The sequence below is a fragment of the Puia dinghuensis genome (assembly GCF_014642875.1).
GTDB classification, from domain to species: Bacteria; Bacteroidota; Bacteroidia; order Chitinophagales; family Chitinophagaceae; genus Puia; species Puia dinghuensis.
In genome coordinates this window covers 1-115,343 of record NZ_BMJC01000004.1, presented here as the reverse complement: position 1 = coordinate 115,343, position 115,343 = coordinate 1, and the positions used below count along the sequence as shown (strand labels likewise).

Genomic DNA, 115,343 nt, shown 5'->3' with positions numbered 1-115,343 from the left:
TCCAGCGGATGCGCATCGACAGAGATCCCACAAACACGAGCTTCACCGGAATCATGTCCGAGATAGCCGGTGAGGATCTTCATTGTCGTAGACTTACCGGCCCCGTTGGGACCCAGAAACCCCACGATCTCTCCTTTGCTCACCTGGAAAGAAATATTGTCCACAGCCTTCTGCTCACCATAAAGCTTTACCAGAGAGTTGATCTCAATAGACATGTCACAGTTTTACGACGCGAATATAGGCAATTGGCTCGCCGCATCAGCCTTTTTCACCGTCGGGTTTCTTCCCGGGAAGATAAATCGCCCCGATGATCAGGCATACGGCCGTGACACCAACGGGGTGCCAAAGGGCCGCACCACAAAACCGGCGGCAAAAGTCGCCAAAATGAATTAAAATTGTACAATTAAGCCAATTTAACTAACGATTATGACCACTCCCCCTGTTGTTACAGCAAGCAAGGAAGGCATTGCCAATCCTGCACCGCTGGGTCTTTGTGCCTTCGGCACTACTACGGTATTGTTGAATCTCCACAATGCCGGTCTTTTCGAGATGAATACCATGATACTGGCGATGGGTATTTTCTATGGCGGCATTGCCCAGGTGATCGCTGGTATCATCGAAGCCAAAAAGAACAATACGTTCGGGCTCACCGCTTTTACGTCTTATGGTTTGTTCTGGCTGTCGCTCGTTGCCCTCATCGTAATGCCGAAAATGGGATGGATGACCGCTCCGTCGGAAAATGCCATGGTTGCCTATCTGGCGGTCTGGGGAGTTTTCACCTTATTGCTTTTTTTCGGAACTTTGAAGCTCAACCGTGCCCTGCAATTTGTATTCGCCACGTTGACCATCTTGTTCTTTCTGCTGGCATTAGGCGATTACACCGGGAATACCGCCCTCAAACATTTCACCGGGATTGAAGGCATCGTCTGCGGAGCATCGGCAATCTATACGGGCGTTGCGGGGTTGTTGAACGAGATGTACGGAAGAACGGTGCTGCCCATCGGCAGCGTTTAGGAAAGTTATTGAAATCTTAGTTTAAAAATTCCATTTTCAGATGAGTTATCCTTACCAGATCAGATCTCTTGAAGAATATCGTTCAGCATATCAGGCCAGCGTGAAGGACCCGGAAGGTTTCTGGGCAGGAATTGCCGCTAACTTTCAGTGGCGCCGGCCTTGGGATAAAGTATTGGAGTGGAATTTCACCGAGCCGCAGGTCCGCTGGTTCAGCGGGGCGCAGCTGAATATCACCGAAAATTGCCTCGATCGTCATCTGGCCGAAAAAGGGGACCAGCCCGCAATCATCTGGGAGCCGAACGATCCCGAAGAGCATTATCGCATCCTGTCGTATAAAGAACTGCACAGCAAGGTCTGCCAATTCGCCAATGTCTTGAAGAACAACGGATTGAAGAAGGGCGACCGGGTCTGTATCTATATGCCGATGGTACCGGAATTAGCCATCGCCGTCCTCGCCTGCGCGCGCATCGGCGTCATCCATTCCGTTGTGTTTGGCGGCTTCTCGGCGCAGAGCATCGCCGATAGGATCCAGGACGCCCAGTGCAGCCTGGTGATCACCTCTGATGGCGCCAACCGTGGCAATAAGCAGATCCCCCTGAAGTCGGTGATCGACGACGCCCTTGTCCAATGTCCTTCTGTAAAGCGGGTCATTGTTCTCACCCGGACCCGGGTTCCTGTCAGCATGATCAAAGGCCGGGATGTCTGGTGGGAAGATGAGGTCCGCAAGGTCGAGACCCAGGGTAACCCGCCTTGTCCGGTGGAAGTGATGGATGCGGAAGACCTGCTCTTTATTCTTTATACCTCCGGCTCTACGGGTAAACCCAAGGGTGTCGTTCATACCTGCGGCGGCTACATGGTCTTTACCAATTATAGCTTTGTCAATGTATTCCAGTACAAACCGGGAGAGATCTTTTTCTGTACGGCGGACATCGGCTGGATCACCGGGCACAGCTATATCGTCTATGGCCCTCTCAGCGCCGGCGCCACCAGCCTGATGTTCGAAGGCATCCCCACCTATCCGGATGCCGGCCGTTTCTGGGATATTGTAGATAAATACAAGGTCAATATTCTCTATACTGCGCCAACGGCCATCCGCAGCCTGATGGGTTTTGGACTCGATTTCGTAAAGAACAAGGATCTCAGTTCGCTCAGAGTGCTGGGGACTGTCGGCGAGCCTATCAATGAAGAGGCCTGGCATTGGTATCATGATAACATCGGTAAAGGGCACTGTCCTATTGTTGACACCTGGTGGCAGACCGAGACCGGCGGGATCCTCATATCTAACCTGGCCGGGGTCACACCCGAAAAACCGGCGCATGCCACCCTGCCGTTGCCGGGGGTGCAGCCTGTCCTGGTGGATGAGAAAGGAGAAGAGCTGCAGGGCAATAACATCAGCGGCAACCTTTGTATCAAATTCCCCTGGCCTTCCATCATCCGCACCACCTATGGGGACCACGAACGCTGTCGTCAGACCTATTTCGCCACCTATCCCAACCTGTACTTCACCGGTGACGGCGCCCTTCGGGACGCCGATGGCAATTATCGTATTACCGGTCGCGTCGACGACGTGCTCAACGTCAGCGGTCACCGCATCGGCACCGCGGAAGTAGAGAACGCGATCAATATGCACACGGGTGTCGTGGAAAGTGCGGTGGTAGGTTATCCGCATGATATAAAGGGGCAGGGCATCTATGCCTATGTGATTTTCAACGGGACAAAGACCGATGACGAATCTATCCGGAAAGATATCGTCCAGACCGTGGCCCGTATCATCGGGCCCATCGCCAAGCCGGACAAGATCCAGCTGGTGAGCGGACTGCCCAAAACCCGCAGCGGGAAGATCATGCGGCGTATTCTTCGAAAAATAGCGGAAGGGGAATTCCAAAATCTGGGGGATACCACCACCTTGCTCGACCCGGCCGTTGTTGAGGAGATCAAAGGCGGGCGGCTTTAGCGCGCCGCATCACATAGGCTGCCGGCTCTAGCGGGCCACGGGTCCGCTGGCCGAAGGCCCATCATTAGCCGGTTTTGCGCTTTGGACCAAATTGCGCCACAGGGCCAAAGCGCGAAACTCAATGCTGTATAACCACCTTCGCGCCGACGGGTGCGATTCGGTATACTTCCTCCATATCCTCGTTCTTCAACGAGATGCAGCCATTCGTCCACATCTGGTAATCGTCCACCGCCCGATCGTCGTGCGCCCATGTTCCATGGATAGCGATGCCGTCGCCGATCTTTGCCGTTTTGGGAATCAGCCCTTTCGCTTTTCTGTCATTGAATTTGGCGATATCCGATGGAGTCGGGAAGTCGAGGTCCATAATCTTGTCCCATTTCTCATGCGGACGTTTGGAAACGATATGAAAAGTCCCCTCCGGCGTCTTGCGGTCTCCCTGCACCATTTTATCATCGAGTGATTTGCTGCCGAATACCGCCGGATAGGTGGCATACCAGCCATCCTTGTCATACACCTGCAGCTCGTAGTTGGATTTTATTACGACAATGTAGACATCGCCCTCGGGAACAGGGTGAAAGAAACGTCTGCTGGAAGTGCGGTGATTTGCGTCGCGGAAAGAGAAAAGGGCGACCGGCAGTAAGCTGCCAAGGAGCAAATTTCGGAACCTCATAACACGGCAATTTTGAACATTTTCAACGCCGCGCGAAGCCGGATTATTTTGAGTAAAAAAAATTTTAACATTCCCGACGCGAATAAAGCTCCCCGCGGCCTCCCGCCCAAACGGACCGGAGGTCCGTCGGCCGAAGGCCAGACTTACCAATTCCCTATGCGGATACCAAAATTATAGGGAATCTGGTCAAGTCCCCTGCTAAAAATACTGCGGGCAGCATAGCTGCCGTAGAGGTTGATCCAGCCCAGCTCCAATTCGCCCACATAGGAGATCTTCCACGAATTGAGATCGAAATCGTTGAAAGTTTTTTGTTTGCCATGGGCGGCACTGATGAACTTCTGCCGGGAGGAATAGAGATACCCAAAGCTGGCGCCCGCGCTAAAACCGATCGGGTGAAAGCGATGGGGCGTGAAATTGAAATTGAGCATTACGGGCATGGTGACATAATCCGTTGCAAGTTTGTCCTTGCTGTATTGGATGGTATCCATGATCACCTTTGTAGGATTGGTGAGATAACGGATATTATACTCATAGCGATAGTTGTTGAGCTCTACCCCGAGACCGTATTTCAGGTTGACGACGTGGTTGATCAGGTTGATGCGTTGCATGAACAGCCAGATATTGACGTCCACCGACTTGGGCAGAAAGCCATAGCGAAGCTTGAACCAGTCCTTGGTTGCCCCGGGCGCGAATTGCTGGGCGGCGGCGGAGGAATATACTGTCTGGTCGTTAATACTGGCGATGCCGAGATCGACAATGCACCAATTGGTGCTGATATTGGAGGGCCGGTAGCTGTTGTGTTCACGGCGGGTTTTTATCCGGAGAGATGGCTCGTCACCGGTGCCATCCTTTGCGCCATTGCGGATGATCAGCAGATTACCCACCCGGAGGGTGTCGCCCGCGGGCGCCGTTACTTTTCCAACTCCTGTAGTGTCGTTCTGTGCCCGGCAGAAAAGGGAAAGCGATAGTCCTGCCGTAAGTAATAATACCCGGTTCATGTTCTTGTTGTTTAAATTTCGCTAATGTTTGTCCTTCGCACAAGCCGCTTCCGGCGGCTTCTGTCTATTTAAGTGCGACCTGGAAGGCGCTGATCAACACTTCTTTCTGCCCATTGTTATCGCGGTCTGCCGTTTTTCCAAAAGTGCGGGACACGCGTCTGAAGATGCCCCGTAGTTTGTTCTTACCGGCAGGCGCGGCGGCTAACGATTCTTTTGTTTCATCTGCCTGAGCCTCCTGCATCAGGGCCTGCGTGGCAAAGGAGGATTGCTCCTTTGGAATATTCACCTCGACAACTGTAGACTTTACAAGGGTCTTCTGCCCTGCGTCCGGCGTAACCTCCGGGGGTGTCTCACTATTCTGGCTATCCGATATTTTTGTCGTCGCCAGGGCAACCTCCTCCGGCCTTATGGTGACGTCTGTTTCCTTTTGGGCCGGGGATGGAGCATTTTTCCGCCTTCCTGAAGAGTATAACGATGCAGGCGTAGCAGTAGTTACAGTCCGCGATTGATTTTTATCAGGAGTAGTCTTTGCAACAACAGGCAGGTCTTCTTTTTCCGGAGCAGTCCGCACGGAAGGAGAAGCAGGCGCGCTCTTTTTAACCGGCGGGGCCTTCACCAGGGCAGGCCCTTCGTTGTGCCGGGTGTTCAGCAACAAGAGGGCGACAAGGCCAAGCACGGCGGCGGCGATACCTGCCTGCATCCAGGGCATCAGCAATGCCCTGCGGCGCTTTTCGGTGCGGTAAAGGCTTTCTTTATCGGGGAAACTGACCGACAGATCAGCCTCGCTAACGGTCATAGATAATTGCTGTAGCTCCAAGGCCTTCGAGGGATGCCGGTGAACGAAGGCCTCTACTTCTTTGCGTCTTTCTTCACCGAGCTCTCCGTCGACGTAGGACAGCAGGTCTTCCTGGAAAAGAACTTCCTTGCTATGGAAGACCTCTTGCTCATCGGGATCGACCCGGCATTGCAACAAGGCTTCCCATTCTTCCTGCAGCTGGGGGTTGTCGCCGACAAACTTCTCCACGGCAGCCCTTGCAGCGGGCGGCAGCTCGTTGTCGATGTACAGGAGGAAATAGTCGTAGTAGTTTTCTTTCGTGATCATGGAGCCTCAGATTAAGTTTTCCAATTTTACCAGGTAATTCTTCAGCTGTATCCTCGCGCGATGGAGGTAGACCTTTACCTGGCTTTCGTTGAGCCCGGTGATCTGCCCGATCTCGCTATAAGAATAGCCTTCATAGTCTTTCAACAGCACCAGGGAGCGTTGGGTCTCGTTGAGCCGGGACAAGGCTTCTTCCAATGCTTTCTTCAGGTGGTGGGCCGGGGTGGCACTGACCCTCGCCTCTTCCCGGAATTCTTCCTGCAGGTGGATGCGCTTCACCTTACGGAGATGGTCGATCATTTGATGATAGGCGATGGTGAAGAGATAGGATTTGCTCTTTTCTGTCTCTACATTCTGCCGGTTCTTCCAAAGTTTCTCAAACGCGGATTGGACCACGTCCCTCGCGTCTTCTTCCTGTCTGAGATTCTTCAGGATGAAGCGATAGACGTTGTCCGCATATAGTTCCACACATTCGTTGTATTCTTTCTCGGTCATAAGCAGAGACTGACTGGCCTCCCGGCCATCTATAATACGAAGTATGCTTTGGGAAAGTTACAAGGAGGACATGATTTAGGTAAATCCGGTGCGGGATGCAGCGCGGATTGTGCCTATTGTTGGTTGGAAACCAGCAGATTGTGAGTCAAGGTTTCCAGGAGCATGTATTCTGTCTTTGCCTTCCTGGATGGGCATTTGCTGCCATCACAATTGGTATCATCAGCGCTGGAAGAACGGTTCCTAACGTAGGAGAAGAGTACCAGGCTGATAGAAACCCCCAGGAGCAGGACGAACAACCGTATGTACTTATTCCGGATCATATATTAATAAGACGAAGTTATATATTATTTGTTACAGCCGGACAAAAAATTAGGCTGGAGCTCTAACGGATGAACATTCAACTACTTACCTTTGGCCTCTTAAAAAAACAATCGCTATGAACTCCTCCTTTGTGAAACGCATCGCCGCTGAGCTGGAAGAGATAAAAGCCTCCGGCCTGTTTAAAACCGAACGCATCATCACCAGCGCCCAGGGGGCGGAGATAATGGTAAACGGCAGGAAAGTGCTGAATTTTTGCGCCAATAATTACCTCGGACTTTCTTCGCATCCAGCCGTCATCGAAGCCGCTCACAAAGCCATCGATTCCCGCGGTTATGGGATGAGCAGCGTCCGCTTCATCTGTGGAACCGAAGACATCCACCGGCAACTCGAACAGAAGATCGCTGCCTTCCTGGGTACGGAGGATACTATTTTATATGCGGCGGCTTTTGACGCCAATGGCGGGGTCTTCGAACCACTGTTCGGGGAACAGGACGCGATCATCTCCGACGAGCTGAACCATGCATCCATCATCGATGGTGTCCGCCTTTGCAAGGCCAGGCGCTACCGGTACAAACACAATACGATGGCCGACCTGGAAGAGCAGCTGAAAGCAGCACAGGACGCCAGAAGCAGGATCATCGTCACCGACGGTTCGTTTAGTATGGATGGCACCATCGCGCAGCTGGATAAGATCTGTGATCTTGCCGATCGCTATGACGCTATTGTCATGATCGATGATTCGCACTCTTCCGGTTTTATGGGGAAAACCGGTCGCGGGACACATGAACATTGTGGCGTCATGGGCCGGGTCGATATTATAACTGGAACACTGGGTAAGGCCCTGGGTGGCGCCAGCGGCGGGTTCACCAGCGGGAAGAAAGAGATCATCGAAATGTTGCGGCAGCGAAGCCGGCCTTATCTTTTCTCCAACAGCCTGGCCCCTTCCATCACCGGCGCTTCCATCGCCGTGCTGGACATGCTGAGCGAGACCACCGCACTACGCGACAAATTAGAGTATAATACCACCTATTTCCGCACCAAAATGACGGAAGCCGGCTTTGATATCCGGCCGGGCTCGCATCCCATCGTACCGATCATGCTGTATGATGCCGTGGTGGCGCAAAACTTCGCCTCCCGGCTATTGGAGGAGGACATTTATGTCATCGGCTTCTTCTATCCCGTAGTGGCGAAAGGCCAGGCCCGTATCCGCGTACAGCTTAGCGCTGGGCATCAACAGCACCACCTGGACAAGGCTATTGCAGCCTTTAAGAAGGTAGGGAAGGAGCTTGGCGTTTTGAAAAGCTAATGTCCGGGGGCTTCCAGTGGCTGCTCCTGACTATAGGCTGGCGACCATGCTGATCTCCACATTGACATTTTTCGGCAGGCCCTTTACCGCATAGGTCTCCCGGGCGGGGAAGTTGCCGTTAAAGTACTTTCCGTATATGGAGTTGACCTCGGCAAACAGCCCCATGTCGCTGAGCAGGATCGTGGTCTTTACGACATCCTCGAAGGTGCAGCCGGCTTCGGTAAGGATGGCCCGGAGATTGTGCATCACCTGGTGGGTTTCTGCCAGAATATCATTAGCCAATACATTCCCTGTGGCCGGATCGATGGCGATCTGGCCGGAGATGAACAGCAAATCGCCGGCTCTTACCGCCTGGCTATAGGGCCCGATCGGCGCCGGGGCATTGGGGGTGTTGATGATCTTATTTTCCATAGCTCCAAATATCGCCCCCTTCGGCCTTCTGGCAAAAAATAAGGCCTCGGGGTCGATGGCTTATGTCGGGCCTTCGGCCAACAAGCCTTTGGCTTGTTTTTGGTAACTTCGCGGGCAATTTTACGATCTTCCATGACCATTGCAGCCATCACTAAGAAGTACAACGAACAACAGCTTGCCGCCTTCTTCCCCGGTGCAGACATCCAGTGGGTTCTGCTACGCGAAGTGCAAGCCGTGCCGGATGTGGAAGTCTATTTCGACCTGGACTTCACCCCGGGCAACCACCGTTGCGAGGCCTTAAGCCGGCTGCAACCGGTGCTGATCGTCGTAAACGCAGTTGTGCCCACTATAAAGCAACTAGGTTATCCATTTGTCCGTATCAACGGCTGGCCGGGCTTCCTGGAGAGAAGCGTACACGAACTGGTGGCCCCCGATGAAGCGACGGCCCAGCACATCGTTGCCCTCTATACCCGGCTCGGCCACGACTACCGCCTTGTTGCAGATACCCCGGGAATGATCACTGCCCGGATCTTGTCGGCTGTCATCAATGAGGCTTGGTACACCTGGGAAGCGGAGGTAAGTACAAAAGAGGAGATCGATACGGCCATGCGACTCGGCACCAACTATCCGCTGGGACCTTTTGAATGGGGCGAACGCATCGGCCTTGGTCAGATAACCGGTCTGCTTCGGTCATTGAGCCAGACCAATTCTGCCTATATTCCCGCGGCGGCACTCGAACAAGCGGCGGAAGGATTAAAATGTGATTAAAAAGAAAGGTAGTAAAATTTGGATTTTTATGGCCTTGATTCTAAATATTGATACGGCGATGGAGCGGGCTGGTATCTGCCTGGCGGAAGATGGGAAAACCCTCGCCCTGGTGGAGAATGTTGCGCAGAAAGAACATGCCTCCTGGTTACACCCGGCCATCCACCGGATGATGAAGGAAACTGGTTATAGCCTTGGCGACCTGCAGGCCGTCGCCGTAACCGCAGGCCCTGGCTCTTATACCGGTCTGCGTGTTGGAATGGCCGCTGCCAAAGGGTTTTGCTATGCTCTCGACATCCCCTTGATCGCGGAGGATACCCTGCGGACAATGGCATTTGCCGCCAGGGAGCAGTTCCCCGATGCGGAGCTTTTATGCCCCATGATCGACGCAAGACGTATGGAAGTATTCACCGCTATCTATCGCCAGGATCTGACAATAGTATTACCTTCGTCGGCGATGGTCGTCGATGAGAATACCTTTAAACCCTACCTTGAACACCACAATTTGTCGTTTTTTGGCGATGGTAGCGATAAGTGTAAACCTATAATCACGGCTCCCAGAGCGGATTTCATCAGGGTCAACTATCATGCCGGTTATCTGGGTATCTTATCTTTTTTACGATATTTGCACAAAGAATTCACCGGTCTGGCGTACAGTGAGCCCGCTTATACCAAAGAATTCTACACTCATACAAGAAAATGACTATATCATCACTTTAGCAAAATAAGGTCATTTTTTTTAAAGAGTTGATCATAAATTTGCCCGTACCTGTCACGTATCTTCTTGAAATCCTTAAAACGGTATCGCTCATGAGCTTAACGATGAACAATAATAGCTATTGGATGGTAGTAAACGCAGAGGGCTCCGATGGTGCTCCTGTAAAAGTTGATTTTTTGAACCTGAAGAAAGGAGCACTGATCTTACGAGCACTCAATCACAAACTGCGCCAGCAAATCATCCGCCTTCTGGATGAGAATAAAAAACTCACCGTCACCGAGATCTACGTTCACCTCCGCCTGGAACAATCGGTTGCCTCACAACATCTTGCTATCCTTCGCCGCGCGGGTATCGTAAAGACGCAACGCGATGGGAAATTCATCTACTACATCATCAATCACGATCGTCTCAGCGAGATCATGAAATGTGTAGATGAATTGATCGATTAATATACCTTTGCATATATAAATGCAAGGGTATGTTCATTCAGCAACTTTATACGGGGTGTCTCAGCGAAGCAGCTTATTATATTGATAGCGAAGGGGAAGCTGCTATTATCGACCCGCTGCGCGATATCGATGCCTACATCGGGCTCGCCAGGGAGCGAAACGCCACCATAAAATATATTTTCGAGACGCATTTTCATGCTGACTTTGTATCCGGCCATCTCGATCTGGCCAAGGCTACCGGCGCGCCCATCATCTATGGTCCGCGAACGGAAACCAACTTTCCCATTCATCTTGCCAAAGATGGCGAACAGTTTCGTCTAGGCGACGCAACGATAGAAGTTCTCCATACCCCGGGGCATACGGTGGAATCTTCCTGCTACCTGGTACGCAACGCGGATGGTTCTCCCTATGCCATATTCACCGGCGACACCCTTTTCGTCGGCGATGTAGGAAGACCCGATCTCAGCAGCGGCAACCTCGGCCAGGAAGAACTGGCCGCGATGTTGTATGATTCCCTTCGGGCCAGGATCATGCCGCTGCCCGATGATGTGATTGTGTATCCCGCACATGGCCCCGGCAGCAGCTGTGGTAAGAACCTCGGCCCCAATACCCATAGCACACTCAAAGAGGAAAAGGAAAGCAATTATGCATTGAGAGAACAGACAAAGGACGAATTCATCAGGGCCGTCACGGATGGCCTGATGGCGCCGCCACAATATTTTTCCATCAATGCCCGCATCAATAAAGAAGGCTATGAGCCACTGGATGAAGTGTTGGAGACCGGGCTGCATCCACTCGACCTCGAAACTTTTAAAAAGTTGATCAAGGAGGAAGATGCGATCCTGGTGGATACCCGCCGCTCGAACATTTTCGTTGCAGGATTCGTGCCGGGCTCTATCAGTATCGGTCTCGACGGCCGGTTTGCCGAATGGGCCGGCAGCCTGCTGCCTTTTACAAAACCCATCGTTCTCGTGACATCGCCTGGCGAAGAGAAAGAGAGCGTCGTTCGCCTCGCAAGGGTTGGTTTCGATAAAGTAAAAGGCTATCTCGATGGCGGATTTTCCGCCTGGCAGCAAGCCGGCGAACCCATCGACATGATCATCGATGTAGAACCCGACGAACTGGCGATGGACATCCCTTTCGACCCCAATTTGATCGTCCTCGATGTCCGCCGCGAAACTGAATTCGCCGAAGGGCATGTAAAGGATGCGATCAATCTTCCCCTCCAGCACCTGGCCGACCCTGGTAATATGGCGAACCTGGAAGAAAAGCACAACCTCTATGTCCATTGCGGCGGCGGATACCGGAGTATTATTGCCGCCTCCCTACTCAAACGCCAGGGCATCCACAATCTGCGGAATGTATCCGGCGGATGGGCCAGGATCAAAGATCAGAAAGGAATCGAAGTGGTAAAGGAGAAGAGTGTCTTGAACTAGCGGAAGCAAATGCCGCTGCCCGAAGCCGCCTCAGTCTAACGTCACAATCCCATTCTTCACGGCAAACATGGCCAGCCCCACCCTGGTCTTGACATTCAATTTTTCGAATAGAGTATCCCGGTAGCCATCGATGGTCCGCGGGCTGAGGTACATCCGGTCGGCTATCTCTTTGTATGTCCACTCGGTGCACACCAGCCTTATAAACTCCAGCTCCCGCTCGTTCAGCAGCACCAGATCGCGGATCCGCCGCTCGGGCTCACTGCGGTGACTGACGGTATCGATCAGTTTTTCCGTCACCATTTCGGAATAATAAAATCCTTTCTCCACCACCGAGTCGAGCGCCCGCTTGAGTCCGGCTGCATCGATATCTTTCAGGATATATCCCTTTGCGCCATTTTTTAACATGCGAACGATTGCACTGTCCGTGTCGGACATCGTCAATGCCAGAATTCTGATCTCGGGGTAACATCGCCTGAGGTAACAGGCGGTTTCAAATCCATCCATTTCGGGCATCCCAATGTCGAGCAGGATAATGTCGGGGTGGCGGGAAATTCTCAATTGCCTGATGAGGTCTTTACCGTCAGAGGCTTCGAACAATACATCGAACCCACCGAAGCCGCGTATCAGGCTGGCGAGTCCGTTTCGGAGCAGCACATGATCATCGACAAGCACTACTCCCGGGTTAAAAGTTGTCATCCGGTTTGGGGTTTTGGTTTAGGTAGTCGTGCGATTGGGGGAACGGGATGACGACGCCGACTGGAAACGGTCGTCTTGCTACTGATCAGGCTGTTGTAGTAAAAATATTATAATTTCCCGATATGTCATAGATCAGGGAAACTATTTACTCGCTTGGTGCAAAACTTTCTTGCTCTATCCAATATGGACTAAACCCTGGGGTCCATGTAAACTTCCATCGCTTATGACTCCAAAGCCAGCTGTCGGGCTCCTTCCGGATGGATTCTTCGAGCAGCTGCCGGTAACGCCGGGTCAGCTCCCCTTCGGGTAATTCTGCGGGATGTTCGGCAATGGTGATCAGCTCGGCCCGGTAATATCCGCGCCGGGATTTGTAAACCCGGGGGAATACCACCGGGATATCGGCGATCCGGGCGCCCCGCTCCGGGCCCCGGACAAAAGGGGTAGGTCGGCCAAAGAAATTCAGCCAGTAAGAATGCTCCGGTCCGCCCGGGGCCTGGTCAGCCACCAGGGCAAGCATATACTGCGTATTGCGATAGGGGATTATCGATCGCTGCATTTTGGTTGCAGGGAGGAGAACGGTCCCGGTACGGCCCCGAAGGTGCAGGAAGAGCCGTTCGAAAGCCTTGTTCTCTACGGGCATGTACACAACGATAAAAGTATAAGGCGTCAGCAGGGGCATGGCTAGATTGGCGACCTCCCAGTTGAAGATATGCCCCATATGCAACTGTATCTTGCGTCCCTGGTTGTAGAAATCATCGAACACCTCCGGGTTGTCGATGACAAACCTTTTTCGGAGAAACCGCTCGCTGGCCGAGAGCAGCTTGATGGTCTCTATGAAATTGTCGGTAAAATTGCGGTAGAACCGTTTGGCGATGCGCAATCGCCCGGCATCCGTCATCTCCGGGAAGGCTATGCGGAGATTGCCGAGAACTACCCCCCGGCGATAGCGGATCACGGCATACAGCAACAACGCGATTCCGTCAGAAACCCCATAGAGCAACCACATCGGCAGAAGGGAGAGCAGATACAGAAAGCCATAGACAATGTAGTACATAGCAGCTAGTTGACCCAGTTTTTGGCCTCCTGCTCGATATGATGCAGGTCGATCTTTACATGAAATTTATTGCGTAGGTGCCGGGCAAGGGCATCGGCGGCGTATACGCTTCGGTGCTGGCCCCCTGTACACCCAAAGCTAACCTGCAGGCTGTCAAACCCTCTTTTGATATAGTCTTCAACGGAGATGTCTACCATATTATAAACGCTGTTGAGGAATTCGGGCATCCGGGTCTGCTGTTCCAAAAAATCCTTTATCGGTTTGTCACGACCGGTGAGCGTTTTGAATTCCGCTATCCGCCCCGGGTTGAGGATCCCACGGCAGTCGAAGATAAAACCGCCGCCGTTGCCGCTTTCATCTTCAGGCTGGGCTTTCTTAAAAGAGAAGCTGTTGATATGCACCACCAGCGGGGTGTTCTCATCCGCCTGCACCGGTTCGAACCGGCTGATCACCTCGTCCTCTACCATCAGCCCCATCAGCCGCTCGAACTCCGGCAATACGATGCCAACCTGTTTATTGCTCAAAAACCATCTGAAGTTGCGCAAGGCAAGGGGAATGCTGGTCAGGAAATGCGCTTTCCGTTCGAAGAGGCCGCGGAAGCCATAGGCCCCAAGCACCTGCAGCAGCCGGATGAGTACATAGCCGTTATATTGACTGACAAACCGGATGCGATCGATCTTCTTATCCAGGATGCTTTCCACACAATCCATGTAATAGTCCAACAGGCCGTCCTTCCACGCATCGGGCAGCTCTGCCTTTGCCTGCCAGAGGAGGGAAGCGACGTCATATTGCAAGGCGCCCTTCATCCCACCCTGGAAATCGATGAAATACACCCCTTCCTCCTTCAACATGATGTTGCGGCTCTGGAAGTCGCGGAACATGAAATATTTGTGATCGACATGGGTAAGATAGGTGCTCAAGGCTTCGAAGTCATCGATCAGCTTCTCCTTGTCATACGGTATCTGCAGGGTGTCGAGGAAATAATATTTGAAGTAGAGCAGATCGCTGAGGATGGCTTTGTCGCCAAATTCCTGCGAAGTGATGGTCCAGTTAGTATAATCCAACCCCTCGTCGCCGACTATCTGCAGCCGTGCCAGTTGCTCGAGACTCTTTTGGAAAAATGTATATACCCGCTGGTTATGGCCTTGCTTCTCCAGTTCGCCCAACAGGGACAGATGGCCAAGGTCTTCCTGCAGATAGATGGTAAAGGTTTCATTGATGGCAAAGATCTCCGGCACCGGACAGCCCTTTGCACGGAAATGCCGGCTGAATTGGATGAAGGTGCGGTTCTCCTTAACATTATCGTTGTAGGTGGCGATATAAGAACCGTTGGCCGTGTGGATACGGAAATACTGCCGGTTGCTGCCGGATTGTGGTAGCTTCTCCAGCCCCGTCATCGGGGCGCCGTTAAACCCCTCATAAAGGGCCTTGATGTCGTCGGTAATCACTTGCATGGGCGGCAAATATAAGAAAACTGGCCCGTTTAGGACCCTGCCGGCCCGCGCTGTACCGCCCGCCTACGCCGGCCGCGGCTGGATGCCAGGCAACCTTAAGGCGTTGCCCCACCACTGCCGGCCCCTACGCGCTTGTTCTCTTCTTCCGCCCCATTGCTATGCCGGCGGGCGGCCTTCACCTGTTTGTTGCCCAGCCGGTAAGTGAAATACAATTTCAGCAGCCGGCTTTCATATCCCCCTGTCGTCAGGATATATTGCCCGGCGAAATTACTGGTGGCCTTCCAGTGGAGCGTGTTGAAGATGTCGGAGACCGCCACCTTGAACGTCCCGTTGCCCTTGAAAAGGGTCTTTTGAAGACCCCCATCGATGCTCCACATCGACTGGGCACGCAATGTGGCCTGCCAGATATTCGGCGAGACATAATACTGCGTGATCTCACCTGTCCAGCCCTTGCCCATTCGAATAGTATGCTGCGAGAAGATGGTAGTATTAAAAATATTCAGATCGATGACCCTGCCTTGTCCAAGATTTGCCCTATTCAGCTGATAGAAGCTGCTGACATTGAAGAACACGCTATACCATCTGTACTGGAAGGGATAACTGATGTTGAGACTGACGATATCCTGGTTCGCCAGGTTCTCCCGCAGGACAATGGCCTTGGACGCATCGGTGGTGTCCACCAGGGTCGTGGACAGGTCTTTGATATGACTGTAGTTCAGCGTGGTGGTTAGCTTATACTTGTACATAAAAGTGAGTCCCACGCTGTTGGTATATTGAGGACGCAAAAGGGTGTTGCCCTTGGCGAAGGTGTAGTCGTCCAATTTAAACTCGAAAGGATTGAGGTCCTGGTAGGCGGGACGATCGATTCGCCGGCTGTAGCTGAGCGTCCATTGCTTCATCGGGTTCTTGTTGTAGGACACCGAAGCGCTGGGGAAAAGGTCGGTATAATGCCGGGTAAAGGAAGAGTCATAAGGGACAGCGGGGCTGCTATTTGCCTGATACCCTGTTGAGGTCCCCTTTGCATTGGTGTTCTCCACCCGGAGACCGCCCTGGATGATCCAGCCCTTCAGCGTGCGTTTATAATTCGCATAGAGGGCATTGATATTTTCCCGGTAATCGAAGTTATCCCTGCTTAGGGTATCCACTGTAGGCTTTACCAGCAATCTTAATGGCGCCCGCAGGGGGTAACTGTAGACGCCATACTCCTGGAAATCATTTCCCGTGGTGACATAGGAAGTCTTTCCGCCGAAGCCAAGTTTTCCTTTTGCAAGATTCGTCTCATAGTCTGCCTTGAAGGTATAGATATGGATATCGGTTGGCGAGACGATAGTGTAGTCCCGGCTATAGAGCATGGCCTTGCCCGTGGAGTCGAAATAGTTGTTGGGCTGATACTGGTTGCTGCGTAGATGATAAAGACCATAGTCCGCGTCGATGTCGAGCTCCCGCCCGCTGGTGTCCACATACCGGTAGTTGGCGTTGCCGTTGACATTGTCCCGGCTGCCATCCGTACGATTGTTGGCCTGCAGTATCCTGTCCGTCTTGTTTGTCGGCATATAGATGATGGGCGTGGCGCTGTTGCTGCGGATTTGTTCGTCCTGGCTGCTTCCGTTGACTACCAACCCAAGGGTGCTCCTGCTGGAGATGAAATAATCCAGCCCCACTTTGTAGGTGTGCGTGTTGTTCATGGAGACAAGCGTGCTCCTTTGAAGGAAAAACGTGTCGAGCTGCGTCCGGTACATGGTGGCGTACGTCTCGTTCTGCGCATGATTATAAGCATAGTCGCCAAAGATATTGATGTTCCGGTCGCGGTGATTAAACGACAGCGAGCCGTTATACTTGCCGTATGTCCCGATCTTATATCCCGCACTCACGGTCATATTCGTCCCATACGCCTGGTTCTTCTTCAGCCGGATATTGATGATGCCGGCATTGCCTGCCGCCTCATATTTTGCAGAAGGATTGCTGATGATCTCGATTGTCGCTATCGAAGAGGACTGCAGCGTCTTCAGGTAGTCGCCCAGGTTAGCTCCCGACAGATAGGTGGGGCGTCCGTCGACATACACCTGCACCCCATTCTTGCCATTGAGACTCAGGTTATTGTCTTTATCCACCGTTATACCGGGCGACTTACGTAAAAGCTCCAGCGCATCCGAGCCGATTTCATTGATGCTTCCTTCCACATTGAAGATCATCTTGTCAGGCCTGACTTCTATCAGCGGCTTCCTGCCCAGGACCACGGCTTCCCTCAACGCTGTAGTCGCCCGGCTAAGCGCTATTGCGGGCGCTTGTGCGCTGCCATTCGGTATTGTCTCGAAAGATGCCGAGTTTTGGGGAGCATAGCCTGTATGTGAGATGGCGATGAAATAACGACCGGGTTCGACGGGTGCAAATTCATATTCACCGGATGAGTTTGAAATTCCGATCTTTACGATGGAGGAATCTCTTTCTTTTTTTAAAGCGATCGAGGCGCCTGCTAGTGGTTTGCCCTTGTCATCCCGGACAAAGCCTGCCACCTGCTGAGCTTCGAGGCTTTTATAGGAAAGGATGATCAATAGGAATAAAGCAGCATTTCTCATGTTGGCGACGTTGAGGGTTTATCAGCAGGTAAGTCGTAAAACCAGGATACGAAGGAAAGAAAAATTTTGCGATCAAAATGGATTATATCAGGCAATATAAGAGTTTTATCAACAGTCACTATTTCAACGGCGCTATACGAATCACTGTAGGGATCACATTGCCTGCCATCCTGCTCAGTCATTTCCACAATCTTATAGCCGGTCTCTCTTTATCCATCGGTGCGATGTGCGTGGGGAATACGGATAATCCCGGACCCATCCATCATCGCCGTAATGGTATGATAGCGTGCGTGTTAATAATTTTCCTCGTTACCCTGCTCATGGGACTGGCCTCCGGGTCGCAGTGGCTCTCCGGCTTGCTGGTCTTTGTTTTCTGCTTTATGTTTTCCTTCATGGGCGTCTACGGCACCAGGGCAACATCCATCGGGGTAAACGCACTCCTGGTGATGGTGCTGAATATCGACCGGCATCGCTCGGGGCTCGAAAGCCTGATCACGGCCGCCTATGTATTCGCCGGCGGCGTTTGGTATACGGTGCTTAGCCTGCTGTTATACAGCTTTCGACCCTACAAGCTTGTTCAACAGGCCATCGGCGACTGCCTTCAGGCTACAGCAGGATATCTGCGTATCAAAGCGGCTTTTTATTCCCGGGATGTTGATTACGATCAGGATTACCGGCAGCTGGTGGAGAGCCAGGTATCTATCCACGAAAAGCAGCAACTTGTTCGCGAGCTCCTGTTCAAAAGCCGCAGCATCGTAAAAGAGTCGACCCATGTCGGGCGGGTGCTGATGATGATCTTCCTCGATATTATTGATCTTTTCGAAAGGATCATGACTTCGCAGCAGGACTACCGCATGCTGCACGAGTTCTTCGATGAATCCGGACTGATGCAGGAGTGCAGGGGACTGATCCTCGATCTCGCCGCCGAACTGGACGAGATAGGCATCGCCATCATGAGCGGTAAGGCGTCGGTGGAGAACAAAGAGCTTCCTTCCCGGATTCGCGCCGTGCGTGCGCATCTCGATCAGTATAGGGAGACCCACCGCAACACCGGCAATGCAGACGCCTTCATCGGGCTGAGCAATATCCTCGATAGTATCGAAGACCTCGGCCTCCGGATGCATACGTTACATGGATATACTACCTACGACCGGAAGCTAAGCCGCAGCATAAGGTCCGAGGTAGACGTAGAGGAGTTTGTGGTGCACCAGGAAATCGACCGGAAAATGATCCTGGACAATCTCAACTTCGGCTCCGATATCTTCCGCCACTCGCTGAGAGTAAGCATTGCCACGCTTGCGGGCTATATCATTTCCGGCTTCCTGCCTTTTGGTCATGGCTACTGGATCCTGCTGACGATCATCGTGATCATGAAACCAGTGTATAGTCTTACAAAAAGAAGAAACTTCGAAAGACTGATGGGGACCCTGGCCGGTGGCTTTGTGGGATTGCTCATCTTGTATTTTATCAAGGATACGACGGTGCTCTACGTACTGATGATCCTGTTCATGATCGGGACATACGTCTTCATCCGAACCAACTACCTCGTTGCCGTCACCTTGATGACCCCTTATGTGCTGCTGGTCTTCCACTTGTTATATCCTACCGATTTCCGGAGTATCCTCTCCGATCGCGTCATCGACACCATCATCGGCTCCGCCATTTCCTTTATAGCGAGTATCCTCATCGTCCCTTCATGGGAGCATGAAAGGATCACCGATTTTATGACGGGCGCCCTCGAGGCCAATATCACCTATTTCAAGGATGTCACCGGAGCCTTCCTTGGCACACCGGTGAGTGTCCATCAATATAAGCTTTCGCGGAAAAATGCTTTTGTCGCGCTGGCTAACCTTTCCGACGCCCTGTCGCGGATGCTCTCCGAGCCGCGCCGCAAGCAAAAAAGCATTACGGAGATGCACCAGTTTGTCGTCTCCAACCATATGCTTACTTCCCACATTGCCACGCTGGCCTATTATACGCCCTCGCTGGCGACCCGGTACGCAGATGCTGCTTACCGGCCCGTTGTCGACGACATTGTCTATCGTCTCGGGAGGGCGATCGATATCCTTACAGATAAGATAACAGCTGATGCCCCGCCACCGGCTAAGGATGCATTGATAGTTCTCAATGAGAAGGCCCGGGCGGCAAAGGAGTTCAAACCTATTGCCGACCAGTTTAATTTCATCTCGAAGGTGACGACGGATATCGGGAAGGTCACTCCCCCGCTGCATACGGCGCTTGCTGCTCCGCAGGAAGAAGTAGGCATCAATCCGCTGGTCTAGCCGCGGCAGGATTAATTATGCCCACCCAACAACTCCCGCAACTTCAGTACCAGTTCGGACTTCGTGATCGGCACACCCATGATCTTATTGTACCCCTTCGCATCAACCAGGAACTGATCCCGGATGATTTTTATCAGTTGCCCATTATTGATCTCCGGGATCACCACGTGTTTGAAATTCCGGATGATCTCGCCAAGGTTGGCGGGGAAGGGGCGCAGGTAACGAAGATGGGCATGAGACACCTTATATCCTTCGTGTTGCAGTTCGGCTGCAGCGCTTTTGATGGCGCCATAGGTGCTGCCCCAGCCAAGGATGAGCAGGTCGCCCTTTTCAGCACCGCTGTCAAGCTGTTGGAGAGGGATATGGTCGGCGATGCGGGCTACCTTCTCTTCGCGGATCTTTACCATGAGTTGGTGGTTCTCCGGGTCGTAGCTGACGTTGCCGGTGATATTCTGTTTTTCCAGGCCGCCGATGCGGTGTTCGAGCCCCGGCGTCCCCGGAATAGCCCAGGGCCGGACGAGTTTCTCATCCCGTAGATAGGGCAGGAATTTCTCTTCGCCTTCGGCCAGGTCGGTCTTAAACTTCACGGTGATGGGCGGCAGGTCTTCGGTCTTGGGGAATTTCCAGGGCTCGGCGCCATTGGCGATGTATCCGTCGCTAAGGAAGACCACCGGCGTCATATGCTGCACGGCGATGCGCACCGCCTCATAGACCGCGTCGAAACAATCGCTGGGTGTGGAAGCGGCGATCACGGGCATGGGGCATTCCCCGTTGCGGCCGTAGTATGCTTGCAGCAGATCGCTTTGTTCCGTTTTGGTGGGCAGGCCGGTGGAGGGACCGCCGCGCTGGATGTCGCAGATCAACAGCGGGATCTCGATCATGACGGCAAGACCCATGGCTTCGGCCTTTAAGGCCATGCCCGGACCCGATGTCGTCGTCACGCCGAGTGAACCGCCATAGGCGGCGCCAATTGCCGAGGTAATGGCGGCAATCTCGTCTTCCGCCTGGAAGGTTCGGACGCCAAAGGTCTTATACTGGCTCAGCTCGTGCAGGATATCACTGGCCGGGGTGATGGGATAAGAACCCAGGAAGAGCGGGAGACCGCTCTTTTGCGAAGCCGCGATGAGTCCCATGGCAAGGGCCTGATTACCCATGATGCTCCGGTACACACCCGGGGGCATCTTTGCCTTTTCCACCCGGTAGGTGGTGGTGAAGGTTTCGGTGGTGTCGCCAAAATAATAACCGGCCTGCAGCGCCTTGATATTGCTCTCGAGGATTTCCGGTTTCTTGCCGAATTTGGATTTCAGGAATTGGATGGTCGTCTCCATGTTGCGGTTGTACATCCAATACAGGAATCCCAGGACGAACATGTTCTTGGCACGATCTTTCTCTTTGGTTCCCAAGGTGATATCCTTCAGCGCCTCCCGGGTCATCTTGGTCACGTCCATTTTGTGGACGGTATAGTTGTCCAGGGAATGATCCTCCAGGGGATTTACTCCATCGGCATAGTTGGCCAGGCGGAGGTTCTTCTGGTCGAAGCCTTCCGTGTTCGCGATGATCGTACCGCCTTTCTTCAGGTTTTTGAGGTTGGTCTTCAGCGCCGCGGCATTCATCGCCACAAGCACATCGCACTCATCGCCGGGGGTAAAGACCAGGTCGCTGGAAAACCGCAGCTGATAGCCGCTCACACCCGGAAGGGTTCCCTGCGGGGCCCTTATCTCGGCCGGAAAATCGGGAAAGGTGGCCAGGTCGATTCCCAAAAGGGCGGTATTGTTAGTGAATTGACTACCGGTGAGTTGCATACCGTCGCCGGAGTCGCCTGCGAATTTTATGACGACGTCCTGCAGGACTTCTTCTTTTCTTTTCATAACGGAGAAATGCTGATAATAGGAAACAAAGGTAACTAAAGTTAAACAATGTCATTCATATCGCAAGGCCTCTATCGGATCAAGCCGTGACGCCTTCTGTGCGGATACATACATGATATTCATGACGCCGATGCCGCCTACTAACAGGGAAATACTGGCGATGACTGTCTGCCCCAACAGGCAGACTTTAGCCTGCGTCGCGACATCCCGGTCGGTGAACGCCCCCTCCGCCGCTAGCCCGCCCTTTCCATAATTTTTTACTAAATTTGTTGGCAAAACGTGTAGAATGAAACGATCGGGTGCAGCAGATCTCGCCTTACATTATGGCTATGTCCCGCAGTGGCTGGCGGATAGGATGGCCCGGTTAGGGCTGGCCGTGACGGAGGTTTTATTGGCAGAGTATGGCCGCGAGGAATTCCTTTCCCGTCTTGCCGATCCTTTTTGGTTTCAAAGCCTGGGAGCGGTGATGGGGATGGACTGGCATTCATCCGGCATCACCACTTCTGTCATGGGTGCTTTGAAGCGGGCAATAAATCCGCATTCGCGTGACCTGGGCATATACATCTGCGGGGGCAAGGGTAGTGCTTCGCGTGAGGCGCCGGCCGAGATCCTGAAGGTCTGCGAGAGCACCGGCCTCGATGGTGTGGAGTTGGTGCGAAGCAGCAAGCTGAGTGCGAAAGTGGACAATACGGTTGTGCAGGACGGCTTTCAGCTGTATATGCATTGTTTTGTCCTTAGCAAGGAGGGGCAGTGGACGGTGATCCAGCAGGGTATGAGTACGGGTAATTCTACGGCCCGCCGCTATCATTGGCATTCTGCGGGGTTGCGGTCCTTTGTCGAAGAGCCGCACACCGCCATCTGCGGCGTCAACCAGGGGGAGATCTTGAATCTGGCCGATCGCCAGGCCGATCCGGCGAGGAAGGGCGTGTTGTCGCTGACGCAGGAAAAACCCGAGCTGATGATGCAGGATGTGCAACAGCTATTGATGTCCGGGCATCATTCGACAATGCCTGCACATCAGTTGGCAATGCCCGCGCATCATGATGTCCGGGCGGAGGATGTAGACCTGCGGCGGCTGGGTGCTGTCCTGTGGCTGGCGCACGACCGGCAGCCTGCCGGCTTCGAAGACCTGTTGCTGTTGGAAGGAGTGGGGCCGCGTACGCTGCAATCCCTGGCGCTCGTCAGCGAGGTGATCTATGGCACGCCATCGCGTTTTCGTGATCCTGCCCGGTTTGCCTTTGCCCATGGCGGCAAGGATGGTCATCCCTTTCCGGTGCCCATTGCGGTTTATGACGAGACCATCGGCATCCTGCAAACGGCCGTGCAGAAGGCCAGGGTGGGGCAGAGTGACAAATTGGAATCGCTGAAAAAATTACATGAACTTGCCCGGCGCGCCGAAGATCAGTTTACGCCAACCGGCAAGGGACTCGAGGAATATATCGCGCAAGAACGCGCCGACTCCTGGAAATATGGCGGGCGCACCGTCTTTGGCCGGGCGAAGCCACCCGCGCCGCAGAAGCCAACGCAATTGATGCTGTTTTAAGCCTTTCCTACCTTGCCCGTCTTCTTGAGATGGGGATTCCGGGACAGTAATACATTGGCCTTATCCTTGGTATCCTGGGCCGTCAGCCATTGCTTAATGAGTTTCTTCAACGCTTTTGCCTTCTCAGCGTGCTGTTTTGTGGGTTCAGTGTTCATAGTGGGGCTACCTTAACCTTGGTCTGTGAAAATGGTAAGTACGACCTAAAAATACGGGGCATGCACGTTATGCGCTCCCACTGCACGGCCGCGATTTCTGCGCCTAAGGGTTTTCTTTAGAAGTTGCCCATTATGAAAATTTAGGAGCGTTGTAGAACGACTTCCTCATTTTCTCTTCAATCGGTAGTCCTGATAGATGGTCAGCGCGCAGGCGACCAGGACAATATTCTTTAATATGTATTGCCCTGGCAGGGAAAGAACCATAAAATTGTTCCAGGTCTGATCAGGCATCATGAACAGAGGAAGAAAGGTGGTGATCATCTGCCCGAAAAAAACGATCATTGTCCATTTCGTGAACTTTGGCACCAACCATAATATTCCGATGAGGCATTCTGCTAGTCCAAGCACGATCAGGAAGCACTTTATGCGCATAAGATGACCGATCGTCATCCGGTGCAAATTCGTTATTAATGCTTCGGCGGGAGATCGTGAAATTAATTTCAATAACCCGAACCAGAAATAAACAATAAAGAGGGAAGTTCTGTTGACCCATGAGATCAAAAATGCAATACGTTGCCCATAGTTGTTTGCAGTCAGTGTCATAAAATTTGGTTTTGGTTAATATGACATATGGCAAACAAAGTCGACGAAGGAATTACTACATGGATTAAGGGGAGGATTGAATTGGCGGATCTTAAATAAGAGGAAAAGAATTGCCATCTAAATTTACTGCTATTTCCAACCGAACGAAACTAATTTTGGGCAACTTAAATAAATACACGTACCAGAGCGTATACCTTTGCAAGGTCTCTTGCAGGCCACCGCCCCCGTACCGCATTTTCGGTATTACCTCCTTCATCTCTTGACGACATAACGTCTCAATTGCGGGTCACCGTTGATCCGCTTCACCTCCTCTTTTATGATGGTAGCGACTTCCATTCCTATACGCTCGAAGTTATCCCGAAGCACCTTTGCATCCACGGGTCCGATGACAGGAAAAGGCTTCTCTTGCCCACGATCAGCAACTTCTTTTGTAAAGGCGGCATGAAAACCTTTCAATTCGAGTTTTACGTCGGGGTCGTCGGCGATGATGCCCACGAATTCACCGGAAGACAGATGAGCCAGGTCAGCCGGCGTAATAGCATCTTCCGTCTGTGTGGTCTTACCAACCGAAGTATCCGTGCTATTCACCGTAATGGTAGTTTTTAGGTGAACATTGGTATGGAACCTTTTGCCCACCCAGTCGGCTGTTTCTCCCGTCACCTGTCCACAAATGAGATTGCCACTGGTATTCATGATCTGGTAGGCTTCATCCCGGGAGTACTGTAGGGTCAGCTGGCTAAGGTCTTGTACGGCGAGGATGGGAACGATATTGTTCGAACGGCCTGTGGCGATGGTTTGCAGTACGCTGGTCGCTCTTACCGTGGCAAACTCATCCAGTACCTGGGCGGTGGGGTACCGGTCGGGTTGGTTGATCCTTCTGTTAAGCCTGTCGACAATTAAAGAAAGTATCGGCGCCAGCGCGTCCTGTCTTGCCGGGTCTCCTCCAAGGCAGAGGATGGCCGGGGCATTGGGATCATTGATGTCGAGTTTGAGATCGTTGCCGCTGAGAACATAGTAAATGTCCGGTGAGTCCAGCCTTGCCAGGGGTATCCTGGCCGAAGCTATCTGACCGTCCAGCATTTCCATGGTTTTGTTCAGATAAGCCTCTTTAAAGGGACCGATGAGGCCCCGGGTCTCGGGCTCGGCATTGAGGATGGTAAACAGTTCGTCATAGGGGGCTTTGGACAGTTCGATGACGTGCGGAAGGGTGCAGTAGGCTCCATCTTTATATATCTTGAGGAACCAGATGAGGGCGGCGAGGAAATTGATCGGTGATTCCACGAAGAACTCGCCCTGTTTGTGCAACCAGGCACGGTTCATGCTAAGCAGGATGGTCCTGCTAATACCCAGGGCATCGTTCTTATGGATCAATGTGGCCGGGTCGATGATGTTGCAGCGGTGAGTCCGGGCCAGATCGGTAAAATTGATGCAATAAAGGCGGGCGTTTGGCGGATACCGGTCCCCATGGCGTAAGAAACTATTATAAGTGTGCCTGGTCAGCGCCGGGTATTTGTAGTCATACACTAGCAGGGCCATGCCTTTCGAGGCCAGCTGTTCTATCATCGGTTCGATGAGGAACCAGGACTTACCCGAGCCCGGCGAACCCATGATGAGGACTCCGCGCCGGGGGTTGACGATATTGACATAGCTTTTTCGCTTGCGGCCATTATATCCATAGGTTGCCCGGAAATTGAGCGAATACGGGGTGGTGATCAGCTGTTCTTCCTGTTTGAAGCCGGCGCTGTCCGGGTGGAAATTTTTCCAGTGAAAAGCATAGCTCATGGCCGCCCCGAGTCTGCTCACCGTGCCGACGATGAGCAGGTAGCCGATCGAGGTAACAGCGATATAATGTTTGGCAAGCGAGGGGTCCCCATTGATGGGGGTCAACCAATAGGTGCTGAAAAAGAGCAACAGTCCGATGGCAAGAAGGATCATTGGCCATTTAACGCCAACCTTCCGTTCGGCAGGGCGGCCGGGAAGGAAGGAGGGAACCGCCACTAGTACAAAAACAAAAATTTTGGTTATCCACTCGTCGCTGGTGAGCTTCTGAAACACCTCCTGGAATCTGTCCAATACTGCGGTGAATGGTCCCGCGTCGCTGCGGAATGCCCAATAGCAAAGTGCATAATAATGCAGTAATAAGATGGAGACGCTTGTTGTTATTAAATACCCGGATATTTTGTTTGCGTTCAGGGTGTTTGCATTGTTGTTCATAAGTGAAGGTTTATTTGATGTTCTTGTGATTGTTGTTCTTCAAGCTGTTGTTCGGGAGCCAGTCGCTTTCGGAGCGCGGCAAGGTCATAGCCTGCCCCGAGGCTTTCGCCTCCAAACGCATATTTACCAACATGATCGACGAAGAAAACCCGTTCTTCCCCGTCGGCTCTCTTCGCTGTTACGACGTCGATCCCCTCCCGCTCCAGGTTTTCTTTGAATCTCGCCCAATCCGGCGTCTCCCCTGCAACGGCCCATTCGATTGCCGTATGAAGACGTTCACGCGGAGCTTCGCGGTTGCGCAAGTTCTCGGCGAATTTTTTTTCCAACTTTTTGATCGTGGGTTTGAGTAAGAAGGCGCTGGCTTTGATAGGTTTGCCTATCCGGTTGCCGTTCTCATCGAGAGCATGATAGAGAAGGCCGCCGAGCTTGCGCAACCGCGAATCCTCCAGGCCGGGATTGGCTGTTACGTTATATTGTTTCAGGATAGCGTTGAATTCGTCGAGGGAGGTATAATTATAGTGGTCAACCACCGTATTGAGGACATCGCTGATGGCGTGTGTCAAACCCTGCTCACCATAGGTTATCTTTTGCGCGTGGTCTACCGCGAATCTAAGCTGGTCTTCCGCCGTCGCTTTTAGATTTTTTTCAAGAGAGAATTCCCTTTCCAATTCTCTGCACAGCCGGTGGGATGCATGATAGTCCTTAGGCTCAAGCTTTTTCAAGCGTCCGTCGGCCCGCACCGTGGTAGCCACGATATGGACATGAGTGTGGCCGGCGTCCAGGTGCCGGTAGACAACATAAGGTTGATCCTCAAACCCCATACCCGTCATATAACGATTGGCCACCTCGACCAATCTTTTATTGTCAAGCTTTTCCTCCTTGCCGAAATTCAATGAGAAATGTACGCCGTAGTCATGCAACCGTTCGTTGAAGGACGATCGTTGGCGAAATCGGTCGAGGATTTCCTCCTCGGTCAGCTGGTCATGATCTTTTAAGAAGTTCTCCGCTCCGATCCTTTCAGCCTTGCCTTCGTCTATTTTTTGCTCGTTGTAATGAAGGGAAAAATAAATTCCATTATTGGGTTTTATTTGTGGTTGCATGGGGTCACAATTTTGATAAGATTTTCTTCAATAATGGTCATTTTCCGCTTCAGCTCTTCCTTTTCTATCGTTGTGAATGTCTCCTTGCCCAAAAGGATCTTGAGGTCTTTTCTTAATTTAACAGCCGTTTCGATAAAGTCATCCAGCGAACGATTGCGGTAGATGACGGCGACAGGTTGGCCTAAAACCAGTTTTCTGAGATAGGAAGCTTTCGACTTGTAAATCGTAGCCTTATAATTCTCCATGAGTTTTTCGTACTCACTCTGATCCAGGTAAACAGATAATATCCTTTTAAATCGCTTATAGCCCATAACACCCCTCTTTGGTCAATCGTTACAATGACCAAATTACGGCAGGCATCAGTCGAAAAAAATACGATTTCGTAAGTGTTAGCGAATATTTGTTAGTGTTAGCTCAACGGCTACCGGGACGTGGGTTGTTTTTGAAGTACTTGCTCTTGACGTTGCTGTAATAAGTGGGTGTGAGGTTGAGAAAGCTGGCCAGGTACTGATCTTGTACCCGGGATTCCAGTTCGGGGTAGTGTTTCATGAGGAAGCAAAAGCGGTTATACGACTCATCCTGACGCATCTCTTCCCGTTCGTCGCTTTGCAGGTAGTACTTTTCCAGCAGGTCGGCGCGATGCCGGTGGAAGGAAGACCATTTTTTTAGTGCGGACTGGTATTGCTGGAAAGAGATACTGAGAATAGTGGTGGGCTCAAGGCATTGGACCGTTTCTGTAGCGGGTTGTTGCCTGAAAAAGCTTCTCACGGAGGCATAGACATCTCCCTCTTTCATGAACCAGGAGGTAAATTCGTGACCCTTGTAGTTGGTCCGGAAGCCCCTGATGAGACCTTTTTCGATGAATCCCAGGGATCGGGCCACTGTACCTTCTTTGACAAGGGGTTCTCCTATTTCATGATGGGTAGGGTGTAGCGAGGCCTCCAGATAATCGCGGAGGCCTTCTTCCAGGGGTGACAGGGAGTCGAGGAGATGAAATACGGGTTCCATAAGGTAACGGTTTGGCGGGGAAGATAGGTCCATCCGCTGCAGCGTTTGCGCATGGTACGCAATCAATATATGGCCCAATCCGGCTCTGCCAATGCCTATCAGAGCAATGTCGTGCAGCAGCGATGGAACCAAACCGTCGGCGACGAACTGATCAACAAGGATATGGAACAGCTTTGAAAATCGTCAATTCCTTTACCCTCACGGATATTCACGACCAAACAGCCTTCATCGAATCCGAAGGAATTATCACCAGCGACAGTGCCACTCAATTTATGACCTATAATGTCACGACCGGCCTGAAGGGGGAGCAGAAAGGAGAATACCAGGTCGATTCGAAGACCGGGATGCTGCTCAGCGCTACAGTAAATGTGACCGTTGAGGGCACCCTTCAAGTCATAGGTAGGGACATTCCGCTGACGATGAGGAGCCAGGTGAAAATGGAGCGGCATCAGTAAGTCGTCCCTTCTCACATATTATATGCCGCATAATACGCAGCTCCCTGCAACGCCATCTTATCATTCAACACCACATGCACCGGGATCTTGTCCGACAGATCGTGCATCCGGCCATTGTTGTCGAAATTTTTTGTCCAGTGTTCTGTCTGCAAAAGCGGAAGGATCTTGGGCGGGATGCCGCCGGCGAGGAAGAGGCCACCGGTAGCCATCAGCTTCAACACGAGACAGGAAGCTTCGGTAGCGAGATAGCGGACAAACAGGTCCATGGTCTCTGCACAGATGAGATCGTCGTGTCTGAGGGCCGCTTCGCTGATGACGGCGGCAGGGTCTTCGTCCTTCAGCCGTTCGGATAACCATTCGGGTAGGGGATCGCGATGTTTCGACACCAGGCAATGAAAGATGTTCTTGATGCCCATCCCGGAGACGAGCCGCTCCCAGCTGACATGACCGAATTGCTGTTGCAGCGCATAGAAGAGCTCCACATCTTTTGGAGTGCGGGGCGCAAAGTCGGCATGCCCGCCTTCGGTTGCAAATGGATGATACCGCTCCCCATCCCAGAACAGCCCGGCCTCACCCAGGCCCGTACCGGGAGCGATGATGGCGATATTGCCTTTCGCCTCCGGGTCACCCGTGGCAAGGGTGGCCAGTTCGTCGCTGCCAAGACCGGCCATGCCATATGCTGTCGCTTCCAGGTCGTTTATAAAATGAACGGGGATGCCTAACTCCCGGCTTATAGCAGCGCTGTCAAGATCCCAGGACAGGTTGGTGAGCTTGCTCCTGCCGTTCACGACGGGACCCGCCACCGCGGCGCAAACCCGCTCTGGCAGCTTTCCCTTGTGGAAATCATGGATAATCTCGGTGAGAGTCGGGTAATCCCTGGAGACATATCTTTTCTGTTCGACGATGCTGACCCCTTCCCAGGAGGCCACGCAGCGGGCGATATTGGTCTTGGTGCCCCCGATGTCGGCAGCGAGAAGCGTTACCGGTTCTTGATCTTTCTTTAGTCCTTTTTTAAAAGCGATGGGTACCTTTAATGACATGCAAGTAGGTTTGAGCGTTGTGCCCAAAGTTACATGTTACGCCGGTATTGTCCGCCAACTTCATATAAAGCGTTGGTTATTTCCCCAAGAGTGCAATACTTCACCGTCTCCATCAATTCCCCGAAGAGGTTGCCATTGGTAACGGCCACTTCCTTCAGCCGGCGAAGCATCTCCGGCTTCCGGGCCGTATTGCGTTGCCGAAAGGCTTGCAGATTACCTATCTGCTGGTCCTTCTCTTCGGCCGTGCTGCGGATCACCTCTCCGGGCAACACCGTTGGGGAACCTTTTCTGTCCAGGAAGGTGTTGACACCCACGATAGGCAGCTCGCCGCTGTGCTTGAGACTTTCATAATGCAGGCTTTCCTCCTGTATCTTATTGCGCTGGTACATCCGCTCCATAGCGCCTAGCACACCCCCGCGTTCGTTGATGCGGTCGAACTCACTGAGCACTGCTTCTTCAACCAGGTCGGTCAGCTCTTCCACGGCAAAGCTGCCCTGGAGGTAGTTTTCGGTTCGTGCACTGCCCAATTCCCGGTTGATGATCAGCTGAATGGCCATCGCACGGCGGACACTCTCTTCCGTCGGCGTGGTGATCGCTTCATCATAGGCGTTGGTATGAAGAGAGTTGCAGTTATCATAGATGGCATACAGCGCCTGCAGCGTGGTACGGATATCGTTGAAGTCTATCTCCTGGGCATGGAGGCTGCGGCCGCTGGTCTGTATATGATATTTCAACTTTTGCGACCGGCCATTGCCTTTATACACATGCTTGATGGCCTTGGCCCAGATGCGGCGGGCTACGCGGCCGATGACGCTATATTCCGGGTCCATGCCGTTGCTGAAGAAAAAGGAAAGATTGGGCGCGAAGTCGTCGATTGCCATGCCGCGACTCAGATAGTACTCCACATACGTAAACCCGTTGGAGAGGGTAAAGGCCAATTGGGTGATGGGGTTGGCGCCGGCTTCGGCGATGTGATAGCCGCTGATGGATACGCTGTAGAAGTTGCGCACCTGGTGACTGATGAACCAGGCCTGTACATCCCCCATCAGCCGCAGGGCGAACTCCGTGCTGAAGATGCAGGTGTTCTGGGCCTGATCTTCTTTGAGGATATCGGCCTGTACGGTACCCCTCACCTGCGAAAGTGCGGACGCCCGCAGCTGTTGATAGACCTCCGCCGGCACCACTTCGTCGCCGCTGAGCCCGAGTAAGCCAAGCCCCAGCCCGTCATTGCCTTCGGGCAGCCCCTCGGGGCTTAACGGGTTGCGATACACAGGGCGGTTGCCATCGGGGTATTTTCGGGTAAAGACCTCCGCCACTGCTTCGATGTCGCCGATGCCCGATGCGCCCGCCGCACCACGCCCATTCGCCGCCAGCCATTTCTCGCATTGCTGGTCGATAGCGGCATTCATAAAGAAGGCGAGCAGAATCGGCGCAGGACCGTTAATAGTCATACTCACCGAAGTCTTCGGATCGCAAAGATCGAATCCGCTATAGAGTTTTTTGGCGTCGTCGACGGTGGCGATGCTCACGCCGGCATTGCCGATCTTCCCATAGATGTCGGGACGATAGTCGGGGTCTTCGCCATATAACGTCACCGAGTCGAAGGCCGTACTCAGCCGTTTGGCGGGCTGACCGGCAGAAACATAATGAAAGCGTTTGTTGGTGCGTTCGGGGCCGCCCTCGCCGGCAAACATCCGCGTCGGGTCCTCTTCGGCGCGTTTGAGGGGGAAGACCCCGGCAGTGTAGGGATATTTACCCGGGAAATTTTCCTGGAGCCGCCAGCGCAGGATATCTCCCCAGTCCCGCAGCCGTGGAACGGCGATACGTGGGATAGCAGTACCGGAGAGGGATTCGGTGAACAGTGGCTGGCTGATCACCTTACCCCTGACGTCATAGTCGAAGCTGTCCTGCCGGTAACGCGCCGTCAGTGCCGGCCATTCTTCGATCAGCTTTTTGCAGAGGGGAAAGAGCTGCTGCTCGTATTTGGTCTTTTGGGCCAATAGCTCGTCGCGCCCCGGAAAGGCCGCCGGCAGCTCGTCAAGAACGCCGCTGAGCCTATAAAGCCGGGAGGCGATATCCGCCTGCTCTTCCGTCCGCCGGTTATATTCCCGGATGGCGCCGGTTATCTCGGCCATATAGCGTACCCGCGACGCCGGCAGTATCTGCGACCGGGTGGTCGTATCCTGGGTGTGGGGGTGCATCGTCAGTTCGCCATAACGAACCCCCGTCTTTGTCTCGATGGCGAACATCAGCTTTTCGAACAGCTCATTCACTCCAGCATCATTGAATTGCGCGGCTATCGTGCCGACGACAGGCAGCTCGCCATCTTTGGCCGTCCAGAGTTGGTGATTGCGTTTGTATTGCTTGCGAATATCATGGAGGGCATCCAATGCCCCTGCCTTGTCGAATTTGTTCAACACCACCAGGTCGGCATAATCCAGCATATTTATTTTTTCCAGCTGGGATGCAGCGCCATATTCCGGGGTCATCACATATAAGCTTATATCGGAATGGTCGAGGATGGATGCGTCGCTTTGTCCCACACCCGCCGACTCGAGGATAATGAGATCATAGGCGGCCGACTTACAGATGTCGATAGCCTCCTGTACATGGGCGCTGAGGGCCTTGTCGCTGTCCCGTGTAGCCAGGCTACGCATGTAGGCGCGGGGGCTGGAGATGGCGTTCATCCGGATACGGTCACCCAGCAGGGCGCCGCCGGTCTTTTTCTTGGAAGGGTCTACGGAAACGACGGCGATGGTCTTGTCGGGAAAGCTGTTCAGATAGCGACGCACCAGCTCATCGGTAACGGAGGACTTACCGGCCCCACCGGTACCGGTGACCCCAACCACGGGGATGCTTGCGACGTGGCCCCCCTGTGCCCCGGCTACCGCTGCCCCCCCTGCGCCCACGGCCTTCACGCCCGCCGCCCCGCCGATCTCCGTCGGCCCAACCCCATTCTCCGCATTCGTTATCGACCTTGCGATCTTCCGGATATCCTTCCATTCTCCCAGTTTCATTTGCCCGGGGAAATTTCGCGGATCACCATTCAACGGGAAGTCGCATTGCCTGATAACATCTTCGATCATCCCTTCCAATCCCATCCGGCGGCCATCGTCGGGTGAATAAATGCGGGTGATGCCATATTGGTGCAACTCCTCTATTTCCTGTGGCAGTATCGTTCCGCCACCACCGCCAAAAAGCCGGATGTGCCCGCATCCATTCTCGTCGAGCAGGTCCTTCATATACTTGAAGAACTCCAGATGCCCCCCCTGGTAGGATGTGATGGCGATGCCCTGGACATCCTCCTCGATGGCGCACTCCACGATCTCGGCCACCGAACGGTTGTGCCCCAGGTGAATAATCTCCGCACCCTTTGCTTGCAGGATGCGACGCATAATATTGATAGCCGCATCATGTCCATCGAACAATGCAGCGGCCGTAACAAGCCGGACCTTATTAACCGGGGTATAACTCATGACCTAAATGTTTGGAAGACAGGCAAATTTAGGCAAAAAAACTAATGATCGTTAGTTTTGTTGGGGAGACGCCCAATCTTTATTGAGAGACAGGAAGATAGCGCGGTCGCCGGGCTTATGCCCTGAATGCAGTGTACAGATAGGGATTGAACCTTTCAATGGGATGTGGGATAAAATAGCCCTTGATGCATTCATAGTTGAGTACACATATCTGAATATGATTTCGATCTGTTATGGCCGTTCCAGGGTAGATCGGATCACCCTCTCCAAACGCGCATCGAACGGTATCGAAGCGGAGGTCGGGATTTCCCCTTCCAACTGTCCGCATATAACTCAATACGGTGCAATCCAGGCGCCTGTTACTGTCTTTGTTAACAGGGAGAGGCTTACCAACTTCTTTGTAAGACTGTTCCATCTCCAGGTACATTTTCTTCAAAAGCGCAAGGGATTCGGACTCCAGCAAATTAAGACACCTTCTTAATTCTATGATGGCGCCAAGAACAAAAGGGGTTTCAATCTTTTTCTTGTTGAACTGAATACCCCTGGCATTTTCTTCGCCATACTCTAATGATCTTACCGGATTCTGTTCCCAGAAGTAAATGCCTTCCCCCAGCCAATCCCATGGATTTATACTGGGTTTGAGTTTTTCGGTACCTGTCAGGACCTCTAGTGCGAGCTTCTTATCGCAGCTATGATACCCCAGGACTTCATATGGTTGAGTAAGGGCCAATGCTCTCGTCTGATTTATTCTTCTTTTTTGTCTTCTTTCTCTTGTACATCATCTGTCTCATCCAGGAGGCCCGCTTCTTTCAAGAATTCGAGCGTTGCCTCCTTTGATCCCCTGATCCTCTTGTTGACTTCTTCCAAAGCGCGGTCGAATGCTGGAAGTACTTCGTCCCAATTAGTCAAAGTGTATATTGGCATATTTTAGTTTTTTAGTTGTTATTAAATAAAAGGTTGAACGCACACGATTTTGTATAGCGTGTGCCGTCTGATTGGAGGGATAGTAGTGTGGAGGGAAAAGTCATATAAAGTTCCGCGTTTGTTTCGAATCCAACAAGTGATCGGGTTGCATTGTGAAAAAAAATCCCGCAGTATCCAAAAAATCAGTAATTTGTCTCGCTTTGAAGCGCTTTGCTGCCATACTGCTCATGGGAATCCTGTTCTTCAACTGGTACGGTTACCAGTTGCTGACCCAATACTGGCAACAACAGGCCGACAGCCGCCTGGAAGCCCGCCTCGACAGGAATGAATACAATGAATCCCAACTCTTTAGCGTAAAGATCCCCATCACTTCCCTCTCTTATTATGATGATGGTTCTTCCAACAGCTTTCAACGGGTGGATGGCCAGATAGACATCGGCGGTGTTCGCTACCAGTATGTCAAACGTCGGATAATCAAGGATTCGCTCGAACTGCTTTGCATCCCCAACGAGACGGCTATAAAACTGCAACGAGTGAAGAATGATTTCTTCCGGCAGGTGAACGATCTCGGGCAGCAAAGCCAGGGGAAGAAGGCGCCAACCCCCGTCAAGAATACTTCGAATGATTATCAGCCGACGGCAATGTATGTTGCCGTTCCCGATGCGTTGGCCGCACTCGAGCCCGTGCGCGGGGTTTATACCTTTCCCTATCTTCCCTCCTATTGCTCACCCACCGATGAGATGCCGCCGGATCAGGCTCCTGCCTTATCCTGAGAAGTCTGTTCTTCCAGCATCAAATCCATACAATGAAGGTTTTTTCCGGTGACGGGCTGCAGCAGCCCGCACAACCCATACATTCCACGCTGCGCATCGCTTCGGCAATGTGCTTCATCGGCCACGGCGCTTTCGGCATCATCACCAAACCCATCTGGTGTAATTACTTCGCCGTCTTTGGCATCGGCCATGACCTCGCCTACCGGCTCATGCCACTGGTGGGGATCATCGATATCCTGATGGGCCTTTCCCTGCTCTTCTATCCCATCCGGGCCATAGCAGCCTGGCTGGTAGGCTGGGGATTGCTGACTGCTGCCCTGCGGCCGCTGTCCGGTGAGCCTTTTGCAGAGATCATCGAAAGGGCCGGCAATTATTGTGCACCCCTGGCCCTGCTCCTGCTTTCGGAAAAGGGTGGTTTAGGCTCCAGGCTAAGCCCGGATCCCCGCATCGACGCCCGCAGGTTCCGCCTCGTCACCTTTTGCCTTCGCCTGGCTGTTTTTTTCCTGCTATCGGGACATGGCTGGCTCAATCTCATCGAAAAGAAAGGTCTGCTCCAGCAATATGCCGGCCTGGGTTTCCCCGATCCGGCTCATACCGCTCATCTCGTGGGGATGTTCGAGCTGCTGGCGGCCCTGGCAGTCCTGGTGCGCCCGGTGCGCCCGTTAGTGCTAGTCTTCTTTGTATGGAAGATGGGAATAGAACTTTTCTATCCACAACACGAAGTCTTCGAATGGATCGAACGCGGCGGCAGCTATGGCTGTCTGCTGGCCTTATGGATGGCCCTGGGACAAACCCCGGCGCTCACCGGATCACAAACAAAAGAAAAAATCACTCTTACCATTTAACGCTTATGAGAAAGTTATTTATCGCCATATTCTTACTCGCTTCCGCTCAACACGTTTTTTCCCAGGGATGCGTCGCCATCCGCAGCACCGGGGGATTCTGCACCGCCGGCGGCCAGGGTCATATGGATACCGCCAGCAAATGGCAGTTCACCGACAACAACCGCTATTATAAATCCTTCCGTCACTATGTCGGCACGGCCGAACAGAAACAGCGCCAGACGCTGGGCAATGCAGTCATCAACTGCGCATATACCAACGATTTAGCCATCTACCGCATCCTGAATCCCCGCTGGTCGCTCATGCTCGACCTCCCTATCTCGGCCAACTCCAGATCCCAGACCTACCTGGAGAAAGGTATCTACAACCGGTTTACCACGGGCGCCTTTGGTATAGGCGATGTCCGGGTTGCCGTCTATGGCTGGGTACTCGATCCCGTAAAAATGCCCAAGGGCAATATCCAGGTCGGCCTGGGGCTCAAGCTGCCCACCGGCAACGACAATGTCCAGGATTGGTTCAAGACCAGCGACAGTACAAAAAATTTCGGCCCAGTGGACCAGTCTATCCAATTGGGTGACGGCGGCACCGGCATCACCCTGGAGATAAATGCCTTCTACAACTTCTCCCAGCATGTCGGCGTCTACGGCAACTTCTTCTACCTCGCAAATCCCGCCGACCAGAATGGCGTTTCCAACGCCCATGGCGGAACCCCTTCCGCCTCATCCATCGCCAACACCAGCAGTGTGATGAGCGTGCCCGACCAATACCTGATAAGAGCCGGGGTCAACCTGCAATTCAACCGGCTCACCGCCTCCGCCGGTTTCCGCGATGACTGCCTGCCCGTACACGATCTCATCGGCAGCAGCCACGGCTTTAGAAGACCCGGGTATATCCTTTCCGCCGAACCCGGCCTCACCTACATGCTCTCGTCCAAGGTGTCGGTCTATTCTTTTGTTCCCATCGCGATGGTGCGTAACCGCACCCAAAGCGTCCCGGACAAGATCACGACGGCGCTCACCGGCGTCTATACCCATGGCGATGCGGCCTTTGCCGATTATGTTATCAACATCGGAGCGAACATTCGTTTCTAAAATCTTACGGCTATACAAATTCTTATGATGAATTGCAAAAATGCTGCACTTTTCGCCATCCCGCTGCTCGTTCTTTTGAGCCCGGCGATTGCAAAAGCGCAAACGGATGAGGATGCCATCACGATGGCGAAAAAAAATCTCTGCATCGGCGCAACTTATATGAACAGTAGCTGGGACCACTACTGGGAAGGAACCTTCAAGCGCAATAACCAAAACCTGGGGACCGTATCCACCCAACAGGTGATGCTGATGGGAACATACGGCATCACCAAAAAACTGAATATTGTCGTCGGGGCGCCCTATATCTGGACCCATTCCACGGCCGGCACACTCCATGGGCAGCATGGCATCCAGGATCTATCTGCCTGGGTCAAATGGGAGGCGCTGCAACAGAAAGTCGGCAAGGGTGTTGTGAAAGTATTCCTACTTGGCGGCGGCTCCATCCCCCTGACCAACTACATCGCAGACTACCTGCCCCTGTCCATCGGATTGCAAAGCAAGACTGCCTCCGGCAGACTATTGATCGATTATCAATTGGGCAATTTCTTCGCCACCGCATCAGGGACGTATACAGGGCGCAGTGATATCACCATCGATCGGAATTCCTACTATACTGCATCCCTGCATCTTACGAATAAGGTCTTTATGCCCGATATGGCCTCCTGGAATGTCAGGACAGGCTATCGCAGCAAATACCTCATCGTCGAAGGCGTCTTTTCCGATATGATCACTTTGGGCGGATTCGATATCCGGAAGAATGACATGCCCTTCCCCAGCAACAAGATGAACTCCACGATGGCCGGCGCCGACTTCAAATACGAATTGAAGAAACCGAAAGGCCTCTCGATCGTCGGCGGCGCCATGTACACCTTGTCCGGACGCAACATAGGACAGTCCACTTCCTGGGATCTCGGCGTCTTTTATATCATTGACTTCGCTCATAAAAATTCCCAAGCCAAATCCAAGTGATCATGCAACTGTTTATAACCGATATAAAACGGACTATCACCCTAATAGCGCCACTAGCGGCACTTCTGGGTCTCTCCGCCTGTAACAAAAGCGTCTCTGACAGGACAGCCGATCTGCCGCCCCTCGCGCCCGCCAGCGAAGACCTCAATGCCGGCAGCTGGAAACCCATCCTCATGCCTCGGCCCGATACTTTCGCCGTGACGGCTCCCGTGGCAACCAGCAACACCCTTTACATAGCCGATCTCAACGAAATAAAAGGTTACCAGGCCCATCTCACCAGCGATCAGCAGGGCCAGATAGCGTACTGGAGCGCCGGTGGCGTCCTGCGCTGGAATGAGATCATGCTCGGTCTCATGGCGAAGTACAACCTCCCGCCCTACCAGAATGCCGACGGATCCTATCCCATCCCCAGCAGTACCAACCCCTTCGCTTATCCCTATTTCCCCTTCGCCAATCCCCCTTATGCCGCTCGCGCCCTTGCCTATGTCAGCGCCGCACAATACGATGCGCTGGTCGCCTGCTGGCATTATAAAACCTTGTATAACCGGCCAGCTCCCTATCTCGTGGATTCCACCATCAAGGCGCTCGCCGGAAAGAACAACCTGCCTTCCTATCCTTCCGAAGGGGCTGTACTGGCCGGCGTCAGCGCGGAAATGATGAAGTTGCTCTTTCCCGATGAGCTGGCGAATATTCAACAGAAACTCCAGGAGCAAGAGACGGCTCTTATCGCTTCAGGGGCCGCAGCGCGCAGCGATGTCACCGCCGGGGAAGCCCTGGGCCGACAGATAGCCGGGCTTTTCATCGCACGCGGCCGCGCCGACAATGCCGGTAAGGCAGTCGGGACGCCCGCCGGCTGGGCAAGCCTGGTCACTACCGCCCAGTCAAAGAACCAGGTTCCCTGGCTAAGCCTCGAAACGCCTGCAAGACCGCCCATGTTGCCTTTATTCGGGAAGGTGAAAGGCTTTTTGTGCGATTCGGCCACCATCGTCGCCCTTCGCCCGGGTCCGCCGCCTTCGACGGGCAGCGACTCCATGAAAGCGCAGACTCAGGCCGCCTATAGCATGATAAAGAATGCAACCCGCGACCAGATGCGCATCGTACAGTTCTGGGCAGATGGCGTCGGAACCTATACCCCGCCGGGACACTGGAATGCCATCGCGGACGGAGATTTCGTGAACCAGAACTATAGCGAAGTACGATGGGCCCGCAACCTGGCCCTGCTGAATATGGCGGAAATGGACGCCGCCATCAGTTGCTGGGATATCAAATACTATTATTTCAACCCGCGGCCTACTCAAATGGACCCGACGATCAAGACCCTGACGGGGATACCCAACTTCCCTTCCTACGTCTCGGGGCACTCGATGTTCAGCGCCGCAGCCGCCACCATTCTCGGCCATATCCTTCCGTCCCGTGCAACGGCCTATATGGCCATGGCCCAGGAAGCAGCCAACTCCCGCATCTATGCCGGCATCCACTATAGCATCGATTGCACGGCAGGGTTTTCGGTAGGCCAGAATATAGGCGGGTATGCGATCAAACGCGCCCAAAGTGATGGGGCCGAATAAAGATTTTTGGTTCAAAGCAAAAGCAATCAAACGCCGCGATTCTTCGCGGTGTTTTTTTTTGCCCCCACGCGCACGACTATTTCTCCACCGGATTCATTATTTTTAACATACCATAATAGCATATATGAAAAGATCGGCCGGCGTCTTACTCCTTGTAATAACCTCCCTCCTTTCTCTCGGTCAACCCATCGTCACCACCCCACCCGACAAGATCTACGGGAAATTATTCGTCGATGTCCAGATGAACCGGGTATTCCCCGACGGCAAAACCTTTGTGGACTGCATCCCGAAACGAAAACCTGCCGACATCGTCGCCGACTATGAAGCGCAAAAAGAAGCGGCGGGTTTCGACCTGAAGAAATTCGTCCTCGACAATTTCGATCTGCCGGCAAACCCCACCGAAACGTACAAGACCAACAACACCGAAGATGTGGTCACCCATATCCGCAATCTTTGGCAGGTGTTGAAACGAACGCCTGATAAAGTCGTGGAAGGCAGCTCCCTGCTCCCGCTGCCGTATCCTTATATCGTTCCCGGCGGCCGCTTCCGGGAAGTATATTATTGGGACTCCTATTTCACCATGCTCGGACTGAAAGAGAGCGGCGAGATAGAGATGATCGACAACATGGTAAAGAACTTCGCCTATCTCATCGGGAATTACGGTCATATCCCCAATGGCAACAGAACCTACTATCTCGGCCGGTCGCAGCCACCCTTCTTCTCCGTCATGGTCGAACTGCTGGCCGAAGCCAAGGGAGACAGCGTCTACCAGGAATTCCTGCCGGCGATGGAAAAAGAATACGCCTTCTGGATGGATGGCGCCGACAAACTAAAACCCGGTCAGGCCTATCGCCGGGTCGTCAGGCTGAGAGACGGGGATATCCTCAACCGTTACTGGGACGACGCCACCGTTCCCCGGCAGGAAAGCTGGCGGGAGGATGTGCTGACGGCACAGCATTCGGGGCGTGATAAGGTAGAAATGTACGAAGACCTCCGGGCCGCCGCGGAAAGCGGCATGGACTTCAGCAGCCGCTGGTTTGCCGATAATAAGAACTTAGTCACTATTCGTACCATCGATCTTATCCCACCCGATCTCAATGCCCTGCTCTATCATTTGGAATGGGCCATTTCCAAGGCAAAGCTGATGAACAAGGACAGTTCGGCCGCCGACTTCCGTCGTAAGGCGATCCGGCGTGGCGAACTTCTCGATAAATATTGCTGGAACAAGACCGAGACCTTTTACACGGATTACAACTTCCGCACCGGCAAACAAAGCAATCTTATCACTCCCGCCGGTCTTTATCCCTTCTGCTTTATAAATGAACATCCCGACTATATGAGCTTCCTGGGCAGAAAAGTGGCGATCGTGCTCCGCAACAAGCTTCTGCGGCCCGGCGGCATCGTGACGACGACCTTCGACACGGGTGAACAATGGGATTCTCCCAATGGCTGGGCGCCGCTGGAATGGATGACCATCTGGGGACTCGACCGCTGCGGTCAAAAGGAGCTGGCCGCTGATATTGCCGCCCGCTGGGTAAAGCTGGTGGAGAAAGTGTATAAGTCGACAGGAAAGCTGATGGAAAAATATAATGTTGCAGACATCAATAAAGAGGCCGGCGGCGGTGAATATCCCGGTCAGGACGGCTTCGGATGGACCAACGGGGTGTTGCTAAAACTCATCGATCAATACAATCTTCCAAAGGAATAAATATGATACGCAAGATCTTCTTTTCATGCCTCTTTTTGATCGGGTTTTTTGTTGCCCGCTCACAGCAGACCCCGGAGAAGTTTGTACAGGTGACGAATTACCTGTTATATCTCCCGGATGGATATTCACAGGACACTACCGTCAAGTGGCCCCTGATCCTTTTCCTCCATGGCTCCGGAGAGAGCGGTCATGATCTGGAAAAGGTGAAGGTTCATGGTCCGCCCATGCTGGTAGCGCAAGGGAAGAAGCTCCCTTTTATCATTGTTTCGCCACAGACACCTGATCCCGCCACCGGATGGGAACCCAATACGCTGTACTGGCTGCTGCAGGATGTCAAAGAAAAATATCGCGTTGACCCCGACAGGGTCTATCTCACCGGATTAAGCATGGGTGGTTTCGGTTCCTGGACGCTGGCCATCAAACATCCGGAAGAATTTGCAGCGGTGGTGCCGATTTGCGCCGGCGGCGATACTGCCGACATCTGGAAACTGCGAAATATGCCGGTCTGGGGTTTCCATGGCGCCAAGGATAACGTAGTACCCCTGGCGAGGGGTCAGGCAATGGTCGACGCCTTGAGAAAGTATAACCCATCGACACGCTTTACTATTTATCCGGATGCCGATCACAATTCCTGGACAGTCACATACGCAAATGACAGCCTGTACCAGTGGCTGTTAGCGCAAAAGAAATTCAGGTATACCAGGGGCACTGCCGACCCGGTGATCCTGAAAGCGTGCGTGGGTCGGTATGCCGACGAGCACAGGGATAGTGTGCAGCTCTTCCTGGCCGGGGACACCCTAAAGGCCACTACTCACAACGAGACCGTCGAGCTGAAGCCGGCAGCTGCCAACCTGTTTTATATCGTTGACACTAAGCCAGAGAGCCTCCAGTTCATACTGAATAAACATGGAAAGGTAGAAGCATTCCTGTTTTATGGTAATACGAGGCTGATCTTTAAAAAATACCAATAAGCAGCTGGCCGGCAGTATCTTTACAAAAAATTGTCTGCATGTTCAGATCCCTCTTGGCCATTATACTGATCCCGGTGTTTTTCACTGCCTGCTCGACAAACAATGTCACTGTCGATGAGAGCTTAAAGAACTATTTCGACAGCGCCGGAATAAAAGGCTGTTTTGGGCTGTATGATAACGGGCAGGGGCATTTCACCATCTATAACCTGCCCCGCTTCCGCGACAGCGCCTATGCGCCCGGCGCCACCTTCGATATCCTCCAGTCACTCATCGCTTTTCAAACAGGGACGTTGAAAGACGACAAAGCCTTACTCATCATCACCGACACTTCCATAGCCGATCTCGCTCATCCCGGACAGAAGACGGTACTGCGACGGGGCGTCACCGTGACAGAAGCCTTCCGGACAATATCTCTTACCAATGATGCCGTATTCAACCGGATTGCGGATAGTCTCGGGAAAGACAGCGTAAAGAAATGGGTCGATTCCCTTCAATATGGAAATAAGGATCTCAACGGACCAGATTCCACCTGGGAAGACTATCGGTTAAAGATCACTTCGGATGAACAGCTGGGGCTGGTGAAGAAATTGTATTTCGACCAGCTGCCTTTCTTCAAACGGTCGCACGAGCTCGTCAGGGCGATGATGTCCACCGAAGGAAATTCCAATTATAACCTGTCTTATAAGATCGGCCGCGTCTCTTATGCGGACGGCCATGTCCTTGGCTGGGTGCTTGGCTGGATAGAGGAAAATAAACATCCTTATTTCTTCGTTTTGAACTTCGAATCTTCCAATGGACCAATGGATGTGTCAGCCGTTGGTCTTCAAGTTGTTAAAAATATCTTACGATCCATGGGATTCTTCAACGGGAAGAAGTAATTAAGGATAAAAAGGGTATCTTGCAAACCGGTGTATCGTTTCCAACATAGCGATTATCTTATTGGACTGGGGGCTCTGCCCTTATTACTGGCCGCCCTGTTTTTCCTGTTGCAATGGAAGAAGAAAACAGCCACCCGGATGGGTGACCCTGCGCTGATCAGGCAATTGATCCGGAATTTTTCACCGTTTCGTTTCCTGGTGAAGGTATTGCTGGTTTTCCTTGCTTTTTTGATCATCATTCTCGGTGCGGCCAACCCGCAGATGCCCGGCGCCATGCAGAATATCCAGCGGAAAGGGGTGGATGTGATGTTTGTGCTGGATGTCAGCAAGAGCATGCTGGCCACGGATATAAAGCCCAGCCGCCTGGACAAGGCTAAGCAACTGCTGCTGTTGTTGAGCGAAAAGCTCGAGAACGATCGGCTCGGGCTCATCCTTTTTGCCGGCCGCGCCTACCTGCAGATGCCCCTGACCACCGACCACGGTGCCGCGCGGATGTATATCCAGGACGCCAGCCCGGATGCAGTCCCCACCCAGGGTACGGTGATCGCCGACGCCCTCCACATGGCCAACACTGCCTTCAACAGTAAGGAGCGGAAATACAAGTCGATCGTACTCGTCTCCGACGGCGAAGACCATGACCCCGATGCGCTGAAAGTAGCAAAGGAGCTGGCGCAAAACGGCGTCATGATCAACACCATCGGCATCGGCTCGCCCGATGGTTCCACCATCATCGACCCGGCCACGGGCGAAACGAAAAAGGATGAACAGGGCAACACCGTTATCTCCAAGCTCAACGAAGCCGAGCTGCAACAACTGTCCGATGCCACCAACGGGGAATATATCCGCCTTGACAATGTCGATGACGCCCTGATCACGATGACTGAGCGCATCGACAGCGCCGAAAAGAAATCGATGAGCGACGCGGAATTCATCGACTATATAAGCTATTTCCAATGGTTTCTTGGCGCCGCCTTCGTCCTGCTGGTGATGGAATTCTTTTTGTCTGAGCGGCGCCGGGAAAAGAGACCTGCAAATGGGAGCAAACCCGCCGCCGGAACACCTGCCCTGGCCGCCCGCGCCTTGCTGGTGCTGGTCGTTATAGCGGCCGCTCTGCCTGCCACCGCACAGTCGGGAAATGGCGATGCCAAAGTCCGCAACGGCAACCGGTATTATAAAAAGCACCAGATCGATGAGTCGGTGCAGCAGTATCAATCCGCTGTTCAGCAGGCGCCCGACAACCCCACTGCTAATTATAATTTAGGCAACGCTCAGTTTAGAAAAAATAATTTCGACGAAGCGGGAAGATCATACGACTCCGCCATCCATTATAGCCAGGATAAGACGATGCAGGAAAAAGGGTATTACAACAAAGGGGTGGCGATGATCAAACAAAAGAAGCTGCAGGAAAGCATCGAGGCCTGGAAAAAAGCGCTCAAGCTGGATGCTTCGGATGTCGAAGCGCGGGACAACCTGGAGAAGGCGCTGATGGAATTGAAGAAGCAGCAACAACAACAGCAACAACAGCAAAAGGATCAGAAGAAAGAACAGAACAACAAAAAAGAAGATAAAAAAGACCAGGATCAACAGCAACAACAACAGCAAGAGCAGCCAAAACCCCAGCGCAGCCGCCTCAACAAACAACAAGTCGAGCAGTTGTTGAAAGCGCTCGAACAGAAAGAGAACGATCTGCAGAACAAAATGAAACAGAGCAAGGTGAAAACACCTAACCAACCCGACAAGGACTGGTAGGCCTGCCCTGGTCCATCGCTTTAGCCCCCCACTTTGGCGCCGGCCGGATTCTTTGTAACTTTACCTCCTTATGCAACTCTATTGTCAATCGCTCACCCGGTGGTCGAGGCTGCCAACGCTTGAAGTAAAGATCGGCGATCTGCTTCTTGGCAATTTTCATCCGATCAGGGTGCAGACCATGACCACCACCGACACCATGGATACGCTTGCCACCGTGGAACAATCGATCAGGTGTATCGAAGCGGGTGCGGAACTGGTGAGGATCACGGCCCCCAGCAAGAAAGAAGCGGAAAACCTGCTGAATATCAAGAATGAATTGCGTCGCAGGGGCTATACCACCCCCCTGGTGGCCGACATCCATTTCACCCCCAATGCCGCCGAGATCGCGGCCCGCATCGTGGAAAAAGTGCGGATCAACCCCGGCAACTATATCGACAAAAAGAAATTCGAGCTCATCGAATATACGGATGCCGAATACGATGAAGAGATAGATCGCATCCGCCAGCGGTTTACTCCCCTGGTAAAGATCTGTAAGGAATATGGCACCGCGATGCGCATCGGTACCAATCATGGCTCGCTCAGCGATCGCATCATGAGCCGTTATGGCGACACCCCGATGGGTATGGTTGAAAGCGCCATGGAATTCCTGCGCGTAGCCCGCCACGAATCCTATCACAACATCATTCTCAGCATGAAATCCAGCAACCCGCTGGTGATGGTACAAGCCTATCGCCTGCTGATCAACAAGATGCAGGAAGAATTCGGGGTCTGCTACCCCCTCCACCTGGGGGTCACCGAGGCTGGGGACGGCGAAGATGGCCGCATCAAATCGGCCATCGGCATTGGCACCCTGCTCGAAGATGGTATCGGCGACACCATCCGGGTATCACTGACGGAAGACCCGGAATTCGAGATCCCCGTCTGCAACGATCTGGTAAAACGTTATCAGCATCGCTCCCAGCCTGTGGCAGCGATTCCCCCGGTAGAAAAAATCCCGTATTCGCCCTTCGAATACCGGCGCAGGTGGTCCCGCATCCTGCCGCGCATCGGCAGCAGCCACGTACCCGTCGTAGTGGCGGACTTCACAAATGCCGCAGCCATCACACGCGAAGACCTCACCGCCATCGGGTATACCTATGATGCTGTCAGCGACAAATGGAAGATCAGCGACGCCGCTGCCGACTTCCTCTACACCGGGGATAAGACCATCGACTTCGACCTGCCCGGCACGCTGCAGGTGATCTGTGATTACGGCGTCTGGCTCGAACAAGACGATCAATCGCACTATTATCCTCTTTTCGAGGGGGCGGCTTACGACCCGGCAGGTGACCGCTCTGGCATCCTCAACTTCGTAGCAGTGGATGCCGCGACGGAAGAAGCTATAGCGCTTGCAGAGTCGCTGCGCGATGATGCAACGGTGGTGCTCTGTTGCCGGTCTTCGCACCCCGAAGAGCTGCTTTCCATCCGGCGCTTTATCATGGAGTTGATGATCCGCGATGTCCGCTGTCCCGTCATCCTCACGGTGGAGAGCCACCATACCTCCATCGACGAGCAGCTGATACAATTCTCCGCCGAAGCGGGCGCTCTCCTGCTCGAGGGCATGGGCGACGGGATATGGCTGATCAACGATGCGGAAAAGATCGTCAATCTGCGCATCAGCGGCCGCACCTATCTCCCCGTCAGAAATAACCATCAATTCCTGAATAACACCTCCTTCTCCATTCTGCAAGCTACCCGGACACGCATCTCAAAGACCGAGTATATCTCTTGTCCCTCATGCGGCCGGACCCTCTTCGATCTGCAGGAGACGACGGCCAGGATCAGGTCGATGACGCATCATCTCAAAGGTGTCAAGATTGCGATTATGGGCTGCATCGTCAACGGTCCCGGGGAAATGGCCGACGCAGATTTCGGATATGTTGGCAGCGGACCGGGCAAGATAACCCTATACAAAGGAAAGGAGATTGTAAAACGCGGCGTAGATAGCGCTATCGCGGTCGAGGAGCTCATCGGGCTGCTGAAAGAACATGGCGCCTGGGTGGAACCCGTCGAACCCGTGATCTCATAAAATCATTTGTCCGATGAACCGCATCGACAGACTTCATGCCATACTCACGCACCTGCAGAGCAAGCGGAAAGTGACGGCGCAGGAAATGGCCGATCGCTTCAATATCAGCCTGCGGACAGTCTACCGCGACGTCAAAGCCCTCGATGAGTCCGGTGTGCCCGTCATCGGCGAGGCCGGGTCCGGCTACACCATTATGGAAGGATACCGGCTGCCTCCTGTCATGTTCACGCAGGAAGAGGCCAGCGCCCTGCTATTGGGGGCTAAACTGGCCGAACAATTCACGGACGGGTCTATACAGCAACACTTCCAGGGGGCCCTGTTCAAGATAAAGGCAGTGCTCCGCTCGTCAGATAAGGAATATGTCGACAGCCTTACGGAGCACATCGAGATCCTGGCCCGCTACCGCCCTGACAGTGATTCCCCCCAGCAATACCTTTCCCTCCTGCAACAGTCCATTGTTAATAAAAAGCTGGTCAATATCCACTACCGGTCAAATCAAAAAGAGGAGGTCACACGCCGGCGGGTGGAACCCATCGGGCTGCTGTATTATGGCTCCGCCTGGCATCTCATCGGCTGGTGCCATCTTCGCAATGACTATCGCGATTTCCGGCTTAGCCGCATGCTGGGTGTCGTCATGGAGGATGGCGCTTTTGACTCCACCGCCCACCCCTCTATAAAGGAATATATCGAACAGATAATGGTGGAATCCGATCTCCAGGAGGCGGTGGTAAGTTTTGACAAGCGAATAGTAAAATACCTGGCGGAACAAAAATATCTCAACGGCTTTGTCTCGGAAGAAGAGTGCGAGGCCGGTGTCCGGATGAAATTCCTGGTTTCCAACCTACGCTACTTCGCCCGGTGGCTGCTCACTTACACCGACGAGGTAAGGGTCGATTCACCCGAGGCCTTAAAGACCCTCACGCAGGAGATGTCCGAAAAATGTTCTGCACATCACCGGTCCTACTGACATACTGTTGTCACTTTAGGGGTGTTCCTTTGAGGAAACAGCGTTTCGTATGCTTATTCGCACGCATCCCTTTATGAATGTCCTTTATACCGCCCGGCAGGCCCGACTTGGCGATCTCCAGTCCTACGCCGGCACCGTTGTCCGTGATCTTTACCGGTATGTGGCCGATCTCGACCTCCTGGTCTGTGGCCCGCAATACTGGTTCTATTATGGTGTCGATGGCCGTCCCGATACGAAGTTCACTCTCGAGGTGGCTCTGCCAGTAGAAGGAAAAATTCCCACGGCCCTGCTTCCCTATTTTAAACAGATACCTGCCTTTCGTTGTCTTTCTTCCAGATATGAAGGGCCCTGGGAGGGCATCGCTCAGGAATATGAAAAGATGATGCAGCATATCAAAGAGAATCAACTGAGAATGAATGGGATTTATGCAGAATCTTTTTTGCATATAGATACCGATCACCCCGATAACCAGATCACCGAGATCCTTATCGGGCTTTGCTAAAAATCTTTAATATGAAAAATTACGCCTGTGCCGCCTTTATCTTCGACGGCTTTGCCGACCACGAACTTTCCCTCGTGATGACCGCCCTCAACCGCACCGGCCAGTTCACCCTGGAGACCTTTTCTACCAGGGGCAGGACGGTGACCTCGGGCAGCGGCCTCCGGGTGATGCCCCATACCAGCCTTTCCTATGTAACGCCGGAAGACTTCGATCTCCTGATCCTGCCAGGGGGCGATCAATGGGAAAAAGGCGATAACCTGGAGATCTTTCCCCTGATAGAAGCTACCGCCGGCCACCGCCTCGTGCTGGCTGTAGGCTCGGCTACCCTGTCCCTGGCCGATCTCGGCCTGCTGGATCATATTCCCCATACCGGTAGTCATCCCGGCTATTTCAGCCGTTATTGCCCGGAATATGCAGGTGCCCCTTTCTTCTCCCGGCAGCCTTGTGTAATCGCCGACGGTATCATCACCATCGATAGCGCCGCGCTTGTCGACCCGGCCTGCACAATGTTAGCCCTTTTCGATACATTGCAGAAAATTACCGCAGACAACCATGAACTTTTCGATCCGGCATGCTAAAGAAAATGACCTTGACCTGATAAACCTTATCGACAACGACAGCGGAACGACCATCTCTATTTTGCCTGGCTATGGCGCTATCCTCCATGCTTTTCATATCCGGCTGAAAGATGGTTCCCTTTACAATGTCATCGATAATTACCACGATGGCAGCGAATTGAAAAGGGAACTGTCCCGCAGCTTTAAAGGACCCAAACTCTCTCCCTTCCCCTGCCGGATCCCGGATGGGGTGTATCATTTTGATGGTCAGGAATACCGTTTCGCACACCTTTTCGGTGATGGCACGGCTATTCACGGGCTTTTGTTCGATAAGCCGTTTACGGTGATCGAAGAAAACGCCGGCGATAGTGGCGCTACGGTATCCATGCAATATTCTTACGTTAAGGACGATCCGGGCTATCCTTTTCTCTACACCTGTATAGTGAGCTATCGCTTGCATCCCGGAAATACCCTGGAAGTGGTGACGACGGTGACAAACGACGATCAGGAAACTATCCCCATCGCGGATGGCTGGCATCCCTACTGGCGGCTTGGCGGGAAGGCCGATGACTGGCAACTTCAATTCCATGCTGCCGCTATCGTAGATTTTGACCAACGGCTGGTGCCCACCGGCAGCCTCACGCCGTATCAGGTATTTGAAACAGCGCGCCTCCTCGGCGACACCTTCCTGGACAATTGCTTTGCGCTAAGACCCGGGCTGGTCAGCGCTGCATGCGAACTGTATAATCCTGCCAACGGGCTGCAGGTCTCTTTCTTTCCCGATGCCACTTTCCCCTATCTGCAGATTTACACCCCCAATACCCGCGACAGCATTGCAGTAGAAAACCTCAGCGGCGCCCCCGACTGCTTTAATAATAATATGGGGCTTTTGCTTTTGCAGCCGGGGCATTCACAAATATTTACCGTAAGGTATAAGGTTAGCGTAGACTAATAAATTAACTTGCTCACAAACATTGAAATCAATGAAGATCCTTAAGATTATCCTCCCTATAGCCCTCGCCTTTTGTTTCACCGGTTGTCTCGATGTCGATGAGCAGATAGACGTAAAGAAAGATGGCAGCGGCCAGATGACCGAAGACATGGACATGAGCCAGATGATCGATATTCTGCAAACCTATATGGGAAAAGACGAAATGTCGAAGAAGGGGCTCCAGAACATGGACACCACCATCTATCTGAAAGATATCGTGGACACGATCTCCAGTTTCAGCGCCGAGAAAAAAGCGCTTCTCCGGCCCGCCAGCGTTCATATAAAACTGGATATGGATGGCAAGGTCTTCAAGACCCGCATGGTTTTTCCTTTCACCAGCCAGGAGAACCTGCAAAAATTGTATGCTGTTATGAGCGACGGCTCCTCCCTTGGCAATGCAAAGCTGTTTGGCAATCTCGGAGGCGATGAAGGCGGAAATGGCGGCAACGGCCAAAGCCCCGATCTCAGCCAGTTCACCAACATCTACGATTTTAAATGCAAGGACGGGCTGATGTCCAAACGCGTCAATAAGGAAAAGTGGAAGGCTCTCGCCGATAATCCCCAGGTAGCGCAGATGAAACAGGCCTCGCAGATGGGAATGGATATCAATTATACCACCACGATCCTGTTGCCCAGGCCGGTGAAAAAGATCGACAACCCCAATGCGAAATTGTCGGATGATAAAAAAGCAGTCACGATGAAATACAATTTCAGCGACGCACTCGATCATCCCGAGCAGTTTGAATATACCATCGAATATTAGTATATTTCGGCATGACCAGACCCTACTCCTACTGTACCATCCTGCTCGCCCTTTCCTTGTTCGCCTGCCATCAAGGCCAGCCCAGCGCTTCCGGCAACGCGGCCGGCATTCCCGATCGCCTTGCATCGGCCGTCACCGGCACTTATACGGGCCATTATAGCAAGGGCCTCATCACCCTGGTGATCAATTACATTGGCGGTAACATCGCCTCCGGTTACGATATCCACAAGGGCCTCCGCCGCAATCTCAACGGGCAGGTAGAACAAAATGGCGCCCGGCTCTCCTTCGTACTGAAAGAGCCTGGTGGCAATCCCTACGACGGGACATTCTTCCTTTCCTTCGACACGGCTACCAACAAGCTCAGCGGGAAATGGGTGCCTGCCGACAGCACCAAGGCCCATTCGGGTCCGCTTCAGGTCGCCCGATTGAGCGACTCTGCCGGGTCCGGGTCCGGGCCCGGGGACCAATACGGCGGGGCATGGGGCGGCGATCTGGGCACGCTTAACTTTCTCTCGAAGGGAGTTTGCACGCTGGATTACTACCCCAGCAAAGGGGACAATTCCCAGGTTATCACCGTAAGAGGCAGCTATGAGGCAAACGGGGATACTGTTCGGATCGAATGGCAGCGTAACGACCGGACACCCACGCTCAATATGAAGCTGATCTACAAGCATGGCGTGGAATCCACGGATTCGACTGCCAGTGCGCTCCCCAGGCTGATAGGAAAGAACGTGAAGTTTGAATTAATCCCTGACGCGGGATGAGAAGGCGACTATTCCTCCGGGTATCGCTACTGCTGGCCCTGGCCTTCTTCTCTTTTCTCATGATCCGCCTTACGCTCCCGTATGCGGCTATGCGCCCGAATATCAACTTTCTGCGTACCAAGGAACGCATCTATCATATCGGATATTGGCGCATTAGCTTCTACACGCATGTATTCACCAGCTGCCTGGTGCTGATAGCAGGATTCACGCAATTCGCTCCCCGGCTGCTCGTTCGCAAGCCTCAAATCCATCGTGTTATGGGCTGGGCCTATCTACTCACGGTAACGATGGTCAGCGGTCCCGCCGCCTTTGTCATGGCCCTGTATGCCAATGGCGGCCTCCCTGCCAGGGCGAGCTTTACGTTGTTGTCTGTTCTTTGGATAACCTTCACCGCTTGTGCCGGCTATTATGCCATCCGCAAGCGGTTTACCCTGCATGGGGCCTTTATGTTCAGAAGCTATGCGCTGACCCTCTCGGCCATCACGCTTCGTGGATATACCTATCTTATCGACCTGACCACTCTTCCCTTCACCCCCCGCGATATCTATATCACGACGGCGTGGCTCAGCTGGGTGCCGAACCTCATTCTGGCCGAGATCCTCATCCGCAATGGCTGGGTGGAGAAGGTATATCGGATGCCGCAGCCAACACTTCAGCGGCCTAGCGTAGAGCCATAGGAGCATTTAGCTGCTCGAGCTTCCCATTAGCCGCAATGTGGAAGTCTTTTGGCGTCTGTGGGTCCTCGCGGATGATGGGATTGTTATCATATCCCGCTGAATCCGGGTTGTTCTTAAACACATGCGTATATTCCTGCACCCGGAATTGCAGGCTGGGCTGGATGCTGAATACCATAAAGGGATACGCCGCACCGGCCTGGCCGGCAACCGGCATCCGGTCGACGATCTTCCCCTGATGGTCATAGGTAGCGAGTGTATAGAGCGGTATCGACGCGGTATCAGCGCCGCCATCACTTTCATATTGCTCACAATAAAGCAAGGCTACATAAGCAGGGGATTTTTGGATCGTGGCCACATAATAATAGACCTCCCCGCCTTCTCGGGAGAAGTGCGCACTCCGCATGTCGGGGATGAACTTTTCATATTGAAAATCGATATAGTTGACATTTTCATTATATGGATGGTTGCTTATCCAGCTGCGGTCGATCGTCAAGGGTAGCTGAACTTCAGGAAACTGTCCTGTATAGGCATCCCAAAGGGATTTCCCGGGGTCCTTCACCGCGCCGCCGCTGAGGGCATTGACAAACACCGCCTGGAATTCACCAAGCCGCATCTCGTTCGGGAACAGGCTCTGCTGGAGAAACTGGTTGGGATGCGCATACCCCATCTGGATAGCGAGCTCCATATAGTGGATGGCATGCGCGTCGTTTGAAGTATGATCATCCTGATAAGCAGGTCTGTGCGCATAGGCGTAGGCATACCGGAACATCACATTGGCAAGAGGAGTGTACCCCAGTTTCTCCGCGATGGACAATGCCTGGATGCCCTCGTTATACTGACGTGTCGCAAGCAGCGCACCGGCGAGATCGAAATAGGCCTTGGCGGTAGGCTTCAACAGGATGGCAGATTTATATAGCCGGATGCCTCCTGTGCTGTCTTTCTTGTACAACGCGGCCGCTTCCTCCAGTTTCTGGCGGGCTGCTTTTTCATCACCGCCGGCAGCCGCCATTCGGACGGTGTCGATCGTATATATGGTAGTTTCTGTAAGAGAGATGGCGGGGAGACTGTTATGACAGGAAGCGAACAGGATGGTCCCGGCGAGCGATAAGGAATACAACAGTTTCATGGTCAAGGGTTGTGTCGCCCAAGATAGCAAATTTTTCCTGGTATCAAAATGGTAAAGCTACGTTAACTTTGCACTCTTATGATAGAAACAGATTTCCTGGTTATAGGCTCCGGCATCGCAGGGCTGAGCTATGCCCTTAAAGTGGCGCAGCACTATCCGGAGAAGAAGGTGCTCATCATCACCAAGACCCGCATCGATGAGACCAACACCAAATACGCCCAGGGCGGCATCGCCGGTGTCACCGACTTCGAACATGACAGCTACGAAAAACATATCCAGGACACCCTCGTCGCGGGTGACGGGCTTTGCAACCCCCGTACGGTGGAGATCGTTGTAACAGAAGGTCCGGCCCGTATCCGGGAGATCATCGACTGGGGCACCCGGTTCGACAAGGATTCCGAAGGCGACTTCAAACTGGGAAAGGAAGGCGGTCACTCGGAATTCCGCATCCTTCATCACAAGGATGTCACCGGTAAAGAAATAGAGCGGGCGCTGCTCGAAACAGTCGGTAAGCAAAAGAATATCCAGATCATCAAGCACTGGTTTGTCCTCGATCTGATAACCCAGCACCATCTTGGCTACCTCGTCACCAAGTCTACCCCGGACATTGAATGTTATGGCGTCTATGCCCTCGATCAGCAGACAAATAAGATCGTAAAGATCCTTTCCCGTATCACCCTTCTTGCCACCGGCGGCAACGGTCAGGCTTACCGGACGACCACCAATCCCAAGATCGCTACCGGCGACGGCGTGGCGATGGTCTACCGGGCCAAAGGCCGGATAGAGAATATGGAATTCATTCAATTCCACCCTACCGCACTTTATGAACCGGGCGTCAGCCCTTCTTTCCTCATCACCGAAGCCGTACGCGGTGACGGCGGCATCCTGCGCAACAGTAAGGAAGAAGCCTTTATGGAGCGGTATGATCAACGAAAAGACCTTGCTCCCCGTGACATCGTGGCCCGCGCCATCGATAGCGAGATGAAGCGTGAGGGTACCGAACATGTCTGGCTCGACTGCCACCATATGGATAACGCGAAATTCATCGAACATTTCCCCAACATTTATGCAAAGTGTAAGTCTATCGGTGTCGATGTCGCCACCCAGATGATCCCCGTGGCGCCGGCGGCACACTATAGCTGTGGCGGCATCAAGGTCGACGAATGGGGCCGGACGTCTATCAACAACTTATACGCCTGCGGAGAATGTTCTTCCACAGGACTGCACGGCGCCAACCGGCTTGCCAGCAATTCCCTGCTGGAAGCGCTTGTCTTTTCCCACCGTTGTTTCCTGGATGGCATTGCGCGGGTGGACAGCGTCGCCTTCAAGGAGAATGTCCCGGATTGGAATGCCGAAGGGACAACGGAGCCGGCAGAGATGATCCTCATCACCCAAAGCGGAAAAGAGCTGCAATCGGTGATGAGCGACTACGTGGGCATCGTCCGCACTCATGTCCGTCTGCAACGCGCGATGAAACGACTCGATCTGCTGCATGAAGAAATAGAGTCCCTGTATGAGACCACGGCGGTGTCACCCCAGTTATGTGAGGTGAGGAATCTCATCACAGTCGGCTATCTCATCGTAAAAGAAGCGGCCTTCAGAAAAGAAAGCCGGGGTCTGCACTATAACACGGATTACCCGAAAAAGAGTGTGATATTGCAAAATATCGTATTATAAGTAAGCCCGAATGCCCAGCACTCCCTCTTCCACACCGGCCATAAGCCGCGCCATGATCCTGGCCGCGGGCCTGGGCACCCGCTTTAAGCCCTGGACCGACCTGCATCCGAAGGCCCTGGCACCCGTCAACGGCAAGTCTCTGCTGCAACGCAACATCGAATACCTGCAACGCTTTGGCATCCGTGATGTCGTGGTCAATGTTCATCATTTTGCCGGCCAGATCATCGAAGCGTTGACGGTCAATAAGGGTTGGGGGAGCCATTTTATCATCAGCGATGAGTCGGCGGAAGTGCTGGAAACCGGCGGCGGACTGAAAAAGGCCCAATCCTGGCTGGAGGGGGAACCCTTTGTGCTGATCAACGTAGATATCCTCACGGACATGGACCTCTCCGCGATGATCGCAGATCATTTCCGCCATCGTCCCCTGGCTACCCTGGCTGTCACCGGCCGCAAGACCTCCCGCTATTTTTTATTCGATGCCCGGGATGAATTACGCGGCTGGCGGAATGTGCAGACGGGACAAGAGCGGCTGGCGCGACAGGGTGAGAAAGCGGGCCTGCTCGTTCAAAAAGCCTTTAGCGGCATCCATGTCATCGACCCCGCCATCTTCCCGCTCATCGGCCGGGAAGGTAAGTTCTCTATGGTGGATGCCTACCTCGACCTTGCCGCCACGCAAACTATCCGTGGGTTCGATCACAGTCACTCACGGCTCATCGATGTCGGCAGACCCGCTTCGGCGGAAGAGGCCGCAAAGCTTTTCCCTTAGGCCCCACTTCCACGCTCTACCCCCGGCTGCGGTGCTCATTATATAAACATTAATTCTTCCGGCAAGGCCGCCTGCACCTTTGGAAGAGTATAATTTTATCCATTATGAGAAAGCTCGCATTTGCCCTTTTCGCCATTTGTCTCGGCGCCGCCACCCACGCTCAAAAAGTACTGTTGCCCAACGGCTGGACACTCTCTCCCGCCGGGCACTCATCACTCCAATTGGGCGACCTCCCGCTCGACATAGCCGTATCTTCCTCCGGCAAATACGTGGCGGTGACCAACAACGGTCAAAGCACCCAGACCCTGCAGCTCATCGATGTAGCAGGGGAGAAACAGATCGACAGCGTCATCATCCCCAAATCCTGGCTGGGACTTGCCTTCAGCGCAGAAGATAAATGGCTGTATGCTTCGGGCGGCAATGATAATATGATCCTCCGTTATGCGGTGAACACGCGGCCCTCTGCCGGTCATCCTGGCCTGGCATTGACTGACAGCATCGTCCTGGGAAAGAAATGGCCCGAAAAGATATCTCCCGCAGGGCTGGCGATAGACGATAGCAGGGGACTGCTTTACGTAGTGACAAAAGAAAACAACTCCCTGTACATCGCCGATCTTAACACGCGGGCCGTCGTCCAGCGTTTTGATCTCGGCGGCGAAGGCTACACATGTCATCTCTCCCGCAATAAGAAAGAGTTGTATATCACCTGCTGGGGATGTGACAAGCTGCTCGTCTTCGACACGGAGAAACGCAGTTTTACCAGCGAGATCCCCGTCGGGGACAATCCCAACGACATCTGCCTGACAAAGGACGGCCGCTGGCTGTTCGTTGCTAATGCCAATGATAACAGCGTATCAGTGATCGATGTCCGCAACAGGAAAGTGGTGGAAACGCTAAATGCGGCGCTCTACCCGGATGCCCCTCCCGGGTCTACTACCAATGCGCTGGCGCTGTCGGGCGATGATAAAACATTGTATGTGGCGAATGCGGATAACAACTGCCTGGCGGTTTTCGATGTCCACCAACCGGGGTCGGCAAGCTCGAAGGGTTTCATTCCTGTGGGCTGGTATCCTACCGCCGTAAAGGTTATCGGTAAGACCATCTGGGTTGCCAATGGCAAGGGATTGACTTCCCTCGCCAATCCTTACGGCCCGAACCCTTACGCCCGCCGGGAGGAAGTGAATTACCGGCAGGGTGATCTCAAGCGGGAACATCCCGTTCAATACATCGGGGGATTATTCAAAGGCGTCATGAGCATTATCCCCGAGCCGGATGCAAAAACGCTTGGCGACTACTCGGCCCTCGTCTACCAGAATACACCCTATACCAAAAATGGCGAACTGCAGGCGAAGGGTGAGGCCGGTAACCCCGTACCTATGAAGGTCGGTGACACCTCACCGGTGAAATATGTTTTTTATGTGATAAAGGAGAACAGAACCTATGACCAGGTGTTGGGCGACATAAAAGAAGGGAATGGAGACACCAGCCTGGTGCTGTTTGGAGAGCATGTTACCCCGAATCAGCATGCTATCGCGCGGGAGTTTGTCCTGCTGGACAACTTCTATGTCGATGCGGAGGTCAGTATGGATGGCCATAGCTGGAGCATGGGCGGATATGCTAACGATTACCTGGAAAAAACCTGGGTCACCAGTTATGGCGGCCGTGGCGGCACCTATGACGGCGAGGGCAACCGCGCCATCGCGAATAATAAAGGCGGGTACATCTGGGACCATTGCCAGCGGGCCGGGGTCTCCTACAGAACATATGGGGAATTTGCCGACGATGCCCTGAAGCCGAATATTCCTGTACTCATCGGTCATACCTGCCTGTATTACAGGGGCTGGGATCTGGGTTTCTATGACACCGCCCGCGTCACTCAATGGGAACGGGATTTCGACTCCCTGGTAGCTGCGGGTGCGCTGCCACATATGAATACTGTTCGATTCGGAAATGACCACACTGAAGGGTTGAGGAAAGGAAGGCTTACTCCCTTTGCGCATGTGGCGGACAACGATCTGGCGGTAGGGGAATTCCTCGAACACCTGAGTCAAAGCCCGGTGTGGAAGGAGAGCGTAGTGTTCATCCTGGAAGACGATGCGCAGAATGGCCCCGACCATGTGGATGCACATCGGAGCACAGCCTATATTGCGGGCGGAATGATAAAAAGGCATTTTGTAGATCATACACCCTATTCAACCACCTCCATGCTCCGGACGATGGAGCTGATCCTGGGCGTACCACCCATGTCTCAATATGATGCGGCGGCTACGCCGATGTGGAGGTGCTTTGCAACGACACCCGATCTCACTCCGTTTCGGTCATTACCGGCCAATATCGATCTCCGCGAGACGAATACGGCTTCGAATGAATGGTCCAGGAGATCTTCTGCTATCGACCTTACGCGGGAAGACCGGGTCCCCGATCGGCTCTTCAACGAGATTCTGTGGAAAGGCATAAAGGGCGATCAGTCGCCCTTGCCTGCGCCCAACCGGGCGGCTTTTGTGAGAGCCTCCAGGGAGACGGAATAAATTATTTTGACAGCAAGGCAAAAGGAAGTCAACTATCTTTAACTATGAAATTTTGTAGTTAAATTTGGTTCAAGCCCACTGCTAATACTTTGATCAAAGACTTTACACCTCTTGAAAGAACAGACTTGTTTCAGAAGAAACCATGTGTTTATATTTACCGATTACCTGTTCTTATCTAACCGATAAGACCTCTCTATGCTAAAAGGTCGTGACCGTCTCAAATGTAATATGAGGCACCCTTTCTTTCATTTCGTGTTTTTACCACCAGGGAGGAGGTTGATCTTTTGAGTTTGGAAGTTTTGTATATACAAACCATAATTTTTGGGTATCAGGCATTAAAGGATTGTCATAAAAGGCTGAAAATGAAAAGCGTCGAACAGATACCTCTGCCTGGGTTATTGAATTTCTTGATTTGTATATACAAAACTTGAAATTTGCGTTTTGCAACCCCTATTAAAGAGAGAGGCCGTCTCGATTAACTTGGAGACGGCCTCGGCTTTTTGTTCTTTATGGGATTGGAGATGTTTTAATTAACGCCTATGCCAGTGATTCTCGCTTTCGTATCGTTCATGGTCGAATTGCCGGCCACGGAAATAGCCGCGATGTTCTCTTTCGAAGCGATGATGCCAGTGCTCGTAATACGGACGGTCGTGGTCGTGGCCATGCCATGCCCGATAGGTATAATAGGTGGCGCCGGGATAATCCCTTTCATAGATGCCCACACGTACATGCGTCTGGGCACTGGCCGGTCTTACAGCCAGCAAACTTGCGATGATGAGACCAAGTGCAAACAACTTCGTTTTCATAAACTGGAATTTTTAATTAGAAGATTGTTTTAAATAGGGATGCAATAACGATGCCTGCAAATAACGAAAAAGCCGCCTGCATTGAAGCAAAGCGGCCTTTTAACATTTAACGTTTTATTTAGTCCCTGTCCTCTCTGTCCTTGTACCAGCCTCTGTGCCAACCGTGGTCGTGGTGCCAATCACGGTCGTGATCTTCGTGCCATTCGTGTTCGCGCCATTCATGACCCCGCCAACCGTGATCACGTCCACACCTGTCGTAGTCGAAGCGACCGCCGTAGTAATACCCACCGTAGTCTCTTTCGAAGTAAGGCCGGTAGTGTTCGAAGTAAACCCGGTCACGATAGTGGCCGCACCAGGCAGGGTAGGTATAGTAAGCATAGCCGGGGAAGTCTGATTCACAAACTTGAGGCGCTGCATAATATCCACCATCATATACAGGAGCGGGCTGTTCATAAACTACAGGGGCCGGCGCTACATACACTCTCGGGCCGGGGATACGGAAACCGACATGCGCACTTACAAACACCTGGGAATAACCTTTGGTTGCTATGAGGCTGGCGGCTATAACGGCAGAAAGAATGAATAACTTTTTCATAACTGTAGATTTTTAAGTGAGCGGATGTTTCATTTCTGTTTACATCCTTGTATATAGGATAGCCAAAAGGCTGCCGGATTTAATCCCCTGCTGTTAAAAATAATATAAAGGAAGTATCCTAAGTGGCTGCATGTTAATCAGTTGTTATCATCCGCTCTCCTGTCCGCGTCGGCTGCCTCATTCTGATGCCCTCCGGCCGATGCCCGCCCGCAACGGCCACCCCATTCCTGTTTGAATTTTTCTCTTTCTTCCGGTGTCATGTTCATCCACTTCTCTCTCATCTTATTCCGCATGCGCATTCTCGGGCCACCGCCGCGAAAACCGCTGAACAATATCTTGGTAAGGACAAGCAGTCCAAGCGCCTGCCAGAAGGTGATCACCGGAAGGTGAAAGAGCTCCGGCATAAGAGCATTCCACAGCAACATTACAATGCTGCCAAAGAGGAAAATGCCGAGAATGGCCAGGACAATAAAGCCGGCTACTTTGCGTGCCCAAAAAGAACGTCTCATATCTTGTTTCATTTAATGTTCAATAATTTCGTGATAAAGGGTTAGCAGTCGCTCCCGCAGGTGGAGGACGGCATATCGCTTCCTGGAGATGAGCGTGTTCACCTTTTCCCCCGTCAGTTCGGCTATCTCTTTAAAGGACAGGTCTCCCAGTTCGTTCCAGACAAAGACGGCCCGCTGTTCTTCGGGCAGCTCATCCAGCGCCTCCTGCAATGTCTTCCAGAAAAGCGCCCGCAGATTGACTGTCTCGGGGTTCTGGCTGTTGTCCAGCAGGATGCCGGCAAGGTCTGATGCGCTCCCGTCACTGTCGGTATCCAGCAAAAAATCGAGGGATTCGGGTTTCTTCTTCCGATAACGGTCGATGATCTTATTCCGGGCTACGGCAAAGAGCCAGCCGCTCATCTGCTCTATCGGTTCGGTGTCCACCGTTGTCGTCAGCTGATACCAGACATCCTGCAAAATATCTTTCGCATCGGCTTCATTGCCGACACGTTGCCGGATAAAGCTCAGCAGTCGCTTGCCAAAGCGGCTGACAACCGAAGCGATATTTTTACCTGCGGCGGAAGGCATAACCGGTGATATCGGAACAGAGTCGCTCATCTATATATAGGTAGACGGGCGACCCGAACGAATATTTTATTTTCTACAAAATTATTTGACTCCTTTCAATTCCTCCCACCTCGTGCTATGCCGGCGGCTCCGGAGCTCCTGGCGCATCTTCCAATCCTTGTTCATCCCCGAAGCGCCGAATTTTACGCTGTCGTCCCGCATGGCGAAATTGATGTTGTCGATGGTATGCATGAGGAAGCGGTGCTGGTTCTCCGCGGGTGGCACGAAGAGGTTGCCCTGGATGGAACCATCGGGGACGAGGCCGCTGAGCATAACGCCCGCTTTTTTATAGGACTTGCCTTCTTCGAACAGCTGATCTACCAGGCCGGTAGCGGCTTTTATAAGCTCATGGGTTAGGCAGCTGGGATGGGGGAGGGTGGTATAGCTGCTGATGGTGGGGCCATGCCGGAAATAGGTGGAATGAGATTGTTCTTTTGCAACGATGAATACGCTCACGACGCCGGCCGCGCTCTGTTGCCGGCGTAGTTTTTCGGCACTCCGGGAAATATAGGTAGCAACGGCTTCTTTTATTTCTGTGACGGAGGTGACGGGACGGCCGAACATCCGGGTCGTGGCGATCATCTTTTTATCGACGAGCTCTTCTTCCATGAAAATGGCGGGAAGGCCTTTCAATTCCCTGATGAGACGCACGCCTACTACCCCGCCCAGGTGGGAATGCGCCCATTCCTCGGGCATATTACTCAGCTCCCAGGCGCTGGTGATCCCCTGGTTGATCAGTTTGACGGCATAGGCCCCGCCGATGCCCCAAAGATCGTCCACCCGGGTCTGTTGCAGCGCCAGCCGTTGTTCTTCGGCCGTGGCAATAACGGTGACACAACTGCTGGCGATCTTGTCTTTTTTTGCAAGCCGGTTGGCAAGTTTGGCCAGGGTCTTGGTCGGCGCCACCCCGATGCTCACCGGGATGCCCGTCCATTGCTCCACCGTGGTCTTGATATGCCGGGCGTGATCGACCAGCTGATCTTCGGGTACGTCGCTGAGGTCCATAAAAGCTTCATCGACGGAATAGACCTCGACCTTGCTTCTGTCGCCAGCCAGTGTCCGCAGCGTCTCCATCACCCGGTAGCTCAGGTCGCCATAGAGATGGTAGTTGGAAGAGAATACGGCGATGCCGTGTTTTTCGATGATATGCCGGGCCTCGAAATAAGGCACCGCCATCCCGACGCCCAACGCCCGCGCCTCATCACTGCGAGAGACGATACAGCCGTCATTATTGCTGAGCACGACGACAGGCTTGTTCCGGAGATCGGGCCTGAACAGCCGCTCGCAGCTGCAGTAAAAACTATTGCAATCGACTATCGCCGTCATAATGCATGGATGACATAAGTGACTACCCCCCAGATGGAGAATTCGGCGCCGGAGATATCGACATCGATGGGGGATAGCTTTGGCGTTTCCGGCACGAGGCGGAGCTTGTTCAGATTCTTCTCCAGCCGGCGGATCAGCATCTCGCCATTGAGCGTGGCGATCACCACCTTCCCGCTCACCGCCTTCACACTACGGTCTACGATGACCACATCGCCATTGAAGATGCCGGCCCCCGTCATGGCATCACCACTCACCCGCATAAAAAAAGTGGCGGGCTTGTTGCGGATAAGCTGCTCATTGAGGTCGATACCCCTTTCCATATAATCATCCGCCGCCGCGCCAAAGCCGGTTGCATTGGCTGTCGGGACATCCCATTGAGTGAAACGCTTCGTCCCCTTATAGTTCATACCGGTGAATTGCTCGAGTTCCATAAAATGCCCCTCCCAGGGAGAAAAATAAAAATTGGAAAAACTAATTTATTTAGTAAATTTATGCTAAATTATTGATCGACTAAAATCTTTTTTATGGAAACCGGGTTAGCAAGAACATCTTTTTCAGCAGTCGCCCCACCGGGGCTTGGGATACCCTCCCGCCGCGCTGAATACCTGCTGGTTATCTATCCTTATGGCGACCTGCAGGACAAGTTGCTGGAAGCGCAGCAGCAGTTTTCGACCGAATATGGGCTACAGGTGACGGTGCGCAACCGGCCGCATATCACCGTGGCGGCTTTTCAGGCGGGCGAACCGATGGAGGATACGCTCATCCGCTGGATACAGCGCATCTGCAAGCACTTTAACAGCTTTGACCTTACGCTCAACAATTTCAGCGGCTTTCCCCCACATACGATCTATTTACGCGTACAGGACCCGCAGCCTTTTCGCGATCTGATGCGGCAGCTGAGGGCGATAGATGATTACATCCGCAGCAGCGGCTGTCCGCCGGTAAACCTCATCAGCCGGCCCTATCTGAGCATCGCCGGGGGATTGACCGAACAGGTTTATAATAAGGCGATGCCCGACTATTCCCGAAAAACCTTCCACGATACCTTTCATGTAGACCAGCTGGTGTTGCTGAAGCGCGAGCATGCTTTCGACGCCTGTAAGACAGTGAACATCTTCCGGCTTCAACCCGATAAAATCAATTAGTATGCAACAAGCTATCCAACCTATCGCCGCCGTTCTCAAAGAGGACTATAGAAAAAATCTCGCCATCAACGAATACCAGCTCATCCTCAATCCGCACGAAGAGTTGCGCAACAGGGTCCAGCAGCTGAGGGCGGCCTTCCAGGAGGCCTACCAGGCGCCTGCTACGCTTGCGGGCAAGCCCCATGTGACGCTGGTTCGTTTTACTCAATTGTCAATGATGGAAGACCGCATCGTACAACGTCTGCGCACCATCGCCATGGGTTATTGTCCTTTCAAAGTCGAGCTGAAGGACTTTGGTAGCCTGCCCACCCATAGCATCTTTATCAATGTCACCAGTAAACTGCCTATCCGTGGGCTGGTCACCGAGATCAGGGATGTACAAAGGCTGATGAAGCTGGACAAGGACCATAAACCCCATTTTCTCGACGAGCCCAACCTGCTCATTGCCCGCAAGCTGCTGCCCTGGCAATTTGAGAAGGGATGGCAGGAATATGCCAACAAGAGTTTCACGGGCAAATTCATCGCGGACGGCATGCTGCTGCTCCGCCGGCGGCAAGGAGACAAAGCCTGGCAGATCGTCGAGCGCTTCGCCTTCCAGAACCTGCCCGTGTCCACCCGCCAGGGCGAACTGTTTGCCTAGGCGGCCACGGGCCGCCCGGCCGAAGGCCCATCATTAGCGAATGCCGCCACTCAAAATAGAAGCGTATGAACATCGAAGAAGAAAGCATCGACCCCTCACCCTATCTCAAAGGGCGTGGCGCCCAATTCAACCCGAAGAACCGCTTTCTGAAGAACGAAAGGGTGAAAGAACACATCGAAGGCATCGACGAATGGGTCGAACCGAATGTCGCAACCCTCTATCTCGAAGACAATGCTAAGAGCATCGTCAACAAGGTGGATAGCCCCGACGTGGGTATGTGGTACAGCATGAACCCCTACCAGGGCTGTGAACATGGCTGCACTTATTGCTATGCCCGCAATGCCCACGAATATTGGGGTTATAGCGCCGGTCTCGACTTCGAAAGCAAGATCATCGTAAAAAAGAATGCGCCCCAGCTGCTGCGCAAATTCCTGATGAACCCCCAATGGGAATGTCTCCCTATTTCCCTCAGCGGCAATACCGATTGTTATCAGCCCGCCGAGCGGAAGTTCAGGATCACCCGCCAACTCCTCGAGGTCTGCCGGGAGTTCAATCAACCCGTCGGCATGATCACCAAGAATGCGGGCATCCTGCGCGATAAGGATATCCTCAGCGAAATGGCTAAGAAGAACCTGGTGTCTGTGCTCATCTCCATCACCTCTTTTGACGAAAACCTGCGGCAGCTGATGGAACCCCGTACAACGACGGCCCGCCAGCGCCTCCGCACCATCCGCGAACTCAGCGAAGCAGGCGTACGCGCAGGGGTCATGCTGGGTCCCATGATCCCCGGGCTCAACGAACACGAGATGCAGCGCATCATGAAGGCCGCTGCCGACAATGGCGCCACCTTCTCCGCCTACACGTTTATCCGGCTCAACGGCGCCATCAAGCTCATCTTTCACGACTGGCTCTACAAGACCTTCCCCGACAGGGCCGACAAGGTCTGGCATTTCATCGAAGCCAGCCACGACGGCAAGGTCAATGACAGCCGCTGGGGTGTACGTATGCGCGGGGAAGGCAACTATGCCGAACTCGTCGCACAGCAGTACGCCCGCTATACCCAAAAATACGGGCTCAATGCCGAACGCTGGGAACTCGACTGCTCCCAGTTCCGCCGTCCCGGCGGACAGATATCATTGTTTTGAGTAGTTTAATTCTCTATTTTTATGTTATTAACCTTGTCTTATGAATCAATTTGGTGGAAACTGGACAGAAGAGAAGATGGATATTGTAGTTAAGTATGCGTCAGCCTACTTAACCATTATGTACAAACAAAATTGGGTTAAGACAATTTATTTTGATGGATTTGCAGGTTCAGGTTTTATTGAATCCGAAGGAATAGACCATTTGAAAAAAGGAACGGCGCTTAGGATTTTAGATATATCGGAGCCAAAGCCTTTTGATATATACTATTTCGTGGAATTGAATGAGGAGCATGCAACCGCTCTGAAAGCCAATCTCAGCACTCATCCGTTAAGACAAAATATTCATATCCGTCAGGAGGATTGCAACACCAAACTTGTTGCGTTGGCGGAATTTTTGAAAGAGAATAAGAATTACCGGGCTCTTGTCTTTATCGATCCTTATGGGATGTCGGTGAATTGGGGGTCCATAGAAAGCTTAAAAGGCCTCGGCGTCGATTTATGGATATTGGTTCCAACAGGAATTGGCGTCAACAGAATGCTTATCAACGACGGCAGAATTTCAGATTCCTGGATGCAGAAACTCGAGAGCTTTCTCGGTTATTCGAAGGAAGAGATTATGAAGCATTTCTATAAGTCGACTATTCGTCAGACTCTTTTTGGGGAAGAAATAAATATTCAAAAGGAGAAGGATGCAGTCATTTTGGCGGGTGAGTTGTACACCCGGAAATTAAAACAGGTGTTTTCCGATGTATCGAAATCTTTTGTAATGCGCAATTCTCAGAATTCGATTATGTATCACTTTATGATGGCTGCAAATAACAAAACGGCTATTAAAATCGCAAATGAAGTTATTGAACCCAAATACAAACTTTAATGGCACAATCCAGTATCGAATGGACCGAAATGACATGGAATCCTACCACAGGATGTACCAAAATCTCTGCCGGCTGCAAATACTGTTATGCAGAGGTTATGGCAAAACGCCTGCAAGCAATGGGAGTTGACAAATACAGGAATGGTTTTGAAATCGCAATTCATGAGGATGTGCTAAAAGTACCTTTCTCCTGGAAAGGATCAAAGCTAGTGTTTGTGAATTCAATGAGCGATTTATTTCATCCTGAAATTCCTTTGGATTTCATAAAGAAAGTATTTGAGGTAATGAACGACAACCCGCAACATACTTTCCAGGTCTTGACCAAGAGGGCGGACCGATTACACCAACTGCACCGAGAATTGGAATGGACAAAAAATATATGGATGGGCGTTTCCGTAGAAGACAGCAGAGTAGTACATCGGATCGACTTTTTGAGAGAAACGGGTGCAAAAATCAAATTCCTTTCCTGCGAACCGTTAATTGGACCCTTGATGAATATGAACTTAGAAAATATTGATTGGGTTATTGTCGGGGGCGAAAGCGGAAGAAAGACAAGGCCGGTAAAGGAATGGTGGGTTTGGGATATTCGTCAACAATGTCAAGAAATCGGGGTAGCTTTCTTCTTTAAACAGTGGGGTGGAACCAATAAGAAAAAGTCCGGTCGTAACCTCGGCGGAAGAGTGTACAATGAAATGCCAATGATCGGAGTAGATGTCGGTGTAAACTAAAGATTAATGTTTTATAAATAATTGATATTCATTTTATTGTAAATGCTCCTTTCTTCTGGATGTCGGTGATGATGTCGATGAACCCTATCGCACGGCTCGTGCAAGTTTTGCGTTTATATTGCGCTTTAATTGGATTAAAGCTTATTTTATGCAATACCGCCGCATGCCCATCGAAGTCGAATCCCCCGAGCAAATGGGATACGACAAGATCCGCAACAACCTCTCCGAGAGTTCGTATACGGATACCCTCTTCCGGGAAGTGGACACCGGCTCGGGCCTTGGCGACCTCGTCTTGGCCTATGGCTCGCACCAGGGCCATGAAGGCCTGCGGCAACTCGTCGTAAAAAACAACGGCCTCGATGCCGGCGACGTCCTCACCACCATCGGCGCCGCGGGCGCCCTCTTCATCATCGCTACGACCCTCCTGGAAAAAGGCGATGAGCTGGTCGTCGTCCGCCCCAACTATGCAACCAACATCGAAACACCCCGGGCCATCGGCGCAACAGTAAAGTATATCGATTTGAGATTCGAAGAACGCTTCGCCCTCGACATCGACCGCATTAAAAGCGCCATCACACCCAACACCCGCTACATCTCCCTGACACACCCCCACAACCCCACCGGCGCCTGCCTCGAAGCAACACAACTCAACGCGCTTGCGCAGCTGGCAGAAGAAAAGGCCCTTCACATACTGGTCGACGAAACCTACCGCGATATGGTCTTTGGCCCACAACTCCCCCTGGCGGCAGAATATTCCCCAAAAATGATCAGCATCTCCTCCCTCTCCAAGACCTACGGACTACCAGGCCTGCGAACAGGCTGGATCATCTGCCGCGACCGGCGCCTGCTCGAAACCTTCCTGGCGGCTAAGGAACAGATGCATATCTGCGGCCCCGTCATCGATGAAGAATTGGCCTACCGCTACCTGCTGCAAAAAGACAGGCATTTTCCCCGCATCAGCGCCGATATAAAAGCAAAGTTCGAAGTCGTCAAAGACTGGATGCAGCAACAAGGAGATTGGGAATGGATAGAACCCCGGGGTGGCTGTGTATGCTTTCCAAGGTTAAAAGACCCGCAGAGAACAGACCTCGATAACTTTTATCGTATCCTGCTGGAGAAATATGGGACATATGTAGGCGCGGGTCATTGGTTCGAAATGCCCCGGCATTACATCCGGCTGGGCTTTGGCTGGCCCACAAAGGATCAATTGCAGGAAGGATTGTCGGCGTTGTCAAAGGCGGTGGAGGAGGCATCGCTATCCCGGTAGCCGATTAAATGCCGCCAGCCGCTCTTTTTCTTTTGCGATCACAGATTTGGCCTCCAGCAGCTCTTTTTTCAGACTAACAAAAGCATTGGCCAATTCAGGGCAGCTCTTTGTTTGACAGGAATTCTCGAATTGAAGGCACTGTGCCTGGAGGGTAGTAAGGCCAACGAAGCCGAACAGGGGCTTTATTTTGTGGACTGCACTTTTCAGGGCGCCGGCATCTCCCTCATGGTAAGTGGTGATTATTCGCTCTACAAAAACATCATACTCCCGCAGGACATCTTCGAAAGTCTCTTCGATCATTACATAATCACCTGCATATAACTCGATTACGTACGAACCGTTGATCTCATCGCTAAATATAAAACTCATATCGGATAAAGGCTTCTGCATATAACTATGTCGTATAAATAACGATACCTATAATAAATTATTGCCCTCAGACGTTACCTCTAAAGCATTAGAGCGAAACACTTATTCGACATCCTGTGAGTAACCCCATCGTATCCATCTTTACTTCCTTCTATGAGGACATAGTCTATTCCGGACTCCGGGATGAGTATTCTCCTGCGAAGCGGAAAAAGACGATCCGATTCAACCAGTTTATCCTCCTTATACTCATAGCGCATTTCGTCTGCGTCATTTCCTACTTCTGTTTCGGGCTTTATATCAGCGCGTTGATCAACCTCAGCGCAGCCTATATCTTCATCGTAGCCTATCATCTCAACCTGCGGCGGCAATACCCGCTGGCCCGCGTCCTGTCGGTGCTGAACCTCAATTTCTATCTGGCGATCATGAACTATATGGAAGGACTAAAGGCCGGGGAATACCTCTTCTTCTTTCCTTACTTCCTGATCATGACCTTTATCATCAGCTTTACCAGGAATTCCCGGGAGCTGGCCTTCGCCTACCTCATCACCATCGCCTGTCTGCTGTTCTGCTATTATGAATGCCCGCAGGAGAACCACTACCAGGTTCACATCACTGGCCTGTTCGGCAGGCTTTATGACAGCAATCTGATCCTGTCCTTGCTGCTGACCATCTTTTTCTCTTTCGCCATCGTGCGGATCAACCGCAACAACGAGGAAGCCATCCTCAAGGAGAAACAGTTTGTCGACACCATTTACAACACCTCCCTGGACGGTGTATTCATCCTCGACGCCGAAGCGCTGGCCATCACCGATTGTAACAACCGGGCGCTCGAGCTGCTCGAAATAGAAGACAAGCGGCAGGTGGTGGGCGCACCCATGGACAGCCTTTTCACAAAGGAGCACATTCAACTCTTTCGCAGCATCGAGAAGAAGCCCGCCGGTGACAACACCAACAGCTGGCAGGGAGAGCTGGCCCTCACCTCCAAGAAGGATAATACCGTATTCGCCTTTGTCAACGTCGTTTCCTTCTTTGACAACGACCGGCATTTCTGGAAGATCAGCATCCTGGACATCTCCGAGATAAAGATGACCCAGTTCGAACTGATGAAGGCCAAACAAAAAGCCGAGACGGCATCGAAGGCCAAGTCGAGGTTCCTGTCCAACATGAGCCACGAGCTGCGGACGCCTCTCAACGGCATCATCGGCGCTTCCAACCTGCTGATGCAGGAACAATACCTGCCCGAACAGATCTCCCACCTGGAGATACTTAAATACTCTTCCGAGCATATGATGGTCCTCATCAACGAGATACTGGACTTCAACAAGATAGAATCAGGGCGCTTCGAATTGGAGAACGTACCCGTCAACATGCGGGTCTTCCTTCGGAAGCTGGAAGCCCAGTTCTCCGTACAGGCCCACACCAAGGGACTGCTGTTCCTCGTAGATGTTGATGACGACCTGGAAGCAGAGTTCCTCACCGACGAGACCCGGCTCAACCAGGTGCTCAGCAATCTCCTTTCTAACGCCATCAAATTCACGCACACCGGCGGGATCACCCTGGCCGCCAAAAAGATCTCTTCCACCAGCAAGAAATCGGTGATCCAGTTTATGGTGCAGGATACCGGCATCGGCATCCCGGCGCACAAACAGCAGGAAGTGTTCGACAGCTTTACACAGGCCGACACGGATACGACGCGGAAATATGGCGGCACCGGCCTTGGTCTCGCCATCAGTAAGAAGCTCGTAAGCCTGTTCGCCGGCGAACTGCAGCTCAAGAGTGAAGAAGGAAAGGGTAGTATATTTTATTTTACCCTCGAACTCGAGATCAACGAGAATGCCAAGATGTATATCAATGATGAGAAGGTAAAACAACTGCCGGTCTTCAACCACCTGCGGGTTCTCATCGCCGAGGATAATATCGTCAACATGCGCGTGGCGCGAAAATTCCTCACCAAATGGGGCATCGAGGTCCATGAAGCGATGAATGGGGTGGAAGCTGTGGAAAAGTGCCGCCGCGGCAATTTCGACCTGGTGCTCATCGATCTCGAAATGCCGGAGATGGATGGCATCACCGCATTGGCCGAGATCAGGAAAGTTCACCCCTCCGTACCCGCCATCGCCTTCACCGCAGCCGTCTATGAAGACATGCGGGTCGATCTCATTCAGAAAGGATTTATGGAGGTTGTCCCCAAACCCTTCCGCCCCGAAGACTTGCACAACAAGATCCAGAAGCTGATCCACCACCGCGCTTAAGCACCCCCGCCACACTCCCCCGGCCGCGCCGCCGTCGTCAAAAAAAAATTCAAGAAATTTTGCCGAAAAGAGAAAAAGAATTTTATTTTTGTAAGGATAAAACAAACCCACGCACTTTTATGCTACGACAGTATACACATACACAAATTATCTCCTGGTACGACCAGAATAAGGCGTGTATACCCGCGGGGCAAGAAGTGCTGTAACAGTAACAAAAAAAGACTCAGCATATAAAAGCCCCGCCTTCGAGCGGGGCTTTTTCATATGAACACGGAGAACCACCGACATATTATAACCTCAACCATGTCCAATCGACCGAATGGCATTCGATAGGTGCTGCAAAACAGTGCCCAGTAAGCCCCGGTCGATAAACGAACCGGGGTTTTTTTATAAAAAGGAAATAGCCATGAAATTCAACTTTAGTCTCAGAGGAAGACAATCCGCCGACGCCCGCTACACCTACGTAAGAACCGGGGACGACAACCGGGACAACTTCTATCGGGGCCTGCTGGCCGCATCGCTGGCCAATGACCCCGCCGACCCCCTGTCCGAAGAAGGGATGGCTATCCGTAAAACGATCAGCTCGAGCGACCACGATCGCATCGCTCGGCTCGCCATCCACCTTGGTGAAGAAAAAGATTTCCGTGCAACGGCCTTCTGGCTCACCGCTGAGCTGGCCGCCGTTGGCGGCAACGAGGAAAAGACCGGTCTTCTCGTCGGGCGTATCGTTCGCCAGCCGCTCGATATCCCGCTGTGGCTGCAATATTATCAACGCGCCGCCAAGGCAGGAGAAAAACCGGGTCGTGCTGTACGGAAGCATTTTGCCAACCTCTTCCATCGCCTGGATGAATATTCCTTCGCCCGCTATAGCCGTGAGACCCAGATAGCGCTGAGAGAGGCCCTGCAAGTCGTACGGCCAAAGGCGTCGGATAAAGCCAGGAAAAGCCTGTTCATGAAGATCCTGCGCGATCAGATCCCCTTCCGCAGTAATTGGGAGCAGGAATGGCATGCCCTGCATCATCAGCATTATGATAGCCCCGAACAGCGGCAGGTAGCGCTGCGCGATAAATGGAAAGAAGGTATTTCCTCTTTCCGCATCGGTTATACGGCCCTGCTGAACAACCTGCGGCCTATGCTTTGCGCAGGCGTCAGCGGCAAAGTACTGAAACTGGCCGCCGAATACCTCGGCAACCCCACAGCTGTAAGCCGCAGCGGAACTTCGCCGCTTCGACTGCTCGAAGTTTATCGTGGTCTGCGTAACATCGATCAGGGTGGCGCCGGCATGCTGGCCGAGGCCCTGGAGCAGGCCGTGCTCCACAGCAGCTGGGTCCGGAGTGACTTTGGCAGGGAAGGCAGCTCGGTCATCGCCATGGATGTAAGCAACAGCATGAAACGTCCGGTGGAAGGCTACGCCGGTGCGCAGCGGTTCGATATCGCTCCCCTGCTGGCCATGCTTTGGAAAAACCGGGGAGATAGGGTGATCACCGGTGTCATCGGCAACACCTGGCGACCGCTGGAGTTGCGGCCGCAATCTATCCTGATGGCCGTCGATGCCTTCCGCGCCCACGAAGGCGAAGCCGGGTATGCTATCAACGCCTGGCTGGTGCTGCAAGACCTCCTGCGGAAGAATCAAGCTGTAGACAGGGTCCTTGTCTTCACCGATTGTCGCCTATGGGACAACCGTGGCTTCAATCAACCCGCAGGCGCTGATCTCAGCCACTGGTGGCGTCAATATCGGAGCCAGGTGGCGCCCCGCGCGCGGCTGTATCTCTTCGATCTGGCCGGCTATGGCGCTAAGACCCTCGAATGCCTGGAAGAGGATGTGTTCCTCATCGCCGGCTGGAAGGAAGGAGTAACAGAAACGCTGCACGCGATGGAAAAGGAGTTTTTGGAGTAAGGCAGATTTTCGCTACCTTAACGTCTTCCAATAAACCTTCTATATGGAACCACCATCGTGGTCTGCCCGATTCAGCCGTCTGCGACAACTTTTCTGGTTTTTCTTCCTGCTTACCATCGGCTATATGATCTGGGTCAGAAGCTATCTCGCTCCTCTAAACTCCGATGAGATCGTTCAATTCGAGATCGCCAAAACGGCCGGTAAGGCCCAGGCCATTATCGATAATTGGAAGCAGACAGGTAAATACGAACAAGGCGTAAAAAGCACCTATTTCGCTTATATTTTTATGGTTTTATACACCCTGGCCATCGCGCTGGGGTGTCTTTTTATCTCCGCCTGTACCGGCAACGAGATCATGATCAAGGGCGGCAAGGGCTTTGCATGGCTCATTATACTAGCTACCGCCTGCGACGTGATAGAGAATATCTCTCTTGCCCACACCATCCGCGGGCCTGTTTCTCAATGGAATGTCACTGTTGCCTACAATCTGGCCAGAGTGAAATTTTCCATCGTCATCGTGTGCATCCTTTTCATGTTGGTCTGTGCGCTATACTGGGTCATCAGCAGGCTCGCCGGTGAAAAGTCCTAAAATTGCCATCGCTTTTCCAAAATCACTTATATTTGCAACCGACAGTTCTAAGCTACTCTTTTATAGGATTTTGTGTATTATGTGTACAATAAAATGGAGGGATTGCTGTTCTTGGGTGGTTTCGGAATAAATTGGCGAAAAATTTGTTTAAGTCCTGTGAAGAATCAAAAAGGTAAATTCTATAAACTTATATATGGCAAGGGTATAAGGAGTAGTACAACATGCTCGCTTGTACCCTTTTCCGTTTAAATTAGGTTTAGATGTGGCTGTAAGGAACTGTTTTCTCAAATAACTTTAAATCAATCAGTTATAGGAAATTCCTGGGACTGAGGAGGCGAAGCTATGCCTGGTGACAAAAAGAGTTGGTATGCAGTCTACACAAAGCCCCGGTGGGAGAAGAAAGTGTTTGGCCTGCTTCAGAACAACGGGATCGAAGCCTATTGCCCACTCAACAAGGTGCGAAAGAAATGGAGCGACAGGATCAAATGGGTAGAAGAACCGCTGTTCAAGTCTTACGTTTTCGTTCGGGTAGTAGAGACCGATCTCTCCCTGGTTCGATGCATCAATGGGGTCGTGAATTTTGTATATTGGCTGGGTAAACCGGCAAGGGTGCGGGAGAGCGAGATCCAAACCATCCGGAAATTTCTCGATAGCTATGATGATGTCACCGCCGTGCCGCTCGATCTGCAGACGGACAGTAAGGTAACGATCCGGCGGGGACCACTGATGGACAAGCAAGGCACCGTCATCAAGGTGTTCAGAAAAAAGGTCCAGGTCGTCATCGAAAGCATCGGTTTCGCCCTGGTGGCCGTGGTAGACCGTTCGAATGTGGCTATGAACAACCGATAGTACTCCTGAAGAAAATCTTATTTATAACTATGCCCATCCTCCGGCGTCCGAACCGTCTCTGGATTCTCGTACTTCTCCTGCCTGCGCTGGCCTGTCTATTCGGATCCTGTGCGAACACCCGCCGCATCACCCTGATGCAGGGTCAATTCGATACAGCCCGGTTGAGCCAGATCAACGTCCCGGAGCCGCTGATTCAGAATGGCGATCAGTTAAACATCATCGTTTATAGCGATAACCCCGCCGCTACAGCGCTTTATAATCAGTCGGTGACAGGTGCGCCAGGTGGCGGCGCGGCGGCGGGCGCTGGTTCCCCGGCCGGGACAAGCGGTTCGTCCACCCCTTCCACTGGCGGCTATCTGGTTGATGACTCCGGATACATTCAGTTTCAGGGTCTTGGACCGCTGCATATCTCAGGAATGACGCAATCGCAGTTGAAAGATACCCTGGGCGCAAAATTGAGTGTATACCTGAAGAACGTTTATTTTACCGTTCGTTTCCTCAACTACCGGTTTACCGTGCTCGGTGAAATAAACAAACCCGGTGTCTTTAATATCCCGGGTGCGCGCATCAGCCTTCTGGAGGCACTGGGCCTGGCCGGCGACCTCACCTTCTATGGACGCAGGGACAATGTATTGTTCATCCGCGTCAATAACGGGAAACGGGAGTTTGCGCGGCTCGATCTGACCAAACCCGAGATCATGGCTTCACCTTATTTTTACCTCCAGCCGAATGACGTCATCATCGTAGAGGCATCCAAAGGCAGAGTTGCAGCCAGCGACCAGGTTACCTACCGGAATATCACCATCGCCTCTGCTATCGTATCGACGTTAGCAATCATCTACAGCATCTTCCATAAGTAATTACCTTCCCACAGCAGATATCTATGTCTGAGATCACCAACGAGGTACCCATCCAGCCGGCGACAAACGCCAACAACGAGAAACCGGCTTCCATTAACCTGAAGGAATTTATCTTTAAATACCTTCGGTATCTTCCATGGGTCGTTCTCTCCGGACTCATCGGCCTGGTAGCGGCCTATCTGAAGATCCGGTATACGGTACCCGTCTACCATGTTCAGTCTTCCATGCTCATCAAGAATGAAGGCGGAGGAGGGATGAGGGATCCCCGTTTCGATGAGTTGTTCATGAGCCCGGGGAATTCCAACCTCAACAATGAGATCCAGATACTTCGCTCACGGCCCGTACTGGAAAGAGTGGCGCGCAACCTTGGATTGCAGCGCGTCTACTACGTGAAAGGCAGCATCCGGTCTACCTTACAATACGCGGACAACCCCGTTGAGCTGCAGATCTACAAATTAGTCGACTCGGTCACCGGCTTCGGTTTCAAGGCAACGATCATCAACGACAACCAGTTCCTGCTGGACGAAGGAAAGACGCCCATTGTCTTCGGCCAGCCCTTCAAGGTGGGCGAGAACCTCTGCGCATTGGTACGAATACCCGGCGGCGTGATCCGGCCGATTCCCCGCATCTTCCTTTGCAACTGGCAGCCCTTGCTGAGTGCGGCGGAAGGGTTGCAGGACGGGTTGAAAGTGGTGCAGGCCAGCGAACAGACGACGATCCTCAACCTCAGTTTCGATGGAGTGGATACGAAGCTGGGTGTGGATGTGCTGAACAACCTGATGTCGGTGTATGATAGTCTGATCGTTGAAGACAAGACTCGTATCGCCAGCATAACCCTTCGGTTCATCGACGACCGGCTCCTTAACCTGAAAGATGAGCTGGGCGGCGTTCAGGGCAACATGAAGAATTTCATGATCAATAACCAGGCCTATGATGTCAGCACACAATCCAAGACCTACCTGGACAATCTCAACGGGACCGCCAAGGAAAAGGCTACCCAGGAGGTCAAGATGAATGTGCTCAACTGGCTGCTGGAATACATCCAGGACAGCAAGAACAGATACAATATCGTTCCCGTCGACCTCGGCATCGCGGAACCCGCCCTCCTGCAGCTGATCAATAATTACAACCAGATGCAGCTGACCCGGGACGCCGACCTGAAGACTACCACCCCGGATAACCCCCTGATCATAAGCATGGATTCCACCCTCGAAAAGGTGCGCTATGGTATCAGCCAGGCGTTGACGAATGTCCGCCAGTCCTATGTCATCGAGGGCGAGAACCTGCGCAAACAGGAAGAGAAATTGCAGGGTAATATCCAATCCATACCCGGAAAATCTATGCAGCTCCTGGACATCTCCCGGCAGCAAAAAATATTGGAAGAACTCTATTCCTTCCTGCTGCAGAAGAAGCTGGAAACGGCTATTTCTTCCGCTTCCACTATTTCGAATTCAAAGGTCATCGAGCCTGCACTGGAATCATCCATTGCCATCGAACCCAACCGGAAGAAGGTCTATACCATGTACTTACTGGTGGGATTGCTGGTCCCCATCGGGGTCGTAGCCCTCATGGAGATCCTGCGGGATAAGGTTCGCAACAGGGCAGACGTGGAAAAATACACCCATGCCCCCATTTTGGGCGAGATCGGCCATTCAAACCAGAGTGAGACGCTGGTGGCAACCATGAACAACCGGCATTTCATCTCCGAACAGTTTCGCATCGTCCGCACGAATCTGCAGTACGTGTTGAACAAAGTGGAAAAGCCGGTGATCATGGTTACTTCCTCCTTCAGCGGCGAAGGAAAATCATTCGTCAGTACCAATGTGGCCGCCGTAATGGCGCTGACGGGCAAACGCACTGTGATCATGGAGTTCGATATCCGCAAACCCAAGATCGTTTCCGGTCTGGACCTGAAACGCAAAATGGGCATCACCAACTATATCATCGGCAAGGCCTCCTTCCAGGAGCTGCTTGTCAAGGTCGACGGGGTCGACAACCTCTTTGTGATCCCCTGCGGACCCATCCCGCCCAACCCGGCGGAGATCCTGCTCGACCCGATGCTGGAAAAGCTGATGAATGAAGTTCGCCGGAATTTCGATGTCGTCGTCATGGATACGGCGCCCGTAGGCCTGGTAAGCGACGCCATGAACCTGAGCCGGTATGCGGACTGCACCCTGTATATCATCCGCCAGGGCCATACTTTCCGCAAACAGCTTTCGATGGTGGAAGACCTTTATGTAAACCGGAAACTTCCACGCCTGTCCCTGATGCTCAACGATGTGCAGGCAGAAGGCAATTATTATGGCGGTTATGGTTACGGCTACTATGGAAGCTATTCCTATGGTGCCGACTCGGGTTATTTCGACGCGGACAAGAACGGAAGGGGCCGCTTCTTATCCCGGTTATTCAAACCTTCAAGAAAAAAATGATCCACCAACCTGTAAGCTATTTCGCACATGCCACGGCTGTCATCGACGAAGGGTGCAGCATCGGGGCCGGGACCAGGATCTGGCATTTTTCCCATGTCATGCCGGACTGCACCATCGGCGAAAAATGTAATATCGGTCAAAATGTAGTGATCTCACCCCAGGTGATCCTCGGCAATAATGTCAAGGTGCAGAACAATGTTTCCATTTACACCGGCGTTATTTGCGCCGACGATGTTTTCCTGGGTCCTTCCATGGTTTTCACCAATGTTATCAACCCGCGCAGCGCTGTGGTGCGCAAAGACCAATACCGGCAGACCCACGTTAAAAAAGGCGCAAGCATCGGAGCCAATGCCACCATTGTCTGTGGCAACGACATCGGCGAATATGCAATGATCGGCGCAGGTGCAGTGGTGACAAAATCAGTCCCGGCATACGCTTTGATAGTAGGGAATCCTGGCCGGCAGATAGGGTGGGTGAGTGAATATGGCCACCGGTTGACATTCGATGAAAAAGGGATGGCGGAATGCCCGGAGACAAAACAGCAGTATCAATTAAAGGATAATAAGGTTACCCGACTAGTATGAGCAAAAATGGCAGGATAAAATTCGCCGTCATCGGCTGCGGCCATATTGGTAAGCGTCATGCGGCCATGATCTCCAACAACAAAGAATGTGAGCTGGTGGCATTGTCCGATGTGTTGAGCCGGGATCAACTGGAGATCAATCACGATGTCCCTTTTTTCAATTCGATCGACGAATTGCTGGACAGTAAAGTGCCGGTGGACGTGCTTAGCATCGCGACGCCCAATGGGCTGCATGAAGAGCAGGCCCTGAAAGGCCTCCGCGCAGGGTGCCATGTGGTGATCGAGAAGCCGATGGCCCTCCACAAAGCCGGATGCGAACGCATTATTTATGAGGCCCTGCACCAATCCCGGAATGTGTTTTGCGTCATGCAGAACCGCTATTCCCCGCCTTCGTTGTGGCTTAAGGACATCCTGCGCAGGAAGCTGCTGGGCCGCGTCTTCATGGTGGAGATCAACTGCTACTGGAATCGCGATCACCGTTATTATCAGAAGGGCGGCTGGCATGGAACAAATGAGCTCGACGGCGGGACCCTGTTTACCCAGTTCTCGCATTTCATCGACATCATGTTCTGGTTATTCGGGGATATAGAGAACCTCAACGGCAAATTCCGCAGCTTCAATCATGAGGGACAGACCGAATTCGAAGACTCCGGCTTCGTAACCTTTGACTTTGTCAATGGCGGCATGGGTTGCATCAACTATTCCACATCAGTATGGAATGAGAACCTGGAGAGCAGCATCACCATCATCGGCGAGAACGGCACCGTGAAGGTCGGCGGGCAGTACATGAACGTGGTGGAGCTGTGCAACATAAAGGATTATGAGATGCCCCAATTGCCACCCGTCAATCCTGCTAACGACTATGGGACCTACAAAGGCTCGGCAGCCAATCATCACTATATCTTCGAAAATGTCGTCGACGTACTGAAAGGCAGGGCGCCGATCACGACGAATGCACTGGAAGGGCTTAAAGTGGTGGAGATCATTGAAAAGATCTACCGTCTTAAAATGAATTAGCTTATGTCTGCCGAGAAAGCGATTAGCATGGCCCAGATAAATGGTTCACTTTCCGAAAAGCCCGAAAAGAAAGACGAGGAGTGGACGGAGATCATTTCTCCCCGTACTCATCTGTTCGATCTTCCCCTCCGGCAGCTTTGGAACTACCGCGACCTGATGTGGCTTTTTGTACGCCGGGATTTCGTCGCTCAATACAAACAGACCGTTTTAGGTCCTCTCTGGCATCTGATCCAGCCGATCTTCACCACGATCGTATTCCTGCTGGTATTCGGCAAGATCGCCAACATCCCCACCGACGGCATCGAGCCCAGAATGCTTTTCTACATGAGTGGCATCACGGTGTGGAACTATTTCTCCGGCTGCCTCACCAGCACTTCCACGGTCTTCCTCACCAATGCCGCTATCTTCGGAAAAGTTTATTTCCCCCGCCTGGTATTGCCGCTTTCCATCATCATTTCCAATATAGTACGTTTCGGCATCCAGTTTCTCCTGCTGCTGGCCCTGATGATCTGGTTTAATTTCCAGGGCTATCCGATGAAGATCAGCTTTCACTGGCTATATATCCCCCTTATCATCGCGCTTATGGCCGGCATCGGCCTGGGGCTTGGGATCATCATTTCAGCGCTGACCACCCGCTACCGGGACCTGGCCGTTCTGCTGACCTTCGTCATTCAGCTGGCTATGTATGCCACACCCGTGGCTTACCCGCTATCCTATCTGCGGGGAAAGCCCTATAGATGGCTCATCGAGATCAATCCGCTGACATCGCTGGTGGAATGCTTTCGCTATGCCTTGTTCGGAAAGGGAACATTCGACATGCAATCCCTTGGTTACAGCGTCATTTTCATGGTCGTTGTGTTATTTATAGGTGTCCTCCTGTTCAACAAGGTGGAGAAGACCTTTATGGATACAGTTTAATAAAACCGCATTCTTCCAATGAGCGAAGTAGTCATACGGGTAGAAGATGTTTCCAAACAATACCGGCTGGGTGATATCGGTACGGGTTCGATTTCCCACGATATCAACCGCTGGTGGCACCGCATCCTCGGAAAAGAGGACCCTTATCTGAAGATCGGTGAGGAGAACGATCGGACAAAGAAAGGGGACAGCCAATACGTCTGGGCTCTGCGGGACATAAACTTTGAAGTAAAACAAGGCGAGGTATTGGGCATCATTGGCAAGAATGGAGCGGGAAAATCGACATTGCTGAAGATATTAAGTCGCACTACCACGCCTACCGTCGGCAACATAAAGCTAAAGGGAAGGATCGCAAGTCTTCTTGAAGTAGGCACGGGGTTCCATCCGGAGCTGAGCGGACGCGACAATATATTCCTGAATGGCGCGATCCTGGGAATGAAGAAGATTGAAATAAAGCGTAAGTTCGATGAGATAGTCGAATTCGCAGGCGTCGAGAGGTACATCGATACTCCTGTCAAGCGTTATAGTAGCGGTATGTATATAAGGCTCGCATTTGGAGTAGCCGCGCATTTGGAACCCGAGATATTGATCGTTGATGAGGTGCTGGCTGTCGGCGATGCTGAATTTCAAAAGAAATGCCTCGGGAAAATGAAGGACGTAAGCGATAAAGACGGCCGGACAGTTTTATTTGTCAGCCATAATATGATCGCCGTAAAGAGCCTTTGTAGCAAAGCCATGTATATGAGGAATGGGTCGGTCATCGAGATGGGCGAAACGACTCAGGTGATCAATAATTATCTTTCAAATCAGCAGGACAAAAGCTTGCTAAAATTTTTTAATGATCCCGGAGAAGCTCCGGGTAATGAGAAGGCAAGGTTAAGAAAAATTGAAGTATGTCCTCAATTGAATGATCCCGCCGACCCCATCACCGTGAAGACACCACTTACCATCGAGATCGAATTTTGGAATTTTGAAGATGGAAAACTGATCAACCTGACAATGTTTTTTAATACTTTTTCAGGAGAATCCATCTTTGCTAATGGGACCCCGGCTGTTAATCTGTCGGCCGGATTGCATAAGGCATCCTGCTATATACCGGCGGATTTATTAAACGATGAGGTTTATAGCATCACACTCATGATCGTGGGCGATACGTCCTACTCCATTTGCACTTTTGACAACATTTTATCGTTTGAGGTCGGTGAAGAGAGGATAGCAAGCGGTTGGCACGGTAAGTGGCCTGGCTTTGTAAGACCGAAGCTTGATTTCAAGATCCTTTCATAATCAATAAAATATGAACTTTTACGCAGAATTGATGGTTGAGCTATTGAATTCTACTGCCAACAATTTTTCTCCCGAGGAAAATTACGATCATATTCGTTTTGGGAAAATGCAAGAAGGGGCGCAGGCTACTTTGAAGAGAAGCATCAGGAGAAAAATAGGGAAGGTCTTTGAATCAAGGGGATATTCAGTTGTTTCAAAATATGATATGTCCAATGGATACGTTGCGTATAGGTTAAGAGCGATGGAGCCGTATCTGGCCGGTCTTGAGAAGCTATACAATTTTCTTACAGATGAGGGATCAAAAGTATTATTGTTGCAACTAATCGCATTCAGGATACTTGGATTTACAAAGGTCAAGTTACCTCTAAATACACCTGATTTCTGGAATGGTATAAAGGAAATGGAAGATCTCGCTGATAATAAGCGATATGTAGAGACCAAGTTTATTAAATGGCATTTGCCTTTTATCGATCTGCATAAAAAGGGAATACCTGTTCAATTGCATCTTCTGCCTATCGGGGTCTATACTGATTTTTTTCTCAAACAATACGAATTCAAACGCGGCGCCACAACGATCAAAGCAGAAAAGGGAGACTATGTCATCGATGCGGGCGGATGTTGGGGGGATACGGCACTATATTTCGCCAACGAAGTAGGAGAGGAAGGCAAGGTTTTTACTTTTGAGTTCATTCCCAGTAATCTAAATATACTCAATACCAACCTTGCGTTAAATCCGGATTTACAAGAAAGGATCAATTTGATAGACAGGCCTGTGTGGGAAGTTACCAACGAGACCATGTACTATACCGATAATGGTCCGGGAAGTGCCGTTTTTATGGAAGAAAAACAACCGTTTGACGGAAAAGCCTCGTCTTTGTCCATTGACGACCTGGTAACGGAATATTCCATTCCTAAAATTGATCTTATAAAAATGGATATAGAGGGAGCAGAACCCTATGCCTTGAAAGGCGCTCTGAACACGATCAAAAAATTCAAACCCAAGCTGGCCATTGCTATTTACCATAGCATGGAGGATTTCGTAAATATACCTAAGTTTATACATGAGCTTGGATTAGGATATGAATTACACCTGGCACATTGTTCCATTCACCAGGAAGAATCTATATTATTTGCAGAAATACCTGCCAGATGATAAACGTAACAAAAACTTTCCTGCCTCCCTTTGAGAAATATACTGCCCTGCTCAAACGGGCATGGGATAAAGGATGGATCACCAACAACGGAGAGCTTGTGCAGGGTTTGGAGGCAGCGTTGCGCTCTTACCTGGGAGTGAACCATCTGTGGTTTTGCAGCAACGGCACCGTTGTCCTGCAAATGGCGCTGAAAGCTCTTAACATCAGTGGCGAGGTCATTACCACACCATTCTCCTACGTCGCTACTACGACAGCCTTGCTTTGGGAGAATTGCACCCCTGTTTTTGCCGATATCGATCAGCGGACTTTTTGCATAGATCCTGCAAAGATCGAATCCGCGATCACTCCGGCAACGACAGCGATCCTTGCCACGCATGTATATGGATATCCGTGCGACATCGAAGCGATCGAAAAGATAGCCCGGAAACACAATTTGAAGGTCATATACGACGGGGCACATGCCTTCGGCACCATGATCGACGGTCGGTCGGTATTGAGTTACGGGGACATCAGCACCTGTAGCTTCCATGCTACCAAACTCTTCCATACGGTGGAAGGCGGTTGCATCATCGCCAATGATGATCAGCTATCCCGGCAACTGTTCCTGTATCGCAGTTTCGGTCATCTGGCCGATGATCATTTCTCCATGGGAATAAATGGCAAGAACTCCGAGATCCACGCTGCAATGGGCTTATGTAATCTGGAATATCTGCCCGATATCCTTGCAAGCAGAAAGGAGCAATGGCTTTACTACTACGAGATGCTTGAAGACACCGGTCTTCAATTACTCGATCTGCCCAACGACCCGCGTCTTACTTATAATTATGCCTATTTTCCGGCTGTGTTCCCCTCGACGGAAGAGATGATGACAACACTCGAGGTATTGAAGAAGAAGGAAATATTTCCAAGAAGGTATTTCTATCCGGCGCTGAATACCTTACCCTATATAGAGCAACAGCATTGCCCGGTGGCTGAATCCATCGCAAATCGCGTTGTATGCCTCCCGCTCTATTTTGATCTGAGCCGTCAGGAGCAGAAATTGATCGCCGAAACTATATTACAAGCTCAAAAACAGAACATTTAATGAGATTGGCGATCATGCAGCCGTATATATTCCCTTATATCGGCTACTACCAACTTATAAATGCTGTAGAAAGATTTGTTATATATGATGATGTTAACTTCATCAACCGGGGCTGGATCAACCGGAACAATATTTTAGTTAACAACAAGGCCTGCCTCTTTACGATCCCCCTTAAGGATGCCAGCCAAAACCGCCTGATACGCGACATCGAGCTTTCTGCCGGCGCCGGCAACGCCAAACTCCTCAAAACGATAGAACAAGCCTATAAGAAAGCGCCGGAGTTCAGGCAGGTCTATCCCCTGATAAGCGATATCCTGCAAAGTAATGCAGGCACCATCGGTGAGCTTGCCTGGCTAAGCCTTCGTTCGGTAGCGGAATATCTTGGAATGGCAACGGAATTCATCAGAACTTCTTCTGACTACAACAATAGCCATTTAAAGGCACAGGAAAGGATATTGGACATTTGCACCAAAGAAAAGGCCCACCACTATATCAATCCCATCGGCGGTATGGAGATCTATTCCCGGGAATTGTTCCAGGATTCGGGGATAAAACTGAATTTCATCCGAACACTGCCATTGGCATATCCGCAATTCAACAATGAATTCATTTCCAATCTTTCTATCATCGATGTGCTTATGTTCAACCCGAAGGATAAAATAAACGCTCTCTTAAATTCCTATGAGCTGATATGAAAAAAAGATACCTGGAGACCATTGTGAAGCACTATGAGGATTGCCTCGAAAAACATGGCGATTCTCATTTGGGAGTAGATTGGCCAAAATTGGAGGACGTTAACAAGCGGTACAAGGTGATGTTGGAGATCGTAAAATACTACGAGGACAACGCACCCTCATCGACCTTGCTCGACTTTGGATCCGGGGCAGCTCACCTTTTGCAATATATCAAAGATCAGGGGCTTGGGAATATTGCCTATTCCGGACTGGACGTTTCCGAACGCTTCGTAGCATTAAGCAGGGAAAAGTTCCCTGCCGTTCCCTTTTATTGTGTGGATATCCTGGAGGACAGTGGCTCGCTTCCCGGGTTCGATTATATCGTAATGAACGGAGTGTTCACAGAAAAACGCGAATTAAGCTTCGATGAAATGTGGGATTATTTCTGTAAAATGCTCAGCAAGGTGTTCTCATTGGCTAATAAGGGCGTTGCCTTTAACGTTATGTCGAAAGCGGTGGATTGGGAACGCGACGATCTGTTCCATGTTCCGACAGATCTCCTTATTCAGTTTCTTACAAAGAACCTGACCCGGAATTTTATTATCCGCAACGATTATGGCCTCTACGAATACACGACCTATATATACAAGAACAAACAATCCAACACATGACAAAGAAGGTAGTTATCTTCGGTATCCAGGACTACGCCGAATTAGCCCATTATTATTTGGAGCATGACTCCCCTTATGAAGTAGTTGGTTTTTGTGTTAATAAAGAATATCTGCCGGAAGACCGGTCGTTCAGGGGCCTGCCCGTTGTAGCTTTCGAGGATGTGGAAGATCAATATCCGGCGGGCGATTTCTCCTTTTTTGCACCTATGTCCCCTAAAAAGATGAATCAATTACGGGAAAAGGTATATCATGACATCAAGGATAAAGGATATCAGCTGATCAGCTATATCAGCAGCAAGGCTACCCGTTTCGACAATAAGATCGGCGACAATTGTTTTATACTCGAAGACAATACGCTTCAACCCTTCACCGATATCGGCAATAATGTGGTTTTATGGAGTGGTAATCACATCGGCCACCATGGCCAGATCAGAGATCATGTGACATTTACTTCGCATGTGGTCATGTCCGGGCATTGTGTCATCGGCGAGAATTCATTCCTTGGAGTGAATGCAACCTTGCGGGATGGGATTACACTTGCGAAGGGTACATTGGTGGCAATGGCGGCCCTTATTTCCAAGAATACCGAAGAATGGGGGATCTACATTGGCAATCCCGGCAAAAAAATGGAAGGTAAACTGAGCCCTTCGCTCTTATAAGATGGCTCTCAGCTGGCAAAAGAAAGGACTCATCTATGCTCCCGACGGAAGCCTGGAATGGAGCAGGACCCACGCACAGGTACCGGTTGCAGATGTCATTGATGAGCATCATCTGAGGATCTACTACTCGACCCGGGGGACGGATAACAGAAGCAATACCAGCTATATAGAGGTAGACGCCGGCGATCCGCGGGAAATAACTTTTATCAATCCGGCACCGATCCTGCCACTGGGCAGGCTTGGTACATTTGACGAGGATGGGATCATGCCCTCTTCCATTGTCACGGTTGGAGATCGTAAATATCTGTATTATATCGGGTGGTCCCAACGGAAGAACGTGCCCTACCAGAACAGTATTGGGTTAGCCATCAGTGAAGATGGGGGGCGAACGTTCAGGAAATACTCCGAAGGCCCGGTGATCGGAGTTTCTCATATCGATCCCTTTTTTACCGGCACCATCTTTGTCCTGAAGGAGGCCGGTCTTTTCAGAGCGTATTACCTCAGCTGTGTAGAATGGAGACTCGTCAACGACCGGCCGGAATCCCTCTACGTCCTGAAATATGCGACCTCCCAGGATGGCATCGATTGGCTTCGTAATAACCAGATTGCCATTCCGCTGAAAGATGATCAGGAAGGCGGGTTGGTTAGTGCTGCAGTGATCAAGGCGGAAGGCCGGTATAGAATGTGGTTTGGCTACAGGAATTATTTTGATTTCAGGAGCAACCCTGAGAACGCGTATAATATCGGCTATGCAGAATCCCCGGATGGGATCAGCTGGCTCCGCAAAGATGATAAGAGCGGTATCGAGCGCAGTGAGGAAGGTTGGGATAGTCAAATGATCTCTTATCCATATGTGATCGAGGTAAAAGGGAAGAACTTCCTCTTTTATAACGGCAATGGATTTGGAAGAACAGGTTTCGGCTACGCTATCTTAAACTCAAATTCATGAATATGAATGAAAAAGAGCTGAACCAGTATAAAGAACAGGGATATCTTCTGTTCAAGAAGTTCTTTGATCCACAGGAGATCGATAAGATCCGCAACGAGGCAAAGGATATCTTCCTCAATCAATTGGTGGAAAAGCAGATCATTAAAAGCAAGAACATCAGCGAAGATGAATTCGAGAAAGCTATCATAACCCTTTTCAATGATCATTTTGAAGCCTTCGCCAATTGCGGCAAACAGGCCCAGCATCTGATAAGCCTGCATAGGATTTCCCTGCATGAGAAGCTCATCGGCAAACTGCGTGATCTCGGCTTGCATTTTCCGGTGATCTCCACCAGGCCCGTAATGTATTTTAACAAGGCCAGGCTGGCGAAGACCGAAGAATTCTATAGAGTGCCGCCACACCAGGACTGGAGAAGCATGCAGGGTTCTCTCAACTCGATGGTGGTCTGGATCCCCCTCCACAACGTAACGGAAGAATTAGGCGCGTTGAAGATCGTGCCCGGAAGCCATACCTTGGGTCTGTTCGAGTCCCGGGAAAATGCCTGGTACAGACAGATCGATGAGATACAACCGGAAAAGTTCATTTCCGTCGAAGTGGAGACCGGCGACGCTTTGTTCTTCTCCGCTTTTCTTGTACATTCCTCCGGGAATAATGTTCTTGATAGGATAAGATGGTCCTGCCATTTCCGATACAACGATCTGGAGGAAGCAACCTTTATTCAACGAGGCTATGCACATCCTTATATTTACAAGCCCATCCAGGAATTGATCACGCCTGGCTTTCCTCGTCCAGACCAAATCAAAAATATTTTCCAATGAAAGTTATTGACAACAATGTGAGGGGGGTCCCGATGCGATTCGCCGGCTACACCCGTTCTCTGGAATTGTGTTCCCGGATGAATTATGAAACGGAAAACCTTGACTTTATCGATGAAATGACCCCCGGTGAGGTTATGTTCGATCTCGGTGCCTGTGAAGGCCGGTTCTCTATCTATGCCAGCAAAAAGGGGATCAAATGTTACTCCTTCGAACCCGAGACGAATAACTTCGAGGCATTGCTTCAGAACCTCGCGCTCAATGACATTAAAGATGAGCTTAAACCCTTCAAACTGGCGATCGGAAAGGAGAATGGGTCGGCAAAATTAAAAATAGGTCAGCCCTGGGCCGGAGGACACCAAAAGGTCGTCGAGCAACAGGAAACCAGGGAAGACCTGAGATTCGACTTCAAAGAAGAACAGGTCATAGATGTGGTCAGTCTCGATCGCTTCCTTGAAGATCACCAGATCGCCTGCCCGGACTACCTGAAAGTTGATATCGATGGTTCTGAAATGGCATTCCTCCAGGGCGCTCAGGCTACATTAAAGAACACCGGCCTCAAGAGCATAATATTCGAACTGGAGATAAATGACAAGAACTTTCAGTACATCATGGATAACCTGGCAGAGAATGGTTTCAGGGAGAAAGCCCGGTTTCAGGTGCCAAATGAACCATTCCTTTTCAATATAATCTTCACTCGTGACCGATAACGGACAGGCTCCCCTGGTGGCGGTGTGGATGCTCACCTATAATCAGGAAAGATACATTGCCCAGGCGATCGAAGGGGTGTTACAGCAAAAGGTAAATTTCAAAATAGAACTATTCATCGGGGAAGATTGTTCCACGGACAATACCAGGGCGATATGTTCCGATTATGCAAAGCGATATCCTGGTGTTGTCAACCTTCTGTCGACTACTGAGAATAACATCTTTGCCAATTCGCGTAATACGTTCAAGGCCTGTTTTGATTCAGGAGCCAGGTATGTAGCACTGTGTGAGGGAGACGACTATTGGACCGACCATAACAAGCTGCAGCGGCAGGTCGATTTCCTGGAAGCCCATCCTGATTACTCCATCTGCATTCACGGGGTCTATCAGGCCGAGGAAGGAAAACAGTTGGAGATACATCAGGTCAGTAAGGTTTCGCAGACTTTTACGATCGAAGATCTGGCAAGAGATGGGAATTTCATCCATGCTGTTTCAACCGTTTTCAGAAATACGCTGGACGAATTGCCTGATTGGTTTCACGCAACGCCGATCGGGGATTTCCCCTTGCATATGTACAACGCTGCTCACGGCAACATCTACTATGTGCCCGAACCGATGGCAGTCTATAGGCGATTCACCGGCCTTCATGGTCCAAAGTCGCTTGCAAAAAGATACATCCCCTTGTTCAAGACCCTCGATGCCATGGTCGGCCGGTTCAACAATGAAAAGATAGACCATCTCCTGCGGCAACAACAGGTAAAATGTATCCTTTATTGGCGTGACAATGCCCCGGAAATTTTAAGCGAACAGGCCCCGCTGGTAAAAGAGGTTCTGGACAAGGTAACGATCAAAACCCCCGAACAGCTCACAAAATTCACGACCGGCTTTCTGTTCACCTCGCTTTGCAGGAAACTGGTTGCCTCACTGATGCATAACCCGGTCGTTAACAAACTAAGATCATTCAGAGACCGGACCAAAAGACCCCAAAGCGCTACACAATGAAGATTGTCCATATTGCAACGTTGGAAGATGGAGGTGCGGGAAGAGCGGCGATGCGTTTACACGAAGCCTTACTGGCAGAAAAAGTGGATTCGACATTTTTATGCGCCATCCCGAAAGAACAGTCTACCCTGGCAAGAGTTGCCGAAAAACGACCGGTTCCCTTTTTCAAAAGAATGGCATTGCGGGCCGGCTTGCATTCGGTCGATAAGGTGGCCAGCGAGAAACTGGCCATCGCAAGATGCAGGGGCGACTACGAATACTACAGTATGCCTTTTTCCAACTATTCATTGCAGGAGAACGAGATCGTGCTCGGTGCCGACATCATCCATCTCCACTGGGTGGCCAATTTTGTGGACTTTCCCAGCTTCTTTGAGGTGCCGAAGCCCATCGTCTGGACCTTTCATGATATAAACCCCCTTCTGGGCGGATTCCATTTTAGCCTCGACCTGCAGAAAAATAACGCGAATGCCGAACTGATGGCTATCGAAGAGAAGTTTCGAAAGGTGAAATCGGAGGCGGTAGCATCGGCAAACCTGACCATTTGCACCCCATCCAGCAGGTTGTTTGAGGCTTCATCGGCAAACCCGGCGATGAACCGGTTTGCTCACCACCGTATACAGAATGGCCTGGATACACGAACCTTCAGGCCTTATTCCCACGAACTCTCCCGGCAGGTATTCAAACTGCCGGCGCAAAAAAAGATCTTTCTGTTCGTCTGCGGGAATATCCAAAATAAATACAAAGGCTTTCATCTGCTGGAGGAAGCGGTTACGCTCCTACCCCCGGATAAGGACTTTCTCGTGGTAGCAGCAGGGTATAATGCCCCCGTCTCTAAAGACCCCCGGGTGGTATTTCTCGATCCGATACATGACGAACTGTTATTACCCCTCTTGTACTCCGCAGCCGATCTTTGTGTAATACCGAGCCTGGAAGATAACCTGCCGAATGTCATGCTGGAATCCTTGTGCTGCGGCACACCGGTGTTGGGCTTTCCCATCGGCGGGCTCAAGGACGTCATCGTCGACGGAGTCAACGGTTACCTGTGCCCGGCGATCTCGGCTGAAGCACTGGCACAGACAATGGCCCGCGCCCTCGACACCCCATTCGACCGCGCCGCCATCAGCAGGGAGAACATCGAAAAATTTGATCGGGCCGTGCAGGCAAAGCGCTATGCCCAGCTGTATAATTCATTGTCCTAAACCAAACTATGCTATTCAATAGCTTCCCGTTCTTAATATTATTACTGATAACGTTTGGGGTATACTATCTGCCCCGGATCTCGCGCTACCAGGTGGGGATCCTCATCATCTCCAGCCTTGTCTTTTATGCATATGATTCGCCCATCCTGGTATTACTCCTGCTCTTTTCTGCAGCCATAAACATCGTCACGAGCTATTATATCGTTTCCGGGAAGACATCCTGGAAAAAAACGACGGCCGTTATTGGCGTCGCCCTCAATCTGCTCGTACTCTGCTTCTTCAAATACAGCCCTCTTTTCGCCCACAGCTTTTTCAATTCCAACGATCCCATCGGTCACTTCCTGGTCACCATCCCATTACCGATCGGCATCTCTTTCTTCACCTTCGAAGGCATCAGCCTTCTCGTAGACGTCTTCACCGAGAAATATTTTGACAACCGGAAGGTTATCGACCCTTCCTTCGTCCGCCATTCCAGGAATACCCTTTTCTTTATCTCCTTTTTTCCTCACCTCATTGCAGGCCCCATCCTCAAGGCACATGATTTCCTGCCGCAGATAGGAAAAAAGAATCTGCGCGACATTGACTGGGAAAATAGCTTTAAACACCTGCTCGTCGGCTATTTCCTAAAGATGGTCGTGGCCGACAACCTGAAGGATTTCACCTACTGGATAGAGTATCCCTATTTCCAGTCCATGTCGACCACTACGCTGCTGGCCCTGCTCTTTGGCTATTCCTGCCAGATCTTCGCCGACTTCGCCGGGTATTCGGCCATCGCGATCGGCCTGGCAGGTCTCTTCGGCTACCGGTTTCAGGAGAACTTCAATTTCCCCTATATCTCCACCTCGTTCAGGGAGTTTTGGAAAAGATGGCATATCTCGCTTTCCTCCTTCCTGATGGAATACCTGTACTTCCCGCTGGGCGGTAACCGCAAGGGGAAGATCAGGACCTATATCAATCTGATGATAACGATGATCCTGGGAGGGCTCTGGCATGGGGCAGCCATCAGCTATGCCGTATGGGGCGGCTTCCATGGCGCCGCCCTGGCGACCGAACGCTTTATCTCGGACAAGGTGAAGATAAAGCCGGGGAGATTCCTCCTGGTGCTTAAAGGCCTGATGGTCTTTTGCTTCGTCACCCTGGCATGGCTGTTGTTCAAACTTCCGGATTTCAGCCACGTGCTGCAATACCTGAAATGCATACGGAAGAACTTCTTTATCCTTGACAGATATGATATCATCGCCTATATCCTGCTCTATTCCCTGCCGGTGATACTTTATCATGTCGCCTATCTATTGAGAACAAGATCGTTTTTCCTCAGGATGGCCAAATGGGAATACGCCATTTACGCAGTGATGCTTTTCCTCATCGTCACCAACAGCGGTTCCACCGGGTCCTTCATCTATTTTCAATTCTGACATCCCCGTAGAATGATAAAGCGCACCTTCTTATGTTTCCTGGTACTGATGGTGGCCTACCTGGCCCTGATGACCGTGATCAAACCGGCCAAACCGGTGGCCCAGCATCAATGGCAGGACAACCAGATCAAAGCAGAGAACTATATTTACGCCACCGGAACCTCGAACCGCAATGTCATCGTAGGTTCCTCTTTGTCGGCCCGGCTGCTCATGGATAGCCTGCCCGGGTTCACCAGTCTGGCTTTTAGCGGTCAGAGTATCTTTGACGGACTCACCATCCTCAGCCATAAAGCAGATCTGCCGGCGAATGTATTTATAGAGATCAACGTCATTCTCAAGGATGGCAACAAGACGTTTACGGAGAATCTCTTCAACCCCATACTGTACAGCACCAGGGAATTCTTCCCGCCGCTGCGCGATGGCTATCAGCCACTGGCTATCACCGGCTCCTATCTTACGGTTGGCGTTCGCGCCGCGCTTTCAGGCATCAAATCCAGGCTGGTCCACGAAAAGCCGGCGCCTGTTGCGGCTGACCCGAAGCCCGCGGCTGACCCGAAGCCCGCGGATAACCCGGTTGCCTCCAACCCCCCACCCGTAAAAAATAATAGCGAGCTGTTTGGCAAAATGGTGAGCATGCAGATCGATAGGTATTCCCGCACCCCTGATGGAGATTTACTGGAGTCGAGACTTCGCAAATTGTCGACCCTTGTAGACATGCTCCGCCAGCGGGGAGTAAAGGTGTGTTTCTTCGAAATGCCAGTAGACGAACACCTTTGTCAATTGCCGCTGTCGAATGCCATCCGGCAGGGATTCTACCAGGTATTCCCCCCGGATAAATATAATTACCTGCCACAGCCCGGTTGTTCCGGGTACCAGACATCGGACGGCCTCCATTTAATAGACCAGGATGCCCTCCGTTATACCCTGTATTTCAGAGGGTGGGTAAACGCTAACCTGGCCCTTCAAAGACCACTATGAGACGAATTGCCCTCCTGTTCGACCGTACCTACATCGACGCCCAGCATTGCTTTATCGAGTTAGCCAGCCAGCTGGCCGCCAACGGGTATGCCGTCGACCTGTATATGGTGAACAACCCGTACAATAACCAGCCCTTTTTCGAAAATAAGGAGATCAGGATACTGCCCTTTCCTGTCTCCGGGTTTCAGAAGGCCGAATACTGGTCCAAATTGCTCTACTCAGCCGATCGCCGGTACGACGCCATCATCGCGACTCCCATCACCGGCATCTGGCTGGCTTACCGCACCTCCCGCCTCCGCAAGATCCCTTATTATTATCTTGCCGACGAGCTGGTGGAACATATGCTCGCCAACAGCCCGGCGAAAGACCGGAAGAAGCTGGAGACCCGGAATTATAAGGCGAACCGCTACGCGGCGGCTACTATCGCCCTCGGGGAAGAACGTTACCTGGTGCAGCAGCAGCTGCATAAGATAGATTATGCGCACGACTATATCGTGATCCCCAACGCCCCCGCCGGCGACGCCGTCCGGCTGAAAAGCCACTATTACCGGGATATCTTTAACATCGAAGACCGCAAGCCGATACTGCTCTTCGCCGGTACGCTCAACTGGAATCTCGCCAAAAAGATCTACGAAGAGACGAAGACCTATGGCGAAAGAGACTACCATCTGGTGTTTCAGACCCGGACTACCGGCCTCATGGGCGAAGGACTCCATCCGTTTATAAAATTCTCGACGACCCCTGTCCCGTCCGCCATGATGAATTACGCTGTAAGCTCCGCCGATATCGGGCTGGCCCTGTACGACCGGAATTCCGTGCATGAGACCAACAACGGCTTCACCGGTGGTAAGATCGGCACCTATCTGAAGAACCAGCTGCCGCTCATCGTCGGCAGCGCGGACAATCTAAAGCACTTCGAAGACCAGGGCGTCGGCGTTTTCTGGGATGGCGAGACCGATTTCGATACCATCGCCCGCCGGGCGATCGCGGAGATGGAAACCTGCCGCAGGAACATACCCGCCTTCTACCGGCAGACCCTGCAGTATGAATATCATTTTGAAAAGCTCAAACAACATCTCGAAAGATCAATAAAGTAAGGGCTATGTTCACCGTTGGAACGACCAATCAACCCGTCCGCCAGGAATGGATCCGCACTACGCTGGCCAGGATCCCTGAAGGCCTGACGCTGCTGGATGCAGGAGCAGGCGAATCCACCTACAAACCCTATTGCGCCCACCTGAAATATATCGCGCAGGACTTCGGCCAGTACGATGGTACGGGGGATGTGGGACTCCAGACTGGCGTATGGGACAATTCCAAATTGGATATCCAGTCGGATATCACGGCCATTCCCCTGCCTGATCATTCGGTGGATGCGATCATGTGCACCGAAGTGTTCGAACATATCCCCGACCCCATCGGCGCACTGAAGGAATTCAGCCGGCTGGTAAGGCCGGGCGGCTATCTGCTCATCACGGCCCCTTTTTGCAGCCTTACCCATTTCGCGCCCTATCATTTTTACACCGGCTTCAACCGCTTTTTCTATGAGAAGCATCTGCCGGACTACGGCTTCGGGATCACCGACCTGGAATGCAATGGCAATTATTTCGAATACCTGGCGCAGGAAGTACGCCGGGTCAACACCATGGCCAGCCGGTATGCCGGTACAAAGCTGACCCTGCTTGACAAGGTCTGGCTAAAAGGCAGCCTGTGGGTACTGCAACGTCTCAGCAAAAAGGACCAGGAGTCTTCCGAGCTGCTCAACTATGGCATCCACGTTTTTGCCCGGAAAAAATAATTGATCTTGTCCGGAAACGATAATTTCCATGACCGTCAGCATTGCGCTTTGCACCTATAATGGCGAAAGATATCTCCGGCAGCAATTGGATTCCTTTTTGGAACAGACCATCCTTCCGGGCGAGATCGTTGTCTGTGACGACGGTTCTACCGATGCGACGCTGACGATCGTTCATGAATATGCTGCCGCCCACCCCGGCATCGATTGGCAGATACACCGGAATAGCCATACCTTACGCGCACCCGCCAACTTCGAAAAAGCGATAGGGCTTTGTACCAAAGAGGTGATCTTCCTTTCCGACCAGGACGATATCTGGGAGAAGGAGAAGATCCAACGGCTGGTACACTACCTGGAGACGGAGAAAAGTTGCGAGGCGGTGTTTACAAACGCCCGGCTCATCGACGAGAAGGGTGTGCCTATGCCGGGCACGCTGCTGGACAACACCTTTTTTTCCGCCGGCCTGCGCAAGAATTTCGATAAAGAACGATTGTTCTATTGGAGCATTCTTCTTGGCAATATTATCACCGGGGCGACCATGGCGATAAAACGCACCGCCCTTCCCCGCATCCTTCCCTTCCGGCTGCAATTGCACCGCCGGCTCTGGCATGATGGCTACATCGGTTTCAGGCTGATGGCCGCTGGAAGCATGGGCTATCTCGACGAGCCGCTGATCCGCTACCGGATCCATGCCGCCCAGCAAGTAGGCCTGGCTGGAGAAAAAGACCCCTTCGAAGACAGCATCGTTTATGGCGAAGAGCATTTCCCCGAACTGAGCAAAGCAGCATATTTTACCCGGTATCTTTCCGCATATCAATTTATGAAGCGATTGCAGCTGCACTGCAGCTTCGCCTGGCCTGTAGACCAGACGATCGAAAGAGACTACCGGCAGCGGAGGCACGATTATCTCCGATCGATGTCCTGGCCTGCCCGGAAGGGGCGCCTGCTCAAATGGTGGCTGCTGAGGATCAATGATGTTTCCCTCAAAGACCTGTTCACACAATGAGCCGATCCGGCACAATAAAAGAAAATGGATCACGAAAAAATAGGCATTGTCGTACCCTTCTATAATGGACATGAATATCTTGACAGGCTGATAGCAAGTGTCGAAAAGGCTGCCGCCGGCCTCCACGTCACGCTCTTCATCGTGGATAACAGCCCGGAGGGCCCCCCGCTGGAGATTGCCCGGAAAGGTTCCGTCCCCGTCGAGATCATCCGCGAACGACCGGGCATCGGCTATGGAAAGGCCTGTAATGCCGGATTCGAACGATGCAAAAAAGCCGGCTTCGACTATATCCTGGTGGTCAACCAGGACGGGTATCTCTCCGACGGGCTGATAAGGGGCCTGCTTGTTCCTTTCCGGGAAGATAAAAGCATCGTCATCACCGCCCCCCTGCTGAAGACGTATACGGATGACGAAGTAGAAGACTTCTTTATCAAATATTATCTCAGCCAGGCCCCGGCCTTCTTCACCGGCCTGCTGCATGGCCATACGGCGGACCACTATCCATTGCAGCGTATCTCCGGCGCCTGCTTCGCCTTTAGCCTGCGCAACGGGAATTATCCCTATGCATATTTCTTCGACCCCCTTTTTCATATGTACTATGAGGACGAAGAGCTTTGCCAGCGAATACACGCGGCAGGCGGGAAGATCGTACTGGTCACCCGGGATGCGATCTTTTACCACCGGCATTCCCATACGAATGAGACCGAACAACGGAGCTCGATCCTCAAATCGCAACTGGTTTCCGTCAAGATCCTCCGCCTGAAGGACCCTTCAGGGAACAGCTTCCGCGCCTATTACAGCATTTTCATCGCCACCCTTAGCAGCATGTTCGATCATTTGCTGCGGGGACAGCTGCGGCTGTTCTATTTATATTTTCGTTCGCTGCTTGTCGTAACAGTCTTGTTACCCCGCATCGCCCGCACAAGGCGGCAGGACAGGCAGGCGGCAGGCCTGCTGCAAAATAAGGGAGGCGCGGTATGAAGCTGGTCCTGTTCACCTTCGACTATGAGCTTTTCCTTGGCGAACGCAGCGGGACCCCTGCTCACTGTATCCTGTCACCTACCGACAAGCTGCTCGGGCTCTTCGGCCGTTTTGGATTCAAAGCCATCTTCTTTGTCGATACCACCTACCTGCTTCGGCTGGAGGAAGTAGCGGCTCGACATCCCGCCGCCGCCGCCGACCTGGAAGCGATACGCGACCAGCTGAAGACCATGGTCCGGCAGGGCCATTACATTTTTCCGCATCTCCACCCGCACTGGCTGGATGCCGTCTATCTCCCCGAATCGAACGAGTGGTCGCTGAAGGATACCCGTTATTACGCATTGTCTTCCATTTCTGCAGAGCAGCGCCAGCGGCTGTTCGACCATTCCGTGCAAACCCTCGGGCGGCTGGCCGCGAGCGTTCTGCCGGATTACAGGCTGGATGCCTACAGGGCCGGTGGCTGGTCTATCCAGCCCTTCGAGGATTTCAGGCCCCTCTTCCTCCGGCATGGCATCGTCCACGAATGGAGCGTTATCCCGGGCAAATACCTTTACTCGGATGCGCATTCCTTCGACTTTCGCCACGTCCCTGCGATACCCGTCTATCGCTTTGACAAGGATGTCTGTAGAGAAGACGAACAGGGACCATTCAGGGAGTGGACCATCTCCTGCCTACCCATGACCCGCCGCCAGCGGTGGCTGGACTTTAAGTTCAGCGGCTTGCTCCATCGCATGGGGAAGATCACCCCCCTGCCAGGCACCACCGTAAGCTCCACCATCAGCAAAGAGGGCGATGCCCTGGCCCCGAACGGACTGGTGAGGCTTCCCGCTTCCTTCGAGCGGCTGAACCCCTACCGGTTGAGAAAATTCCGCAAAGCGATGAGGCGCATATCGTATTATCAATTTATTTCGCATCCGAAGATGCTGACCCCCTACGACTTTAAGCTGGTAGAGCGCTTATTCCGTACGCTGAAAAAAGATAAAGCCGTGGAAACTGATTTTCGACAAGGCCTTCAACCATGACCAACATTCTGTTCATAGCTTTTGAGTTTCCGCCCCTCAACAGGGGCGGCGTATACAGGCCGCTTTCTTTTGTAAAATATCTGCCGCAATACGGTATCAACCCCGTCGTGATCACGCTCGACCCTTCGACGTATGAACACGTGTTCGACACCTATAGCGTCGACGAGTCCCTCGCCGCGGACATCCGTGACAACGCCTCGATCATCCCGGTAGGCGCCGGCAAGGCGGCGCCTCCATCCCGCTGGCAGGAGTTCACCACCATCTATTTTTCTATTCACGGTAATGAGACCGACCAATGGGAAGAGAGCTTTTACTCGGCCGTTGACGAGGCGGTACGCCAATATGCTCCCAAAGCCATTTTTGTGACGGTTCCGCCTTTTAGCGTCCTGCCCCTCGCAAAGAAAGTAGCGGAAAAATATGCCTTGCCGCTGGTGCTCGACTTCCGTGACGCCTGGTCGCAATGGCGAACAGTTCCCTATGGCACCATCCTGCACTACTGGCGAACCCTGCAGCTGGAAGAACGATACCTTTCCGCCGCGGATGCTATTATCGCTACATCCGTCCAGACCCTGGATGACTTCAAACGATTGCATCCACGGATACCGGCTTCCCGGTTCCATTATATTCCCAACGGATATAATGGAGAACTCTTGCCTTGGCAACCGATCGATCCCGGCAAGAAGACCTACACCGTCGGCTACGTGGGCAGCTTTTATTTCACCCCCGAAGCGCGGACACAGATGCTACAACCCTGGTGGCGAAAAAAAGGCCACCGGATGTTGCAGTATATCCCGCAGAAACAGGACTGGCTCTACCGGTCGCCTTATTTCTTTTTTAAGGCCCTGCAGCAGCTGAATCGCCAGAACCCATCCCTGGGGCAGCGCATTACCGTAAAGTTCGCCGGAAAGAAACCTGCCTGGCTCGACGAGATGATCCGGTCTTTTGGCCTGGAGAACCAGGTTACCCTCATCGGGGAGATCCCACACCGGCAGTCGTTGTTGTTCCAGCAGGAATGCGATGCCCTGCTGATCACTTCTGCCAAACAGCTGGGCGGAAGAGACTATAGCATTGCCGGCAAGACCTTTGAATATCTGCAGATGCAACGGCCCGTCATCGCCTTTGCCTGTGAAGGCGCCCAAAAAGACCTGCTGCAGGAGGCCGGTACTGCCTTGCTTTGCGACCCCGACGATGCAGCCGGCTCCGCCCGGCTGTTGGCCGATCTTTTTGAAGGCAATACGCAACTATGCCCCAACCAGGATTTCCTGGCCACGCTTTCCCGCCGGGAATTGACCGCCCGATTAGCCGGGATCATAAAAAATACTCATAAACACTCATAAACTCCATGATGAAGCTCTTACTGATAGCCGGTACAAGACCAAACTTTATAAAACTGGCGCCACTCTACCATCGCATTAAGAACGAAGCACCGGATATTCGGCCCTACATCTGCCATACCGGTCAGCATTTCGACTTCAACATGTCCGATATCTTCTGGCAGAACCTCGAACTGCCTTCGCCCGATTTTCAGCTGAACATAAAAGGAGACGGCGTGGTCGACACCATCGGCAAGACCATTTTGGGCATCAACGAGATCATCCGGAAAGAAGCATTCAACCTCGTGGTCGTGTTCGGGGATGTCAATGCAACGGCGGCGGGCGCCATCGTCGGCTCCCAATCCAGGATCCCCGTCATGCACGTGGAAGCCGGTCTGCGTAGCTTCGATCGTGACATGCCGGAAGAGATCAACCGGGTCATCACCGATCATATCAGCGACTATCTGATGGTATCCGAACCCAGCGGGATCAAGAACCTCGAACACGAGGGATTTCCCCGCAATAAGGTATTCATGGTGGGCAATATCATGATCGAATGCCTGCTGCGAACCCGGCCCCATTGGGAATCCATTCCGCTTAAGGGTGATATCCTTTCGTTTTATGAGAAAAAGCCGGTCGTGGCGACTTTCCACCGACCCGAGAATGTCGATAATCCCACTACGTTGCACCGCATGGCAGACATCCTCCAAAGCTATTCCAAAACCCAGCCGGTGGTGTTCCCGGTGCATCCCCGTACGAAGGCGCGGCTCGAGCAACACGGCCTTTTCCAGCGGCTTGTGGATGACCATAACATCCTCATCACGCAACCGATGAGCTATTTTGAATTCCTCCGCCTTGTGTCCAATGCCAGCCTGGTCATCACCGATTCGGGTGGAGTCCAGGAAGAGACCAGCTTCCTCCGGATACCTTGCGTGACTTTTAGGAAGAATACCGAACGACCGGTTACAGTAGAGTTGGGGACGAATAAAATGATGAGCATTTTCGAGGAGAACTATCTCGAAAAGATCGAAGAGCATATCGCCGGTCTCCGGCAAAGCCCCCGCAAGGATATCCCCTTATGGGATGATTCCGTGAGCCGGCGCATCCTCGATACCATCCGGCAGGCCGTGATTTTACAACCCAAGACTGTATAAAATATGTTAGTTAGAGTATTGAGAAAGGCCAGGCTGTTGCCATATGTAAATCTTACGGGCAAACTACAGCTCGACGGAAAAATGTTCGCTATTCCCATCCTGCGCGGGATGGGCGCCGACAACCTGCATATGAGCGAGATCTGGATGATCGAGGTCATCAGGATAGTGCGCTCTCTGCATGGCGGAAGCTTTGTGGACATCGGCACCAATATCGGCCAGTCGCTGATAAAACTAAAAACGGTCGATAGCACCGCAAACTATGTAGGTTTTGAGCCTAACCCGGATTGCGTCAGCTATGTGGAAGAGCTGATCCGGAAGAACCGGTTTCCCCATGCCGTTGTCATCCCCGTCGGTGTCTCCAACAAAACCGAAATATTGAAATTGAACTTTTACGATGAATCCCTCACCGACAGCTCCGCTTCCTTAAATGAGAACTTCCGCCCCGGCAAAAAGATCACCCACCAGAAAGCGGTTCAGGTCGTCGATTACGGGGTCATCGCGGACGTCATACCGCCGGATACCGGCATCGTGAAGATCGATGTAGAGGGCTTTGAACTCAACGTATTGCAAGGAATCGAACCCTTGATCCGGGAAAAGAGACCCGCCATCCTGCTGGAGATACTTCCGGTGTATACTCCGGAAAACACACACCGGCTGCAAAGCCAGGAAGGCATCGAAGAACTCTTCCGGAAACATCATTATCGCTTCTTCCGCATCGTAAAGAGCAACGAAGGGCAACTGGCTTATTTTGCCCCCATCAAAGGGGCCATCGGTATTCATTCCGAGATCAGCAACTGCGACTACATGGTCCTTCCGGAAGAGCTGGCTGATCAGCTGGCCGGTAGAACAGACGTAAAAATCCACGAGCAACAGGACCATGCATAAGGCAATATTCTTAACACACCCGGAATTGTTACGATCCGAGGTGACGGGGGGCGTGCAATTGTGCTCCCAGGAATTCCATCATATAATAGAGCAGATACCTGACATCAACCTATCGGATTATTTTGTTCCCTATACCCGCAAGATCTCTCAGCGATTGCTTATCAAAATGGGGATGGAGAATTACTCGATGTACGATGTCAAAAAAGATGCACCGGCGCTGTTGGAACATATCCAAAAGAACGGCATCGACATCGTATTCATGAATATGTCTTCCATGGTAAGGTATGCACGACCCATCCGCGAAGCCTTTGGCCCCCGGGTAAAGATCGTCCTGCTTTCTCATGGCAATCACTCCGGGGATTTTTTGCACCTCCTCACCAAGCCGCTGGGCCGCCCTTCGGCCATCCGGCGGATGCTCGACAAGATACGGCTGGGGATGCTCATCGCCACCGAATCGGGGCACCGTGTCCGTTACCTGGACGGGGTTGTGGCCCTCTCCGAGACCGAGAAGCAGATCGAGAACTGGTTTGGAGCAAAAAAGACCAGCTTTCTACCCCGAAGGCTGTATGCTGAATTCCTTCCGCATGATCCGGTGCCCGGCAGGGTGGGTTTCGTAGGCCGGCTCGACCATCCCCCCAACCTGCAAGGGATATCTCTGCTTCTCGACCAAATCAAGCCGGAAGTGCATCGATCTGTTTCCTTCCGTCTTGTCGGCGCGCCGGAGTCCTTCGGCCGCGATCTGCAAAAGCGCTATCCCTTTATCGAATACCTGGGAGAGTTATCAGACGCCGGCCTCGAGAAAGAAGTTGCCACCTGGTCGATCTTCCTCAATCCCGTCTGGTGGTATTCCACCGGCGCCTCGACCAAACTGGCCCGCGCCATCAGCTGGGGCGTTCCCATCCTTTCCACTACCGCCGGTATGCGGGGCTATCGCTGGAAAGAAGGCGCCCTGCTTGTCGCCGACACCCCGGAAGAAATGGCGGGCGTACTGCTTCGCGTGGCTCCCGATGCCACCCAGGTGCGACATTGGGCCGAACAGACGAGGCTGATAGCGGTTAATGGCCCATCAATGGAAGACCTTGCTGCACAAATAAAATATATCTACCAGTAGCAACATGAGAACGGTTTTTATCGCCGCACCCTTTTTCCCACCATCCGCTCTGCCTCCTTCGCAACGCGTGCGACTATTGGTAAGACACCTGGAAGATCATGATTGGCATCCCGTCATCTTTACGGTCGACCCGGCGCGAATGGATGGGATCACCGATCCCTGGATGCTGGAGATCGCCGGCGACAGATACGAGCAGATACAAACCGGCTGTCTCGACGGCCGCAAGACCAGGAAATTCGGCATCGGCGATCTTGGCCTGCGGATGTTCGTCTTCCTGTTCTTTTCCTTGCTGAAACAAGCCCGGCGCAGAAAGCCGGCTTTGATCCTTTATCCCGTTCCGCCCTGGTACATCATGGTGATGGCGCCCTTTGTCAAATGGCTGACGGGCGTCCCCTATGCCATCGATCTTATCGACCCCTGGATATACAAGGTCGATCCCCGTAACCGAAAGGCCAGGCTGAGCCAGTGGATAGCCCGCAGGCTGGAGGGTTTTGTGGTGAAAAGAAGCAGCGCCATATTCGCCGTGTCCCAGGGTATCCTGGACGACCTTGCCATCCGTCATCCGGCTATCAAAAAACGGCAGTTGGTTGCCGTCCCCTATGGAGTAGAAGCCTCCGATTTCGGTTCGATCACCATCAAAAAAGCAATAGGCGCACCCGTAAACATCCGGTATACCGGCGCCATCTCGGAAGCTATGCTCCCCGTGACGGATACGCTGCTGCAGGCGCTCAAGCTGGTGCATCAGCGTCACCCCCTCAGTGTGCTCTTCACCGGCACCAGCTATGCACCAAAAGAGCTGGCAAGGCCGGTGCTGCAAGAACAGATCGGGAAACACGGGCTTTCCCCCATCGTCACCGAAAATCCCCTGCGCGTGGGATATAGGGAAGCGCTCGAGCTTAGCCTGGGCGCCGATATCCAACTCCTCTTCGGTGATACCACGCCATATTATGCCGCTTCCAAGCTGATGGGACTGGCGGCCTCGGGTCAGCCTTTTTTTGCTTTTGTCCACCGGGAATCCTTTCCCTTCAGCTTCCTGGAAGAACTCAACTATCCTTATAGATTGGGCTTCCTGCCACAGGAGCTGGGTACGCCCGAAAAGATAGAAGAGCTGGCCACGGCGATACTGCGGGCTATCGACGGAAAGGATAAGTTCCAGCCCATCGATACGGCGCATCCCGTGCTGGCACAATATACCGCAGATGCCATGACAAAAACTTTCGCCAATACATTTAAAACGATCACGCATGATTAAAAGGCATTATGATAAAATAAAAGGAAAAAGAGTCGTAGTAACCGGCGGATTGGGATTCGTCGGTCACAACCTTGTGAAAAGCCTCGTCAATGACTATGACTGCCAGGTAACGGTCGTCGACGACTGCACCAATAGCAGTGAGGTTTCGATAAAGGAAGTCCGGGATAAGGTGGACTTCCAAAAGATCAGCGTCCTGGACTCGGAGAAGCTCTTCCCCCTTTTGCGGGATACCCAGTATATCTTTCATCTTGCCTGTATCCAGATAGCCGCTTCCGGCTCCAACCCGATTCTCGACATGCAGGTGAACGCCCAGAGCACACTGCAGATACTCGAACACCTCCGGCATCAGGAACATCCTGCACTCGAACGATTCGTATACACCTCTTCCTGTTCGGTGTATGGCAGTTCTTCGCGCCTGCCGGTCGGCGAGAACGACCCCACCCGCGTATTGAGCAATTATGCCGCCACCAAGCTGCTGGGAGAGCATTATACGCTCATCTATAATCGCAATTATAATATTCCCATCTCCGTCGTGCGGTATTCGAATGTATATGGCTTCGGCCAGTCTCCCCGTAACCCCTATTGCGGAGTATTGGGGAAATTCGTGCACAACGCCCTTACCGGCCAGCCCCTCTCCATCTTCGGGGACGGCGAACAGACACGCGACTATACCTTTATTTCCGATGCCGTGGATGCAACCATTCTCTCGGCCGTGCACCCCATGGCCTATGGCGATGTGTTCAATGTGGGCACCAGTGTCGAGACTTCCGTCAACAAGCTCGTACAGCTCATTTCCAACTATGTACCTGGCTGCACAGTAGTAAATGTGCAGGAAAGGGATATCGACAATATCCGGCGCCGGATGATCGATATCGAGAAGATACATCAACGTCTCGGCTGGACACCCCGCGTAGGCATGCAGAAAGGCATCGAACTGACAATGGACTGGTATAAGACGACCCTTTAGGATATGAAACGACTGGCTATCATAACAACCCACCCGATACAGTATTATGCCCCGATGTTCAACCTCCTGAGCCGGCGCGGTAATATCCACGTAAAGGTCTACTATACTATCCCGCAGGGGAAGACGGACTTCGATAAGGACTTCGGCCAGACTGTTAAGTGGGATATTCCGCTTCTGGAGGGGTATGAGTATGCTTTTGTTGCTGCAGGTCTGAACAAAGCCATCGAAGAATGGGGAGCGGATGCCATTTTGGTCATCGGCTGGAATCATTGGGTTCATATGAAGGCGATGTGGCATTTTTCGAAAAGGAAGACGGTGCTTTTTCGGGGCGATTCCACCCTGCTAGATGAACTTCCGGGATGGCGAAAGATCGCCCGGAAGACGGTGCTCCGCCGGGTTTACCGGTATGTCGACAAGGCCCTGTATGTCGGCATCAATAACAAACAGTATTACATTGAGTATGGATTAAAGCCGCATCAGTTGGAGTTCGCACCTCATGCGATAGACAACCAGCGTTTTTATGATCCGGAGGGGGACTATAGCCGGAAGGCCGCCGAATGGCGAAGAGACCTCGGCATCGACCCCGCGACCTTCGTTTTTCTTTTCGTGGCAAAACTGCAACCCGAGAAAGACCCGTTGACCCTGATCAGGGCTTTTCGCCGGCTTGACCCAAAAAAGGCAATACTGCTCATCGTAGGCAGCGGAGTATTGGAAGAGACCTTGAAGCAGGAGGCCGCCGGAGATGAGCGAATTCTATTCTTGCCTTTCCAGAATCAATCTTCCATGCCCATAGTCTACCGGCTGGGTGAGGTCTTCTGCCTGCCCTCTCAAACGGAGACCTGGGGCCTGGCCGTCAACGAGGCCATGGCCTGCGAGCGGCCCGTCCTGGTCAGCGATCGCTGCGGATGCGCTCCCGATCTGGTGATTCCGGGCAAAAATGGGTTTATCTTTGAGGCAGGGAACGTCGACGATCTGACGGCCAAAATGCAGCCCTTCCTCGGAGATCCGGCCATCGGCAGACAAATGGGCGCCGAATCGGTCAGTTTGATCCGGCAATGGTCGTTCGATCGGATAGCTTCCGCCATTGAAGCATCGATTACAGCAGAGAATGAATAACAACCGCATCGCTTTTGTTGTAGTAGGCCTGGTCTTTTTCCTGTACTATAGTTATGTCACGGGACTGGGATTCTATGAGTCCTGCTCCATCGGTTTGCTGGCGTACTTTTTCCTGGACTTCCTGGACAATGTCGGAAAGAGGGTCGTGGTGCTGGATATCGCGGTCATTCTGGCGCTGTTCACCTGGCTCGTCATGCCGGTGATCTTTTACCAGGTGTATACAAAGCAAGACCACCTCGCCTTTATCTTCCGCCACTATATGCCGATTCCCGCGGATGACTATTTTTCCTTTGCTTTTCCAGGCACCATCAGCATGATCATCGGGTTTAAGCTACCACTGGCAAAACTCCAGATCAACCAGGACCCGCAGGCCTACAAGGCTAAACTCCAGGCTTTTTTCAAAGGCAAGGCCAGGATCGGCTTCATCCTCATCGGCATCAGCTTTGCTGCCGGCGTCCTCTACCGGGTGGTACCGGCCTCGCTGAACCGGCCGGTTAACCTGCTGCAGCAACTTTCCTATGTGGGCGTGTTCTATATCTTTTTTTCAGAACACAAGCATAAGAACAAGATCCTGCTGGCCGTGCTAGGCCTGCTGGCGATAAATTCGATCATTGCGGGTTTGTTCGGCGAACTCGTATTCCTCGTAGCCCTCTTTTATATCCTCATCGCGCTCTATCTGAAAAAGATCTCTTTTGGCGTGAAGCTGAGCGTCTGTCTTTTTGGGTTTATTTGCATTTTCCTTATTCAGAACGTAAAAAAGACCTACCGTCAGGAGACCTGGAGCCATGGTGAAACGAATGGAAGCGTCGGGGTGTTCTGGGATCTCGTAGCTGAGGCCGCTACCAACCCCTCGGTCCTGCTTCAAAAAGACCGGCTCTACTTTACGGCCGTTCGGATGAATCAGGGATGGCTCATCGCCGAAACCATGTATATGGTTCCCGCCAGGCATGAATATGCACATGGCGAGACTATCGCGACATCCGTACTGGCGGCCTTCATCCCCCGGTTTCTCTGGCCCGATAAGCCCGAAGCGGGCGGGAAATACAATCTGATGCGTTTCTGGGGCTTCTATCTGCGTGGTTACAGTGAGAACATCGGCCCGATTGGGGAAGCATATGCCAATTTCGGCCGGCAGGGCGCCATCATCTTCATGTTCTTTTACGGGCTGTTCTTCAACGGCGTATTGACATATCTGCTGCGACGCAGTGAGAAGCGGCCTTCCATTCTCTGCTGGATCCCCTTCCTGTTCTTTTATGCAGTGGTGGTGGAAACGGATATCCTCACCACCGTAGGGTCCATCGTTACAAGTCTGATATTCATGACCATTTTTTCCTGGCTGTATTACCGCATCTTCCACGTTAGGTTATAAATTATGCGCGTCACCCTGGTGTACCGACACAAAAACCCCCATTTCTTTAGTGTAGAACGTGTTTTTTCGCGGCTGGAAGACGACTTGCGCAAGGAAGCGGATATCGAAACATTCATCGTCCCGCGACTTGGCGTATCCCTGCGGAATGTCCTGGCCGCTTTCCGGTTCAGCAGGCGAAACCATTCCGATATCTTCCACGTCACCGGGGACATCCATTATGTCGTATTAGGCCTGCCCGGACGCCGGACCCTGCTTACCGTTCACGACTGCGTCTTCCTCTACCAGAACAGCGGCCTCAAACGGCGTGTCCTCAAATACCTGTTCCTCGACGCACCCGTTCGCCGCTGCAAACTGGTCACCACCATCTCCGAGGCCACCCGCCAGGATATCCTGAAATTCACCGGCTGCCCGCCGGATAAGGTGGTAGTCATACCCAACCCGGTGAGCCAGTCCATCGAATACCTTCCCCGGCCTTTCCGGGAAGACCGCCCCGTCATTCTTTTCCTCGGCATCACGCCAAACAAGAACCTGCGCCGGGTCATCCCCGCGCTGGAGGGCATCGATTGTCAGTTGCATGTTGTTGGAGTGCTTCCACCACCCGAAAAAGAGTTGCTGCAACAACACCGCATTGATTACCGGCAGAGCGCCCATCTCTCCGATCAGGAACTGGCCGCCTGCTATGCGGATGCTGACCTGGTGCTGTTTCCCTCCACCTTCGAGGGTTTCGGGCTGCCGATCATCGAGGGACAGAAAGCCGGCCGGCCGGTGATCACCAGCAGTCTGAGTCCTATGCAGGAGATCGCCGATGGGTCCGCCTGCCTGGTTGATCCGTTTTCTATCGACTCCATTCGCTCGGGCGTGCTCCGGGTCATCCGCGATAGGGACTATCGCGAGCAGCTGGTGGAAGCAGGGTTCCGGAATGTGACCCGGTTCGACGCGGCTACCATCGCTCATCAATATTATTCCTGTTATCAACAATTGAACGGACAAGCCGCCTCCGGCGGCTCTAAAGCATAGACCAATATGTGCGGAATCGCTGGTATCCTTAATTTTCGATCTTCTCCTGCCGAGGAGCGCGCAACCCGGCTGATGACGGACGCCATGTGTCACCGTGGCCCCGATGCAACCGGTTTTTTCACGGAAGGTCCTGCTTCCCTCGGCCACCTTCGGCTTTCCATCATCGATCTCTCCACGGCCGCTAACCAGCCTTTTATAGATAATTCGGGCCGGTATGTCATGGTATTCAACGGAGAGATATATAACTATCAGGAGGTGAAGGCCGGCCTGTCCGGTTATGCTTTCCACACGAGCAGCGACACCGAAGTTTTGCTCGCCGCCTATACCAAACTAGGGCCGGCCTGCCTGCAGCTGCTCCGGGGCTTCTTCGCGCTCGCCATCTGGGACAGACAGGAAAGGGAATTATTCATCGCTCGCGATAGGATGGGAGTGAAGCCCCTCTATTATTATATCGACGACCAACGCTGCGTCTTTGCATCGGAAGTGCGGAGTATCCTGGCCAGCGGCTATGTAAAAAGAAAAGCCGATCTCGCGGCTCTGGCGGATTACTTCAGCTACCAGTCTATCGGGTATCCGCATTCGATCATTGAAGGTATCCGGCAGTTGGAAGCCGGTTCCTGGATGAAGATAAAGAATGGCGTCGTAACCAGGGAGGTCTACTGGGATGTCACGGCGGCAAGGAATGGTTTCGACATCACCGATCCGGGCAGGATAAAGGGCAAGATCAGGGAGCTGATGCTGCAGTCGGTGAGGCGGCGGTTGGTGAGCGATGTGCCCGTGGGTGCCTTCCTGTCCGGGGGCATCGACTCCAGTGCAGTGGTGGCGTTGATGGCGGAAGCCTCAGACGCGACACCAAATACCTTTACCATCTCCTTCGAGGAAAAAGAATACGATGAATCACCCTATGCCGACATCGTGGCGAAAAAATTCCGCACCAACCATACCACTATCCTGCTGAAGCCGACAGTCTTCCTGGACGAGCTGCAGGCAGGCCTTGATGCTATGGACATCCCCAGTGGCGACGGCATCAATACCTATGTTGTGTCCAAGGCCATCGCCCGGCAAGGGATGCGGGTAGCCCTGTCCGGAGTAGGCGGTGACGAACTCTTCGCCGGCTATCCCTTTTTCAACAGCTATCTGCAGCTGAGAAAATATGGCTTCTGGTGGGGTATTCCGGCCGGCTTACGGAAAGGACCCACTTCCTTGCTCCCCCATAGGACAGGAAAGCAAGATCGTATCCGGCAGCTGCTACGGGCGCCATCGGCTGGTATCGCCGACTTCTATCCCGTGTTCCGCCAGATACTCACTCCGGCCCGCATCGGTGCCATCACGTCGCTTGGGAATGGCGCCCTTGATACGGCTATGCACCAACAACTGATGGCAAAAAAGGCCAGCCTGAAGCATTTTCCCCTGCTCAGCCAGGTGTCGGCAGCCGAATACCTGGGCTATACCCAACACACCCTGCTGAAAGATACCGATCAGATGAGCATGGCCGTGTCGCTGGAGGTCAGAGAACCCTTCTTCGACCAGGATTTAGTAGAATATGTTCTGGCTATCCCCGACGAGTACAAAAAGCCCACCTATCCGAAGAGCCTTCTCGTGGAATCGCTGAAACCCCTCCTGCCGGACGAGATCGTTTTTCGCAAAAAACAGGGATTCGTATTTCCCTGGAATACCTGGCTGCGAAAGGATTTGTATAGCTTCTGCGATGGCTATATCCGGAATATGGCTACCCGCCCATTTATCCACGGTGATCAGCTCATCGGCTACTGGCAGGATTTTCTGAAAGGCGACCAGGATATCCGGTGGACGGAGATCTGGCTTTTCGTGGTATTGGAATATTGGCTCGAAAAAAATCATGTCGAATAAAAAAAAGATATTGCTGTTCACTGATTGGTATGAACCCGGCTATAAAGCCGGTGGACCCGTACGGTCCTGTACCAATTTCGCTACGGTGATGCAGGATAGCTTCAGCATCTTTATCCTCACCTCCGACCGCGACCTGGGTGATAGCACGCCCTATCCTGCTATCGAGCCCGATGCCTGGATGAAACGAGGTCCCGATCTGCAGGTATGGTATGCCGGCCCCGGCAAACTCACAGCCGGCCAGATCGGCCGGCTGGTACGGGAGATCGCCCCGGATTATGTCTATCTCAACAGCATGTACAGCTGGAATTTTACGATCCTTCCCCTCTTGGTCAAATGGTCGGGCAGGCTGCCTGGCGAGTGGGTGCTCGCTCCCCGGGGCATGCTGCACCAGGGCGCCATGCACTTCAAACCGGCAAAGAAGAAATTATTTCTCGGCCTCCTCAAGACCACGGGCGTCACCCGCCGGCTTACCTTCCAGGCGACCGACGAGCAGGAGCAGAAAGATATTCAGCGCTATTTTCCCGCGGGAAGAGTGGTCGTCCTCCCCAATTTTACCCAGACCGGCCCTGTGGAATGGCGTCCCATCCCGAAATCGGTGGGCACGCTCTGTTGTGTATTCATCTCGCGGCTGGCCGCAAAAAAGAACCTGCTGTTCCTGCTCGACGTGCTGCGGGATTGGCCGGCGGATACCTCCCTTCTGCTAACCTTGCGGGGCGATCTGGAGGACCAGGACTACTGGCAGCAATGCCAGGCGGCAATCGCCACCCTGCCGGCAAGCGTCCGGGTCAGCTATGAAGGTGCCGTACCCCATGTAGAGGTTACGCAGGTATTGCAACAGCATCATATCTTCGTCCTGCCAACCCTTGGCGAGAATTTCGGCCATGCGATCTTCGAAGCGATGATGGCGGGGAAACCCGTGCTCATCAGCAATAAGACGCCCTGGCTGCAACTGGAGCCGAAAAAGGCCGGACACGACCTGCCGCTCGATAGGTCCGCCTTCCGGCAGGCGCTGCAATTCTATGCGGCTATGGATCAATCCGTATATGATGAGTGGTCCCGGTCGGCCTACAACTATGCACGGACGATGCAGGAGGCTGGCGACCTGAAAGAAGACTATAAAACATTATTGTTCTCATGACCCTGCAAGTAGCCAACGATCGTTACAATAATGACTGGTACAAACAGCAGATCGGCGCATCGAAAGCGAAACAGATACTGTGGTATCTTACAAACAGCCTCTTTTTCATCAATTCGCTGAATTCTTCTTCGGGGGTGAAAAAGCGCCTGCTCCGGCTTTTCGGCGCGGAGATCGGAACAGGTGTCGTCCTGAAGCCGGGTATCAATATCAAATATCCCTGGAAGCTCAGCATCGGCGACCATGCCTGGGTGGGCGAACGCGTCTGGATCGATAATCTCGGCCCCGTCCGCATCGGCAAAAATGCCTGTCTTTCCCAGGGCGCCTTCCTGCTCACCGGTAATCATGACTATACCAGCCAGACCTTCGATCTCATCGTAAAAGACATCGTATTGGAAGACGGCGTATGGATCGGTGCCAAAGCAATCGTCTGCCCGGGTGTGACCTGCGGGTCCCATGCAGTACTCGCAGCCGGCTCGGTGGCGACCGGCAATCTTGAACCCTACACCATCTACCAGGGGAATCCCGCCGGCAAGGTGCGGGAAAGAAATATTACGAAATGAAGATATCCATCATCACGGCCACCTATAACAGCGCGGCTACTGTCAGGGATACCTTGCTATCCGTCAGCGGGCAGCACCACACCGATGTCGAGCATATTGTTGTCGATGGCGCTTCCACCGATAGCACCCTTGCCATCGTGGGCGATTTTCCTCATGTGGCCCGGCTCATTTCGGAGAAAGACAAGGGCATCTATGACGCCATGAACAAGGGCATCGCCGCCGCCACCGGGGAAGTCATCGGCATCCTCAATTCCGACGATGTCTATATCGACGGCTCTGTCCTCAGCGAAGTTGCAGCAGCCTTTGCCGATCCCGCCGTGATGACGGTATATGCCGACCTGCAGTATGTCGATGCCGCCAATCTGCAAAGAGTGAAGCGCAGCTGGCGGTCGGGCCCTTTCAAAAGAAAGAATTTCTACTACGGCTGGATGCCGCCCCACCCGACTTTTTTCGTCCGAAGAGCCGTTTACGAGCAGGCCGGGCTGTTCAATCTAACGCTTCGATCGGCCGCCGATTACGAGCTGATGCTACGCGTGCTGCTGAAATGGAAAATGCCCGCTTATTACATCCCCCGGTTCATCGTCAAGATGCGGGCGGGGGGCATGAGCAATGCTTCCCTGGTCAATCGTCTCCGGGCTAACAAGGAAGACCGCCTTGCCTGGAAAATGAATCAGCTGAAACCTTTTTTCTTTACCTTATATATGAAACCCTTTCGAAAAATAACACAATTCTTTATTAGGTAACCCTAAATCTGACTTACCGATGCGATCGCTTGTCAAAATTCTGAAGTTCATCGGGTATCACCCCCTTGCTTCAAAGAACCGGTTACTGGCCTATAGCAGATTCCTGTCCTGGCAGATCAGGCAGAGACTGCGCCCCAGGCCGGAAAAAGTTACCTTTGTCGAAAGCAGCGTATTGATCGTCGAAAGAGGAATGGCGGGCGCAACGGGAAATATTTATACGGGTTTGCAGGAGTTCAACGATATGGGTTTTCTGCTGCATGTATTGCGTGCAGGGGATACCTTTGTGGACATCGGAGCCAATGTGGGCGCCTATACCATACTCGCTGCGAAGAACGTAGGGGCAGCCGTCGTATCGTTCGAGCCCATCCCTTCCACTTTTGCAAAACTGCAACGCAATGTGGATGCCAATGAGGTGCAGGGAAGTGTAGAGCTGAAGCGATATGGGGTGGGAGATGCGGCCGGGACGCTTCGTTTTACGGCATCGATGGACAGCGTAAACCATGTTCTTACGGCTCATGAGCAGATCGATGGCGCCGGGATAGTGGAAGTCCCCGTGGAAACCCTGGACCAGCTATTGCAGGGACGCCAACCGGTGCTGTTTAAGATGGATGTGGAAGGCTATGAGTGGCCCGCACTTAATGGTGCAAAATCGCTCCTGGCCTCGCCTTCCCTGAAGGCCCTGATCATCGAGCTGAATGGCAGCGGCCACCGCTATGGGTATGATGAGAAGACGATCCATGCCTTGCTCGTCACTTATGGATTCGTTCCTTACAGGTATGAACCCTTCTCGCGGCAATTGAAAAAAGAGCCGGACTATTACGGCCCGGACAATACCATCTACATCAGGGATGTGGAGTGGGTCGAAGGTCGGGTCAAGGCGGCAAGAAAATACAGAGTATTAAATGTCAATGTGTAAATAAAGGCACGTTCTTAAAACAATTTCATCAACCATGCCCAAAGTTGCTTTAATCACCGGCGTCACGGGTCAGGATGGCGCCTATCTCTCGGAATTACTCCTGAAAAAAGGATATATCGTCCATGGCATCAAGAGAAGGAGCTCTCTTTTTAACACGGACAGGATCGATCATCTTTACCAGGATCCGCATGAATCCAATGTCCATTTTACGCTGCACTATGGCGATCTTACGGACTCCACCAATCTCATCCGCATCATCCAGGAGACACAACCGGACGAGATCTATAATTTAGCCGCCATGAGCCATGTGCATGTCAGCTTCGAAGAGCCGGAATACACCGCCAACGCCGACGGCATCGGCACCCTGCGCATCCTGGAAGCGGTGCGGCTCCTGGGCATGACAAAGAAGACAAAGATCTACCAGGCTTCGACATCGGAATTATATGGCCTGGTGCAGGCCGTACCACAAAGCGAAAAGACGCCCTTCTACCCCCGCAGCCCCTATGCCGTTGCCAAGTTGTACGCCTACTGGATCACCGTCAACTACCGTGAAGCATATAAGATGTACGCCACCAACGGCATCCTCTTCAACCATGAATCACCGTTGCGCGGCGAAACCTTCGTAACCCGGAAGATCACCCGCGGAGTAGCTAAGATCGGCCTTGGACTGCAGGAAAAGATTTACCTCGGCAACCTGGATGCGCGACGCGACTGGGGACATGCACGTGATTACGTAGAAGCCATGTGGCTTATTCTTCAACAACCCGAACCGGAGGATTACGTAATTGCTACTGGCATTACTACACCTGTACGCGAATTCGTGCGCATGGCCTTTGCCGAGATCGGCGTCGAACTCGAATTCAAAGGAAAGGCCGACAAAGAGGTAGCGGTAGTGGCGGCTTCCAACAACCCGGACTTCATCGTCGAGCCGGGCAGGGAGGTCGTGGCAGTAGACGCCCGTTACTACCGCCCGACGGAGGTAGACCTGCTCATCGGCGACCCCACCAAGGCGCAGCAAAAACTCGGCTGGAAGCCAACCTGCGACCTGCCCATGCTGGTGAAGGAGATGGTGGATGCCGATGTCCAGCTCTTCCGTAAAGAAAGGGTATTGAAAGATTCCGGATTTCATATCAAGAACCAGTACGAATAAACAATGCAACCAACAGATAAGATCTACATCGCCGGCCATCGCGGCATGGTCGGCTCGGCTTTGACGCGAAAACTGCAAAAGGAAGGTTTTACCAATCTCATCACCCGGACTTCGGCTGAACTCGACCTGAAGAACCAGGCCGCGGTGCAGGCCTTCTTCGACAAAGAGCGGCCCGACCATGTTTTCCTCGCGGCCGCAAAAGTCGGCGGTATCCTGGCCAATAACACCTACCGCGGCGAATTCCTCTACGATAACCTCATGATCGAAAGCAATACGATCGATGCGGCCTACCGGTCGGGCGTAAAAAAACTGATGTTTTTGGGTTCTTCCTGCATCTATCCCAAATTAGCGCCCCAGCCGTTGAAGGAAGAGTACCTGCTGACAGGGCTGCTGGAAGAGACCAATGAGCCTTATGCCATCGCCAAGATCGCGGGCATCAAACTCTGCGACGCCTATCGCTCGCAGTATGGCTGCAATTTTATCTCGGTGATGCCGACCAATCTCTATGGTCCGAATGACAACTACGATCTGAATACTTCCCATGTGCTGCCCGCCCTCATCCGCAAATTTCACGAGGCAAAGGTGAACAATGCACCGGCTGTGACGTTATGGGGTTCGGGCAAACCCCGCAGGGAATTCCTCCATGCAGACGACCTGGCGGATGCCTGCTTCTACCTGATGCAGCATTACAACGAACCCGGGCTGGTTAACATCGGCACGGGGGAAGACCTGGAGATCGGGGAATTGGCTCTGCTGATCAAAAAGATCGTGGGCTACACCGGGGAGATCCATCACGACCTCAGCAAGCCGGATGGTACGCCACGGAAGCTGATGGATGTTTCCAAGCTGCACAGCTTCGGCTGGAAGGCGGCTATCAGCCTTGAAGAGGGGCTGCGGCGGGTGTATGCCGGCTACAAGGAACACTAGACGGGCCGGAGACCCGTCGGCCAGACCATAATACGACCCATGTTCTCTATTTTTAAAAAGAAGTCAAACAACGCTGTCAGAAGTCTGGAAGGCCTGTCCTGCGACGTGCATTCCCATCTCATTCCCGGCATCGATGACGGTGCGCCGGATATGGAAACCTCCCTCCGGCTCATCAGCGGATTGGTCGCCCTGGGCTATAAGAAGATCATCACTACACCGCATATCAACGGCGACGTTTTCCCCAACACCCCTGCCGTCATCCGGGCCGGGGCCGCCGCCGTCACCGAACAGCTCCGACAAAGGAATATCGACGTCGAATTCGGGGCCGCGGCCGAACACCTCATGGACGACCACTTCACAAGAGCCCTCGCCGCCGGAGAGCCTTTTCTGACCCTGAAAGACAACCTCATACTCGTCGAACTGTCCTTTGTCGTACCGGCGATAAATCTAAAAGAGATACTTTTTCAATTACAGCTCAAAGGCTACCAGCCGGTGCTGGCCCATCCCGAGCGCTACCTGTATTTTGGCGCCAATAAGGGCTGGTACGATCAGTTGCGGGACTCCGGCTGCCTCTTCCAACTCAACCTCCTCTCCTTCAGCGGCTACTATGGGCGGGAGCCCCAGCAATTAGCCGAATATCTCGTCAAAAAGAACTATGTCGAGCTCCTCGGCACCGATCTCCACCACGAAAAGCATCTGCACATGCTGGAGACCTCCACCCGCCTCCATTCCACCGTCAACCGCCTGATGGATACCGGCCTCATCCGCAATCCCACGCTCTGATCCCGCCCAGGCCCGCCCCTCTTCCGCATCCCCCGCCCCCCGCTTGCCCCGCCTCGCCGCCGCCCCCCTCGCCGCCACCTCCGCAAGCCGGCCCGCCCTCACCCACGTCGCCCCGCCCCCGCCTATCTGCCTTGCCCCGCCGCCCCCGCTTGCCCCGCCGCCCCCGCTTGCCCCGCCGCCCCCGCTTGCCCCGCCGCCCCCGCTTGCCCCGCCGCCCCCGCTTGCCCCGCCGCCCCCGCTTGCCCCGCCGCCCC

At 52.5% G+C, this 115,343-nt stretch carries 113 protein-coding genes (1 of these 113 running past the window's edge); 82 read left to right on the top strand and 31 right to left on the bottom strand.

Translation table 11 applies throughout. From position 1 onward, the window contains the following. Positions 1-215: the start of a gliding motility-associated ABC transporter ATP-binding subunit GldA gene (gene gldA, locus IEY39_RS18240; protein ID WP_188934227.1), read on the bottom strand. It extends 715 nt beyond the left edge of the window; only the first 215 of its 930 coding nucleotides appear in the window; it begins with the start codon at positions 213-215; its stop codon lies off the left edge, out of view. On the opposite strand from gldA, the gene IEY39_RS18235 reads away from it, so the two are divergent. Genes IEY39_RS18235 through acs form a run of 3 tightly spaced genes read left to right on the top strand, consistent with a single transcriptional unit; the run spans position 214 to position 2,968 of the window. Beyond that, positions 214-393 carry a hypothetical protein gene (locus IEY39_RS18235; protein ID WP_188934226.1) on the top strand — a complete coding sequence of 60 codons (180 nt, stop codon included), beginning with the start codon at positions 214-216 and terminating at the stop codon, positions 391-393. The two genes, gldA and IEY39_RS18235, sit on opposite strands and share 2 nt — an antisense overlap. A gap of 33 nt (positions 394-426) precedes the next feature. After that, complete coding sequence (locus IEY39_RS18230; protein ID WP_188934224.1) at positions 427-1,014, top strand: acetate uptake transporter; 588 nt, start codon at positions 427-429, stop codon at positions 1,012-1,014. A gap of 40 nt (positions 1,015-1,054) precedes the next feature. Beyond that, complete coding sequence (acs, locus tag IEY39_RS18225; RefSeq protein ID WP_188934222.1) at positions 1,055-2,968, top strand: acetate--CoA ligase; 1,914 nt, start codon at positions 1,055-1,057, stop codon at positions 2,966-2,968. A 118-nt stretch (positions 2,969-3,086) separates the two neighbouring features. Here the strand turns inward: acs and IEY39_RS18220 are convergent, their stop codons facing one another. From IEY39_RS18220 to IEY39_RS18200, 5 genes are all read right to left on the bottom strand, one after another. Beyond that, positions 3,087-3,638, bottom strand: coding sequence for a L,D-transpeptidase family protein (locus IEY39_RS18220; protein WP_188934220.1), 552 nt, complete (start codon positions 3,636-3,638; stop codon positions 3,087-3,089). Between the two features lie 143 nt (positions 3,639-3,781). Beyond that, complete coding sequence (locus IEY39_RS18215; RefSeq protein ID WP_188934218.1) at positions 3,782-4,636, bottom strand: outer membrane beta-barrel protein; 855 nt, start codon at positions 4,634-4,636, stop codon at positions 3,782-3,784. A gap of 64 nt (positions 4,637-4,700) precedes the next feature. Further along, positions 4,701-5,738: a hypothetical protein gene (locus IEY39_RS18210; protein ID WP_188934216.1), complete on the bottom strand. Its 1,038-nt coding sequence runs from the start codon at positions 5,736-5,738 to the stop codon at positions 4,701-4,703. Between the two features lie 6 nt (positions 5,739-5,744). After that, positions 5,745-6,230, bottom strand: coding sequence for an RNA polymerase sigma factor (locus IEY39_RS18205; protein WP_188934215.1), 486 nt, complete (start codon positions 6,228-6,230; stop codon positions 5,745-5,747). A 113-nt stretch (positions 6,231-6,343) separates the two neighbouring features. Continuing rightward, the gene (locus IEY39_RS18200; RefSeq protein ID WP_188934213.1) at positions 6,344-6,550 is read right to left on the bottom strand and encodes a hypothetical protein; all 207 of its coding nucleotides are present in this window, start codon (positions 6,548-6,550) and stop codon (positions 6,344-6,346) included. 116 nt (positions 6,551-6,666) lie between these two features. Here IEY39_RS18200 and kbl point away from each other — a divergent pair, with 116 nt between their 5' ends. Then, the gene (kbl, locus tag IEY39_RS18195) at positions 6,667-7,857 is read left to right on the top strand and encodes a glycine C-acetyltransferase (RefSeq protein WP_188934211.1); all 1,191 of its coding nucleotides are present in this window, start codon (positions 6,667-6,669) and stop codon (positions 7,855-7,857) included. A 30-nt stretch (positions 7,858-7,887) separates the two neighbouring features. On the opposite strand, the gene IEY39_RS18190 is transcribed toward kbl, so the two are convergent. Continuing rightward, the gene (locus IEY39_RS18190) at positions 7,888-8,268 is read right to left on the bottom strand and encodes a RidA family protein (RefSeq protein WP_188934209.1); all 381 of its coding nucleotides are present in this window, start codon (positions 8,266-8,268) and stop codon (positions 7,888-7,890) included. Between the two features lie 132 nt (positions 8,269-8,400). Between IEY39_RS18190 and IEY39_RS18185 the strand changes: the two genes are divergently transcribed. The 4 genes from IEY39_RS18185 to IEY39_RS18170 all read left to right on the top strand — a co-directional run bounded on the left by IEY39_RS18185 (position 8,401) and on the right by IEY39_RS18170 (position 11,636). Further along, positions 8,401-9,036 carry a 3-hydroxyacyl-CoA dehydrogenase family protein gene (locus tag IEY39_RS18185; RefSeq protein WP_188934207.1) on the top strand — a complete coding sequence of 212 codons (636 nt, stop codon included), beginning with the start codon at positions 8,401-8,403 and terminating at the stop codon, positions 9,034-9,036. 28 nt (positions 9,037-9,064) lie between these two features. After that, positions 9,065-9,736, top strand: a complete 672-nt coding sequence (gene tsaB / locus IEY39_RS18180; RefSeq protein ID WP_188934205.1) for a tRNA (adenosine(37)-N6)-threonylcarbamoyltransferase complex dimerization subunit type 1 TsaB — start codon at positions 9,065-9,067, stop codon at positions 9,734-9,736. A gap of 107 nt (positions 9,737-9,843) precedes the next feature. Beyond that, entirely contained in the window at positions 9,844-10,200 is a 357-nt protein-coding gene (locus tag IEY39_RS18175; protein WP_188934203.1) for an ArsR/SmtB family transcription factor, read from the top strand. Positions 10,201-10,229: 29 nt separating this feature from the next. After that, the gene (locus tag IEY39_RS18170; protein ID WP_188934201.1) at positions 10,230-11,636 is read left to right on the top strand and encodes an MBL fold metallo-hydrolase; all 1,407 of its coding nucleotides are present in this window, start codon (positions 10,230-10,232) and stop codon (positions 11,634-11,636) included. 30 nt (positions 11,637-11,666) lie between these two features. Here IEY39_RS18170 and IEY39_RS18165 read toward each other — a convergent pair whose 3' ends face one another. From IEY39_RS18165 to IEY39_RS18150, 4 genes are all read right to left on the bottom strand, one after another. Next, positions 11,667-12,332 carry a response regulator gene (locus IEY39_RS18165; protein ID WP_188934198.1) on the bottom strand — a complete coding sequence of 222 codons (666 nt, stop codon included), beginning with the start codon at positions 12,330-12,332 and terminating at the stop codon, positions 11,667-11,669. A 145-nt stretch (positions 12,333-12,477) separates the two neighbouring features. Then, positions 12,478-13,386 carry a lysophospholipid acyltransferase family protein gene (locus IEY39_RS18160; RefSeq protein WP_188934196.1) on the bottom strand — a complete coding sequence of 303 codons (909 nt, stop codon included), beginning with the start codon at positions 13,384-13,386 and terminating at the stop codon, positions 12,478-12,480. A gap of 5 nt (positions 13,387-13,391) precedes the next feature. Continuing rightward, positions 13,392-14,840, bottom strand: a complete 1,449-nt coding sequence (locus tag IEY39_RS18155; protein WP_188934194.1) for a RapZ C-terminal domain-containing protein — start codon at positions 14,838-14,840, stop codon at positions 13,392-13,394. A 95-nt stretch (positions 14,841-14,935) separates the two neighbouring features. Then, positions 14,936-17,416, bottom strand: coding sequence for a TonB-dependent receptor (locus tag IEY39_RS18150; protein ID WP_188934192.1), 2,481 nt, complete (start codon positions 17,414-17,416; stop codon positions 14,936-14,938). A 77-nt stretch (positions 17,417-17,493) separates the two neighbouring features. On the opposite strand from IEY39_RS18150, the gene IEY39_RS18145 reads away from it, so the two are divergent. After that, entirely contained in the window at positions 17,494-19,698 is a 2,205-nt protein-coding gene (locus IEY39_RS18145) for an FUSC family protein (protein WP_188934190.1), read from the top strand. An 11-nt stretch (positions 19,699-19,709) separates the two neighbouring features. On the opposite strand, the gene IEY39_RS18140 is transcribed toward IEY39_RS18145, so the two are convergent. Then, a complete protein-coding gene (locus tag IEY39_RS18140) occupies positions 19,710-21,566 on the bottom strand; it encodes a 2-oxoacid:acceptor oxidoreductase subunit alpha (protein WP_188934188.1) in 1,857 nt (618 codons plus the stop codon). Positions 21,567-21,617: 51 nt separating this feature from the next. Further along, positions 21,618-21,842 (bottom strand): hypothetical protein, encoded by a 225-nt coding sequence (locus IEY39_RS18135; protein ID WP_188934186.1) that lies wholly within the window; start codon positions 21,840-21,842, stop codon positions 21,618-21,620. Between the two features lie 10 nt (positions 21,843-21,852). Here IEY39_RS18135 and IEY39_RS18130 point away from each other — a divergent pair, with 10 nt between their 5' ends. Then, on the top strand, positions 21,853-23,109 hold the full coding sequence (locus IEY39_RS18130; RefSeq protein WP_188934184.1) for a DUF763 domain-containing protein: 1,257 nt from the start codon (positions 21,853-21,855) through the stop codon (positions 23,107-23,109). On the opposite strand, the gene IEY39_RS18125 is transcribed toward IEY39_RS18130, so the two are convergent. The 6 genes from IEY39_RS18125 to IEY39_RS18100 all read right to left on the bottom strand — a co-directional run bounded on the left by IEY39_RS18125 (position 23,106) and on the right by IEY39_RS18100 (position 28,189). Beyond that, the gene (locus IEY39_RS18125) at positions 23,106-23,264 is read right to left on the bottom strand and encodes a hypothetical protein (protein ID WP_188934182.1); all 159 of its coding nucleotides are present in this window, start codon (positions 23,262-23,264) and stop codon (positions 23,106-23,108) included. The two genes, IEY39_RS18130 and IEY39_RS18125, sit on opposite strands and share 4 nt — an antisense overlap. Positions 23,265-23,429: 165 nt before the next feature. Beyond that, positions 23,430-23,867: a hypothetical protein gene (locus IEY39_RS18120; RefSeq protein WP_188934180.1), complete on the bottom strand. Its 438-nt coding sequence runs from the start codon at positions 23,865-23,867 to the stop codon at positions 23,430-23,432. A gap of 252 nt (positions 23,868-24,119) precedes the next feature. Continuing rightward, complete coding sequence (locus IEY39_RS18115) at positions 24,120-26,081, bottom strand: YWFCY domain-containing protein (RefSeq protein ID WP_188934179.1); 1,962 nt, start codon at positions 26,079-26,081, stop codon at positions 24,120-24,122. Further along, the gene (locus tag IEY39_RS18110) at positions 26,078-27,181 is read right to left on the bottom strand and encodes a relaxase/mobilization nuclease domain-containing protein (protein ID WP_188934177.1); all 1,104 of its coding nucleotides are present in this window, start codon (positions 27,179-27,181) and stop codon (positions 26,078-26,080) included. The genes IEY39_RS18115 and IEY39_RS18110 overlap by 4 nt, the downstream gene beginning before the upstream one ends. After that, a complete protein-coding gene (locus IEY39_RS18105) occupies positions 27,166-27,426 on the bottom strand; it encodes a hypothetical protein (protein ID WP_188934175.1) in 261 nt (86 codons plus the stop codon). Before IEY39_RS18105 ends, IEY39_RS18110 begins: the two co-directional genes overlap by 16 nt. A gap of 169 nt (positions 27,427-27,595) precedes the next feature. Further along, on the bottom strand, positions 27,596-28,189 hold the full coding sequence (locus IEY39_RS18100; RefSeq protein ID WP_188934173.1) for a Crp/Fnr family transcriptional regulator: 594 nt from the start codon (positions 28,187-28,189) through the stop codon (positions 27,596-27,598). Between the two features lie 51 nt (positions 28,190-28,240). Here IEY39_RS18100 and IEY39_RS30085 point away from each other — a divergent pair, with 51 nt between their 5' ends. Both IEY39_RS30085 and IEY39_RS18095 read left to right on the top strand, forming a co-directional pair. After that, on the top strand, positions 28,241-28,366 hold the full coding sequence (locus tag IEY39_RS30085; RefSeq protein ID WP_262892864.1) for a hypothetical protein: 126 nt from the start codon (positions 28,241-28,243) through the stop codon (positions 28,364-28,366). Beyond that, positions 28,363-28,644, top strand: coding sequence for a DUF6263 family protein (locus tag IEY39_RS18095; protein WP_188934171.1), 282 nt, complete (start codon positions 28,363-28,365; stop codon positions 28,642-28,644). The genes IEY39_RS30085 and IEY39_RS18095 overlap by 4 nt, the downstream gene beginning before the upstream one ends. A gap of 11 nt (positions 28,645-28,655) precedes the next feature. Here the strand turns inward: IEY39_RS18095 and glk are convergent, their stop codons facing one another. The 4 genes from glk to IEY39_RS18075 all read right to left on the bottom strand — a co-directional run bounded on the left by glk (position 28,656) and on the right by IEY39_RS18075 (position 34,084). After that, positions 28,656-29,684 (bottom strand): glucokinase, encoded by a 1,029-nt coding sequence (gene glk, locus IEY39_RS18090; protein WP_188934169.1) that lies wholly within the window; start codon positions 29,682-29,684, stop codon positions 28,656-28,658. Positions 29,685-29,713: 29 nt separating this feature from the next. Beyond that, complete coding sequence (locus IEY39_RS18085; protein ID WP_188934167.1) at positions 29,714-33,160, bottom strand: methylmalonyl-CoA mutase family protein; 3,447 nt, start codon at positions 33,158-33,160, stop codon at positions 29,714-29,716. Positions 33,161-33,275: 115 nt separating this feature from the next. Next, positions 33,276-33,890 carry a hypothetical protein gene (locus tag IEY39_RS18080; protein WP_188934165.1) on the bottom strand — a complete coding sequence of 205 codons (615 nt, stop codon included), beginning with the start codon at positions 33,888-33,890 and terminating at the stop codon, positions 33,276-33,278. Positions 33,891-33,904: 14 nt separating this feature from the next. Next, positions 33,905-34,084, bottom strand: a complete 180-nt coding sequence (locus tag IEY39_RS18075) for a hypothetical protein (RefSeq protein ID WP_188934163.1) — start codon at positions 34,082-34,084, stop codon at positions 33,905-33,907. Between the two features lie 200 nt (positions 34,085-34,284). Here IEY39_RS18075 and IEY39_RS18070 point away from each other — a divergent pair, with 200 nt between their 5' ends. From IEY39_RS18070 to IEY39_RS17990, 17 genes are all read left to right on the top strand, one after another. Next, positions 34,285-34,857 (top strand): hypothetical protein, encoded by a 573-nt coding sequence (locus tag IEY39_RS18070; RefSeq protein ID WP_188934161.1) that lies wholly within the window; start codon positions 34,285-34,287, stop codon positions 34,855-34,857. Positions 34,858-34,889: 32 nt separating this feature from the next. Continuing rightward, on the top strand, positions 34,890-35,702 hold the full coding sequence (locus IEY39_RS18065) for a hypothetical protein (RefSeq protein WP_188934159.1): 813 nt from the start codon (positions 34,890-34,892) through the stop codon (positions 35,700-35,702). A 5-nt stretch (positions 35,703-35,707) separates the two neighbouring features. Further along, on the top strand, positions 35,708-36,790 hold the full coding sequence (locus IEY39_RS18060) for a hypothetical protein (protein WP_188934157.1): 1,083 nt from the start codon (positions 35,708-35,710) through the stop codon (positions 36,788-36,790). A 24-nt stretch (positions 36,791-36,814) separates the two neighbouring features. Further along, positions 36,815-37,759 (top strand): hypothetical protein, encoded by a 945-nt coding sequence (locus IEY39_RS18055; RefSeq protein ID WP_188934155.1) that lies wholly within the window; start codon positions 36,815-36,817, stop codon positions 37,757-37,759. Between the two features lie 2 nt (positions 37,760-37,761). Further along, positions 37,762-39,327, top strand: a complete 1,566-nt coding sequence (locus IEY39_RS18050; protein ID WP_188934153.1) for a vanadium-dependent haloperoxidase — start codon at positions 37,762-37,764, stop codon at positions 39,325-39,327. Between the two features lie 124 nt (positions 39,328-39,451). After that, entirely contained in the window at positions 39,452-41,035 is a 1,584-nt protein-coding gene (treF, locus tag IEY39_RS18045; RefSeq protein WP_188934151.1) for an alpha,alpha-trehalase TreF, read from the top strand. Between the two features lie 2 nt (positions 41,036-41,037). Continuing rightward, a complete protein-coding gene (locus IEY39_RS18040; protein ID WP_188934149.1) occupies positions 41,038-42,006 on the top strand; it encodes a carboxylesterase family protein in 969 nt (322 codons plus the stop codon). Between the two features lie 38 nt (positions 42,007-42,044). Continuing rightward, complete coding sequence (locus IEY39_RS18035; protein WP_188934147.1) at positions 42,045-42,884, top strand: penicillin-binding transpeptidase domain-containing protein; 840 nt, start codon at positions 42,045-42,047, stop codon at positions 42,882-42,884. A 30-nt stretch (positions 42,885-42,914) separates the two neighbouring features. Next, a complete protein-coding gene (locus tag IEY39_RS18030; RefSeq protein WP_188934145.1) occupies positions 42,915-44,633 on the top strand; it encodes a VWA domain-containing protein in 1,719 nt (572 codons plus the stop codon). A gap of 70 nt (positions 44,634-44,703) precedes the next feature. Beyond that, positions 44,704-46,701, top strand: coding sequence for a (E)-4-hydroxy-3-methylbut-2-enyl-diphosphate synthase (gene ispG / locus IEY39_RS18025; protein WP_188934143.1), 1,998 nt, complete (start codon positions 44,704-44,706; stop codon positions 46,699-46,701). A gap of 13 nt (positions 46,702-46,714) precedes the next feature. Beyond that, positions 46,715-47,668, top strand: coding sequence for a helix-turn-helix transcriptional regulator (locus IEY39_RS18020; RefSeq protein WP_188934142.1), 954 nt, complete (start codon positions 46,715-46,717; stop codon positions 47,666-47,668). A gap of 49 nt (positions 47,669-47,717) precedes the next feature. Beyond that, positions 47,718-48,170, top strand: a complete 453-nt coding sequence (locus tag IEY39_RS18015; RefSeq protein WP_188934140.1) for a GyrI-like domain-containing protein — start codon at positions 47,718-47,720, stop codon at positions 48,168-48,170. 11 nt (positions 48,171-48,181) lie between these two features. Continuing rightward, positions 48,182-48,748, top strand: a complete 567-nt coding sequence (locus IEY39_RS18010) for a DJ-1/PfpI family protein (RefSeq protein ID WP_188934137.1) — start codon at positions 48,182-48,184, stop codon at positions 48,746-48,748. Further along, on the top strand, positions 48,723-49,679 hold the full coding sequence (locus IEY39_RS18005) for an aldose 1-epimerase (RefSeq protein WP_188934135.1): 957 nt from the start codon (positions 48,723-48,725) through the stop codon (positions 49,677-49,679). The genes IEY39_RS18010 and IEY39_RS18005 overlap by 26 nt, the downstream gene beginning before the upstream one ends. 31 nt (positions 49,680-49,710) lie before the next feature. Further along, complete coding sequence (locus IEY39_RS18000) at positions 49,711-50,481, top strand: hypothetical protein (RefSeq protein WP_188934134.1); 771 nt, start codon at positions 49,711-49,713, stop codon at positions 50,479-50,481. A gap of 11 nt (positions 50,482-50,492) precedes the next feature. Then, positions 50,493-51,245: a hypothetical protein gene (locus IEY39_RS17995; RefSeq protein ID WP_188934132.1), complete on the top strand. Its 753-nt coding sequence runs from the start codon at positions 50,493-50,495 to the stop codon at positions 51,243-51,245. Then, on the top strand, positions 51,242-51,922 hold the full coding sequence (locus tag IEY39_RS17990) for a DUF2306 domain-containing protein (protein ID WP_188934130.1): 681 nt from the start codon (positions 51,242-51,244) through the stop codon (positions 51,920-51,922). Before IEY39_RS17995 ends, IEY39_RS17990 begins: the two co-directional genes overlap by 4 nt. Here the strand turns inward: IEY39_RS17990 and IEY39_RS17985 are convergent. Next, positions 51,906-53,048 (bottom strand): hypothetical protein, encoded by a 1,143-nt coding sequence (locus tag IEY39_RS17985; protein WP_188934128.1) that lies wholly within the window; start codon positions 53,046-53,048, stop codon positions 51,906-51,908. The two genes, IEY39_RS17990 and IEY39_RS17985, sit on opposite strands and share 17 nt — an antisense overlap. A gap of 78 nt (positions 53,049-53,126) precedes the next feature. Here IEY39_RS17985 and nadB point away from each other — a divergent pair, with 78 nt between their 5' ends. From nadB to IEY39_RS17970, 3 genes are all read left to right on the top strand, one after another. After that, entirely contained in the window at positions 53,127-54,725 is a 1,599-nt protein-coding gene (gene nadB, locus IEY39_RS17980) for an L-aspartate oxidase (protein WP_188934126.1), read from the top strand. 10 nt (positions 54,726-54,735) lie between these two features. Further along, on the top strand, positions 54,736-55,491 hold the full coding sequence (locus IEY39_RS17975; protein ID WP_188934124.1) for a nucleotidyltransferase family protein: 756 nt from the start codon (positions 54,736-54,738) through the stop codon (positions 55,489-55,491). A 104-nt stretch (positions 55,492-55,595) separates the two neighbouring features. Then, positions 55,596-58,019: a bifunctional YncE family protein/alkaline phosphatase family protein gene (locus IEY39_RS17970; RefSeq protein ID WP_188934123.1), complete on the top strand. Its 2,424-nt coding sequence runs from the start codon at positions 55,596-55,598 to the stop codon at positions 58,017-58,019. Positions 58,020-58,549: 530 nt separating this feature from the next. Here IEY39_RS17970 and IEY39_RS17965 read toward each other — a convergent pair. From IEY39_RS17965 to IEY39_RS17940, 6 genes are all read right to left on the bottom strand, one after another. Continuing rightward, the gene (locus tag IEY39_RS17965) at positions 58,550-58,825 is read right to left on the bottom strand and encodes a hypothetical protein (RefSeq protein ID WP_188934121.1); all 276 of its coding nucleotides are present in this window, start codon (positions 58,823-58,825) and stop codon (positions 58,550-58,552) included. Between the two features lie 118 nt (positions 58,826-58,943). Further along, entirely contained in the window at positions 58,944-59,420 is a 477-nt protein-coding gene (locus tag IEY39_RS17960; RefSeq protein WP_188934119.1) for a hypothetical protein, read from the bottom strand. A 137-nt stretch (positions 59,421-59,557) separates the two neighbouring features. Further along, complete coding sequence (locus IEY39_RS17955; RefSeq protein ID WP_188934117.1) at positions 59,558-59,929, bottom strand: hypothetical protein; 372 nt, start codon at positions 59,927-59,929, stop codon at positions 59,558-59,560. Positions 59,930-59,941: 12 nt separating this feature from the next. Next, positions 59,942-60,526: an RNA polymerase sigma factor gene (locus tag IEY39_RS17950; protein WP_188934115.1), complete on the bottom strand. Its 585-nt coding sequence runs from the start codon at positions 60,524-60,526 to the stop codon at positions 59,942-59,944. 51 nt (positions 60,527-60,577) lie between these two features. Beyond that, the gene (locus IEY39_RS17945; protein ID WP_188934113.1) at positions 60,578-61,861 is read right to left on the bottom strand and encodes a Y-family DNA polymerase; all 1,284 of its coding nucleotides are present in this window, start codon (positions 61,859-61,861) and stop codon (positions 60,578-60,580) included. Next, complete coding sequence (locus IEY39_RS17940) at positions 61,858-62,292, bottom strand: LexA family protein (protein WP_188934111.1); 435 nt, start codon at positions 62,290-62,292, stop codon at positions 61,858-61,860. The genes IEY39_RS17945 and IEY39_RS17940 overlap by 4 nt, the downstream gene beginning before the upstream one ends. 93 nt (positions 62,293-62,385) lie before the next feature. On the opposite strand from IEY39_RS17940, the gene IEY39_RS17935 reads away from it, so the two are divergent. The 6 genes from IEY39_RS17935 (at position 62,386) to IEY39_RS17910 (ending at position 67,660) form a co-directional block, all read left to right on the top strand. Beyond that, a complete protein-coding gene (locus IEY39_RS17935; protein WP_188934109.1) occupies positions 62,386-63,006 on the top strand; it encodes a 2'-5' RNA ligase family protein in 621 nt (206 codons plus the stop codon). 1 nt (position 63,007) lies between these two features. Then, positions 63,008-63,646, top strand: a complete 639-nt coding sequence (locus tag IEY39_RS17930) for a 2'-5' RNA ligase family protein (RefSeq protein WP_188934107.1) — start codon at positions 63,008-63,010, stop codon at positions 63,644-63,646. Positions 63,647-63,711: 65 nt separating this feature from the next. Then, positions 63,712-64,791: a PA0069 family radical SAM protein gene (locus tag IEY39_RS17925; protein ID WP_188934105.1), complete on the top strand. Its 1,080-nt coding sequence runs from the start codon at positions 63,712-63,714 to the stop codon at positions 64,789-64,791. A 40-nt stretch (positions 64,792-64,831) separates the two neighbouring features. After that, entirely contained in the window at positions 64,832-65,665 is an 834-nt protein-coding gene (tcmP, locus tag IEY39_RS17920; RefSeq protein WP_188934103.1) for a three-Cys-motif partner protein TcmP, read from the top strand. Beyond that, on the top strand, positions 65,665-66,393 hold the full coding sequence (locus tag IEY39_RS17915) for a DUF5131 family protein (RefSeq protein ID WP_188934101.1): 729 nt from the start codon (positions 65,665-65,667) through the stop codon (positions 66,391-66,393). The genes tcmP and IEY39_RS17915 overlap by 1 nt, the downstream gene beginning before the upstream one ends. A gap of 148 nt (positions 66,394-66,541) precedes the next feature. Next, positions 66,542-67,660, top strand: a complete 1,119-nt coding sequence (locus IEY39_RS17910) for a pyridoxal phosphate-dependent aminotransferase (RefSeq protein WP_188934099.1) — start codon at positions 66,542-66,544, stop codon at positions 67,658-67,660. Here the strand turns inward: IEY39_RS17910 and IEY39_RS17905 are convergent. Beyond that, positions 67,649-68,029: an Hpt domain-containing protein gene (locus IEY39_RS17905; RefSeq protein WP_188934097.1), complete on the bottom strand. Its 381-nt coding sequence runs from the start codon at positions 68,027-68,029 to the stop codon at positions 67,649-67,651. The genes IEY39_RS17910 and IEY39_RS17905 overlap by 12 nt on opposite strands. A gap of 116 nt (positions 68,030-68,145) precedes the next feature. Here IEY39_RS17905 and IEY39_RS17900 point away from each other — a divergent pair, with 116 nt between their 5' ends. The 44 genes from IEY39_RS17900 to IEY39_RS17685 all read left to right on the top strand — a co-directional run bounded on the left by IEY39_RS17900 (position 68,146) and on the right by IEY39_RS17685 (position 115,089). Beyond that, a complete protein-coding gene (locus tag IEY39_RS17900; RefSeq protein ID WP_188934095.1) occupies positions 68,146-70,281 on the top strand; it encodes an ATP-binding protein in 2,136 nt (711 codons plus the stop codon). Between the two features lie 406 nt (positions 70,282-70,687). Beyond that, positions 70,688-72,178: a hypothetical protein gene (locus IEY39_RS17895; RefSeq protein WP_188934093.1), complete on the top strand. Its 1,491-nt coding sequence runs from the start codon at positions 70,688-70,690 to the stop codon at positions 72,176-72,178. 43 nt (positions 72,179-72,221) lie between these two features. Beyond that, positions 72,222-72,767: a hypothetical protein gene (locus IEY39_RS17890; protein ID WP_188934091.1), complete on the top strand. Its 546-nt coding sequence runs from the start codon at positions 72,222-72,224 to the stop codon at positions 72,765-72,767. 342 nt (positions 72,768-73,109) lie between these two features. Beyond that, positions 73,110-73,616 carry a UpxY family transcription antiterminator gene (locus tag IEY39_RS17885; protein ID WP_188934089.1) on the top strand — a complete coding sequence of 169 codons (507 nt, stop codon included), beginning with the start codon at positions 73,110-73,112 and terminating at the stop codon, positions 73,614-73,616. Positions 73,617-73,645: 29 nt separating this feature from the next. After that, entirely contained in the window at positions 73,646-74,476 is an 831-nt protein-coding gene (locus IEY39_RS17880) for a polysaccharide biosynthesis/export family protein (protein ID WP_188934087.1), read from the top strand. Between the two features lie 23 nt (positions 74,477-74,499). Further along, on the top strand, positions 74,500-76,905 hold the full coding sequence (locus tag IEY39_RS17875) for a GumC family protein (RefSeq protein WP_188934085.1): 2,406 nt from the start codon (positions 74,500-74,502) through the stop codon (positions 76,903-76,905). Next, on the top strand, positions 76,902-77,489 hold the full coding sequence (locus IEY39_RS17870; protein ID WP_188934083.1) for an acyltransferase: 588 nt from the start codon (positions 76,902-76,904) through the stop codon (positions 77,487-77,489). The genes IEY39_RS17875 and IEY39_RS17870 overlap by 4 nt, the downstream gene beginning before the upstream one ends. Next, positions 77,486-78,505 carry a Gfo/Idh/MocA family protein gene (locus tag IEY39_RS17865; protein WP_188934081.1) on the top strand — a complete coding sequence of 340 codons (1,020 nt, stop codon included), beginning with the start codon at positions 77,486-77,488 and terminating at the stop codon, positions 78,503-78,505. Before IEY39_RS17870 ends, IEY39_RS17865 begins: the two co-directional genes overlap by 4 nt. A 3-nt stretch (positions 78,506-78,508) precedes the next feature. After that, on the top strand, positions 78,509-79,423 hold the full coding sequence (locus IEY39_RS17860; protein WP_229688976.1) for an ABC transporter permease: 915 nt from the start codon (positions 78,509-78,511) through the stop codon (positions 79,421-79,423). Positions 79,424-79,441: 18 nt separating this feature from the next. Then, positions 79,442-80,707, top strand: coding sequence for an ABC transporter ATP-binding protein (locus IEY39_RS17855; RefSeq protein ID WP_188934079.1), 1,266 nt, complete (start codon positions 79,442-79,444; stop codon positions 80,705-80,707). A 10-nt stretch (positions 80,708-80,717) separates the two neighbouring features. Next, on the top strand, positions 80,718-81,860 hold the full coding sequence (locus IEY39_RS17850; protein ID WP_188934077.1) for an FkbM family methyltransferase: 1,143 nt from the start codon (positions 80,718-80,720) through the stop codon (positions 81,858-81,860). Continuing rightward, positions 81,857-82,945 (top strand): DegT/DnrJ/EryC1/StrS family aminotransferase, encoded by a 1,089-nt coding sequence (locus IEY39_RS17845; RefSeq protein ID WP_188934076.1) that lies wholly within the window; start codon positions 81,857-81,859, stop codon positions 82,943-82,945. The genes IEY39_RS17850 and IEY39_RS17845 overlap by 4 nt, the downstream gene beginning before the upstream one ends. Continuing rightward, entirely contained in the window at positions 82,945-83,640 is a 696-nt protein-coding gene (locus tag IEY39_RS17840; protein WP_188934074.1) for a WbqC family protein, read from the top strand. The genes IEY39_RS17845 and IEY39_RS17840 overlap by 1 nt, the downstream gene beginning before the upstream one ends. Continuing rightward, a complete protein-coding gene (locus IEY39_RS17835; RefSeq protein WP_188934072.1) occupies positions 83,637-84,290 on the top strand; it encodes a class I SAM-dependent methyltransferase in 654 nt (217 codons plus the stop codon). Before IEY39_RS17840 ends, IEY39_RS17835 begins: the two co-directional genes overlap by 4 nt. After that, positions 84,287-84,949 (top strand): acetyltransferase, encoded by a 663-nt coding sequence (locus tag IEY39_RS17830; RefSeq protein WP_188934070.1) that lies wholly within the window; start codon positions 84,287-84,289, stop codon positions 84,947-84,949. The genes IEY39_RS17835 and IEY39_RS17830 overlap by 4 nt, the downstream gene beginning before the upstream one ends. A 1-nt stretch (position 84,950) precedes the next feature. Beyond that, entirely contained in the window at positions 84,951-85,898 is a 948-nt protein-coding gene (locus IEY39_RS17825) for a glycoside hydrolase family protein (protein WP_188934068.1), read from the top strand. Next, positions 85,895-86,716, top strand: coding sequence for a phytanoyl-CoA dioxygenase family protein (locus IEY39_RS17820; RefSeq protein ID WP_188934066.1), 822 nt, complete (start codon positions 85,895-85,897; stop codon positions 86,714-86,716). Before IEY39_RS17825 ends, IEY39_RS17820 begins: the two co-directional genes overlap by 4 nt. Further along, the gene (locus IEY39_RS17815) at positions 86,713-87,423 is read left to right on the top strand and encodes an FkbM family methyltransferase (protein ID WP_188934064.1); all 711 of its coding nucleotides are present in this window, start codon (positions 86,713-86,715) and stop codon (positions 87,421-87,423) included. The genes IEY39_RS17820 and IEY39_RS17815 overlap by 4 nt, the downstream gene beginning before the upstream one ends. Further along, positions 87,413-88,423 carry a glycosyltransferase gene (locus IEY39_RS17810; protein ID WP_188934062.1) on the top strand — a complete coding sequence of 337 codons (1,011 nt, stop codon included), beginning with the start codon at positions 87,413-87,415 and terminating at the stop codon, positions 88,421-88,423. The genes IEY39_RS17815 and IEY39_RS17810 overlap by 11 nt, the downstream gene beginning before the upstream one ends. After that, positions 88,420-89,622 carry a glycosyltransferase gene (locus tag IEY39_RS17805; RefSeq protein ID WP_188934060.1) on the top strand — a complete coding sequence of 401 codons (1,203 nt, stop codon included), beginning with the start codon at positions 88,420-88,422 and terminating at the stop codon, positions 89,620-89,622. The genes IEY39_RS17810 and IEY39_RS17805 overlap by 4 nt, the downstream gene beginning before the upstream one ends. Positions 89,623-89,630: 8 nt before the next feature. Continuing rightward, complete coding sequence (locus IEY39_RS17800) at positions 89,631-91,037, top strand: MBOAT family O-acyltransferase (RefSeq protein ID WP_188934058.1); 1,407 nt, start codon at positions 89,631-89,633, stop codon at positions 91,035-91,037. 12 nt (positions 91,038-91,049) lie between these two features. After that, a complete protein-coding gene (locus IEY39_RS17795) occupies positions 91,050-92,015 on the top strand; it encodes a hypothetical protein (RefSeq protein ID WP_188934056.1) in 966 nt (321 codons plus the stop codon). Beyond that, positions 92,012-93,112 (top strand): glycosyltransferase family protein, encoded by a 1,101-nt coding sequence (locus tag IEY39_RS17790; RefSeq protein ID WP_188934054.1) that lies wholly within the window; start codon positions 92,012-92,014, stop codon positions 93,110-93,112. The genes IEY39_RS17795 and IEY39_RS17790 overlap by 4 nt, the downstream gene beginning before the upstream one ends. A gap of 5 nt (positions 93,113-93,117) precedes the next feature. Then, the gene (locus IEY39_RS17785; protein WP_188934052.1) at positions 93,118-93,813 is read left to right on the top strand and encodes a class I SAM-dependent methyltransferase; all 696 of its coding nucleotides are present in this window, start codon (positions 93,118-93,120) and stop codon (positions 93,811-93,813) included. A gap of 28 nt (positions 93,814-93,841) precedes the next feature. Then, positions 93,842-94,816 carry a glycosyltransferase family 2 protein gene (locus IEY39_RS17780; RefSeq protein ID WP_188934050.1) on the top strand — a complete coding sequence of 325 codons (975 nt, stop codon included), beginning with the start codon at positions 93,842-93,844 and terminating at the stop codon, positions 94,814-94,816. Positions 94,817-94,840: 24 nt separating this feature from the next. Next, positions 94,841-95,797, top strand: coding sequence for a glycosyltransferase (locus tag IEY39_RS17775; protein ID WP_188934048.1), 957 nt, complete (start codon positions 94,841-94,843; stop codon positions 95,795-95,797). Beyond that, the gene (locus IEY39_RS17770) at positions 95,794-96,819 is read left to right on the top strand and encodes a polysaccharide deacetylase family protein (protein WP_188934046.1); all 1,026 of its coding nucleotides are present in this window, start codon (positions 95,794-95,796) and stop codon (positions 96,817-96,819) included. The genes IEY39_RS17775 and IEY39_RS17770 overlap by 4 nt, the downstream gene beginning before the upstream one ends. Then, positions 96,816-98,156, top strand: coding sequence for a glycosyltransferase (locus IEY39_RS17765; protein ID WP_188934044.1), 1,341 nt, complete (start codon positions 96,816-96,818; stop codon positions 98,154-98,156). Before IEY39_RS17770 ends, IEY39_RS17765 begins: the two co-directional genes overlap by 4 nt. A 5-nt stretch (positions 98,157-98,161) precedes the next feature. Further along, complete coding sequence (gene wecB, locus IEY39_RS17760) at positions 98,162-99,286, top strand: non-hydrolyzing UDP-N-acetylglucosamine 2-epimerase (RefSeq protein ID WP_188934042.1); 1,125 nt, start codon at positions 98,162-98,164, stop codon at positions 99,284-99,286. Between the two features lie 3 nt (positions 99,287-99,289). Beyond that, the gene (locus tag IEY39_RS17755; protein WP_188934040.1) at positions 99,290-100,171 is read left to right on the top strand and encodes an FkbM family methyltransferase; all 882 of its coding nucleotides are present in this window, start codon (positions 99,290-99,292) and stop codon (positions 100,169-100,171) included. A gap of 25 nt (positions 100,172-100,196) precedes the next feature. Next, on the top strand, positions 100,197-101,282 hold the full coding sequence (locus tag IEY39_RS17750) for a glycosyltransferase (protein ID WP_188934038.1): 1,086 nt from the start codon (positions 100,197-100,199) through the stop codon (positions 101,280-101,282). A 4-nt stretch (positions 101,283-101,286) separates the two neighbouring features. Continuing rightward, entirely contained in the window at positions 101,287-102,534 is a 1,248-nt protein-coding gene (locus tag IEY39_RS17745) for a glycosyltransferase (RefSeq protein ID WP_188934036.1), read from the top strand. Next, complete coding sequence (locus IEY39_RS17740; protein WP_188934034.1) at positions 102,527-103,501, top strand: NAD-dependent epimerase/dehydratase family protein; 975 nt, start codon at positions 102,527-102,529, stop codon at positions 103,499-103,501. The genes IEY39_RS17745 and IEY39_RS17740 overlap by 8 nt, the downstream gene beginning before the upstream one ends. A gap of 3 nt (positions 103,502-103,504) precedes the next feature. After that, positions 103,505-104,617, top strand: coding sequence for a glycosyltransferase family 4 protein (locus IEY39_RS17735; RefSeq protein ID WP_188934032.1), 1,113 nt, complete (start codon positions 103,505-103,507; stop codon positions 104,615-104,617). After that, positions 104,610-105,986, top strand: coding sequence for a hypothetical protein (locus IEY39_RS17730; protein WP_188934030.1), 1,377 nt, complete (start codon positions 104,610-104,612; stop codon positions 105,984-105,986). The genes IEY39_RS17735 and IEY39_RS17730 overlap by 8 nt, the downstream gene beginning before the upstream one ends. A 3-nt stretch (positions 105,987-105,989) precedes the next feature. Beyond that, the gene (locus IEY39_RS17725) at positions 105,990-107,003 is read left to right on the top strand and encodes a glycosyltransferase family 4 protein (RefSeq protein ID WP_188934028.1); all 1,014 of its coding nucleotides are present in this window, start codon (positions 105,990-105,992) and stop codon (positions 107,001-107,003) included. Positions 107,004-107,009: 6 nt separating this feature from the next. Further along, a complete protein-coding gene (asnB, locus tag IEY39_RS17720; protein ID WP_188934027.1) occupies positions 107,010-108,872 on the top strand; it encodes an asparagine synthase (glutamine-hydrolyzing) in 1,863 nt (620 codons plus the stop codon). Further along, positions 108,862-110,010, top strand: a complete 1,149-nt coding sequence (locus IEY39_RS17715) for a glycosyltransferase family 4 protein (RefSeq protein ID WP_188934025.1) — start codon at positions 108,862-108,864, stop codon at positions 110,008-110,010. The genes asnB and IEY39_RS17715 overlap by 11 nt, the downstream gene beginning before the upstream one ends. Continuing rightward, the gene (locus tag IEY39_RS17710) at positions 110,007-110,570 is read left to right on the top strand and encodes a WcaF family extracellular polysaccharide biosynthesis acetyltransferase (RefSeq protein ID WP_188934023.1); all 564 of its coding nucleotides are present in this window, start codon (positions 110,007-110,009) and stop codon (positions 110,568-110,570) included. Before IEY39_RS17715 ends, IEY39_RS17710 begins: the two co-directional genes overlap by 4 nt. Next, positions 110,567-111,313, top strand: coding sequence for a glycosyltransferase family 2 protein (locus tag IEY39_RS17705; protein ID WP_188934022.1), 747 nt, complete (start codon positions 110,567-110,569; stop codon positions 111,311-111,313). Before IEY39_RS17710 ends, IEY39_RS17705 begins: the two co-directional genes overlap by 4 nt. Positions 111,314-111,332: 19 nt before the next feature. Continuing rightward, positions 111,333-112,229 carry an FkbM family methyltransferase gene (locus tag IEY39_RS17700; RefSeq protein ID WP_188934020.1) on the top strand — a complete coding sequence of 299 codons (897 nt, stop codon included), beginning with the start codon at positions 111,333-111,335 and terminating at the stop codon, positions 112,227-112,229. Positions 112,230-112,263: 34 nt separating this feature from the next. Next, positions 112,264-113,379, top strand: coding sequence for a GDP-mannose 4,6-dehydratase (gene gmd / locus IEY39_RS17695; protein WP_188934018.1), 1,116 nt, complete (start codon positions 112,264-112,266; stop codon positions 113,377-113,379). 3 nt (positions 113,380-113,382) lie between these two features. Beyond that, entirely contained in the window at positions 113,383-114,306 is a 924-nt protein-coding gene (fcl, locus tag IEY39_RS17690) for a GDP-L-fucose synthase (RefSeq protein ID WP_188934016.1), read from the top strand. Positions 114,307-114,345: 39 nt separating this feature from the next. Beyond that, on the top strand, positions 114,346-115,089 hold the full coding sequence (locus IEY39_RS17685; protein WP_188934014.1) for a tyrosine-protein phosphatase: 744 nt from the start codon (positions 114,346-114,348) through the stop codon (positions 115,087-115,089). Positions 115,090-115,343: the final 254 nt, after the last annotated feature.

Coding starts and splice junctions, on each gene's coding strand:
- IEY39_RS17935 (WP_188934109.1), top strand. CDS start 62,386: ATGGAAACCGGGTTAGCAAGAACATCTTTTTCAGCAGTCGCCCCACCG.
- IEY39_RS18150 (WP_188934192.1), bottom strand. CDS start 17,416: ATGAGAAATGCTGCTTTATTCCTATTGATCATCCTTTCCTATAAAAGC.
- IEY39_RS30085 (WP_262892864.1), top strand. CDS start 28,241: ATGGTACGCAATCAATATATGGCCCAATCCGGCTCTGCCAATGCCTAT.
- IEY39_RS17780 (WP_188934050.1), top strand. CDS start 93,842: ATGACCGTCAGCATTGCGCTTTGCACCTATAATGGCGAAAGATATCTC.
- IEY39_RS18015 (WP_188934140.1), top strand. CDS start 47,718: ATGCTTATTCGCACGCATCCCTTTATGAATGTCCTTTATACCGCCCGG.
- asnB (WP_188934027.1), top strand. CDS start 107,010: ATGTGCGGAATCGCTGGTATCCTTAATTTTCGATCTTCTCCTGCCGAG.
- IEY39_RS18040 (WP_188934149.1), top strand. CDS start 41,038: ATGATACGCAAGATCTTCTTTTCATGCCTCTTTTTGATCGGGTTTTTT.
- IEY39_RS17685 (WP_188934014.1), top strand. CDS start 114,346: ATGTTCTCTATTTTTAAAAAGAAGTCAAACAACGCTGTCAGAAGTCTG.
- IEY39_RS18020 (WP_188934142.1), top strand. CDS start 46,715: ATGAACCGCATCGACAGACTTCATGCCATACTCACGCACCTGCAGAGC.
- IEY39_RS17910 (WP_188934099.1), top strand. CDS start 66,542: ATGCAATACCGCCGCATGCCCATCGAAGTCGAATCCCCCGAGCAAATG.
- IEY39_RS18010 (WP_188934137.1), top strand. CDS start 48,182: ATGAAAAATTACGCCTGTGCCGCCTTTATCTTCGACGGCTTTGCCGAC.
- IEY39_RS17970 (WP_188934123.1), top strand. CDS start 55,596: ATGAGAAAGCTCGCATTTGCCCTTTTCGCCATTTGTCTCGGCGCCGCC.
- IEY39_RS17850 (WP_188934077.1), top strand. CDS start 80,718: ATGAACTTTTACGCAGAATTGATGGTTGAGCTATTGAATTCTACTGCC.
- IEY39_RS18190 (WP_188934209.1), bottom strand. CDS start 8,268: ATGGAAAATAAGATCATCAACACCCCCAATGCCCCGGCGCCGATCGGG.
- IEY39_RS18100 (WP_188934173.1), bottom strand. CDS start 28,189: ATGGAACCCGTATTTCATCTCCTCGACTCCCTGTCACCCCTGGAAGAA.
- IEY39_RS17790 (WP_188934054.1), top strand. CDS start 92,012: ATGAGACGAATTGCCCTCCTGTTCGACCGTACCTACATCGACGCCCAG.
- IEY39_RS17765 (WP_188934044.1), top strand. CDS start 96,816: ATGACCAACATTCTGTTCATAGCTTTTGAGTTTCCGCCCCTCAACAGG.
- IEY39_RS18170 (WP_188934201.1), top strand. CDS start 10,230: ATGTTCATTCAGCAACTTTATACGGGGTGTCTCAGCGAAGCAGCTTAT.
- IEY39_RS17845 (WP_188934076.1), top strand. CDS start 81,857: ATGATAAACGTAACAAAAACTTTCCTGCCTCCCTTTGAGAAATATACT.
- IEY39_RS17715 (WP_188934025.1), top strand. CDS start 108,862: ATGTCGAATAAAAAAAAGATATTGCTGTTCACTGATTGGTATGAACCC.
- IEY39_RS17755 (WP_188934040.1), top strand. CDS start 99,290: ATGTTAGTTAGAGTATTGAGAAAGGCCAGGCTGTTGCCATATGTAAAT.
- nadB (WP_188934126.1), top strand. CDS start 53,127: ATGATAGAAACAGATTTCCTGGTTATAGGCTCCGGCATCGCAGGGCTG.
- fcl (WP_188934016.1), top strand. CDS start 113,383: ATGCAACCAACAGATAAGATCTACATCGCCGGCCATCGCGGCATGGTC.
- IEY39_RS18005 (WP_188934135.1), top strand. CDS start 48,723: ATGAACTTTTCGATCCGGCATGCTAAAGAAAATGACCTTGACCTGATA.
- IEY39_RS18205 (WP_188934215.1), bottom strand. CDS start 6,230: ATGACCGAGAAAGAATACAACGAATGTGTGGAACTATATGCGGACAAC.
- IEY39_RS18085 (WP_188934167.1), bottom strand. CDS start 33,160: ATGAGTTATACCCCGGTTAATAAGGTCCGGCTTGTTACGGCCGCTGCA.
- IEY39_RS17730 (WP_188934030.1), top strand. CDS start 104,610: ATGAATAACAACCGCATCGCTTTTGTTGTAGTAGGCCTGGTCTTTTTC.
- IEY39_RS17705 (WP_188934022.1), top strand. CDS start 110,567: ATGAAGATATCCATCATCACGGCCACCTATAACAGCGCGGCTACTGTC.
- IEY39_RS18140 (WP_188934188.1), bottom strand. CDS start 21,566: ATGAAAAGAAAAGAAGAAGTCCTGCAGGACGTCGTCATAAAATTCGCA.
- IEY39_RS18105 (WP_188934175.1), bottom strand. CDS start 27,426: ATGGAGAATTATAAGGCTACGATTTACAAGTCGAAAGCTTCCTATCTC.
- acs (WP_188934222.1), top strand. CDS start 1,055: ATGAGTTATCCTTACCAGATCAGATCTCTTGAAGAATATCGTTCAGCA.
- IEY39_RS17840 (WP_188934074.1), top strand. CDS start 82,945: ATGAGATTGGCGATCATGCAGCCGTATATATTCCCTTATATCGGCTAC.
- wecB (WP_188934042.1), top strand. CDS start 98,162: ATGATGAAGCTCTTACTGATAGCCGGTACAAGACCAAACTTTATAAAA.
- IEY39_RS18235 (WP_188934226.1), top strand. CDS start 214: ATGTCACAGTTTTACGACGCGAATATAGGCAATTGGCTCGCCGCATCA.
- IEY39_RS17870 (WP_188934083.1), top strand. CDS start 76,902: ATGATCCACCAACCTGTAAGCTATTTCGCACATGCCACGGCTGTCATC.
- IEY39_RS18115 (WP_188934179.1), bottom strand. CDS start 26,081: ATGAACAACAATGCAAACACCCTGAACGCAAACAAAATATCCGGGTAT.
- IEY39_RS17835 (WP_188934072.1), top strand. CDS start 83,637: ATGAAAAAAAGATACCTGGAGACCATTGTGAAGCACTATGAGGATTGC.
- IEY39_RS18210 (WP_188934216.1), bottom strand. CDS start 5,738: ATGATCACGAAAGAAAACTACTACGACTATTTCCTCCTGTACATCGAC.
- IEY39_RS17905 (WP_188934097.1), bottom strand. CDS start 68,029: ATGAGTTTTATATTTAGCGATGAGATCAACGGTTCGTACGTAATCGAG.
- glk (WP_188934169.1), bottom strand. CDS start 29,684: ATGTCATTAAAGGTACCCATCGCTTTTAAAAAAGGACTAAAGAAAGAT.
- IEY39_RS18165 (WP_188934198.1), bottom strand. CDS start 12,332: ATGACAACTTTTAACCCGGGAGTAGTGCTTGTCGATGATCATGTGCTG.
- IEY39_RS17995 (WP_188934132.1), top strand. CDS start 50,493: ATGACCAGACCCTACTCCTACTGTACCATCCTGCTCGCCCTTTCCTTG.
- tcmP (WP_188934103.1), top strand. CDS start 64,832: ATGAATCAATTTGGTGGAAACTGGACAGAAGAGAAGATGGATATTGTA.
- IEY39_RS17785 (WP_188934052.1), top strand. CDS start 93,118: ATGTTCACCGTTGGAACGACCAATCAACCCGTCCGCCAGGAATGGATC.
- IEY39_RS17890 (WP_188934091.1), top strand. CDS start 72,222: ATGGAACCACCATCGTGGTCTGCCCGATTCAGCCGTCTGCGACAACTT.
- IEY39_RS18175 (WP_188934203.1), top strand. CDS start 9,844: ATGAGCTTAACGATGAACAATAATAGCTATTGGATGGTAGTAAACGCA.
- IEY39_RS17825 (WP_188934068.1), top strand. CDS start 84,951: ATGGCTCTCAGCTGGCAAAAGAAAGGACTCATCTATGCTCCCGACGGA.
- IEY39_RS17925 (WP_188934105.1), top strand. CDS start 63,712: ATGAACATCGAAGAAGAAAGCATCGACCCCTCACCCTATCTCAAAGGG.
- IEY39_RS17955 (WP_188934117.1), bottom strand. CDS start 59,929: ATGAGACGTTCTTTTTGGGCACGCAAAGTAGCCGGCTTTATTGTCCTG.
- IEY39_RS18035 (WP_188934147.1), top strand. CDS start 42,045: ATGTTCAGATCCCTCTTGGCCATTATACTGATCCCGGTGTTTTTCACT.
- IEY39_RS17865 (WP_188934081.1), top strand. CDS start 77,486: ATGAGCAAAAATGGCAGGATAAAATTCGCCGTCATCGGCTGCGGCCAT.
- IEY39_RS17875 (WP_188934085.1), top strand. CDS start 74,500: ATGTCTGAGATCACCAACGAGGTACCCATCCAGCCGGCGACAAACGCC.
- IEY39_RS18215 (WP_188934218.1), bottom strand. CDS start 4,636: ATGAACCGGGTATTATTACTTACGGCAGGACTATCGCTTTCCCTTTTC.
- IEY39_RS18155 (WP_188934194.1), bottom strand. CDS start 14,840: ATGCAAGTGATTACCGACGACATCAAGGCCCTTTATGAGGGGTTTAAC.
- IEY39_RS17885 (WP_188934089.1), top strand. CDS start 73,110: ATGCCTGGTGACAAAAAGAGTTGGTATGCAGTCTACACAAAGCCCCGG.
- IEY39_RS17700 (WP_188934020.1), top strand. CDS start 111,333: ATGCGATCGCTTGTCAAAATTCTGAAGTTCATCGGGTATCACCCCCTT.
- IEY39_RS17975 (WP_188934124.1), top strand. CDS start 54,736: ATGCCCAGCACTCCCTCTTCCACACCGGCCATAAGCCGCGCCATGATC.
- gmd (WP_188934018.1), top strand. CDS start 112,264: ATGCCCAAAGTTGCTTTAATCACCGGCGTCACGGGTCAGGATGGCGCC.
- kbl (WP_188934211.1), top strand. CDS start 6,667: ATGAACTCCTCCTTTGTGAAACGCATCGCCGCTGAGCTGGAAGAGATA.
- IEY39_RS17795 (WP_188934056.1), top strand. CDS start 91,050: ATGATAAAGCGCACCTTCTTATGTTTCCTGGTACTGATGGTGGCCTAC.
- IEY39_RS17740 (WP_188934034.1), top strand. CDS start 102,527: ATGATTAAAAGGCATTATGATAAAATAAAAGGAAAAAGAGTCGTAGTA.
- IEY39_RS18130 (WP_188934184.1), top strand. CDS start 21,853: ATGAAACGATCGGGTGCAGCAGATCTCGCCTTACATTATGGCTATGTC.
- IEY39_RS17710 (WP_188934023.1), top strand. CDS start 110,007: ATGACCCTGCAAGTAGCCAACGATCGTTACAATAATGACTGGTACAAA.
- IEY39_RS17880 (WP_188934087.1), top strand. CDS start 73,646: ATGCCCATCCTCCGGCGTCCGAACCGTCTCTGGATTCTCGTACTTCTC.
- IEY39_RS17940 (WP_188934111.1), bottom strand. CDS start 62,292: ATGGAACTCGAGCAATTCACCGGTATGAACTATAAGGGGACGAAGCGT.
- IEY39_RS18160 (WP_188934196.1), bottom strand. CDS start 13,386: ATGTACTACATTGTCTATGGCTTTCTGTATCTGCTCTCCCTTCTGCCG.
- IEY39_RS17800 (WP_188934058.1), top strand. CDS start 89,631: ATGCTATTCAATAGCTTCCCGTTCTTAATATTATTACTGATAACGTTT.
- IEY39_RS17990 (WP_188934130.1), top strand. CDS start 51,242: ATGAGAAGGCGACTATTCCTCCGGGTATCGCTACTGCTGGCCCTGGCC.
- IEY39_RS17960 (WP_188934119.1), bottom strand. CDS start 59,420: ATGAAAAAGTTATTCATTCTTTCTGCCGTTATAGCCGCCAGCCTCATA.
- IEY39_RS17745 (WP_188934036.1), top strand. CDS start 101,287: ATGAGAACGGTTTTTATCGCCGCACCCTTTTTCCCACCATCCGCTCTG.
- IEY39_RS18075 (WP_188934163.1), bottom strand. CDS start 34,084: ATGCCAATATACACTTTGACTAATTGGGACGAAGTACTTCCAGCATTC.
- IEY39_RS18055 (WP_188934155.1), top strand. CDS start 36,815: ATGATGAATTGCAAAAATGCTGCACTTTTCGCCATCCCGCTGCTCGTT.
- IEY39_RS18125 (WP_188934182.1), bottom strand. CDS start 23,264: ATGAACACTGAACCCACAAAACAGCACGCTGAGAAGGCAAAAGCGTTG.
- tsaB (WP_188934205.1), top strand. CDS start 9,065: ATGGCCTTGATTCTAAATATTGATACGGCGATGGAGCGGGCTGGTATC.
- IEY39_RS17965 (WP_188934121.1), bottom strand. CDS start 58,825: ATGAAAACGAAGTTGTTTGCACTTGGTCTCATCATCGCAAGTTTGCTG.
- IEY39_RS18065 (WP_188934159.1), top strand. CDS start 34,890: ATGAAGGTTTTTTCCGGTGACGGGCTGCAGCAGCCCGCACAACCCATA.
- IEY39_RS18050 (WP_188934153.1), top strand. CDS start 37,762: ATGCAACTGTTTATAACCGATATAAAACGGACTATCACCCTAATAGCG.
- IEY39_RS18110 (WP_188934177.1), bottom strand. CDS start 27,181: ATGCAACCACAAATAAAACCCAATAATGGAATTTATTTTTCCCTTCAT.
- IEY39_RS18220 (WP_188934220.1), bottom strand. CDS start 3,638: ATGAGGTTCCGAAATTTGCTCCTTGGCAGCTTACTGCCGGTCGCCCTT.
- IEY39_RS18230 (WP_188934224.1), top strand. CDS start 427: ATGACCACTCCCCCTGTTGTTACAGCAAGCAAGGAAGGCATTGCCAAT.
- IEY39_RS17915 (WP_188934101.1), top strand. CDS start 65,665: ATGGCACAATCCAGTATCGAATGGACCGAAATGACATGGAATCCTACC.
- treF (WP_188934151.1), top strand. CDS start 39,452: ATGAAAAGATCGGCCGGCGTCTTACTCCTTGTAATAACCTCCCTCCTT.
- IEY39_RS18000 (WP_188934134.1), top strand. CDS start 49,711: ATGAAGATCCTTAAGATTATCCTCCCTATAGCCCTCGCCTTTTGTTTC.
- IEY39_RS18185 (WP_188934207.1), top strand. CDS start 8,401: ATGACCATTGCAGCCATCACTAAGAAGTACAACGAACAACAGCTTGCC.
- IEY39_RS17860 (WP_229688976.1), top strand. CDS start 78,509: ATGTCTGCCGAGAAAGCGATTAGCATGGCCCAGATAAATGGTTCACTT.
- IEY39_RS17930 (WP_188934107.1), top strand. CDS start 63,008: ATGCAACAAGCTATCCAACCTATCGCCGCCGTTCTCAAAGAGGACTAT.
- IEY39_RS17950 (WP_188934115.1), bottom strand. CDS start 60,526: ATGAGCGACTCTGTTCCGATATCACCGGTTATGCCTTCCGCCGCAGGT.
- IEY39_RS18060 (WP_188934157.1), top strand. CDS start 35,708: ATGAGAAAGTTATTTATCGCCATATTCTTACTCGCTTCCGCTCAACAC.
- IEY39_RS17815 (WP_188934064.1), top strand. CDS start 86,713: ATGAAAGTTATTGACAACAATGTGAGGGGGGTCCCGATGCGATTCGCC.
- IEY39_RS18120 (WP_188934180.1), bottom strand. CDS start 23,867: ATGACACTGACTGCAAACAACTATGGGCAACGTATTGCATTTTTGATC.
- IEY39_RS17985 (WP_188934128.1), bottom strand. CDS start 53,048: ATGAAACTGTTGTATTCCTTATCGCTCGCCGGGACCATCCTGTTCGCT.
- IEY39_RS18145 (WP_188934190.1), top strand. CDS start 17,494: ATGGATTATATCAGGCAATATAAGAGTTTTATCAACAGTCACTATTTC.
- IEY39_RS18200 (WP_188934213.1), bottom strand. CDS start 6,550: ATGATCCGGAATAAGTACATACGGTTGTTCGTCCTGCTCCTGGGGGTT.
- IEY39_RS17770 (WP_188934046.1), top strand. CDS start 95,794: ATGAAGCTGGTCCTGTTCACCTTCGACTATGAGCTTTTCCTTGGCGAA.
- IEY39_RS17830 (WP_188934070.1), top strand. CDS start 84,287: ATGACAAAGAAGGTAGTTATCTTCGGTATCCAGGACTACGCCGAATTA.
- IEY39_RS17805 (WP_188934060.1), top strand. CDS start 88,420: ATGAAGATTGTCCATATTGCAACGTTGGAAGATGGAGGTGCGGGAAGA.
- ispG (WP_188934143.1), top strand. CDS start 44,704: ATGCAACTCTATTGTCAATCGCTCACCCGGTGGTCGAGGCTGCCAACG.
- IEY39_RS17945 (WP_188934113.1), bottom strand. CDS start 61,861: ATGACGGCGATAGTCGATTGCAATAGTTTTTACTGCAGCTGCGAGCGG.
- IEY39_RS17775 (WP_188934048.1), top strand. CDS start 94,841: ATGGATCACGAAAAAATAGGCATTGTCGTACCCTTCTATAATGGACAT.
- IEY39_RS17725 (WP_188934028.1), top strand. CDS start 105,990: ATGCGCGTCACCCTGGTGTACCGACACAAAAACCCCCATTTCTTTAGT.
- IEY39_RS17855 (WP_188934079.1), top strand. CDS start 79,442: ATGAGCGAAGTAGTCATACGGGTAGAAGATGTTTCCAAACAATACCGG.
- IEY39_RS17820 (WP_188934066.1), top strand. CDS start 85,895: ATGAATATGAATGAAAAAGAGCTGAACCAGTATAAAGAACAGGGATAT.
- IEY39_RS17735 (WP_188934032.1), top strand. CDS start 103,505: ATGAAACGACTGGCTATCATAACAACCCACCCGATACAGTATTATGCC.
- IEY39_RS17895 (WP_188934093.1), top strand. CDS start 70,688: ATGAAATTCAACTTTAGTCTCAGAGGAAGACAATCCGCCGACGCCCGC.